Origin of the sequence: Micromonospora sp. DT46 (genome assembly GCF_049841735.1) — a bacterium.
In the GTDB taxonomy this organism is placed as follows: Bacteria; Actinomycetota; Actinomycetes; order Mycobacteriales; family Micromonosporaceae; genus Micromonospora; species Micromonospora reichwaldensis.
In genome coordinates this window covers 710,386-810,802 of the sequence record NZ_JBNCKW010000001.1, presented here as the reverse complement: position 1 = coordinate 810,802, position 100,417 = coordinate 710,386, and the positions used below count along the sequence as shown (strand labels likewise).

Genomic DNA, 100,417 nt, shown 5'->3' with positions numbered 1-100,417 from the left:
GTGGGGGGGGGGGGGGTCGCGCCCTCGGGTTGTTGTGGTCGGCTTTGCCCCGTTGCTCTGGGGGGGGGGCCGCCCCCGGGCCGGGCGCCCCCCGACCGTGACGGCGATCAGAGTCGCTCGACCACGTAGTCGATCGACGCGGTCAGCGCCTCGACGTCGGCCGGCTCGACGGCCGGGAAGAGCGCGACGCGGAGCTGGTTGCGGCCCAGCTTCCGGTACGGCTCCGTGTCCACGATGCCGTTGGCGCGCAGCGCCTTGGCGATCGCGGTGGCGTCGACGGACTCGGCGAAGTCGATGGTGGCGACCACGTTGGAGCGCAGCGCCGGGTCGGTGACGAACGGCGTCGCCACCTCGGAGCGCTCCGCCCAGCCGTACACGATCGCGGCGCTCTCGGCCGTGCGCTTGGCCGCCCAGGCCAGCCCGCCCTGGGAGTTCATCCAGTCGGTCTGCTCGGCGGCCAGGAAGATGGTGGCCAGCGCCGGGGTGTTGTAGGTCTGCTCCAGCCGCGAGTTGTCGATCGCGGTGACCAGGTCGAGGAAGGCCGGGATGTAGCGGCCGGACGCCTTGATCTCGCCGGCCCGCTCCAGCGCGGCCGGCGACATCAGGGCCAGCCACAGGCCGCCGTCGGAGCCGAAGCACTTCTGCGGGGCGAAGTAGTAGACGTCGGTCTCGCCGACGTTGACGTCCAGGCCGCCGGCGCCCGAGGTGGCGTCGACCAGCAGCAGCGAGCCGGGGTCGGCGCCGGCCACCCGGCTGATCGGCACCGCGACACCCGTCGAGGTCTCGTTGTGCGGGGTGGCGTAGACGTCCACCCCGGCCTCGGCGGTCAGGGTGGGCGCGGTGCCGGCCTCCGACTTGCGGACGGTGGGCTCGCCGAGGAACGGGGCGTCCTTGACGGACTTGGCGAACTTGGCGCCGAACTCGCCGAAGCTGGCGAACTGCGCCCGGTCGCGGACCAGGCCGAACGTCGCGACCTCCCAGAAGGCCGTGGTGCCGCCGTTGCCCAGCACCACCTCGTAGCCCTCGGGGAGGGAGAAGAAGTCGGCGATGCCGCGGCGCAGCCGGGCCACCTCGTCGCGGACGGTCTTCTGCCGGTGCGAGGTGCCGAGGTAGCTGGTCGCCACCTCTGCGAGGGCGGAGACCGCCGCCGGACGGACCTTGGACGGCCCGCAGCCGAACCTCCCGTCGGCGGGCTTGAGGTCGTCGGGAATCCGGATGGTCGGTGCGTCAGCCACGGTTGTCGAGATCCTTCCGCATGGGCGAGGGCGGGCCCGGTGTTCAGGCGGGCACGGATCGACGGCGGACGCGCGCTCAGGCGCACGACGTGGCCGGGACCCGGGCCCGGTCCGGCGTCACTGCCGGCCCTCATCCTCCCACCCGCGCCGGCCCCGCCGGCCGCTGATCCCACCAGCGACGTTGAGGCGTCCACCACAATCCGTGCCAGTGCGCCGCACCCGACCGCACCCGGAGGCAAGGAAGGGCCCCCTCCTGTACGCCAGGCGTTGGGAGGGGGCCCTTCCTCACATCTCAGACGCCGTGCGGGATGGCGTCCCAGCCCTCGACGTCGCTCGGCTTGCGGGTGCCCGGGCCGACGTAGCGGGCCGACGGGCGGACCAGCCGCTGGAGCTTCTTCTGCTCCAGGATGTGCGCGCTCCAGCCGCCCATCCGGGCGCAGGTGAACATGGAGGTGAACATGTGCGCCGGCACCTCGGCGAAGTCCAGCACCACGGCCGACCAGAACTCGACGTTGGTGGCGAGCACCCGGTCCGGCCGGCGGGCCTGGAGCTCGGCCAGGGCGGCCTTCTCCAGCGCCTCGGCGATCTCGAAGCGCGGCGCGCCCAGCTCCTTGGCGGTGCGGCGGAGCACTCGGGCGCGCGGGTCCTCGGCCCGGTAGACGCGGTGGCCGAAGCCCATCAGCCGCTCGCCCCGGTCGAGGACGCCCTTGACGTAGCCCTCGGCGTCGCCGCTGCGCTCGACCGCCTCCAGCATGCTGAGCACGCGGGACGGGGCGCCGCCGTGCAGCGGGCCGGAGAGGGCGCCGATGCCGGAGGAGATGCAGGCCGCGGCGTCCGCGCCGGTGGAGGCGACGATCCGGGCGGTGAAGGTGGAGGCGTTCAGGCCGTGCTCGGCGGCCGAGATGAAGTAGGCGTCGACCGCCTTGACGTGCCGCGGGTCCGGCTCGCCCCGCCAGCGCTTCATGAAGCGCTCGACGATGGTGGACGCCTTGTCGATCTCCTTCTGCGGCACGGCCGGCAGGCCCAGGCCGCGCGCCGACTGGGCGACGAAGGAGAGCGCCGTGACCGACACCCGGGCGAGGTCCTCGCGGGCCTGCTCTTCGGAGATGTCGAGCAGCTGGTTGAGACCCCAGTACGGGGCCAGCATCGCGACCGCGGACTGCACGTCCACCCGGATGTCACCGGAGTGCACCGGCACCGGGAACGGCTCCGCCGGCGGCAGACCCGGGCCGAACCGCCCGTCGACCAGCAGCGCCCACACGTTGCCGAAGGAGACCTGGCCGATCAGATCCTCGATGTCGACGCCGCGATAGCGCAGCGCGCCGCCCTCGCGGTCGGGTTCGGCGATCTCGGTCTCGAAGGCTACGACGCCCTCCAGTCCGGGTTTGAAATCGGCCATGTCGCTCTCCTGGATCTGCTCGGTGCGCCCGCCCGGGGCTCCGGTCCCGGCCCAGCCGGGCGAGCGCCTTAGGCGACCCTCAGGGATGTGTTCGTGACATCTTGCCTGCTGGGTAACCGGATTCGCGACCCACTGCGACTGTGCCGCACACGACATCCCCGGTCCGGGCGGCCCGGACCGCGTCGGCGACACTGTGCGGTGCGGGCTGGCCAGCGCCGCAGGCAGCGGGCGGGGTCGACGAGGAGGAGGGGGAACGTGACGGGGGACACAGTCCGGCCGGCGGGTATGCGTAACGAGTACGCCCCGGAGCTGGGCCTTTCCGAGGCGGACCTGGCCGCCGACTGGCACGGTCAGTTCGCCCGCTGGTTCGCCGACGCGGTCGCCGCCGGACTGCCCGAACCGAACGCGATGGTGGTCGGCACCGCCGACGCCGCGGGCCGCCCGAGCGCGCGCACCGTGCTGCTGAAGGGGTACGACCCCGAGGGCTTCGTCTTCTTCACCAACTACGGGTCGCAGAAGGGCGCCGAGGCGGCCGTCAACCCGCACGTGAGCCTCGTCTTCCCCTGGTTCCCGCTGCACCGGCAGGTGGTGGTGGCCGGCCGGGTCGAGCGGGTCGACCGGGCGGAGACGGAGGCGTACTTCGCCAGCCGGCCGCGCGGCTCCCAGCTCGGCGCCTGGGCCAGCACCCAGTCCCGGGTGATCCCCGACCGGACCGTGCTGGACGAGGCGTACCGGGCGGCGGCGGAGCGGTTCGCCGAGGTCGAGCCGATCCCCGCCCCGCCGTACTGGGGCGGCCTGCGGGTGCGGCCGGAGTCGGTGGAGTTCTGGCAGGGCCGGGTCAGCCGGCTGCACGACCGGCTGCGGTTCCGGCTCACCGGGCCCGGGGAGTGGACCGTCGAGCGGCTGGCGCCGTGACCCAGCTCAAGGACGCGCGGCCGACCGGGCTGCGCCGGTTCGCGATCGACGTGCGCCCGCTGGCCGTGCCGGCGTACCGGCGGATGTGGCTCGGCAACGGCATCGCGATGTTCGGCATCCAGCTCACCGCCGTCGCCGTGCCGGTGGAGATGTACGCGCTGACCGGTAGCTCGCTCTGGGTCGGCCTGATCGGGATCGCGGCGTTCGTACCGCTGCTGGTCTTCGGGCTCTGGGGCGGCGCGGTGGCCGACGCGCACGACCGGCGCAAGGTGCTGCTGGCGACGGCGGCGGTGCTCTGGGCCGCCACGCTCGGCCTGGCGGTGCAGGCGGTGCTCGGGATCGGCAGCCCGCTGCTGCTGCTCGTCCTGGTGGCGGTGCAGTCGATCGCCTTCGCGATCAGCTCGCCCACCCGCAACGCGATCCTGCCCCGGCTGGTGCCGGCGGAGCTGGTGCCGGCGGCGACCACGCTGAACTTCACCACCTACACGGCCGCCTCGGTGGTCGGCCCGCTGGCCGCCGGTCTGATCTTCGCCTGGTGGGGCACCGACCTCGGCCTGCCGATCGCCTACGCGGCCGACGCGGTGCTCTACGCGGTCGCCGTCTGGGCGACGGTGAAGCTGCCGGCCATGCCGCCGGAGCCGGACCCGGACGCGTCCGCCGCCCCACGGCGGGCCGGCCTGGCCAGCATCGTCGACGGCCTGCGCTACCTGGCCACCACCCCGGTGCTGATGCTCTCCTTCGTCATCGACCTGATCGCCATGGTGCTGGCCATGCCCCGGGCGCTCTTCCCCGAGATCGCCGAGTCCCGGTTCGGCGGCGGCGCGGCCGTCGGCTGGCTCTACAGCGCGATCGCGGCGGGCGCGATGCTCGGCGGGCTGACCTCCGGGTGGATCGGGCGGCTGCGCCGGCAGGGGCTGGTGCTGGTGCTGGCGGTGGTCGGCTGGGGGCTGGCGATCGCGGCGGCCGGCCTCGCCGGCCAGCTCTGGCTGATGGTGCTGCTGCTCGCGGTGGCCGGGGCGGCAGACCTGGTCAGCGCCGTGCTGCGGCAGTCGATGCTGCTGGTCTACGCGCCGGACCGGATGCGCGGGCGGCTGATGGGCGTCAACACGGTGGTCATCGCCGGCGGCCCGCGCCTGGGCGACCTGCGGGCCGGTGCGGTGGCGGCCGGTTTCGGCGGCGGCGTCGCCTGGGTCGGCGGCGGCCTGCTCTCGGCGGCCCTCGCGGTGCTGCTCGCGGTGGCCTTCCCGGTGCTGCTGCGCTACCGGGCGGCGGACCCCTCCGGCGGTGACAAGGCGTGACGGGGCGGGTCGGGGCGAGCGACGGCGGGGCGGGAACCGTTAGGGTCGCCCGCATGGACACCCCCGACCAGCGTCCGCCCTCGGGCGCGCAGTGGACCATTTCCGCCGCCGGCCACGAGGCCGTCATCGTGGAGGTGGGCGGTGGGGTCCGGACATACCGGCACGACGGGACCGACCACCTCGACGGGTACGCCGCCGACGAGATCTGTCCCGGCTGCGCGGGACAGGTGCTGGCCCCCTGGCCGAACCGGATCCGCGACGGGCGCTACACCTTCGGCGAGCGGTCGTTGCAGCTCACCCTCAGCGAGCCCGACCGGGGCGTGGCCATCCACGGGCTGGTCAACTGGGTGCCGTGGCGGCTGGTGGAGCAGTCGTCCGACGCGGTGACCGTCGGCTACGACCTGCCGCCGCAGCCGGGCTACCCGTGGCCGCTGCGGCTGCGTACCCGGTGGAGCGTCGGCCCGGACGGGTTGCGCGCGGAGCACGAGGCGACGAACCTCGGCGCCGAGCCCGCGCCGTTCGGCTTCGCGGTGCACCCGTACCTGCGGGTGCCCGGGGTGGCGGTGGACGACCTGTCGATGCGGCTGCCGGCCCGGACGCGGTTGCAGGTGGACGGGCGGCTGCTGCCGATCGGGGGCACCCCGGTCGCCGGCACCGAGTACGACTGGACCAGCCCCCGCCGGATCGGCGGCGCCCGGCTCGACCTCTGCTTCGGCGACGTGATCCGCGACGACGACGGCGGTTCGGTGGTCAGCCTGGCGGCCCCGGACGGCGCGGCGGGCGTACGGATCTGGGCGGACCGGGAGTTCGGCTGGTGGCAGGTGTTCACCGGCGACGCCCTGCCCGGCGAGCGGCGGCGCCGTTCCGTGGCGGTGGAGCCGATGACCTGCCCGCCGGACGCGTTCCGTTCGGGCCGGGACGTGATCACCCTGAAGCCGGGCGCGACCTGGCGGGGTGCCTGGGGCGTACGGCCCGGGGCCTGAGGCGGGGAGCGCATGGAGTTCGGCGAGGTGGTCCGGCGACGCCGGATGGTGCGCAACTACGACCCGGACCGGCCCGTCCCGCCCGACGTGGTGGAGCGGCTGCTCGACCACGCGGTCCGCGCGCCGTCGGCCGGCTTCGCCCAGGGCTGGGGCTTCCTGGTGCTGGAGGCGCCGGAGGACCGGGAGCGGTTCTGGGCGGCGACCACGCCGGGCGGCGGCGGCCGGGAGCGGTGGCTGGCGGGGATGCGCCGGGCCCCGCTGATCGTCGTTCCGCACGCGAACCGGTCGGCCTACCTGGAGCGCTACGCGGAACCGGACAAGGGCTGGGCGGACCGCTCGACCGAGCGCTGGCCGGTGCCCTACTGGTACGTGGACACCGGCTTCGCCGCCCTGCTGATGCTGCTGACCGCCGTGGACGAGGGGCTGGGGGCGTGCTTCTTCGGCATCCCCGCGCAGCGCCTCGACGCCTACCGGGAGGCGTTCGGGGTGCCGGGGGAGTACGAGCCCGTCGGTGCCGTCACTGTGGGTTATCGTGCGGCTGACCACCGGTCACCGTCGCTGCGCCGGGGGCGTCGCCCGGTGGACGAGGTGGTCCGGCGGGGGCGCTGGAGCTGACCGGCGCCGGACAGGCCGTCGGGTGTTTCCTCCGGTGGCGATCCGGATGGCGGGTGGCGAAACTGACATCGGGGAGCAGAACGCGGTGTGGTGCAGCCCGCTACGCTGGCACGGTCATCGGTGCCGCGGGTCGCGGTGCCGCGCCGCGACCCGACCCGGTGTCGTGGGTCGGCCCGGCCAGGGGGAGGGGAGCGTGCCGTCGTGATCTTCAGAGCGGTCCGGGACGGGCGTCCCTACCCGGAGCACAACCTGACGCTCAAGCAGTGGGCGGAGATCCCGCCGAGGCCACTGCGCCTGGACCAGTTGATCACCACCAAGCGTGAGCTGGCGCTGGACAAGCTCCTCGCCGAGGACTCCACCTTCTACGGCGACCTCTTCCCGCACGTCGTGCAGTGGAACGGCGGGCTCTACCTGGAGGACGGGCTGCACCGCGCCCTGCGGGCGGCGCTCCAGCAGCGCAACCAGATCCACGCCCGGGTGCTCGTCCTCTCCGGCCCGATCGAGTGAGCGCGACCCGCCGGCCGTCCGACCCGTACTGACCTGCGATTTCGCGGATTCGACGCGGCGGTTTCGTCTGCCCGCGCCCTTCGACGAGCGGCTGTCGCACCGGAGCCGTACCGTCATCTCCAGACGACGTGTCTGACGAGGACGGTGAGGGCCATGGCCCGCGACGGTGACATCAACGAGCCCACGAGGGAGTTCCCCGGTTATCCGACCGGCGAGGCGCTCAAGGAGCGGTCGGCTGTCACAACCGAACCGGATCCGGGTGCGCCACCACCACCGGCGGGCGGGCCCGCGCGCGGCCTGCTCTGGGTGCTCGGCGCGGCGGCGCTGGCGGTGGTGGTGCTGCTCGGTGTGCAGGCCACCGGCCTGCTGCCGGACTTCCGCAACCCGTTCGCCAAGGAACAGACCGACCGCAGCCAGCCGCCGCTGCTCAAGTCGATCCAGGATCTCAGCCGCTACGTCGCGGCCGAGGGCAACTTCCAGGTGGTCGTCGATCTCCAGAACGACCGGCGCAACGTGCCCGACTGGCTGCTCAGCCAGCGCACCCTCTTCGTCGGGGCGGGCAGCGTGGAGGCGTACGTCGACTTCGCCAAGATCTCCGAGGGTGCGGTGGTGGAGTCGGCCGACGGCAAGTCGGTGGAGATCAGGCTGCCGGCGCCGCAGCTCGGCAAGACCAACCTCGACCTGGAGAAGAGCTACGTCTTCGCCGAGGAGCGCGGGCTGCTCAACCGGGTCGGCGAGCTGGTCAAGGGCGACCCCAACCGCCAGCAGCAGGTCTACCAGCTCGCCGAGGAGCGGATCACCACCGCCGCCCGCGACAGCGGCCTGACCCAGCGGGCCGAGGAGAACACCCGCAAGATGCTGGAGGGGCTGCTGCGCTCCCTCGGCTACGAGAAGGTGACGGTCACCTACACCGCCCCGTGACGGTGGGCCCACGACGCGACGGCGCCCGCCCCGGTCGACGGGACGGGCGCCTCGTGCTCACCCCCGCCTCGGGCGGGGGTGGGGCTCAGTAGCGGGCGGCGGCGTAGCGGTCCTCGTTCGGCATCAGGACCCAGAGCACCAGGTAGACGACCACCTGGGTGCCGGGCAGCAGCAGCGACAGCAGGAACAGCAGCCGGATGAAGCCGGCCGACCTGCCGAAACGCTGGGCCAGGCCGGCACAGACGCCGGCGATCATGCGCCCCTGACGGGGGCGGACCAGTTTGCGACTCATCGTCGTACTCCCACTCTGCGGCGTTCGCCGCCTCTGCCCTCAACGGTAGGAAGGGGTGGCCACCGCGCCCTCGGTCCGGAGGAGGATCGACGGTGCCCGTACCCGTAGGTGGTTACCCGGGAACCGGCCCCGCGACGCCCCCGGGACCCGCCGGGACGTGCCGACCGGTCGCGGCTGGCGGCAGGGGCTGAGCTGGGCGGGTAGGCTCGCCGGTCGGGCACCCACACCCCCGGGTGCCGGACGGCCGCCCCGACCGGGCCGGCCACGACCGTGCCGGAGACCCACGAGGTACGACGGCGAGGAAGTGCAGCCATGATCAGCGTTTTCGACCTCTTCAGTGTCGGCATCGGGCCGTCCAGCTCCCACACGGTGGGGCCGATGCGGGCCGCCCGTACCTTCGTCGCGGGCCTGAAGGCCGACGGGTTGCTGACCGGCACGGCACGGGTGCAGGCGGAGCTCTTCGGCTCGCTGGGCGCGACCGGGCACGGCCACGGCAGCGACCGGGCGGTGCTGCTCGGGCTGGCCGGCGAGGCCCCGGAGACCGTCGACACCGACACCGTCGACGTGCGGATCACCCGGATCCGTGCCGAGCGCCGGCTGAGCCTGCTCGACGCGCACGAGATCCATTTCGACCCGGACCGTGACCTGGTGCTGCACCGGCGCCGGTCGTTGCCGTACCACCCCAACGGGATGACCTTCGTCGCGTACGACGACCGGGGCGCGGAGCTGCGGGCACGGACGTACTACTCGGTCGGCGGCGGTTTCGTGGTCGACGAGGCGGCGGCCGGGGCGGACCGGATCAGGCCCGACGCCACCCGGGTACGGCACCCGTTCCTCACCGGCGCGCAGCTGCTCGGCGTGACCGCGTCGACGGGGCTGTCGATCAGCGAGGTGATGCTCGCCAACGAGCTCTCCTGGCGCGGCGAGGGCGAGGTGCGCGCCGGCCTGCTGGAGATCTGGCGGGTGATGCGCGAGTGCGTCGAGCGGGGCTGCTCGCGCGACGGGGTGCTGCCCGGCGGGCTGAAGGTCCGCCGCCGCGCGGCCGAGCTGCGCCGCAGCCTGGAGACGGAGTCCGATCTCGCCGACCCGCTGCGGGCGATGGACTGGGTGACCCTCTTCGCCCTCGCCGTCAATGAGGAGAACGCGGCCGGCGGCCGGGTCGTCACCGCGCCGACCAACGGGGCGGCTGGCATCATTCCGGCGGTGCTGCACTACTACACCCGGTTCTCCCCGGGCGCCTCCGAGGAGGGGGTGGTGCGGTTCCTGCTGGCGGCGGGCGCGATCGGCGTGCTGTTCAAGGAGAACGCCTCGATCTCCGGCGCTGAGGTGGGCTGCCAGGGCGAGGTGGGCTCGGCCTGCTCGATGGCCGCCGCCGGGCTGGCCGAGGCGCTGGGCGGCACCCCCGCGCAGGTGGAGAACGCCGCCGAGATCGGCATGGAGCACAACCTGGGTCTGACCTGCGACCCGGTCGGTGGTCTGGTGCAGATCCCCTGCATCGAGCGGAACGCGGTGGCTAGCATCAAGGCGATCACGGCCGCCCGGCTGGCGCTGCGTGGCGACGGGGTGCACCACGTCTCGCTGGACAAGGTCATCAAGACCATGCGCGAGACCGGCGCGGACATGAAGGTGAAGTACAAGGAGACGGCGCGCGGCGGACTGGCCGTCAACGTGATCGAGTGCTGAGGGGGCGTTCGTTCATCGACTGCTAGCCTGTCGTCCGTCCGGTGAGGCGGGAGGCGGCGGTGACCTCTGGCGTCGCGGCGTTGTGGTCGCACCGCACCTCGCTGCGCATCCTCGTCCGGCGCGACCTCGCCGTGAAGTACCAGCAGTCCGTGCTCGGCTATCTCTGGTCGCTGATCGAGCCCCTCGGCCTGGGCGCCATCTACTGGTTCGTCTTCGGGATCCTCTACTCCCGGGACACCAACCGCCACCTCGGCGACGCGGCCGACTCGTACCCGCTGTTCCTGCTCACCGGGATCTTCGCCTGGATGTGGACCAGTTCGGCGCTGAGCGAGGCGACCAACGCGCTGACCGGCCAGGCCCGGCTGATCACGACGATGAACGTGCCGCGGCAGGTCTTCCCGATCGGCCGGGTCACCGGCCGCTTCGCCGAGTACGCCGCCGGCCTGCCGATCCTGCTCGCCGTCGCCGTCGGGTACGCCGCGGCCGGCCGGGTCGAGCCGGGCTGGTCCCTGCTGGCCCTGCCGCTCGCGGTGGCGGTGCAGGCCGTCCTGCTGGTCGGGCTGGCGCTGCTGCTCTCGGCGGTCAACGTGCTGATGCGCGACGTCGAGCGCTTCATGCGGCTGGTCGTCCGGGTGCTCTTCTACGCCACCCCGATCATCTACCCGCTGAGCCTCGTGCGCGACGCCGACCTGCCGGGCTGGCTGAAGGTCGCCTACGAGCTGAATCCGCTGGTCGGCATCTTCCAGCTGCACCACTCGGTCTGGTACCCGGACGAGTTCCCGGACGCCCGGCTGCTCGCCACCTCCGTCGGCGTCAGCCTGCTGGTGCTGGCCGCCGGCTGGTGGTCGTTCCGCCGGCTCGAACCCGCCGTGCTCAAGGAACTGTAGGGATGGCCGATCCGATCATCGAGGCGGAGGGGCTGGGCATCCGGTTCGTCCGCAACCGGCGGCGGCAGTTGCGGCTGCGGGAGCTGTTGATCCACCGGGGGCGGCGCGGCGCCGACGACGGCCGGTTCTGGCCGCTGCGGGACGTGTCGTTCTCGGTCCGGGCCGGGGAGACCGTCGGCGTGGTCGGCCGCAACGGCACGGGCAAGAGCACGCTGCTGCGGCTGATCGCCGGCGTGCTCATCCCCGACGAGGGCCGGATCCGGGTGCGCGGGGACGTCGCGCCGCTGCTGGAACTCTCCGCCGGGTTCTCCAACGACCTGACCGGGCGGGAGAATCTCTACCTGGTCGGCGGCCTGCACGGGCTTCCGTCGGCCTACCTGCGGCGGCACTTCGACGACATCGTCTCGTTCGCGGGCGAGCAGGTGGAGCGGGCCGTCGACACGTCGGTGCGGCACTACTCGTCCGGCATGAAGGTCCGGCTCGGCTTCGCCATCATCTCGCACCTGCCGCACCCGATCCTGCTCATGGACGAGGTGACCGCGGTCGGGGACGAGGAGTTCCGCAAGAAGTGTTATGCGACGATCGACCGTCTGCTCGGGGAGGGGCGCACTCTGGTGCTGGTGTCACACAACGAAAAGGACCTGACCCGGTTCTGCCGTCGGGGGTTGTACCTCGACGGGGGCCGGGTGGGCGTCGACGGCACGATCGCCGAGGCGCTGCACGCGTACCACGTCGCGGTTCCGCGGTGACGCTCGCGATCGTGCTCGCCGCCGACGCACCGGCCGCGAGCCTGCCGACCCGCTCGGGCGAGCACCTCGCCGACCGGCTGGCCGACCAGCTCCGGCGCGCCGGGGCGCACGAGGTGCGCCACGCCGCCGGCCTGGACGAGCTGGCCGACCTCGTCGACGCGGCCACGCAGCCGGTGCTCGTCACCGGCGCCGACCTGGTCGCGCACACCGCCGTACTGCGGCACCTGGCCACCAGCCCTGTGGGGCCGACGGTCGCGCTGGTGCTCACCGACCCGCCCGGCGACGGCCACACGGCCGTGCGCGAGGAGCGCGGCCAGGTGGTCGGGGCCGGACCGGCGCAGGCGCTGGACGGCGAAGCCACCGGCGTGTTCGGTGGCGCGCTGCGGGTCGGCGTCGACGACCTGCCGTCGCTCGCCGCCGCCGCGCGCGCGGCCGCCGCCGGGGTGGTGCCCGTCGGCGCGCCGTCGGCCGCCGCGCCGCCGCCGGCCGGGCCCGCCGTGGACCGGCTCTTCGCCGGCCTCGCCGGCCTCGGTGTGCTGACCTTCGCCCAGCGGGTACGCCTGCTCGTGGCGCACCGGGTGGGCGACCCGGCGGGGCTGGCCGCCGCGGAGGCGGCCGTGGCCGCCGTCGACGAGGACCGGGCCGAGCTGAAGCTCTCGGTGAAGGAGCGGGACGACTTCTTCACCACCTTCTTCGTCAGCACCTGGTCGCCGTACGTGACGAAGGCGTCGGCGAAGCTCGGGCTCGGCCCGACCGCCGTCACGATGATCTCGGTGGCCTTCGCGGTGGCCGCCGCCGTGCTCTTCGGTACGGGCGGCCGGCTGGCGCTGGTCGCCGGGGCGGTGCTGCTCTACCTCGGCTTCGTGCTGGACTGCGTGGACGGCCAGGTCGCCCGCTACACCCGGCACTTCAGCGCGTGGGGCGGCTGGCTGGACACGATGGCCGACCGGGCGAAGGAGTACGTGGTCTACGCCGGCCTCGGCTACGGGGCCACCCAGGCCGGTTTCCGGTACGGCTGGGCGCTGGCGATCGCCGCGATCACCCTCCAGACCGTCCGGCACATGACGGACACCTGGTACGGCGTGCTGCACGACGAGGCGGCGCGCCGGCCGAAGGCGGTCGGCACCGCCGGCGGTGGCATCGGCGACAAGCTGAACGCCGCCTCCAACCGGGTGCAGGCCGACACGGGTTCGGTGTCGTACTGGCTGAAGCGCACGGTGGTCTTCCCGATCGGGGAGCGGTGGGCGCTGATCGCGATCACGGTGGCGCTGTTCGGCCCGCTGGTCAGCCTGTACGCGGTGCTGGCCTGGGGGGTGCTGGCCTTCGCGTACACCGGGGCGCTGCGTACGCTGCGGGCCCGCTGGATGCGGGTGCCGGTGCTGGACACGGTCGACGCCACCCTGCACCGCGACGACGGGCCGCTGGCCCGGTTCCTGCCGGCGCTCCGGCCGGTGGGCCCGCTGGCGCTGGCGGTCGTCGCGGCGCTGGGCCCGGCGGCGCTGCTGGTGGCGGCGCTGCTGACCCGCGACGGGGCGGAGGTCCCGCGGTGGGCGGTGCCGGTCGCGCTGCTGGTGCTGCTGGTCGCCGGCCTCGGCGCGGGCGCGACGCACGCCGGGCCGCTGGACTGGCTGGTGCCGGCCGCGCTGCGGGCGGGCGAGTTCCTGTTCGCCATCGCGGTCGGGGTGGTCGGCGACGTGCCGCCGTGGCTGATCTTCGGGTACGTCTTCGTGCTGACCCTGCACCACTACGACCTGACCGCGCGGCTGGAGAAGCGGCAGTCCGCCCCGCCGCTGCATGGCGGCACGCTGGGCTGGGAGGGCCGGTCCGTGCTGCTGGCCCTGGCGGCGATCGTCGGTTTTGCGGGTATCGGGATGGCTACACTCGGTACGTACCTTCTCGTGGTTTTCGTGGGGAGTGTCGCCCTCGCCTGGGTCGTCCTGCCCGCCCGCGCCGCGCGGGCGTCGGTGGGCCTGGTCGGCGCGGGAGGTCGCTCGCCGGGCTGACGACAGGGGCCGGCCGATGACACTGATCAGCTTCGTCGTGCCGGCCTACCGGGTGCAGGGATACCTGCGCGAATGCCTCGACTCGATTCTCGGCCAGCCGGTCGCCGACATCGAGGTGATCGGCGTCGACGACTGCTCGCCCGACGACAGCGGCGAGATCCTCACCGAGTACGCGGCCCGCGACCCGCGGATGCGCGCCGTCCGGCTGACGGAGAACGTGGGGCTCGGTCCGGCCCGCAACATCGGGCTGGACCGGGCCGCCGGCGAGTACGTCTGGTTCGTCGACGGCGACGACTGGCTCGCCCCGGAGTGCCTGCCCGAGGTGGTCGAGCGCCTCCGCGCGACCCGCCCCGACGTGCTCCTGGTCGACCACGTCCGGACGCACTGGAACGACGCCACCAGCCGCAGCGCGATGGAAGAGGTGTTCCCGGAGCCGCCCGGCGAGGAGACCTTCCGGCTGCGGGACCGGCCCGAGACGCTGCGGCTGCTGCACACCGCCTGGAACCGGCTGGTCCGCCGGCAGTTCCTGATCGAGGAGGGGCTGCGCTTCGCCCCCGGCTGGTACGAGGACGTCTCGTTCAGCTACCCCGTGCTGATGGCCGCCGAGCGGATCGGTGTGCTGGACCGGGTCTGCGTCAACTACCGGCAGCGCCGCACCGGGGCGATCACCAGGACCAGGGGCGAGCGGCACTTCGAGGTCTTCGACCAGTGGCACCGGGTGTTCCGGTTGATGGACGCCTGGGGGCCGGCGGTCGACGACCTGCGTCCCGCGCTGTTCGAGCGGATGATCTGGCACTACCTGAGCGTGCTCGGCAACGGGGAGCGGATCGACCCCGAGCTGCGGCCGGCCTTCTTCGCCCAGATCACCGCCGACCACGCGCGCTGGCTGCCCCCCGGTGGCTATCCGGCCCCGGCGGGCGCGGAGGGGCTCAAGCACCGGCTGGTGGCGGCCGGGCGCTGGCGTACCTTCAGCGCGCTGCGCACCGCCTACCGCGCGCGGGACGTCGCCCGGCGTACCGCGCGGAGCGCGAAGCGGCGGGTCGCGCCCCCGGCCCGGCGCGCGGTCCGGCTGGCCCGGGACGCCCTGCTGCGCGAGTACTACCGGGCCGAACTGCGCCGCCCGGTCGATGAGGCGCTGGCCGTCTACGCGGCCTACTGGTACCGGGGCTACTCGGACAACCCGGCCGCGATCTTCGAGGCGGCCCGGCGGCTGGCGCCGCAGGTGCGCGGGGTGTGGATCGTCCGGCGGGACCGCGTGCACACCGTGCCCGAGGGCGTCGCGTACGTGGTCGCCGGGACGCCCGCGTACTACCGGGCGCTGGCCCGGGCGCGGTGGCTGGTCAACAACGTGAACTTCCCGGACCACGTCCGCAAGCGGCCGGGCAGCGTGCACGTGCAGACCCACCACGGCACGCCGGTGAAGGTGATGGGCCTGGACCAGCAGCGGTACCCGGTCGGCGCGGTCGGGATGGACTTCGCCGGGCTGCTGCGCCGGGTGGACCGGTGGGACTACAGCGTCAGCGCGAACAGCTTCTCCACGCAGATGTGGGAGCGCGCGTACCCGGCCGCGTACACCACGTTGGAGGTCGGCTACCCGCGCAACGACCGGCTGGTCACCGCGACCGCGGGGGAGGTGCGCCGGCTGCGTGCCGAACTCGGCCTCGGGCCCGACGAACGGGTCGTCCTGTACGCCCCGACGCACCGGGAGCACCTGCCCGGCTACCGGCCGCCCTTCGACCCGGAGCGGCTGCTCGACGTGCTCGGCCCGGCCGGTCGGCTGCTGATCCGCAGCCACTACTTCCACGACCGGGACCTACGCGCCCGGCGCCCCGCCGACCGGGACCGGGTACGCGACGTCAGCGGCCATCCGCGCGTGGAGGACCTCTACCTCGTCGCGGACGTGCTGATCACGGACTACTCCTCGGCGATGTTCGACTACGCCGTGCTCGACCGGCCGATCGTCGTCTACGCCCCCGACTGGGAGGCGTACCGGCTGGCCCGGGGCGTCTACTTCGACGTGACGGCGGAGCCGCCGGGCGCGGTGGCCACCAGCTTCGCCGACCTGCTCGACCTGTTCCGTGCCGGCGGCGTCGACTCGGCGGCGGCGCGCGCGGCCCGGCAGCGGTTCCGGGCCCGGTTCTGTGCGCTCGACGACGGCCACGCCGCCGAGCGGGTCGTCCGCCGGGTCTTCCTCGGCGAACCGGCCACCGCCGGCCGGTCGGCGCGCGGAGTCGGCGCGCTGGCCCCGGCGTCGCAGGCGGGAGGCGGACCCCGCTGACGCCGGCTCGTCCCGCCGGGTGGGCGTCACAGGGCCGTCACAAGCCGAACATGGCACGTTTACCCGATGTGCGAACCGCATGATCCTCGTCACAGTCATTCGGGATTCGGTCGACGAGGTGGGGGGAGGGCACGGTGACAACCGTCGCACTCAAGGATGTCACGAAGGTGTTCCGGGACGGCACCCTCGCCGTCGACAGCGTCAATCTCGACGTCAACGACGGCGAGTTCATGGTGCTGCTCGGCCCGTCGGGCTGCGGGAAGTCCACCGTGCTGCGGATGGTGGCCGGGCTGGAGGACCCGACGTCGGGCGCGGTGATGCTCGACGGCGAGCTGGCCAACGACCTGCCGCCGCGCGACCGGAAGATCGCCATGGTCTTCCAGGACTTCGCGCTCTACCCGCACATGACCGTCGGCGACAACATCGCCTTCCCGCTCAAGCTGGCCGGGTTGGAGCCCGAGCCGCGCGGCGAGCGGGTCACCGACGTGGCCAGCGCGCTCGGCATCGGCGACGTACTCGGCCGCAAGCCCAGCCAGCTCTCCGGCGGGCAACGCCAGCGGGTCGCGATGGGCCGGGCGATCGTGCGCCGTCCGGGCCTCTTCCTGATGGACGAGCCGCTGTCGAACCTCGACAGCGGGCTCCGGGCCGAACTGCGCGCCGAGATCTCCGGCCTGACCCGGGAGCTGGGCGTCACCACCATCTACGTCACGCACGACCAGGCCGAGGCGCTGACCATGGCCGACCGGGTCGCCATCATGCGCAAGGGCGTCCTCCAGGACGTCGGCACCCCCACCCAGGTCTACGGCCGCCCGGCCACCCTCTACGTGGCCGCGTTCCTCGGCAGCCCGCGGATGAACCTGCTGGAGGCCTCGGTCTACGTCCACCTCGACCGCTACGTCACCCTCACCCTCGGCGACCAGGCGCTCCACCTGCCGTGGGACGACATCCGCAGCCGGGCGGTCGCGCACTACCACGGTGAGCGGATCGTGGTCGGGATGCGGGCCGAGGCGCTCACCCCGGTCGCGCCGGACACCCAGGGCGCCGTGCTGCACGGCCGCATCCGCTACCTGGAGCACCACGGGCACGAGTCGCTCGCCTTCCTCGACATCGGGGCCACCGCGATCGTGGTGGACGAGATGGGCACCCGGACGGAGGAGGCGCCCACCGGCCAGCGCGGCCTGCGCCGCTTCGGGCAGGTGATGCAGCGGCTGACCGGGCGCGCCCCCGAGGAGGAGGCCCCCGCCCCGGTCGCTGCCACCCGCACCAGCGTGCTCAACGACCCGGGCCGGCACCACCGGCGCCCCGCCGAGCTCGCGGTCCGGCTCGCGCCGTACCCGGGGATCGCCGCCGGGCACCCCCTGGCCGTCTCCGTACGCATGGACGCGCTGCACTTCTTCGACGAGCGCGGCGACCGGATCGACGTGGGCTGGCGCTGACGGGGGCGGTCCTTGCCGACAAAGTTACCGGCTAGTAACGTCGGGCTATGACCATCGACTCGCGCCAGGTGGTGGCCGGCATGCTGGCGGCTGTGCCGTTCGCCCGTACGCTCGGCATCGAATTCGTCGAAGTGGCCCCCGAGGCGGAGGGCGGGGTACGGGTGACCGTCCGACTGCCCGACTCGCCGGCCACCCACAACCACGTCGGCGGCCCGCACGCCGGGGCCATGTTCACCCTCGGCGAGACCGCCTCCGGCGCGGTCGTGCTGGCCGCGTTCGGGCAACTGCTCGACCGGGCCACGCCGCTGGCCGTGCGGGCCGAGATCGCGTACCGGAAGCTGGCCATGGGCCCCGTCCTGGCCACCGCGCGCCTCGACCGGCCGGTCGCCGAGGTGGTCGCGGAACTGGAGTCCGGCCGCCGGCCGGAGTTCCCGGTCCAGGTGGAGATCGCCACCGAGGAGGGCAAGCCGACCGGCGGGATGACCGTGGTCTGGACGCTGCGCCCGAACTGAGCCGCGCGGCAAGCGCACCGAAAGCGGTTTACGGGCGCGGAGGTCTGGATAGATTCGTACCGTGCTGGGCCTACCTGCTCACGTGACCGCCTGTCTCTTCGATCTGGACGGTGTGCTGACGCAGACCGCCCGGGTGCACAACGCCGCGTGGACCGAGACGTTCGACGCCTTCCTGCGCCGCCACGCCGCCACCACCGGCGCGGAGTTCCGTCCCTTCGACCCCGGGCCGGACTACAACCGCTACGTCGACGGCCGGCCGCGCGCCGACGGGGTGCGCACCTTCCTCGCCTCCCGGGGCATCGTGCTGCCCGAGGGGTCGCCCGACGACCCGCCGGACGCCGACACCGTCAACGGGGTCGGCAACAGCAAGAACGTGCTGCTGCTGGAGCGGCTGCGCACCCACGGCGTGGACGTCTACCCCGGCTCCGTCGCGTACCTGGAGGCGGCGAGTGCCGCCGGACTGCGCCGGGCGGTCGTCACGGCCAGCGCGAACGGCCGGGAGGTGGTCGCCGCCGCCGGGCTGGAACCACTGTTGGAGGCGCGGGTGGACGGGCTCGTCGCCCGCGCCGAGGGGCTGCGCGGCAAGCCCGAGCCGGACACGTTCCTGGCCGGCGCGAAACTGCTCGGGGTCGACCCGCGCAACGCCGCCGTCTTCGAGGACGCCCTCGCCGGGGTCGCTGCCGGCCGCGCCGGCGGGTTCGGGTACGTGATCGGGGTGGACCGGGTCGGCCAGGCCGCCGAGCTGCTGGCCCACGGCGCCGACGTCGTGGTCACCGACCTCGCCGACCTGCTCGACACCGGGCAGACCGCGTGATCCGGGAACGGGCCTATCCGGTCGAGCCGTGGCACGTCCGGGAGATCCGGCTGGACATGGACGTCCTGGCCCAGTCCGAGTCGGTCTTCGCCCTCTCCAACGGGCACGTCGGGCTGCGCGGCAACCTCGACGAGGGGGAGCCCCACGGCCTGCCCGGCACGTACCTCAACTCCTTCTACGAGCTGCGCCCGCTGCCGTACGCCGAGGCCGGCTTCGGGTTCCCCGAGTCCGGCCAGACGGTCGTCAACGTGACCAACGGCAAGCTGATCCGGCTGCTGGTCGACGACGAGCCGCTCGACGTCCGCTACGGCGAGCTCCTCGCCCACGAACGGGTCCTCGACCTGCGCGCCGGCACCCTGCACCGGGAACTGCACTGGCGCTCCCCGGCCGGCCGCGAGATCAAGGTCCGCAGCACCCGGCTCGTCTCGTTCACCCAGCGTGCCGTCGCCGCGATCAGCTACGAGGTCGAGGCGGTGGACGGCCCGCTGCGGCTGATCCTCCAGTCGGAACTCGTGGCGAACGAGGCGCTGCCCGCGCAGAGCGGGGACCCGCGGGTCGCGGCCGTGCTGGAGTCGCCGTTGCAGGCCGAGGAGGAACTCACCACCGCCGACGGCGGGCTGCTGATCCACCGGACCAAGGTCTCCGGTCTGCGGGTGGCCGCCGCCATGGAACACGAGGTGTACGCACCGGGGCGCACGACCAGCCAGTCCGAGGGGTACGAGGACTGGGTGCGTACCACGATCGGGTGCGTGCTCCAGCCCGGCGAGACGCTGCGTGTGGTCAAGTACCTCGCGTACGGCTGGTCGAGCCGCCGGTCGTTGCCGGCGATGCGCGACCAGGTCGAGGCGGCCCTGACGGGGGCGCGGATCGACGGCTGGGACGGGCTCCTCCGCGAGCAGCGCGAATACCTCGACGAGTTCTGGGACGCCGCCGACGTGGTGGTGGAGGGCGACCCGGAGATCCAGCAGGCAGTCCGGTTCGGCATGTTCCACGTCCTCCAGGCCGGCTCCCGGGCGGAGCGGCGGCCCATCGCCGCGAAGGGCCTGACCGGTCCGGGGTACGACGGGCACGCGTTCTGGGACACGGAGATGTTCGTCCTGCCTGTGCTCACCTACACCCAACCGGCCGCCGTGCGGGACGCGCTGCACTGGCGGCACGGCACCCTGGCCGCCGCGCGCGAGCGGGCCCGGACGCTCAACCTGGAGGGCGCGGCGTTCCCCTGGCGCACCATCGAGGGGCCGGAGTCGTCGGGGTACTGGCCGGCCGGCACCGCCGCCTTCCACATCGCGGCTGGCATCGCCGACGCGCTGCGGCGCTACGTCCAGGTCACCCAGGACACCGAGCTGGAACGCGAGATCGGGCTGGAGCTGCTGGTGGAGACCGCCCGGCTGTGGCGGTCGCTGGGTCACCACGACCGGCACGGCCAGTTCCACATCGACGGGGTCACCGGCCCAGACGAGTACACGGCGGTGAAGAACGACAACATCTACACCAACCTGATGGCGCAGCGGAACCTGATCAGCGCGGCCGACGCGGTCATGCGCTACCGGGACGAGGCGTTCCATCTCGGCGTGACCGACGAGGAGGCGGCAGCCTGGCGGGACGCGGCGGCGTCCATGCACATCCCGTACGACGAGGAGGTCGACGTCCACGAGCAGGTGGAGGGCTTCACCCGGCTCCAGGAGTGGGACTTCGTGCACACGCCGCCGGAGAAGTACCCGCTGCTGCTGCACTACCCGTACTTCGACCTCTACCGCAAGCAGGTCGTCAAGCAGGCGGACCTGATCCTGGCCATGCACTGGCGCGGCGACGCCTTCACGCCGGAGGAGAAGCTGCGCAACTTCCTCTACTACGAGCGGCGTACGGTGCGCGACTCGTCGCTGTCGGCGTGCACGCAGGCCGTGCTGGCGGCCGAGGTGGGCCACCCCGAACTGGCGCACGTGTACCTGCGCGAGGCCGCGCTGATGGACCTGCACGACCTCAACGAGAACACCCGCGACGGGGTGCACATGGCCTCGCTCGCCGGCGCCTGGATCGCCCTGGTGGGCGGGTTCGGCGGGCTGCGCGACCACGACGGCAACCTCTCCTTCGCGCCGCGGCTGTCGAGCCGGCTCGAGCGGCTGGAGTTCTCCCTCCAGTGGCGCGGGATGCGGCTGCGGGTCGACGTCCGGCGGCACCAGACCACGTACGCGCTGCGCTACGGCGACCCGGGAGACGTGCTGGAGTTGCGGCACCACGGTGAGCCGGTCCGGGTCACCTGCGGGGAGCCGGTGACGATGCCGATCCCCGCGGCGGAGGTGTCGGGCCCCGTCCCGGAGCAGGCCCCCGGCCGGGCTCCCCTGCTCCGCCTGCCCGAGAGCGAGCCGTGACCGACCGCCGGCCCGCCGTCGACGACGGCGGGCCGGCGGTGTAGGACCCTGGTGCCGGTCGCCCGGCGGCTTCGGTCAGAGCGGCCTGCCCTGTGACGGGCGGTCCGCCGCGTCGCGGGGCGCCATCGCCCGCGGGTCGTCGGCCGTGCGCGCCTGGGCGGCGTCGTCCGCCCAGTCCCGGCCGCGTTCGGTGTCCTGTTCCCGCCGGTCCCGGTCGGTGGTCTGCTGCCGGGTCTCCCGCTGCTGCTGGGCCATGGCGATCCTCGCGATCCGTCGGGGCGCGGCTGCGCCGGTACGGTCTGCGGTCACCCGACGCCTACCCGGGCCCCTCGGCGACAAACGCCGGGGGTGCCGGGGCCGCTTGCCGGCGCCGGGGACGGGTATGCGGCCGGAACGGGGACGACCGAGGACGTACGGAGGCGAGATGGACGTGCGCAGCAGTGCGGTGGCGATCCCGGCGGGGGACGCCGAACTTCCGGCCGACCTGCTGGTCCCGGCGGAGCCGGCCGGCGTGGTGCTCTTCGCACACGGCAGCGGCAGCTCCCGGCACAGCCCGCGCAACACGGCCGTGGCGCACGTGCTCAACCGCAGTGCCCTCGGCACCGTGCTGGTCGACCTGCTGACGCCGGCCGAGGACCAGGTGGATGCCCGTACCGCCGAGCTGCGCTTCGACATCCCCCTGCTCGCCCGTCGGCTCGCGGCGATCGTGGACTGGCTGGCGGCGGAGCGACCCCTCGGCGCCGTGCCGATCGGGCTGTTCGGGGCCAGCACCGGGGCCGCAGCCGCCCTGGTGGCGGCGGCGGCCCGGCCGGACCTCGTCGGCGCGGTGGTCTCCCGTGGTGGCCGTCCCGACCTGGCCGGTGCCGCGCTCGATCAGGTGCGCGCGCCCACGCTGCTGCTGGTCGGCGGCCTGGACGAGCAGGTGATCACGCTCAACGAGCAGGCCCAGGAGGCGCTGCCGGACACGGCCGAGCTGACGGTGATCCCGGGGGCGACCCACCTCTTCGAGGAGCCCGGCACCCTGGAACAGGTGGCACACAGCGCCGCCGACTGGTTCACCACCCACCTCCCCTCCCCCCACTGAGGACCCCACCCGGCAGGGTGGTCAGGCGGGGGTCGGGGGCGCGGGCGTCGGGCGCTGGCGGTGTTGCTGGATGGTGTCGATGACCCGCCAGACGACGGCGGTGATCGGCACCGAGACGAAGGCCCCGGCGATGCCGGCGATCAGGGTGCCGGCGGTCACCGCCACCAGGATCACCGCCGGGTGCAGGCGCACCTGACGCTTCATGACCAGCGGCTCCAGCAGGTTGCCCTCCACCTGCTGGACGGTGATCACGGCGGCGAGGACGAGCAGTGCGGTCACCGGCCCCTTCGCCGCGAGCGCGACCAGCACCGCCACGGCGCCGGCCACGGTCGCCCCGATGATCGGGATGAAGCCGCCGAAGAAGGTGATGAGCGCGAGCGGGAAGGCCAGCGGCACCCGGAGCACCACCAGCGCCAGGCCGATGCCGATCGCGTCGATCGCGGCGATCAGCATGGTGCCCCGGCTGTATGCGCCGAGCGTCCGCCAACCCATCCGGCCCGCCTCGGCGGTCACTTCCCGGTTCGGCCCGGTCGTGCGGGACAGCGTCCAGCGCCACATGGACCTGCCGTCCTTGAGCAGGAAGAACAGCAGGACGAGCGCGAGCAGCGCCGAGCCGAGCACCTCCGCGGCCGTCCTGGCGCCGGAGACCGGGTCGACCGAGCCCTGCCCGAGCCCCTGGCGGGCCTGGTCGAGCAGTTGGTCGAGCTGTCGGTCGCTGACCGGCAGCGTCGAGGTCACGAAGTCCCGGGTCCGTTGCAGGCCCTGCACCAGCTCCTCGCTCAACTCGCTGAACTGGTTGGCGGTGAGGCTCCACACCAGCGCGCCGACGCCGAACAGCAGGCCGAGCAGCAGCAGTACGGTGAGCAGGGCGGCCAGTGCGGCGGGCAGATGGAGCCGGCGCAGCGCGAGCTGCACCGGGTCGAGCAGCGCGGTGAGGAAGATGGTGACGGCCAGCGCGATGGCCAGCGGCGCGAGCAGCACCGCGATCTTCCCCAGCAGGTACAGCCCGGCGACGATCACCACCAGGCAGGCGCTCCACACCACGGCCGAGCGGACCAGCCAGGGGAGCGCGGCCCAGGTCTGTCGGGAGCCGGCGCCCCGGCCGGGCGTTCTCTCGGGCGTACGCCCGGCATCGTCTGCGACCACGTCGGCCCTCCTCGATCTCCGGCGAGTCGGTACCCGGCCGGCGTCCCTTCGACACCCGCGTCCCCTTTCACGCTAGATGGGCGGCCGGGGCGTGCCGTTTCCCGACCGCCCCCGGGCCGCTGCTCCGTCGCGTTTGGGCCCCCGGGCCCAGGGAAGGCAGGGATCGGAACCGGCTTCGAGGAGGACCCCGATGAGCGACTTCATGGACAAGGCCAAGGACTTCGCCGACAAGCACGACGAGCAGGTCGACAAGGGCATGGAGAAGGGCGGCGACATGGCCGACAAGCGCACGGGCGGCAAGTACGACGAGCAGATCGACAAGGGCGTCGACCAGGCCCAGGCGCGCACCGGCGAAGGCGACCAGGTCCGCTGAACCCCTCGTAGCGTCCCGGGTCGCCGCGCAGGCAGGTGGCCCGGGACGACTGTTTCCTGACGGATCGACGCGTACCGCTAGCCAAGGATCGATGACTCTCGCTACTATCCGCAGTCGGAACATGACTCAACGTGGAGTCGTCCCCGACCGGACCGGCGCCCTCCCCTTGGGGCGCCGTGACGAGAGGAAACCATCCGGTGACCGAGGCCCCCGAGACGACCGTCCCCCACCGCTATCCGTTCAGCGACCCCGACCGGCTCAACCTCGACCCGCGCTACGCCCGGCTGCGCCGGGACGAGCCGCTCACCCGGATCCGGATGCCGTTCGGCGAGCCGGCCTGGCTCGCCACCCGGCACGCCGACGTCCGGACCGTGCTCGGCGACGCCCGGTTCAGCCGGGCCGCCTCGGTGGGTCGGGACGAGCCCCGCAACTCGCCGCGACAGCAGGAGGGCGGGATCCTGTCGATGGACCCGCCGGAGCACACCCGGCTGCGTCGGCTGGTGGCGAAGGCGTTCACCGCCCGCCGGGTGGAGGAACTGCGGCCCCGGACCAGGGAGGTGGCCCACGAGCTGGTGGACGGCATGCTCGCGGCCGGTCCACCGGCCGACCTGGTGGAGCACCTGGCCACCCCGCTGCCGATCCGGGTCATCTGCGACCTGCTCGGCGTACCCGTGGCCGACCAGGACCGATTCCACGCCTGGTCCGAGGCGATCGTGTCGACCACCTCGTTGAGCCCGGAGCAGGCCCAGGAGTACATCGACAGTCTCCTCGCGTACATGGGCGAGCTGATCGCGCGGCGGCGCGAGCAACCCACCGACGACCTGATCGGCGCGATGGTCCGGGCCCGGGACGCCGACGACCGGCTCGCGGAGGACGAGGTCGTGCGCCTGGCCGCCGGGCTGCTCGCGGCAGGGCACGAGACGACGGTGACCCAGATCCCCAACTTCGTGTACGCCCTGCTCACCCACCCGGACGAGTGGGCCCGGCTACGGTCGCGGCCGCACCTGGTGCCGGCTGCCGTCGAGGAGCTGATGCGGTACGTGCCGCTCGGCGCGTCCTCGGCCTTCGCCCGCTACGCGATGGAAGACGTCGAGGTCGGCGGCGTGCTGGTACGGGCCGGCGAGCCGGTGGTGGTGTCGATCTCGTCGGCCAACCGGGACGAGACGGTCTTCGCCGACGCGGACCGGCTCGACCTGACCCGGCAGGTCAACCCCCACCTCGGCTTCGGGCACGGGGTGCACCACTGCGTCGGCGCGCAGCTCGCCCGGATGGAGCTCCAGGTCGTCCTGGAGACGCTGATCGCCCGCACGCCCGACCTGAGGCTGGCCGTGCCGGAATCCGAGCTGACCTGGAAGAGCGGCCTGCTGGTCCGGGGGCTCGTCGCCATGCCGGTGAGTTGGTGAACAGATGAGTGCGACGGACGAGCAGTGGCGGGTGCACGTGGACCCGACGCGGTGCATCGGGTCGGGGATCTGCGCGGGCACCGCGCCGAGGCACTTCGTGCTGGTGGACGGGTTGGCCCGCCCGCTGGCCGAGCGGGTGGCGCCGGACGACGCATTGGTGGACGCGGCGGACTCCTGCCCGATGGAGGCGGTCATCGTGTCCGAGGCGGACGGCCTGCGCCGGATCGCCCCGGAGACCTGAGCCGGCCGGTGACATGCCGGTGGCCACGCCCCGGGCCGGGCGTGGCCACCATGAGCGGGGGCGGTCAGCGCTGCTGCTGGCCCAGCTCCGCCGTCGACGTGACGCGGCCGCTCAGCGCGTCCCGCATCCGGTCCACCAGGCCGGCGCCGGGGTTGAGCAGCCGGTTCGCCGGCGGCCGGTCGGGTGCGGCCGGGTGCGGCCGGGTCGGAGCGGTCTTCTTGGTCGCCTCCACCTTGCCGGCCAGTTCGACCATCTCCTCGGTGGCGACCGCAGCGCGCAGGCGGGGGAAAAGGTCCGACTCCTCGTCCTTGACGTGGTGCCGGATCGTGCTCGTCAGGTGCGCCAGGAGCTCGTCGAAGCGCGGGTCGGACGGGTCGACCGACTCGAGCTCCTTCATGGTCCGCTCGGCGTCGGCGTGCTCGGAGATCTCGTGCTCGGCGATCTGGTCGCCGTCCGGCAGCGCCTTGCGGGCGGTCGGATAGACGTGCATCTCCTCGGCGACGGCGTGCCGGACCAGCTCGGCGATCACCACGTCGGCCAGCTGCCGACGGTGCTCGGGGGTGCCCTGCCGGCTCTCCAACTGCACGAAGAGCGCCTCGACCTCACGGTGGTCGGCGGTCAGGACGTCCACGACGTCCTGACCCCTGATGTCCTGTGGGTTGGTCATGTCTGCCCCTTACCGGTTGCGGAACGGTCGGTTGTGGGCCTGGTACCCGGGAACCGTCCACCGAACCCACCGGTCATCGATGTGTCGCCGACCCGCGTCCCGTGCTCGGCGGGCGCCCGTCGCGCCGGCACGGCAGAGGGCCGGCCCCCGTAGGAGGCCGGCCCTCGGCGGGTCGGATCAGGACGAGTAGCCGCGCTCGGCGGTCCAGTTGGCGACCTTCTCCAGGGTCATCCAGTACTCCCCCTCGGGGGCGGCCGGGTCGGCGATCCGGATCAGGTCGCCGCCGTCCCGGTAGCCGACCAGGGTCAGGTAGTGCCCGCCCTCGTACGAGTGCGGGTTGCCGACCGTGTCGACCGCGGTGCCCTTGATGTTGGCCACCACCGGCCGGCCCTTGTCGAGGGCCGCGACGACGTCGGACCGCAGCCGGTCGACCTGCTCCGGCTTGGCCACCGGATCCGGGATCTCGGTGGTCCGGTATCCGCCGCCGGTCAGCTCGTTGAGCACGCGGGTGATGTCGAGGGCGGAGTCGGTGCCGGCCTCGGTGGTGCCCAGCCTCTTCGCGACCTCGTCCTGGGGGAGCGCCCGGCCCAGCGCCGACAGGGCGATCCGGGTCGCGGCCGGACCGCAGTAGTAGAAGTTGGGCTGCGCCTGGTACTCGATGCCCACGGCGCGCTCGGCACGCCGGTCGGGGCGGCCGTTCTTGGCGGCGCGGTCGTCCGTGTGCACCGCGCCGACCGGGGTGGTCGTCGCCGGCGCCGCCTGGGCGGTCACCGCCGGACCCGCGAGGCATCCGCCGGCCACCAGCAGGCCGGCGACGGAGAGACCGCTCTTCTGGACGATCGGATTCATGGTCGGGCTCCAATCGGGGGTCGACGCCGCCGGGGGGACCGGGGCGCACAGCACCGGGAGAGGCGCTCGGCTCGGGGAATTCGACGGCCCGGGGCGGTCGGCCCACGGGGCGTACTCAGGGATGCAACGGCCCTGCTCCGATGGGCATTCCGGGCCCGCGACCGGGGGCGCACCGGCCGCACGTCGAGGTTCAACCGGGCCACGGGCGGCAGGATTCCGGCGTACGGATGCCCCGCGTCACACCCGGACCGGTCAGGCGTACGTGGGTGGCGCGGGACGGGACGAACCGGTCAACCGGTCACAGGCTGCCCAGCAGGCGCGTCACCGTGATCTCGATGACCACCCGGTCCGGATTCGGGCGGGGCGTCCGGTAGCGCTCGGCGTACCGGCGCTCGGCCTCGGCGACGGCCGGCCGATCGGAGCGCACGACGGCCCGCCCCTCGATGGTGAGCCAGCGCCGCCCGTCGACGTGGCAGACGGCCACCGGGGCGCCCCCGGGACCGGCGGCGGCGACGTGCCGCGCCTTGCGGGACGCGCCACCGGTGATCACGCGGGCCAGCCCGGTCGACGCGTCGAAGGTGACCCCCACCGGTACGACGTGCGGGGTGCCGTCCGGGCGCAGGGTGGTCAACGTGGCCAGGTGCCGTTCCCGGCAGAACGCCACGACCCGCTCGTCGTGGGGCGCCAACCGATGGTCGCCGGGCATGTCCGTCCCCTGTCTCGCGGTGCGGCGCCGATCATGGCACGCGACGGTCCGCCCGGTCGGCGCCGGACGGCGCGTCGGGTGCCCCGGGCAGCGGCGCGCTCGCGGCGCGGCGCTGCCGGACCAGCCGACCCAGGTAGAGCAGCGCGCCGGTCAGCACCGCCATGTCGTCCAGGTAGATGGGGTCGGGAAGCAGGTCGATCGGCAGGACGGTGTAGAGCATCGCCCCGTAGAAGGCGAGCTTGCCGTTCAGCCCGAGCGTGCCGAGCAGGCGGCGGGTGCGGATCACGCGGACGGCCAGCACCACCGCGCCGACCAACGTGACGACCGCCACGACGCCGACGACGATCCACGCCTCCCTGGACATGCCGTCACGCTAGCCCAGCGGGACCGGTTCCGCCCGGCCATGCCGGTCAGTACGCGGGAACCGCCGCCCGGCCCCGGGCCACCGACGGCACCTCGCGGCCGGTCAGCACCGGGAACTCCCGGGTCTGCTCCGCCACTGCGGCGCCCTCGACAAGCGGCAGCAGCGACTGCGACTCCTCGGGGCGGCGGTTGACCGCGGCGAACGCCTCGTCCCGCAGGCTGCGCGCCGCCTCGGCGGCGTTCTCGGCCGCCCGCCACGCCGCCTGCTCCCGCTCCCGGGCCGCCCGCTGCCGGGCGAGCAGGTGGTCGCGTACCGCCCGGCGCAGCACCAGTTCCTGCTCGACCGGGTGCAGCCGGGGGTCCCACCCGTCGCGGTGCGCGAAGACGTCGCTGAGTTGTTCGACCGACAACTCCTTCCGCCAGTACGCGTCGAGGGCGGCCCGGTGCAGGAAGCGCTCGCGCTCGGCGTACTCGGCGGGCGTCCGGACGGTACGCGGCAGGGGCATCGCCTCGGTGACCGCCAGCCGGCGGACGTCCACCTCGGCGGCCTCGTACGCCTGCCAGGCCGCCTCGACCTCCTCCTGCGCGGTCAGCCACTCGGCCCGCAGGCGGGCGGCGGTGGTGGCGGCCCGTTCCGCGGCGACCGAGACCTCCCCCGCGTACCGGGAACGTTCGCGCTCCTCCTCGGCCCGTTCCAGCTCACTCGGCATCGCGGCGCGCCGGATGCGGGAGCCGGCGTCGAAGCGGAGGCGACCGGGACGCAGCACCAGGCCGGCCACGGTGACGGCGACGACCCCGAGCAGGCTCAGCCAGATCACGGCGGCCCGGGGCACGTCGAGCAGGACGGAGGAGAACACGTTTTCCATGGTCAGCACCTCGCGGTCGATCGAGGGAATCGACAGGGTCTGTGCCCGGCGTACGGGCGGGTGGGCATCGTGGGCGCGCGTGCGGGCGTACCGCGGCGGTGGCCGCTCCGGCGACGGACCGACGGGTGGCCGCCGGTGACGTGGCGGCCGGGGCACGGGGCGGACGGACGCGCGTGCCGGTGGTCCGTCGCCGTCCGTCGCCCCGGCCGCGGAGCCGGTGGGCCGACGGTTCAGGCGGCGGGCGGACCGCGCCGGGCGGGGACGCCCCTGCCGGGGTCGCGGGCGGGGCCGTCCGGGCGGGCGACCGCCACGGCGGCGGTGTCGGCCGGAGTGTCGTCGCGCCGGACCGCCGACGGGGCGGCGAAGCCGTCGGCCTGCTCGGCCACCGGCTCGCGGCGCGACAGCGGTGGGGTGAGCCGGGCGCTCGCGACGGCCGGACCGGCGGCCGGAACGGGGGCGGTGACGGCGGCCGGGCCGGCGGCGAACGGTGGCGGGGCCGGTGCGGCGCTCGCGGCGCCGAGGCCCACAGCGAGCACCAGCGCGGCGATCGCCAGCCGGGTCAGCTCACGCAGGGAGCGCAGCGTCAACGACCAGAACGGGTCGACGGACGCTACGGAGGGCACCCGTCCAACCTATCGCCCGGGCCGGGCTCGTGCAGCGCGCCGACGACCTGGGATCGGGTGACCGCCGCCACGATGTCCGAAAAGGATCGTCGAGCGGGTGTGACGGCGCCCGCCGGGACCGACGCCGCACGTGCGACGGCCCACCCGGTGGTACGCCCGCCGGGTGGGCCGTCGTCGTGCTGGTGCGCGTCAGCTGTCGGTGCCGAGCACGGGCGGAGCGGCGGCGGCGCCGTCGCCCCAGACCATGTCGTCCTCCGTCAGCCAGGTCAGCCGGCCGTCGGCGTCGTCGTCGTGCGTGCCCCGGGTGCCGCCCAGGACGCCGGGGCGACCCGCCCCGCCGCGTGCGCCGCCCGCACGTCCCGTCCCGCTGGCCGCCCGGTCGCCGCCCTGTCGTGCGCCGTTGTCGAAGCGCCGGCCCATCCCGGTCGCGGACCGGTTGTCCGCCACCGGAGTGCCGCCGACGGACCGGACCGCCGAGGCCGGTGCGTTGCCGCTCGCGGCGAGGGCTCCGGTGCCGAGCACGCCGCCCGACGGTCCGAACTGGAGGCCCGGCCCGCCGGCCGAGGCCGTCGAGGTGCCGCCCAGCCCGACGGGACCCGTCGTGGGGGGCGTGCCGGTCAGTGCCGTGGCACCGGCGAGGGAGGTGCCGGCCGGGACGCCGCCGGGAACGCCGTCGGTCACGCCGCCGCCCGGCTGCCCGCCGCCGACGGCGCCCGGGACGAGCGTCCCGGTCGCGCCGCCGCCCGGTCCGGAGCTCGGCCGGTCGGGGGCCGCGACGGTGGCGCCGCCGGGCTGCCCGGCGAGGCCGGAGGTGGTCGGCGCGGCCGTCGGCGTGCTGGCGCCCGGGCCGCTGCGCGGGGGCGTCGAATCGCGGCTGGTCGTGCCCGGGGTGTCCGGATGCGGTGGCGGCGGCGGGACGAGCCGGCCGTACGCCGAGAGGTCGTAGCCGGCGGCCAGCTCGGCCACCACGTTGACCATGCGCTGGTGGGCCTTCTCCTGCTCGGCCTTGTCCTGCTGGTGCCCCAGCAGCCCGCCGACCACGATGCCCGGCACGCCGAACACGGCGCCCTTGGCCGCGCCGGAGAGCGCCTGGTCGTGGTCGTCGGTCTCGGCCGGACTCTCCGCCTGCGTGCGGGCGGTGCGCAGCTCGCCGGACATCAGGGTCAGGCCCCGGCTCACGTCCGCCATGCCCTCGCCGAGCTTGTCGGCGTAGTCGGTGACGAGCGTCAACCGCCGCTGGAACTCCTGCGAGGCCGAGCCCGTCCAGGTGTTGGCGAGCTTGTCGAGGTCGCCGCTGAGCTCGCGGGACAGCCCGTCGAGCATGCCCTTGAGCGCCGTCCACTGCGCGGCGACGCCGTCGATCTGGCCCGGCTGGCCGGCCATCACGGCGTCGTAGAGCTGCTGGTGGCTGACGTGCTGGTAGCGCTGGGTGTATTCAGACACGCGGATCCTCCTTCCGCTTCAACGCGTCGTCCACGCCGTTCAGCGCGGCGGCGATGTCGGCGGAGTTGGCCGCGTTGCGCTCCTCGGCGGTGCGGTAGTTGGCCAGGATCGTCGCGGTGGCGCTCTGCGCGGCCTTCACCGCCGCACGCAGCCGGTCGACCTGGTCCACGTAGGACTGGTGGATCTCGGAGTAGCGGCGGGAGTTCTCGGTGGCGTCGGCGAACGAGCCCAGCGCCGGGGGCCGGCACTGCATCTCGGTGCTCAGCTTCCGCAACGCCTTCTCCGCCTCGGTCAGCCGGTTGGCCAACTTCTGGTGGAAGTCTTCCAGGGACAGCAGGTCGACTGTCGTGCGCCCGGTCATGGCAGCATCCCCGTACGTCATCGTCGATAACCGTTGGCAGGGCTCAGGTTAGTCGACGGGTGCGACGCGGGCGACCCGCCACCGGCGTCGATCCGTCACGCGCGGGTCCGGCCCCGCTCGCGGGCTGACCTCAGCCGTCCGCTCCGGGGCTGGCGGACGAGCCGTCCGGCGAGGCCGGCGCGTCCGACGCCGGTTGCCCGGAGGGCGTCACCGGCGTACCGGACCGCTCCGGCCCGGGGCTGCCCGTCGGCTTCGCCGCGCCGGCCGACGGCTTCGCCGGGGCCGACGGCGCGGGGCCGGGCGCGAAGTGGGCGAGCGCGTCGTCCCGCGAGAGCGTCGGCCCCGTGGGCACGAGGGCCAGCAGCGACGCGGGTACGGCCAGCGGGGCGACCCCCTCGTAGCCCAGCGCCGACATGGCGCCGACGCCGAGCGGGTAGCGGACGCCCTGGGCGCTGATCAGGTGGACGGTGGCGCCGGGGGCGGCCGTGCCGCTCTCGCCGGACCCGGGCGTGGCCTGCACGAGCACGCCCTTGCCGCCGGGCAGCAGCACGCCCTCGGCGGTGCGCACGCCGTCGCGCGCGCTCTGCCGCACGGGCACCCCACCGGGCGCGGCCAGCTCCGCCGGCACCCGGTCGAAGACCTCCAGCGTGGTGGTGGGCGGCCCGCCGTCGGCGCCCGCCCGGTAGGTCGCGCAGACCGCCGTCCGGCCCGCGGTGACCGGGTGCAGCGCGGGCAGGGCCTGCGGCATCCCGGCCTCCTCCGCCCGCTGGTCGGTCAGCAGCTTGCCGGCCTGCGCCGGGGTGATGTCGGTGACCTGGCCGCCGTCGCGCAGCAGCAGCAGCGCGCTGATCTCGCCGATCGCGGAGAGACCCTCCCGGGTGAGCACGTAGTGCTGACCCGCCGCCCGGAAGACCTGACCGACCTTGGCCGGGCGCTCGGTCAGGGTGCTGGCCTCGTCCTCGCCGGCGATCGTCGGCTGCCGCATGACCGGCCCGGCCGGCACGGCGTTGAGCAGCTGCTGCCCCACGGGCAGGCGGGGCGCGTTGGCCATCCGCAGCGCGGCGAGCGCGGAGTCGCCGCCCGTCACCTGCAACCGCCGGTCGCCGGTGAGCAGGTGCCGCTGGCCGTCGGCCTCCACCAGCACGGCCCGGTCGCCGAGCGGCGCACCACCGGGCAGCGGGCGGTCGATCACCACCCGGGTGCCGGAGCGGCGGGGATCGGCCGGGTCCGGGACGTCGCAGACGGACCACGGCAGGCCCGTCAGGGACTTGCGGTCCGGCAGCGCGTCGGGGGCGCCGACGATGCCGACCGTACGACCCCGGGGCCGGTCCCGGATCGACGCCTGGGACATCGTGCGGACCTGCGGGGCCGGCTCGTTGATGATCAGTCGGGCCGAGGCGTAGTTGAGGGTGGGGTGCAGCTGCCCGTCGACGAAGACGTACGTCGCCCCGGTCTCCCGCTCGATCACCAGGGTGTTCGGCTCCAGCGGCGCCGTGTTGCCGGTGAACTGCCCGTACGCGCCGACACCACCGAGCACCACGGCCGCGGCGATGACGCTGCCGAAGACCGCCATGCCGAGCCGCCGCATCGGCAGGTTGCTGGTCTCCGGGTCGCCCGACAGCAACGCCGAGACGATCCGGCGGGTGACGAAGCGGTACGCCTGCACCTGGTCGCGGCGGGTCCGCATGACTTACCTCCGGCGGGGGTGGGTCCGCGACGAGCAGGTCCGAGTCGGTGTCGCGGGCTTCCCTACGATAAGGGGCCGTCGACGGGTCACCGGGACCAGCGCCCGACCCGATCCGGCGGACGCTCCGCCGTCCAGAAAGGGACTGTCAGCGATGACGCAGGTTCAGGCGCCACCCGGTCGTCCGGCACCGCAGCCGTCCGGCGTCGCCCAGCGGCCGGTCGTCCCGGCCGACCGGCGCGGCCGTGGTCGGATCGGGCCCGTGGCCGTGGGGCAGCTCGTGGTGCTGGAACTCTGCGCCCTGGCCGTCTGGGCGGCGCTGGGCGGGCAGGTCTGGCTGGCCGCCACCGTCGGGGTGCTGTCGCTGGCGGTGGTGGGCGCGGTCTTCGCCCGCCGGGGCGGCCGCTGGTGGTACGAGGACCTGCTGCTGCGCCGGCGGCTGCGGCGGCGTCGGGAGGCGGCCAGGAGCGCCGTCGCGGCGGGCGGCGGGACCGATCCGAGGCTGGCACCCCTGGCCCCGGAGCTGACTGTGACCGAGCTCACGGACCGCGGCACCCGCCTCGGCATCGGGCAGGACGCGCAGGGCTGGTTCGCGGCGGTGGCGTTGCAGGGCCACGCCGGGGCGCCCGCCGGATCGGTCGACGCGTCGGTGCTGGACCGGGCGCTGCGCGTGCTCGCCGACTTCACCGGCCCGGTCACCCGCACCCAGGTCGTCTCGCACACCCTGGTCTGGTACCCGGCGCCGGGGGCGCCACCCGCGGCCCACCGGACGGTCTGGCTGGCGCTGCGGCTCTCCGTACGGGACGCCCGCGTCGAGACCGTCAGCCGGGGCGGCGGCATGCCCGGCGTGCACCGCACGCTCTCCGCCGGCGTCGGCCGGCTGGGCAAGGCGTTGACCGGCGCCGGGCTCGCCCACCGCCCCCTCAGCCGCGACGAGCTGCGCGCGGCGGTCGTCTCGGCGGCCGGGCTGGACCTGGCGCCGGCGCCGCCGGCGGAGACCTGGACGGGGCTGCGCGGCGGCGGCTGGACCCAGCGTTGCCTGGTCCTGCGGCCCCGGGCCGACGCGCCGTTCGGCCCGCTGGTGGACGCGGTGACGGCCACGTCCGCCCCCTCGCACACCCTGGCCGTCGTGGTGCAGCCGGGCGGGCGCGTCGCCCCACCGATGCTCCGGGTGGCGGCGCTCGACGACCACGTGGAGGCGCTGGTCAAGGCGGTACGGGAGGTGGCCCGCCGGTCCGGCGCCCCGGCCCGCCCCGTGGACGGCCAGCACGGCCCCGGCGTCTACGCCACCGCCCCGGCCGCCACCACGATCACGACCCTGCACCCGACCGACTGAGGACCGGGGACGCCGAGCGCGGGTCAGGGGCGCAGGTTGACGATCCAGCCGTAGAGGCCGACGACCCAGAAGGCCAGCGGGACCAGCGCGATGATCAGCATGATCTCCACGATGTCCAGCAGCCGGCCCCAGACCGGGGAGATCCGCTTGCCGGCCACGGTGAGCCCGTAGATCAGGCTCACCACGGCCGCGAGCACCAGGCCGCCGAGGATCAGGCCGAGGCGTACCGCCGTCGAGCCGTTGCCGAACGTGGCGGCGGCGGTCAGGCCGAGCCCGGCCGTCCCGGCGAACAGCACCGGGGTGCGCTGGGCACGGCCCAGGAACGGCCGGGCCCGCAGCAGCGACAGCAGGGCCAGCACGAGGCAGAGCAGCACCGCCGGCAGGCTGCCGTGCAGCGCGAGCACGACCTGGGCGCCGAGCACCAGCAGCGACACCGTCCAGAGCAGGCCCGTCAGGAACCCGTCGGCCCGCTCGCTGAGCTGGAGGACCTGCCGGCCGTCCACCGACTCGGTGTCGCTCTTCAGGTCGTCGGGGCCGGTCGGGATGGACGGCACCGGCAGCCGGGCCAGCCGGTACGCCGCCATCGGCAGCGCCGGCACCGCGCCGAACGCGACCGCGGCGACGACGGCCGCCGCGGCCGGCGCGTCGGTGTCGAAGGCCAGGCTGACCACTGCGCCGAGGCCGGTGCCCGCGCCGACCGCGACCGCGCCGAAGAAGAGCGGAAGCCGGTCGCCGACGGCCAGCGCGGCCACCGCCGCGCAGAGCACCACCGCCGTGGCGCCGAGGAGCACGTGCGGGGCGCCCAGCCCGGTCAGCGGGCGGTCGCCGGCGAGCAGCAGCAAACCGCCGACGCCCGCGTACGCCAGGCCGACGACCCCCAGCACCGACCCGGTCGCGCTGTCGGCGGCGGCCCGGGACAGCACGGCCGCGGAGACCACCAGGGCGACCGCGACGACCAGCGCGGCCAGCGCGCCCGGCAGGTGCGGCGGCCCGGTGAACAGCGCCGCCACCGCGCCGGCGCCGAGCGCCGCGGCGGCGAAGAGCACCGAGAAGGAACGGGTGGTGCCGACCTGCCAGGCGCCCGGGCGCTGGTTGGTGGCGGTGGCCACGGCGTCGACCACGTCGTCGAAGACGATCTCCGGCGCGGTGGCCGACCGGGGGTTGAAGTAGAGCACCTCGCCGTCGCGGACGCCGAGCTGCGTGGCGGTCCGGCCGCCGTCCAGCGGCTGGCCGCCCAGCCGGGCCAGGCTCCAGCCGCCGTGCCGCACCCCCTCGTCGGCCAGGTCCTCACCCGCGTAACGGAGCAGGGTCGGCAGCAGGTCGGCGAGCGGTACGTCCGACGGCAGCGCGAGGTCCATCCGGGTGCGGGGCGCCACGATGGTGATCCGGCTCAGGCCGCCGGTCGCCGTCTTCGTCGCCACAGTGGCCTCCTCGCGCTCTCTACGATCACCCCTGGCCGGCGGCGCCGACGCACGGGTTCCTGACGCCCACGGGAGATTACCTACGATGGCGGGCACGTACGATGCCCACCCGACGACTCCGGTCGCTCGCCGAACTTCATCAGGGCCGCTTCTGGGGAGGAGACAGCCGTGAGCACGGTGGTGTTCCGCCGGCTCCCGCGTCAGCCGGGGCCTGCGCTGCCGCGAGGCGAGGTGCTGCTGGAGTCGCCTCCGGAGCTGCCCGAGCCCACCCCGCGCGGGATGGGGCAGCTGCTGATGATCCTGCCGATGGTCTGCGGCGTGGGCGCCATGGCGTTCCTCTACGCCGGCCGGGGCGGCGGCACGATGACCTACATCGCCGGCGGCCTCTTCGGTGTCTCGATGCTGGGCATGGCGATCGGGTCGCTGAGCAACGGCAACAACGACAAGGCCGAGCTCAACGCCGACCGGCGCGACTACATGCGCTACCTGGCCCAGATGCGCAAGCGCACCCGGCGCGCCGCCGAGCAGCAGCGGGCGGCGATGGCCTGGCGGCACCCGGAGCCCGACGCGCTCTGGTCGATCGCCGCCTCCCGGCGGCTGTGGGAGCGGCGGATCACCGAGGACGACTTCGGCGAGACCCGGATCGCCACCGGGCCGCAGCGCCTGGCCGTGGAGATCGTCCCGCCGGAGACCAAGCCGGTCGAGGACCTGGAGCCGATGAGCGCCATCGCGCTGCGGCGCTTCGTCCGCGCCCACTCGAGCGTGCCGGACCTGCCGACCGCGCTCTCCGTACGGGCGTTCAGCCGGGTGGTCCTGCGCGGCGACCGGGAGCCGGTGCTCGACCTGACCCGGGCGGCGCTCGGCCAGCTCGCCACCTTCCACGCCCCGGACGACATGGTCGTCGCGATCGTCGCCGCGCCCGACCGGCAGCCGTCCTGGGACTGGGTGAAGTGGCTGCCGCACAACCACCACAGCGCCCGGACCGACGCGGCGGGCGCCCGCCGGATGGTCTTCGCGAGCCTCGCCGAGGCCGAGGAGGCGCTCGCCGGCGAGCTGGCCGGCCGGCCCCGGTTCGCGCCGGAGGCGAAGCCGCTGACCAGCGCGGCGCACCTCGTGGTGGTCATCGACGGCGGCGAGGTCTCGGCGGCCTGCCAGCTCATGGGGCCGGGGCTGCTCGGCGCGACCGTGATCGACCTCTCCGGCACCGTGCCCCGGGACGCCGGGCGCTGGCTGCTCTGCCTCGACGTGGGCGACGGCAGCTCCCTCGAACTGGTCCGCGGCACCTCCTCGTCGCGGCTCGGCCGGCCGGACCGGCTCACCGAGTCCGCCGCCGAGGGGCTGGCCCGGCAGATCGCCCCGTACCGGCTGTCGCAGCAGCAGACCACGTCGGAGGAGCCCCTGGCGAAGAGCATGGAGCTGCCGGACCTGCTCGGCGTCGGCGACGCCGCCGCGGTCGACGTGCAGCAGACCTGGCGCCCGCGCAGCCACCGCGACCGGCTGCGCATCCCGCTCGGCGTCGGGCCGGACGGCAACGTGGTCGAGCTGGACTTCAAGGAGTCCGCGCACGAGGGCATGGGCCCGCACGGCCTGATCATCGGCGCGACCGGCTCCGGCAAGAGCGAGCTGCTGCGCACGATCGTCGGCGCGCTGGCCGTGACGCACTCCTCCGAGGAGCTCAACTTCGTCCTGGTCGACTTCAAGGGCGGCGCCACCTTCGCCTCGCTGGACGCGCTGCCGCACACCAGCGCCGTGATCACCAACCTGGCCGACGAGCTGCCGCTGGTCGACCGCATGAAGGACGCGCTGGCCGGCGAGATGACCCGCCGCCAGGAGGTGCTGCGGGCCGCCGGCAACTACGTCTCCCGCTACGACTACGAGAAGGCCCGCGCGGCCGGCGAGCCGCTGGACCCGATGCCCAGCCTGCTCATCATCTGCGACGAGTTCAGCGAACTGCTCGCCGCGAAGCCCGACTTCATCGACCTCTTCGTGATGATCGGCCGGCTGGGCCGGTCGCTCGGCGTGCACCTGCTGCTGGCCAGCCAGCGGCTGGAGGAGGGCAAGCTGCGCGGCCTCGACACCCACCTGTCGTACCGGATCGGTCTGCGTACCTTCTCGGCGGTGGAGAGCCGGATCGTGCTCGGCGTGCCCGACGCGTACGAGCTGCCCAACGCCCCCGGCCACGGCTACCTGAAGACCGACACCAGCACCATGCTGCGGTTCCGGGCCGCGTACGTGTCCGGGCCGTACCGGGCCCCGGGGCAGGCCGCCGCGTCGTCGCGGGCGCTGGTGCAGCGCCGGATCGTCCGGTACGGGGTGGACTTCGTACCGGTGCAGAACCCGACCCTGCCGGTGCCGGACGCGCCCGAGCCGGAGCAGCCCGCCGACGGCAAGGCCGTGGCGATGCTGGACGTGCTGATCGACCGGCTGAAGGGGCGGGGCCGCCCGGCGCACCAGGTCTGGCTGCCGCCGCTGGCGGAGCCGCCGGGCCTGGGCGAGCTGCTGCCGCCGCTGAGCGTCGACCCGAGGTACGGCCTCTGCACCGCCTCGTGGCGTGGTCGCGGGCGGCTGGCCGCTCCGGTCGGCATCGTGGACCGGCCGTACGAGCAACGCCGTGACCCGATGCTCGTGGACCTGGCCGGCGCGGGCGGCAACGTGGTGATCGTCGGCGCCTCGCTCAGCGGCAAGAGCACGATGCTGCGCTCCATGCTCGCCTCGCTCGCGCTCACCCACACCCCACGCGAGGTGCAGTTCTTCTGCCTGGACTTCGGTGGCGGCGCGCTGCGCAGCCTGGACGGGCTGCCGCACACGGCCGGCGTGGCCGGGCGGCGGGACACCGAGGCGGTACGCCGTACGGTGGCCGAGGTGGTGGCCGTCCTGGACGAGCGGGAGAACCGGTTCGCCCAGCACGGCATCGACTCGGTGGCGAGCTACCGCCGCCGCCGGGCGGCCGGGGAGTTCGCCGACGACCCGTTCGGCGACGTCTTCCTCGTCGTCGACGGCTGGAACACCCTGCGCCAGGAGTACGAGGAGCTGGAGCAGACGATCACCACCCTGGCCAACCGTGGCCTGGGCTTCGGCGTGCACGTGGTGCTGACCGCCGTGCGGTGGGCGGAGATCCGGATCAACATGCGGGACCTGCTCGGCACGAAGCTGGAGCTGCGTCTCGGTGACGCCAACGAGTCGGAGATCGACCGGCGGGCGGCGGCGAACGTCCCGACCGGCTCGCCCGGCCGGGGTCTGACCCGCGACAAGCTGCACTTCCTGACCGCCATCTCCCGGATCGACGGCCGGCGCGACATCGACGACCTGACCGAGGCGTCCATCGCCCTGTCCCGGCACGTCGCGGAGGCCTGGAAGGGCCAGCCGGCGCCGAAGGTACGGCTGCTGCCGCGCAGGCTGCCCCTCAGCGAGCTGGCCCGGGTCGTGGACCGCTCGGCGCCGGGCCTGCCGATCGGCGTCAACGAGTCGGCGCTGGCCCCGGTCTACCTGGACCTCGCCAACGAGCCGCACCTGACGGTCTTCGGCGACGCCGAGTGCGGCAAGACCAACCTGCTGCGGCTGATCGCGCGGGGCATCACGGAGCGGTACACGCCGGCGCAGGCCCGGCTGGTCATCGCCGACTACCGGCGCGGGCTGCTCGGTGCGGTCGAGGGTGACCACCTGCTCGACTACGCGCCGTCGAACCAGGTGTTCGCGCAGGGGCTCGCCTCGATCCGCAGCGCGCTGTCCAACCGGCTGCCCGGCCCGGACGTCACCACCGCGCAGCTGCGCGACCGCAGCTGGTGGAAGGGGCCGGACCTCTACATCCTGGTCGACGACTACGACCTGGTCGCCTCGGGCGGGAACAATCCGCTCAGCGCCCTGCACGAGCTGCTGCCCCAGGCTCGCGACATCGGCCTGCACCTGATCGTCACCCGGCGCGCGGGTGGCGTGGCCCGGGCGCTCTACGAGCCGGTCCTGCAACGCCTGCGCGAGCTGGACCAGCCCGGCCTGCTGATGTCCGGCAACCGGGAGGAGGGCGCGGTCTTCGGCACGCTGCGGCCGAGCCCGCAACCGCCCGGCCGGGGCACCCTGGTGCGCCGCCGCGACGGCCAGCAGCTCATCCAGACGGCCTGGTCGGAGCCGGCCTGAGGGGCGCCCACCGATGCGGCGGTCGGCGGGACCGCCCCGGTGTGACGGCATCCGGTAACCTGCGGCACGAGCGTCGCAGCCGACGAGAGGACCGTTTTGAGCACATCGTGGACGCCCGGCGGCATGGGCGGGGCCGGTCTGGAGGGCATCCTGCGTCAGGCGCAGGAGCAGCAGCGCCGGCTCGCGGACTTCCAGCGGCAGCGCGCCGAGCTGCGGATCGTCGGGGAGAGCCCGGACGGCCTGGTCCAGGTCACCGTCGACGGCGACATGAAGGTCGGCGACATCCAGATCGACGCCCGGGCGATGCGGCTGGACAGCTTCAGCCTGGCCGAGTCGCTCCAGGCCGCCATCGACGCCGCCTACGACGCGCACGCCGAGCGGCAGCGCGAGCTGCTGGAGGAGATGCTCGGCGGTGCCGACCTGGTCCGGCGGGCCGAGGCGGGCAAGGTCACCCCCGAGGAGTGGTTCCAGCAGTTCGGGGTGGATCTCAACGACCCGCTGCGCCGGCTGCGCGGCTGACGAGAGGGAGGGTCCCGTGGCCAACGTCGTCGACGTCGACGCCATCCGCAAGGCCGGGCAGAAGCTCGCGGCCGCCGACGGCCCGATGGCCTACCTGCGCAACGCGCAGCGGGCACTGGAGGGCGTCAAGCTGTCGGGCATGTCCATGACACTGCTCGGCCTGTCCGCCGTCAGCGCGCACAACGATGCCGTCGACGGTCACCTCGACAACCTGCGCACCGGCGTCGAGCACCTGGAGAGGGCCGCCGCCAACCTCGAACAGAGCGCGCTCAACTGGGAGAAGTCGGACCAGCCCTGGGTGGTCAAGTGACCTCGCGGGTGCGGGACGTAGGGAGGGCTCGATGCCGGAGATCCTGATCGCGAATTCCTCGGGCTCGGTGGTGGGGACGCACAGCGTCGCCGCGCAGACCGCGCCGGTCCGCTCGCTGGCCGGGGCGGCCCGGGCCAACTGGGTGTGGCTGGTCGGCGCCGCCTTCCTGACCGCCGCCATCATCCACCTCGAGACGTTCGACAACGACGAGGTCAACCAGTCCATCAAGGAGTGGGGCGACGCGGCCCGCTTCCTGGGCGGCGACCAGTTCGGCGCGGCGCTGGAGAGCGTGATCCCGTCCAGCGAGGAGTGGGACTTCGACGACCGGGACGCGTTCGACGCCTTCGTGCAGAAGCTGAACGCCGAGATCGGGGCGCTCGCGGAGGCGCTCAACGCCAACAAGGACGCGCTGACCGCCGTCCGCGACCACTTCAACGCCTCGATCGACGCCCTGGTCGGCGCGCTGGTGCCGATCCTCATCGCGGTCATCGCGGCCGTGGCCCTCCAGGCGTTCCCCGCGACCGCGCCGCTGGCGCAGGCGATCGGGGTGGCCGGCCTCACCGCCACCGCGGCGATCCTCGGGCTCATCTTCACGGACATCGGCGCGCTGTTCTCCACGGTGGCGTCGGCGTTCCGTGGTAACAGTCAGTACAACTTCGTCTCGGACTCGCGCCCGGGCTGGGCGACCGGCGACGCCGACCCCGACATCCAGGACATCCAGATCGACTGGGTGCAGGACCCGGGCTTCTACCGGGCCTGACCGACCGGGCCGAGAGGTGGGGGCCACCGTGTGGCAGAGCATGTTGTTCGGGTACGCGCTGGTGACCATCCCGGTCTTCATCGTCCTGGGGCTGGTCGCGCAGCTCACCCGGTCGCGCCTGGCCCGCAGGGCGATGGAGCTTGTCCTGCTCAGCGGGGTGGCGGCATTCGCGGTGGCCCTCGGCACCCTCGCCGACGACGCGGTGCAGTGGCTGCTCGCATCGATGCTCGCCCTGACCTTCGTGGTCGGGGTGGTGCTGCACGTGCGCTCGTACTCCCGCTCCGGATAGGTGCGAGGGGCCGCTCCGGCGGCGGTCGGGCGACCCACTCGGGGCAGGGCTGCGGGGCATGGACACCGTCCGCTACGGTCTTGACTGAGTGTCCGTCGGTGGGGTGATTGCCTTGCGGCGGGGGAGGACGCGGCGACTGCGCCGCCACAAGAAGACGGAAGGGTGTGAAGCATGGCGTTCGAGGTCGAAGCAGCGACTCTGCATACCGCCGCGGGTGACGTGCGCTCCACGCGCAGCGATGTCGACGGCGAGCTGAAGAAGCTGTGGAACGTGGTCGACGACCTGGCCATCGCCTGGAAGGGGCAGGCGTCCACCGGCTTCCAGTCGCTCATGCAGCGCTGGAACGAGGACACGGGCAAGCTGCTGACGGCGATGGACAACATCGCCGACCTGCTCGACAAGTCGGGTACGACGCACCAGGTCAACGACGAAGAGCAGCAGCAGATGCTGGACAAGTTCCACTCTGCACTCAACCCGTGATCCGCCGAGACGAGCAGAGGAGGAACTCATGAGCATCAAGGTCGACTACGCGGTCCTCGAGAGCAGCAACCAGCAGATGATGGCCATCTCGAAGACCATCGACGAGAAGCTGGACACGCTGCGTTCGATGCTGTCGAAGCTCCAGTGGGACGGCGAGGACCGTGCCGCCTACGAGCAGCACCAGGCGCAGTGGGACGCCGCCGTCCGGGATATCAACAAGATCCTGAACGACATCGGTGGCGCCGTGGGCATCGCCCGCGAGAACTACGTCAGCACCGAGATGAGCAACGCCAAGGCGTGGAACTGACACAGTCGCCGACGCGGCTCCGGTCCGGTTCGACCGGGCCGGAGCCGCGTCGCGTTGTGCGCCGATAGGTCCTGGGAGAATCATGCGTGCGGGCAAGCCTTCGCGGTCCAAGCTCCGGCTGGCCGTCGCGGCGCTGGCGGTGGTCGTCGTCGGCGCCGGTTCCGGTCCACTGGCCGCGCCGGCCCCGGCCCGCGCCGACACGGTGCGCGGCCTCCAGTGGTACCTCGACACCCTGAAGATCCCGCAGGCCCACAAGCTCACCAAGGGCAGGGGCGTGACCGTCGCGGTCATCGACACCGGGGTCAACCCCAACCTGCCGGACCTGCGCGGTCAGGTCCTGCCGGGCAAGGGCATCGGTTCCGGGACGGCGGCCGACGGTCGCCGCGACGACGACGCCAGGAAGGCCCACGGTTCGGCGATGGCCGGGATCATCGCGTCCCGGGGCGGTGGCGCGATGCGGCACCTGGGCATCGCCCCGGAGGCGAAGATCCTGCCCGTCGCGATGGGCGACTCCTTCGATTCGGCGGACCTCTCGAAGGGCATCCGCTGGGCGGCCGACGCCGGCGCCGACGTGATCAACATGTCCGTCGGGACGGGCACGGCGGCGACCCCCGACGAGATCGCCGCCGTCCGCTACGCCCTGGACAAGGACGTCGTGCTGATCGCCTCGGCCGGCAACCGGCTGCAGAACGACCGCGTCGTCACCAGCCCCGCCAACATCCCCGGCGTCATCGCGGTGACCGGGCTGGCGAAGAACGGCGAGTTCTTCGCGCAGAGCGCCACCGGTCGGGAGGCCGTGCTCGCCGCGCCGATGCAGGAGATCATCTCTCCCCGGTCCGCGTCCGTGTCGTCCAACGGTTACGGCATCGGCAGCGGCACGAGCGACGCCGCCGCCATCACCTCCGGGGTGGCGGCGCTGGTCCGCGCCAAGTACCCGGACCTGGACGCGGCCAACGTGGTGAACCGGCTGATCCGCACCGCCCGCGACCTGGGCCCGGCCGGCCGCGACAGTCAGCACGGCTTCGGCGCGGTCGACCCGCTCGCCGCGCTGACGCGATCGGTGCCGGCGGTCGACGCGCACCCGCTGCTCGGCGGCGCCCCGGACGGCGCCGCCCCGTCCGCGGGCGCGGCCACGCCGCAGAAGGACGACGGGCCGGCGGTGTCGATCAGCATGAAGAAGGACACCGGCGCGCTGGTGCAGGGGGCGCTCTGCCTGCTCGTGCCCGTCGCGTTGCTGATCCTCGTGATCGTGCTGGTGCGCCGGTCCCGCCGGAAGGCGGCCGTCGCCCGGCCCGGCCCGCCGGGTTACCCGCCGCCCGGCGGCCCGCCCGGCTATCCGCCGCCGGGCTATCCGCAGGCCGGTCCGTCCGGTTACCCGCCGCCCCCCGGCCACCCGCCGGCCGGCGGCGCCCCGGGAGGATCGCACGGCAACCCGCAGTTCGGCGCGCCCGGCTATCCGCCGCCCGGCGGGGCACCGGGCACGCCCGCACCGCCCCAGGCGGGACCCCCGCCCGGGTACGGCCCGACGCCCACCGGCGGAACCCACCCGTACGGTGCGCCGCCGGCACCACCCCCGCCGGCCCCCGGCGGACACCAGCAGTAAGCCACATTGTCAGTCGGCGACGGGGAGGAACCGATGACGGACGATAGGACGGACCAGCCGGAGGAGATCCGGGTGGACACCCCATACATGCCCATCACCCCGCTGGCACCCACCGTGCATGTCAGCGGCATCACGATGGACAACGTCAACCGGGCGCAGACCCCCTCCGGCCTGGTGCCGGGGTCGGGCGAGAGCGGCGACAACACGGAGTGGGACGCGTCCAGCCTGGACAAGGCCATCGAGTGGTTGGAGTCGCACGCCTCGTTTCTCAACAAGCAGTCGTACACGATGGTCGAGATCCAGGACCGGATGGGCGGCGCGGCGGCGTCGGGTGGCATGAACGGCGTGGGGGGCGGGGCGACGAGCCCGCTCGGCGCCTTCGACCGGGCGGGCGACCTGGCCCGCAAGCACGGCAGCCTCTTCACCACCACGCAGCAGAGCGTCCGCAAGCTCGCCGAGGACCTCTACCAGGCCGCCAACGCGCTGCGCGAGGTCAAGGAGAACTACGAGACGGCGGAGAAGGCGAACGCCATGTCCGCCGCCGAGATGGAGCGCGCCTTCAGCCAAGCCGCCACCAACGGATCCAACGGCTGATCGGGAGGGTGACAGGATGCCGAGCTGGGAAGAGATGTGCCAGCAGATCGTCGTCGCGGGCAGGCCGGGCGACGTCACCAGCGCCGCCCTGGGCTGGGAGCAGCTGCTGAAGAACCTGAACTCCGTCAAGGAGAGCCTGGAGACGAACGTCGCCGATCTCGGTGAGGTCTGGAAGGGCCCGGCGTACGAGTCCTTCAAGACCCACGTCAAGCAGATCGCCACGGACACGGGCCGGGTCGTCGACGACGCCGAGAAGCACAACGGCATCGTCCAGTCGCTGAAGACCGCCGCCGACAAGCTGAGCGCCGCGCAGGCCGAGTTCCCCATCCCCGCGAGCTGCGTCAACGACGTGCTGGAGGCGCGCAACGGCCGCATCGTGATCGACACGGGCCTCTTCGAGATGAAGGTCAAGCCCGACTTCCTGGGCCTGCTCGACCCGCTCACCTCGCTCGCCGACTGGCTCAACGACAAGTCCGACGAGGCGGCCAAGGTCTACAACCAGGTCAGCGGCGAATACGTGACCATCGACTCGGGCACGCCCGGCCAGACCACGCCGGGCACCACCCAGTCGCCGGACGTGCAGACCCCGGACCTCGGCGGCGGCCCCGGCGCCGGCAGCACCGGCGGCGCGCCCAGCATGGGCGGGATGCCCTCGACCGGTGGCATGCCGGGCGGTGGCATGCCGTCGCTCAGCGGGGCCGGCGTGCCCGAGACCGGGACCACCGGGATCGGCTCCACCGCGCACCCCGGCCTGACCACTGGCGGCTACGACCCGAGCGGTGGTTACGACCCCAACGGTGGCTACGACCCGAGCACGGGCAGCCTCGCCGACGACTACGGCAGCGGTCTGGCCGGTGCCGGTGCCCCGACGGTCCCCGCGCTCGGCGGCGGTGGCGGTGGCGGCGGCCTGCCCGGCACCACCGGGCTCGGCGGCGGTGGCGGTGGCGGGCTGGGCGGCGGGGGTCTCATCCCGGGCGGCGGCTCGCTCGGCCGGCCGGTGAGCCCCAACATGGGCCCGATGATGGGCGGCGGCGCGGCCGGCGCCAATCGCGGTGGCGGCCGCGGCGCTGGTGGCAAGCTCGGCGCTGGTGGCAAGCTCGGTGCGGGTGGCATGGGCCCGATGATGGGCGGTGCGGCCGGTGGGGCCGGCCGTGGCGGCGGGCGCGCGGGTGCCGCCGGCGTGGGCGCCAAGGGCGTCGGTGCGGGCGCGCGGGGCGTCGGTGGCATGGCCGGCATGGGCGCCGGCTACGGCGAGGAGGAGACCCCTCGCAACACCTGGCTGGAGGAGGACGAGGACGTCTGGGGTGCGGACGGCGGCGGTACGCCGGGCATCCTGCGCTGACGGAGTCACGCCGAGCGCCGTCCACCGCACCGGTGGGCGGCGCTCGACGTTGTCCGGGCGGGATCGGGGTGGTGCGGGAGAAGGGCGTCAGCCGGTCGTGGCGTCCGTTGCGGACGGGCGGCGGCCCGGGCGCCAGCCCCGGCGTCGCCCGCGGATCAGGATCGGTTTGACGGACAGCAGCAGCGCGGCGACGAGCGCGCCGACGACGGCGGCCCAGACCGCGACGGTGCCCTGCCAGGCGAGCGGGTCCTCGGTGGAGGGCGGTGCCGGCATCGCGCCGGCCGGCGGGTCGGTACGGGTGCCGAGCACGGTCGCCACCGCCCGGTACGGGTTCACCACCCCGTGGCCGACCTCGGCGTTCTTCCCCTCGGGCGGGCTGTCGGCCGTCCGGATCAGCCGGTCGGCGACCTGCTCCGGATTGAGGTCGGGGTGGGCGGCCCGGACCAGCGCGGCCACCCCGGAGACGTACGCGGCGGCGAAGCTGGTGCCGCCCTGCGGCTCGGCGAGGAAGCCCTCGCCCCCGGGGGCCGGGCCGAGGATGTTCAGCCCGGGTGCCGCGAGGTCGACGTAGTCCCCGCTGACCGAGCTGCCCACGTGACCGCCTTCCTCGTCCACCCCGGCGACCGCGATCACTCCCGGGTAGGCAGCCGGGAACGCGGGCCTGTCCTGCTGGTTCTCCTGGCGGTTGCCGGCGGCGGCCACCACGACCACCCCCTCGTCGAGGGCGTAGCGGACGGCGTCGGCGAGGTCCTGCCGGTCCAGGGTCACCAGCGACAGGTTGATCACGTCGGCGCCGTTCTGCACCGACCAGCGGATCGCCTCGGCGATCTGCCCCGGCAGCCCCTCGTCGGCGGTGGTCCTGGTGTCGGGCAGGACGCGTACCGGGAGGATCCTGGCCTGCGGCGCGATGCCGCTGAACGACGCGCCGGTGCCCTCCTTCCCGGCGATGATGCCGCCGACGATGGTGCCGTGGCCGGCGAGGTCGCAGCGGCCCTGCTGCTGCGGCAGGCCGTTGAAGTCCCGGCCCGCCTTGACCTGGCCCTTCAGGGCGGGATGGAGGGCGGAGACGCCGGAGTCGATGACCGCCACCGTGATGCCGGCGCCCCGGGAGATCCGCCAGGCCGACGAGGGTTCGAGTCTCCTCAGCGGCCACGGCGTCTCGGCGGGGGCGGCGACGCCGGGGGGCCCGCAGCGGGGGACCGCCGCCGAGGCGGGCGACGGGGCGATGACGGCGGTGCCGAGCAGGACCGCGGCCGCTCCACCGAGGACCGCGCGGGCACCGCGCCCGCCTCGGCGGGCCGGCCCGGTCCCGCCCGGTCGGAAACTCTCGCGCACGCGGTGAGATTACCGCCGAGGGCCGGAGCGGCGTGCCGCCGCCCGGACCCCTCGTCAGGAACGCTCGCTGGCCTCGGCCGGCTCCTGGTCGTCGGCGAAGAGGGCGAGGAGGGCGCCGACCTGCCGGTCCGCTTCGGCGGGGTGTCGGAACCGCCCGGCGGGGTTGAGCGTGTACTCGTTGCGTCGGCCCACCCGGGTGCGGTTCAGGTAGCCGCCGGCCTCCAGGTCGGCGACGATCGCCTGCGCGGCCCGCTCGGTGACGCCCACCTCGTCGGCGACGTCGCGGAGCCGGGCGGTGGGGTTGCGGGCGATGGCGAGCAGCACGTGCCCGTGGTTGGTGAGGAAGGTCCAGTTGCGGGTGCTCCCGTTCTCCCCTGTCGTCGCCATGCCCGCCATCGTATGGCCCCTGCTTCGTGTTTTCCTGCGCGCCCTCGCGGCCGAGGGACGCGCGGAGGCCCGGCCGCCGTCGCACCGGGCCGCCGGACATATGAAATGCATATCACGCATCCCTTGACGTATCTTGCAGTGCGTGTGACGGTGGTGGCAGCCCGCGTCCAGCGTCGGCCCGGGTGACCAGGCCGTTCACGTGAGGTAGCGAGGTGTGGGATGAGTCGTCCCGGATCGCCAGGAACCCAACCGGGCCCGGAGCGGACGCTCCCGGCGCCGGCCACGGGCGGGACCCCGGCCGACGTCGGCACCGCGTTCGCCGTCCCCGCGAGTCCCGAGCAGGCGCTCGCCGAGCTGCACGCCGGTAACCGGCGGTTCGTGACCGGCGCCCCGCGCCACCCCAACCAGGACGCCGGGCACCGCGCCGCGGTCGCCGACGGGCAGCACCCCTTCGCGGTGATCGTCGGTTGCTCCGACTCCCGGCTCGCCGCCGAGATCATCTTCGACCGCGGCCTCGGTGACCTCTTCGTGGTCCGCACCGCCGGGCACACCATCGGTCCCGAGGTGCTGGGCAGCGTGGAGTACGCCGTCACGGTCCTGGGCACGCCGCTGGTGGTGGTGCTCGGGCACGACTCCTGCGGGGCCGTCCAGGCGGCGCGTACGGCGGCCGCCACCGGCACCCCGCCGGTCGGGCACCTGTGCGCCGTGGTGGACGCCGTGGTGCCCAGCCTGCGCCGGGCCGCCGCCGAGGGCGTGGACGACATCGACGGGATCGTCGACATCCACATCGCGCACACCGTCGAGGCGATGCTGGGCCGCTCCGCCGTCCTCGCCGCGGAGGTGGCCGCCGGCCGTTGCGGGGTGGTCGGCATGTCGTACCGGCTGACCGCCGGCGAGGTGCGGACGGTGGCCGAGGTGCCCGCCGCTGCGGCCGACGCGCCGGAGGCGGCGGCCAGCGCCGCGCTCGCCTGAACAACCACCCACCCACCGCCCGCCTGTCACCGCCCTGGCGGGCGGGTCCGTACGACGAAACAGGGCCGCCCCGCGTTCGGCGGGGCGGCCCTGTCCGCGCTCTCGGCTGTGCCGCGCGCGTGCGTGTCTACCAGAGGGACACGTGGACGTGGTCGGTGTGGTTCGACGGACCGCTGTAGGAGCTCCAGCCCGTCGCCGGGAACCAGATCTGTCTGTTCCAGATCACGTAGTAGACGCCGAGCCGGTCGGCGTTGCGGACCAGGAACGCGGTCAGGTTGTTGCCGTACATGTAGGTGTCGTCGTTGTGCCAGGGGGAGAAGCCGCTCTTCTGCAGCGACCAGTCGCAGGCCCGGCCCTTCGGGTGCTCGTAGGGCCCGCCGGGGCGGTAACAGCCGACGAACCGGTTGAAGCCGGCCCGCTTGACCTCCTTGTACATGTGCAGGGTGCGCGCGGTGATGCGGCCGGAGGTGGTGGGGTCGGCCTCGGTGGGTGACAGCGGCGTCCAGTCGCCGTCGGCCGCCCGCCCCGGCGCGATCTTCGCCACCGGCGAGGTGGCGACCACCTTGCCGCTGGTCAGCCCTCTGCCGCCGACCAGCGCGAGCGCCTTCTCCGCCTCCCGCTTGCCGCGCGCCATCTCGTTCGTCAGCTTCTGCTGTTCGCGGACCTCGGTGTCGAGCGCCAGCTTGGCCTGCTCGGCGCGGTCCTTGACCGCGTTCACCTCGGCGAGCTTCTTGGAGTTGACCAGGTTGAGCTCGTCGAGGGCGGCGGCGCGCTTGACGAACGAGTCGGGGCTGGCGGTGTCCAGCAGCATGGACACCGCGCCGATCCGCCCGGTGCGGTAGGACTGGGCGGCGATCTGGCTGACCTGGGGAGCCAGCGCGTTCAGTTCGGCCTGCGCCCGGGAGACCTCCAGGGCCAGTTCGAGCTGGCGCTTCTTCGACTTCGCCAGCTTCGCCTTGGCCTGCACGTAGGACCGGTTCCGGGCCTCGATGAGGTCGTCGAGCAGCTTGGGCTCGTCGTCCCCGTGCCCGGAGGGCTTGGGCGGGGTGGGCGCGGCCGCCGCCGGGAGAGGCCCGGCGAAGACCGCCAGAGCGGCGAGTACGGCCACCACGGGCGTCAGCCAGCGGCGTAGGGGTGCCGTCACAGTTTTCCCTTCCGTCGACCGCCGACCGGGTTAGCTGACGGGTTCGGGGCGGAAGTGGCCCCTACCGCTGTCGCGGATTCACCCCACGTACCTGGGTCCCCGGTTCGCCTCGCGGCGATTGGGCGGCGGCACCGCAGGCGCCGCTGCGCGCCTTCGGCGGTGACCGGCAGCGAGGTTACCCGAGAACGCTCCCGGGGATCTACGTCCCTAAGCCGACTAAATGCGTTATTTCGTAATGGCGGACGGTGACCAGTGACGCATTTATCAGGACGAACGTCCTGTTCGGTCACGCTGAGGAGCGTCACCATGCGGTGTCCGTACTTCTGTGCCCATCGGGCCATCCGGCGGGAGCGGCGGACGGCGTGTCCCCGCGCGGCCCGCTGAGGGCCTCCAGCGCCTCGGACCGTTCGGTGGCCGGCCGGGGCGTCGGCGCGGGCGCGGTGGCGGCGCGGTCGGTCGCGTCCCCGCCGCGTCGGCCGGCCGTGGTCACCAGGGCCGCCAGCGCGGTGGTCAGCGGCACGGCGGCGATCAGACCCAGGGTGGCGACCGCGCTGCGGACGATCTCCTGGGCGAGGAACTCGCTGGTGAGAAGTTGGGTCACCGCCCGCGAGTCGGCGGTCAGCAGGAGCAGCACCGGCAGGGAGGCGCCGGCGTACGCCAGCACGATGGTGTTCACCGTCGAGGCGATGTGCGCCCGGCCGACCCGGGTCGCCGCCCGGTAGAGCTGCGTCCGGGACAGCCCGGGGTTGGCGTGCGCCAGCTCGGTGACCGTGGCGGCCTGGGTCACCGTGACGTCGTCCAGCACGCCGAGGGAGCCGATGATGATCCCGGCCAGCAGCAGCCCGTGCAGGTCGACGTCGGCCTGGTACATCGACAGCGTGGTGGCGTCCTCGGAGCCGAACCCGGTCAGGTGGGTCGCGGCGGTGGCGATCGTGCCGAGGACACCGGTCAGCACCAGGCTGCCCAGCGTGCCGAGCACGGCGACCGAGGTCTGCGCCGTCACGCCGTGGGTCAGGTAGAGCACCACGAACATGATCAGAGCGGCGCCGACGACCGCGACCAGCAGGGGCGGGTTCCCGGCGCTGATGCCCGGCAGCACGAAGGTCAGCAGGATGGCGAAGCTCGCCGCCAGGCCGCCCAGCGCGGCCAGCCCACGCCACCGCCCGAAGGCGACGATGGCGGCCGCGAAGAGCGCCACCAGCCAGACCAGCGGCTTGCCGCGCTGGTGCTCGGCGATGTTGTAGGTGCTGGCCGTGGGGTCGGCGGGGTCGGTGAGCTCGACCAGGATGATCTCGTCGTCCACGGCGACGGTCGGCGCGCCGGGGCCCACGGGCACCGGCGTCTCCACCTGCTGGCCGGCGTCGGGGCCGTCCTGCACCCGTACGGTGACCGTGCCGCAGGGGCCCTGTGGCGCGTCGGGGCTCCCCTCCGGGGTCTCCGGGGCGGGCGGGCACGGCTCCGTCACCACCCGGGTCACCGTGCCGTGGTAGCGGGGCGCGTCGGTGCCGGTCGCCGGGTCGGGCGCGTTCCACGGCCACAGCACCAGGGCGGCGATCAGCGTGGCGACGAAGAGGGGCACCACCGTCGCGACGAGGATCCGCCGCACCCTCGGCGGGGCGGACGGAGCGGGACGGGTGTGGTCGGCGCCCATCGAGTGTCTCCCTACGAATCCAGGGCGGGGTACGTGCCGGCGGGGCCGGTCGGTTCACCCGTCGCCGCGTGGCCGGGACGGGGATCGCTTCCGCGTGGCGGTGCGGTCACGTACCGCGGTCCTGGGCCCCCGTCCGGTCGCGGGCGGGCGGTGCCGCCGCCCGGCGGGGCGCGCGGGGCGGGCGGTGCGGAATCCGGAGGGCCACCGGCCGAATGGTAGCCACCCCGGCATCCGGGCGCAGGTCGTGCGGGTGGTGTCGGAGGTGTGGTGTCGGAGGTGTGGCGTCGCCGTGGGGCCGCGCCTCGCGGGGTCGGGTGCCGGGGCGGGTCAGCCGCGCTTCATCAGGCGGCCGACGGCGGCCATCATCTCGGTGGCCATCTCGTCGGCGCGGCCCTCGGCCGCGCCCTCGCGCATGCAGTGCCGGGCGTGCCCGTCGAGCAGGCCCAGCGCGACCTTGTCCAGGGCGGCCTGGATCGCGGAGATCTGGGTGAGCACGTCGATGCAGTAGCGATCCTCGTCGACCATCTTCTCGATGCCACGGACCTGCCCCTCGACGCGGCGCAGCCGCGCGAGCAGCTGATCCTTGCTGGCGGTGTAACCCCTGGTCGGGGTGGGCGTCGGTGTGGTCATGGGGTCGAGGATACCGTACCCCTCGGGGGTATGGTACGTTCGTTCCTGGCCGGGATACCCCCACCGGGTACCGGTACAAGGCACGGGCACCGGTCCGCCTCCGATTTACCCCCGGGGGGTATAGGCTGGGGGCGGCGAGAGGAGAGTTCGATGATCACCACGACGTACCAGGTGCAGGGCATGACCTGCGGGCACTGCGCCACTGCGGTCAGCACCGAGGTCGGCGCGATCCAGGGCGTCAGCGACGTCCAGGTCGACGTCGCCGCCGGTCGGGTCACCGTCACCAGCGAGGGTCCGTTGGAAACCGACACCGTGCGCTCCGCCGTCGACGAGGCCGGTTACGACCTCGTCGGCGCCTGAGATCGGGCACGGGGAAAACGAGGCACACCATGAACACGGCGACGAAGCTGAGCGGTTTCGCCCTCGGCCTCGCGGTGGTGTTCGGCGCGACGTACGGGGTCGGCCGGGTGGCCGACCCCGTGGCGCCGCCCGCCGAGGCCCCGCACGAGGCCGGCGGGGGGCACGGCGAGGACGGCGGAGCCGGACACGGGGGCGACAATGGCGCGGCGGCGCACCTGCCCGGCGGCCTGCTCGTCTCCGACCGCGGCTACACCCTGCGCCCGGTGGACGCCCCGGCCGGGCAGTTCGCCTTCCAGGTCACCGGCCCGGACGGCGGGGCGGTGACCGCGTACGACGTGGCGCACGACAAGCGCATGCACCTGATCGTGGCCCGCCGCGACCTCTCCGGTTTCCGGCACGTGCACCCCGAGATGGCACCGGACGGCACCTGGCGGGTCGACTCGCCGCTCGCCGGGCCCGGCGTCTGGCGGGCGTTCGCCGACTTCACCCCGACGGGGGGCGAGGCGCTGACGCTCGGCGTCGACGTGACCGTCCCCGGCGCGCTGACCGGGCGGCCCCTGCCCGCCCCGGCGACCAGCACCACGGTCGACGGCTACACGGTGACGCTCGCCGGCGCCCCGGAGCCCGGCCGCACCGCCGAGCTGACCCTGACCGTGAGCCGCGCCGGCGCCCCGGTCACCGACCTGGAGCCCTACCTGGGCGCGTACGGCCACCTGGTGGCGCTGCGCCAGGGCGACCTGGCTTACCTGCACGTGCACCCGCACGGCGAGCCGGGCGACGGGCGGACGCGGCCCGGCCCCGAGGTGAGCTTCTCGGCGGAGATGCCGTCGGCCGGCGCCTACCGCCTCTACCTGGACTTCAAGCACGGCGGCGTGGTGCGTACCGCCGAGTTCACCATCGTCGCCACCAGCCCTCCGACCGCGCCGGGTGCCCCGGCGGCGACCAGCTCCCCGACGGCGGGCACGCCCGCCGCCACGAGCTCCCCGACCGCCGGCGCCGGCCACGGCGTCCCCGGTCACGGGCACGACTGACGGGAAGCATGATGACCACCAAGCCCTTGCTGACGGCGCCGAACCAGATCGAGCTGGCAATCGGCGGTATGACCTGCGCCTCCTGCGCGGCCCGGATCGAGAAGAAGCTGAACCGGATGGACGGGGTGACCGCCACCGTCAACTACGCCACGGAGAAGGCCACCGTCCGGTACGCCGACGAGGTCACCCCGGACGAGCTGATCGCCACGGTGGAGAAGACCGGCTACACGGCGGCCCTGCCGCCCCCGCCCACGCCCGCCGGCGGCGAACCGGCCGCCGAGCCGGTGGACGAGCTGCGCGGCCTGCGTACCCGGCTGTGGGTCTCGGCCGTGCTCACCGTGCCGGTGATCGTGCTGGCGATGGTGCCCGCCTGGCAGTTCGACTTCTGGCAGTGGCTGTCGCTCACCCTGGCCGCCCCGGTCGTGGCCTATGGCGGGCTGCCCTTCCACCGGGCGGCCTTCATCAACCTGCGGCACGGCGCGGCGACCATGGACACCCTGGTCTCGCTCGGCACCCTGGCGGCGTTCGGCTGGTCGGTCTGGGCGCTCTTCCTCGGCACCGCCGGTACGCCGGGGATGACCCACCCGTTCAGTCTCGCCATCAACCGCTCCGACGGCGCCGGCAACATCTACCTGGAGGCGGCGGCCGGGGTGACCGTGTTCATCCTCGCCGGCCGCTACTTCGAGGCGCGGGCGAAGCGGACCGCCGGCGCGGCCCTGCGGGCCCTGCTCGAACTCGGCGCCAAGGACGTCGCCGTGCTGCGCGGCGGCACGGAGACCCGGATCCCGGTGGACCAGCTCGTGGTGGGGGACCGGTTCGTCGTGCGGCCCGGTGAGAAGATCGCCACGGACGGCGTGGTCGACGAGGGCACCTCGGCGGTCGACGCCAGCATGCTCACCGGCGAGTCCGTCCCGGTCGAGGTCGGCCCGGGCGAGCCCGTGGTCGGCGCGACCGTCAACGCGGGCGGCCGGCTGGTGGTCACCGCCACCCGCATCGGCGGCGACACCCAACTGGCCCAGATGGCCCGGCTGGTCGAGCAGGCGCAGACCGGCAAGGCGGCGGTGCAGCGGCTGGCCGACCGGATCTCCGGCGTCTTCGTGCCGATCGTGATCGCCCTCGCGGTGGGCACCCTCGGCTGGTGGCTCGGCAACGGGTCGGGCGGCACCGCCGCGTTCACCGCCGCCGTGGCGGTGCTGATCATCGCCTGCCCGTGCGCCCTCGGGCTGGCCACGCCGACCGCCCTGCTGGTCGGCACCGGCCGGGGCGCGCAGCTCGGCGTCCTGATAAAGGGGCCGGAGGTGCTGGAGTCCACGAAGCAGGTCGACACGGTCGTGCTGGACAAGACCGGCACCGTCACCACCGGTCGGATGACGCTTGTGGACGTGGTCCCGGCGGCCGGCGAGGACCGCGCGGAGCTGCTGCGGCTCGCCGGGGCGCTGGAGTCCGCGTCCGAGCACCCGATCGCCCGGGCCGTCGCCGCCGGGGCGGCCGAGGCGGGCGTGCTGCCGCCGGTGACCGGTTTCGCCAACGCCGAGGGGCTCGGCGTGAGCGGGACGGTCGACGGCCGGGAGGTGTTGATCGGTCGGCCCCGGCTGCTGCGCGAGCACGGCCTCGACGTACCGGAGGAGGTCGCGCGGGCGGCGGCCACGGCGGAGGCCCAGGGACGGACGGCGGTGCTGGCCGGCTGGGACGGTCGGGCCCGCGGGGTCCTCGCGGTGGCCGACGTGGTCCGACCGACGAGCCGGGCGGCGATCGCACAGCTGCGCGCGCTCGGCCTGACGCCGGTGCTGCTGACCGGCGACAACACCACCGTCGCCCACGCGGTGGCCGCCGAGTTGGGCATCGACGAGGTGGTCGCCGAGGTGCTGCCCGCCGACAAGGTCGACGTCGTGCGGCGGCTCCAGGACGAGGGTCGGGTGGTGGCGATGGTCGGCGACGGGGTCAACGACGCCGCCGCGCTGGCCCAGGCCGACCTCGGCCTGGCCATGGGCACCGGCACGGACGTGGCGATCGAGGCGTCCGACCTGACCCTGGTCCGGGGTGACCTGATGGCCGCCGTGGACGCGATCCGGCTCGCCCGGCGCACCCTCGGCATCATCAAGGGCAACCTGTTCTGGGCCTTCGCCTACAACGTGGCGGCCCTGCCGCTGGCCGCCGCTGGCCTGCTGAACCCGATGATCGCCGGCGCCGCGATGGCCTTCTCCTCGGTCTTCGTGGTCGCCAACAGCCTCCGGCTGCGGGGCTTCCGCCCGGTCTCCTGACCCCTGCGCACCGTGCCGCCGGCCCCGTCCGTCAAGGGCCGGCGGCACCGGTCGTGGCGGGCCCGGCGGCCCGCCGGCCGTCGGCGGTGGGCGACCGGACGGTTGGACGCTGGCGGTGCGGGGTATTCGAGGGGCGTACCGGCACCGCCAATCGGGAGGTCGACATGGGTTTCGAAGACAAGGTCAACAACACGACCGAGGATGCGGCCGGCAAGCTGAAGGAAGGCGCCGGCCGGGCCACCGACAACGAACGGCTCGAGGCCGAGGGGCGCAACGACCAGGCCAGCGCCAAGCTCAAGCAGGCCGGCGAGAAGATCAAGGACGCCTTCAAGAGCTGACCCGCGTACGCGCCCTCCGCCGGATCGGTCACCAGCCGACCCGGCGGAGGGCGTACTGGCGCGTCCGGCGGACGTTTCCCCCGGCAGGCGCCACTCGTTGGCAGGTCGACGTCCCGCCGCCCGGCGCCGGCCGCACCCGTGCCGTCACCCCCGGGAAGGCCGAGACCCCGAACGGGAGGTCCCGTGTCCCGATCCGTCGTCTACGCGCGCCGCGCCGCCGCCACGGTGGCGCTCGGGGTGCTGGCCGTGGGATGCCAGGACACCGCGCGGGAGGAGACCGCCCGGACCGGCGCGGCCCCGCCGAGCCCGACGGCCCCGGCGAGCGCCGCCCCGAGCCCCTCCCCGGTCGCCACGACCGCCGCCAACACCGTCGAGGTCTGCCGCGAGGTCGACCAGCTCATCCTCGCCGGCAGCCGGCGGATCGCCACCGACTCGGCGGCCTCGGTCCCCCGCGACCTGACCGGTGAGCAGGTCGCCGACCAGCTCCGGCGCAACCTGGCGGGGCTGGCGGACGACGTACGCGCGCAGGCCCGCCGCGCCGCCGACCCGGAGATCCGCGCCCTGATCCAGGACACCGCCGACCGGATCGACGCCGGTTCCCGGGCGTCCCGGCCGGCCGCCTGGATGGACTCCACCTTCACCGCGATCCCCCCGAAGCTGACCCGCGAGTGCCGCGCCTGAGGCCGACGGGCACGTCGCCCGGCGTCGTCGACACCTGACCCGGGACTCCGGTCGGCATGCACCCCCGTGCCGCACGCCGGCCGGCGTCCGTCAGTGCGGCTCCCGCAGCCGCCGGGACTCGTCGGTCCCCGTCAGCCGGGCGGCCCGCAACTCCAGGTAGCGCTGCTCCGGCAGGCTCGTCGTCCCCCGGGCCGCAGCCAGGTACGCCGCCCGGGCCCGCTCCGGTTCGCCGGCCAGCTCCAGCAGGTGGGCGCGGACGGCGGCGAGCCGATGGTGCCCGGCCGTGCGGTCGTCGTCGTCGAGCGGGGCGAGCAGGGCCAGGCCGGCGCGGGGACCGTCCACCATGGCCACCGCGACGGCCTGGTTCAGGGTGACCATCGGGCTCGGGGCGGTCCGGGCGAGCAGCCGGTAGAGCGCCAGGATCTGTCGCCAGTCGGTGCGTCCGGCGGACGGGGCCTCGGCGTGCACGGCGGCGATCGCCGCCTGGAGCTGGTACGGGCCGGGCGGTGACCAGGTCAACGCCTCGGTGACCAGCGCGGTCCCCTCGCCGATGGCCTCGTGGTCCCAGCGGTCGCGGTCCTGCTCGGCGAGCGGGACCAGCTCCCCGGCCGGCCCGGTGCGGGCGGCCCGGTGCGCGTCGGTGAGCAGCATCAACGCGAGCAGCCCGGTCACCTCGCCGTCGTCCGGGAGCAGCCGGTGCACCAGCCGGGCCAGCCGGATCGCCTCGGTGGTCAGGTCGGCCCGGTGCAGGTCCGGCCCGCTGGACGCGGTGTACCCCTCGTTGAAGATCAGGTAGAGCACCTGGAGCACGGCCCGTAGCCGCTCGTCCCGGTCCCCGGGGGCGGGCATCGTGAACCGCGCCCCGGCGGCCTCGATCCGCTGCTTGGCCCGGCGGATGCGCTGGCTCATCGTCGCCTCGGGCACGAGGTACGCCCTCGCGATCTGCGCGGTGGTGAGGCCGCCGACCGCCCGTAGCGTCAGCGCGACCTGGGCCGACCGGGCCAGCGCCGGATGGCAGCAGAGGAACAGCAGGGCCAGGGTGTCGTCCCCTGCCGGTGACTGTTCGTCGACGGCCGGCGCGTACGCCGGCTCGCGGGCGGCCAGCGCGGCCTCCCGGTTGCGTCGGGCACGCTCGCTGCGCCACTCGTCGGCCAGCCGGCGCGTGGCGACGGTGAGCAACCAGGCCCGAGGGTTGTCCGGCACGCCCTGTCGCGGCCACTGCACGGCGGCGGCGAGCAGCGCCTCCTGCACGGCGTCCTCGGCGGCGTCGAACTGGCCGTGCCGGCGGACGAGCAGGCCGAGGACCTGCGGCGCCAGGTCGCGCAGCAGGTCCTCCAGGTGGCCTCCGCTCACATTTCCGTCCCGGCCTCATCCATGATCGCCCGCACCTCCAGCACGCCGAAGCCCCGCCGCACGTCCGGCCAGCTGGCGGCGATCTCGGCGGCCCGCTCGGGACTGTCGCAGTCGACCATCAGGTAGCCGGCGAACTGTTCCTTGCTCTCCATGTACGGCCCGTCGGTCACCTCCGGCCGGTCCCCGGCCAGCCGGACCGTACGCGCCTGCGACGGGTCGGCCAGGGCCTGGCCGCCGAGGAACTCGCCCGACTCGGTCAGTTCCCGCATCAGCTCGTCGACCTCGCCGAAGAGCGCGCTGCGCTCCTGCTCCGACAGCCCGTCCACGAACCCCGGGCGGTTCCAGATCAGCAGCATGTACTTCATCGGGTGCTCCTCGTTTCCTCGGCCGAGCCCATGGTGGCGCGTTTCCGGTGAGGGGTCGGAGCCGACCCGCCGGTTCCGACAGCCGGCGGTACGGAATCTCAGCGCCGGCCGCGTACCTGGCGCTTCGGGGCGGGGCCGGCGCCGAGCGAGGCGCGGTCGGCGGCGGAGGTGCCCGACGACCAGCCCTCGGCGTCGCGCACCGTGAGCCGCCCCCGGACGACGCCGGGGAAGAGCGTGTCGAGGCGTTCGCGTACCGCCTCGGCGCGGGTGGCGAGCACCGGCAGCAGCCGTTCCGGCCCGGCCTGCGCCGTCGCCTCCCGGTCGGCCGCGTCGGTGGCGGCCCGCAGCCGCTCGCCGATCCGCAGCGCGAAGGCGTTGAGGAAGGACTCGTCGTAGTCCCGGGTCCGCCGGCCGGTGCTCCTGGCCCGCCGTTCCCCCCGGCCGCGCAGCATCGCCGTGGTGGCCTGCACCAGCAGCGAGGTGTAGAGCAGCTCGACCGCCTCCAGGTCGGCCGGCCAGCCCAGCACCGTGGTGAAGCCGAGGTCGTCGGACCAGACGGCCTCGCAGCGGTTCGCCGCCGCCACCTCCTGCGCCAGCAGCGCCTTCGCGCCCGCGTACGGGGGCTCGGTGCCGAGGCGCATCCCGCCGGGCCGGTCGGCGGGCTCGGCGACGCCCGCCAGCAGCGCCTGGTCGATGCTGTGCCGGGCGATCAGCTCCTGGGCCTTGCCGGTCAGCGCCTCCGCCTCGGCCGGGTAGGTGGTCGACTCCGCCTTGGCCAGCAGCGCCCGCACCCGGTCGAGCATCCGGGAGCCGCTGCCCGACCCGCCGCGCGCGACGGCCGTCCCGGGCGCGCCGGGCGGCGGGCGCAGCACGGCGATCGGCGGGAGCCCCTCGACCAGGGCCAGCGCGTCGACCGCCGCCCGCAGCGCGGTGAACCGGTCGCACCCGACGCGGGTGGACCAGGCGGCCAGGTGGCTCTCGTCGGCGTCCCACCACACCCCGGCGCCCAGGTCGCGCAGCTGGTCGTCCCACCACGGCGGCACCGGGTCGGTCAGCTCGCGGCGCTGCGCGGCGAGCGCGTCGGTGACCAGCCCGGCCGCCCGGGGGTCGAGCCGGCGGGCGGCGAGCCGGCCGAGGTCCACCGGCTGCCAGCCGTGCTGGGCCAGCCGCCCCACGCCCCGCGCCAGGCGGCGCAGGAGCGCGGCGTCCACCGCCGCCGCGCCGTCCGCGGCGCCCGTCCCGATCATCAGCCGGTCCAGCTGCCGCTCCGCGAGGCGTACGTCGGTGCCGCGTACCGCCGCGAGCGCGTCGTTGACCAGTTCCTCGGCGTCCGGCACGGCCGTGTCCTCCTGGGGTCTGCTTCTTCCGCGCCGGGAAACGATCGTCGCCCGCCCGCCGAAGGTACCGCCGGGTCCGCGCGCCGTCCGCCGGTCGTGACCCGTGCCACCGGAAGGCCCCGGCCTGGCCGTCCCGTCAACGGGGAACTTCCGCATGGTTCGGCCGGTCCTGGGTAGTTCGGGGGTGGCGAGCGATGCGAGGTGGTGAGATGGCGGGATCGCGGTTTTCGGGCAACGGCTCCGGCGCACCTGATCTTCGCCGGTCGGTCCTCGCCGCCGCGGTCATCGGGGTGGCGGTGATGGCCGCCGTCGACGAGATCGTCTTCCACCAGATCCTCGGCTGGCACCACTTCTACGACCGGTCCACCCTCTCCGTCGGGCTGCTCTCCGACGGGCTGCTGCACTCGGCCGAGCTGCTCGCCCTGGTCGGCGGCTTCTTCTGGTTCGCCGACCTGCGCCGCCGGGGCGCCCTGGTGCCCCGGGCCGCCTGGGGCGGGTTCCTGCTCGGCGCGGGGGCGTTCCAGCTCTTCGACGGGATCGTCGACCACAAGGTGCTGCGGCTGCACCAGATCCGCTACGGGGTGCACCTGCTCCCGTACGACGTGGTGTGGAACGTGGCGGCGGTGGCGCTGCTGCTGCTCGGCGCGTGGGTGACCTGGCGGGTGCGGTCCCGCTCCGGCCGCGACGCCCGGTGACGGCGCTCGCGCACACCGGTGCCGCCGCGGGGCCCGCCCCGCTGCCGCTCGCGGCGGTCGCGTTGCTCGCCGCCGGCTACCTGCTGGCCGTGTCCCGGGACGGGCGCGGCTGGCGTCGCCGGCGTACGGTCGCCTGGCTGGCCGGCTGCGGGGTGCTCGCGGTCGCCCTCGGCCCGCTGGCGGGCGGGCCCGGCGACCCGCGCGTGCACATGGCCCAGCATGTGCTGCTGGGCATGGTCGCGCCGCTCGCGCTGGCCCTCGGCGCCCCGGTGACCCTGCTGCTGCGGGTCGTGCCGCCGGCGGCCGGCCGCCGGGTGGGCCGGTTCCTGCGGGCCCGGCCGGTGCACGTGCTCGCCCATCCGGTGACGGCGGCGCTGCTCACCACCGGCGGGCTGGCGCTGGTGCTGCTCACGCCGCTCTACGCGGCGGCCGAGCGGAACCCGGTGCTGCACCACGCCCTGCACGTGCACTACGTGGTCGCCGGCTACCTGTTCGCCTGGTCGGTGGCCGGCCCGGACCCGGCGCCGCGCCGGCCGGGCCCGGCGGTGCGGGTTGGCGCCCTGCTCGCGGCGGGGGCCGGGCACGCCGTGTTGGCCAAGTACCTCTACGCGCACGCCGCCACCCTGCCGCCCGGGCTGCCCGAGCGGGACGTCGACGCGCTGCGCGCGGCGGCCCGGTTCATGTACTACGGCGGCGACGTCGCCGAACTGCTGCTCGCCACCGCCCTCTTCGCGGCCTGGTACCACCGGCGCCGGCCCCGCCGACCGGCACCCTCCGCCGGCGCGGGCCCGCCCGGAGGTGAGGCCGTCCCGGTCAGCCGGTGTACGCCTTCCCGGCCGTCAGCCGGAGCGTGAACCCGGTGTCGTCGCGCTGCCAGGTGACGTGGTTGCAGGACTGGTAGGTGATCCAGAGGCCGAGCCCGCCGGGTGTGCCGTCGGACACGGGGAGCAGCCCGCAGAACGGGTCGCCCGGCCCGTCGCCGCCGTCGCTGACCGTCGCCACGATGCGGTCGACGCCGGCCCACACGCGCAGTCGGACCGGCGGCCTGCCGTGGCGCAGCGCGTTGGTGACGATCTCGCTCACCGCGACGACCAGATCCTCCACGTCGTCGTCCGGCACCTGGCCCTGGTCGGCCTTGTGCACGGCGGCGCGCGCCTCGGCCGCCGTCGGGTCCGTCAGCTCCACGGCCGGCGGCTGCGCCTGGAGAGGGTCGGGCACGACCCGGGGGCCCTGCCGCAGGAATTCCCTCGGCGGCGTCCAGGTCGGGCTGGGCACGTGCCGCCCGTCGGGGGTGGCGAACCGGGGGTGCGTCCGGGCCACGTCCGCCAGCACCTCCGGCGGCGTGATCCGGGTGTCGTACGCGCACATGCTCCACAGCGGGAAGTCGTCGTACGCGTGGTTTATCGCCGACTCGTAGCGGGCCCACCAGTCCCAGGTCGCGCCGAACGAGACCGAGGGCACCTCACCGATGATCCGGATCTGCCCGGCGCCGGCGGCCACCTGCTCGGCGAGGAGCTGGCGGTAGGAGCGGATGGCGGCGGCGGGCCGGGCGTAGACGTCGCCGCCGGGCAGGAACTCGACCCCGGAACCGGCCGGCAGCGCCGAGCGGACCAGCCCGCCGGTGCGCTCGCCCAGGGCCACGAAGGTCGGCTCGCCCGCCTCGACGCCGCCGAGCAGGAACGGCACCGCCACGGCGAGCAGCTCGTCGTCGGAGTCGTAGCGCACGGCCTCGTGGTAGTAGCCGTGGTGCTGGGCGGCCGCACCCGTCCTCATGGCGTGACCTCCACCCGCACGCCGGGCAGGTCCAGCAGCTCCACCAGGCGGGCCGCGGCCGAGCGGGGGGTGCGCAGCACGGCGGTCGCGCCGCGGCGGTGCGCGTACTCGGCCAGGTGGGTCAGGGCGCGGTGGTCCACGAAACGCAGGCCGGCCGCCGACAGCACCAGCTCACCGTCGGTGGGCCGCAGGTCGGCGCGGTCCAGGGCGGTGCGGAACAGGTCGTGGTTCGACATGTCCAGCTCGCCGGCGAGCGCGGCGTGCCCGTCGGCGGGCGCCACGGCGTACAACTGGAACAGCAGGTCCTCGACGTTGGTCTGCGGGTGCATGCAGGCCAGCTCGGTGACCGCCCGGTCGCCCAGCTTCACCCGGTGGTAGGCGCACATGGCCTTGAACGGCCGGGTGCGCATGTAGCGGTCGATCTGGTGCTCGTAGCGGGTGAAGACGTCGAGCTGGGCCGGGGTGCGGACGAGTTCGGTGGCCTCCGCGACCACGCGTAGCCCGGTGTGGCCGGCGGCCAGCGCCTCGTCCGTGGCGGCCGCGTAGGCGGCGACCTGCGCCGCCGGGTCGACGACCTGGTCGGGCGAGTAGGTCGAGACCAGGGGGACCACCGCGGCGGCGCCCCGGCGCTCCGCGTCGGTGAAACTCGGCAGCGCGTGCAGCCGCTCGGCCACCAGGTCCGAGGGGCGCGGTGTCACGTACCAGAAGCGCTCGCCGGCCGCGAGGCCCGCGGCAAGGTGGCGCTCCGCCTGGTCGGCGAGGGATTCCAGGTCGTCGTACGACCAGCAGATGTGACTGCCCGGCGCGGTCCGCCGTTCGCTGTTGATCATGCTGGTCGCCTCACGCTGACCAGTGTAGGCCGCCTCGGAACGGGCACCGGGTCCGCGACCTGCCGGGACGCCGGGGGCGGACGCTTTCGACCGGTTCGCCGCCCGACGGTGGGCCGGCCGGCCGTTCCGCCCCCGGGGGCTGCGCCGCCGCGCCGGCCGGTGCCCGGTCAGGCGCTCCGCGCGCCACTGAGGCGCTCGGTGCGGGGAAAGGACGCCCAGATGTTCTTGGTGGTGCCCGTGGCGTACCAGCCGACGTCGAGGGAGAGGGCGCGGGCCAGCTCCAGGCCGCGCCCGCCGTCGCCGACGGGCCGGGCCTCGGCGAGCTGCGGCAGGGACCCCAGGTCGTGGTCGGCGACGTCGAGGATGAGGCAGTCGTCGGTCGCGAGCAGCCGGACGATGGTCGGCGGGATCCCGTGGCGCAGGGCGTTCGTCGCCAGCTCCGTGGCGATCAGCGCGACGAGCTCGGGAACCTCCTCCAGGGCCTCGCCCTCCCCGAGCACGTCGCCGGTCAGTTCCTCGTGCAGGGACGCCCGCAGGGCACGCAGGTCCACCGCCTCCTGCAACGTCCACCGCCGCAGCTCAACGGCCTGCGGCGGGGGTGTGGAACTGCTCAGCTGGCCCATGGTCTCGTTCTACCCGATCTCCGGCCGGCTCACTCCAGGGCTCATCGGTCGGCGCACCGGATCGTGGGTGCCCCGGGGCACCCCCGGGCGGCAGCGACGCACCCGCTCGGCGGCCATCCGTCCGCCCACCGCCAACCCGTGCCGTTCCACCGCCGTCAACCCGTACGCCCCGCAGGTCGGCGTGAAGCGGCACCGTCCCGGCCAGTGCGGCGACAGCCACCGGCGGTAGCCCCGGATCGCCGCCACCCCCGCCCGGTCCAGCACCGGCGCCCGGGTCGCCGCCGCCGTCGCCGCGCCGAGCGTCAGCAGGGTCGAGAACAGTCCCAGGTCGCAGCAGTCGCAGCAGCCGTCGGGGTTCTTCGACTTCGACATGAGCCGTTGCTGCCGGCGGTTCTCGCGGGCCGTCTCCCGGAGGCGTCTGAACATCACGGTCCCGATCATCGGCCAACGCGACGCCCGACGCGTTGTCGCCCCCCGGAGCCGACCGGCCGGTGGGACCCGGAAGCGGTGTCGACCCGGACGGTATCGACCGGTACCGCCGGCGGCCGCATGCCGGGCGTCGGTCGCGGGTAGTGCTCAGGCAATGACCGAGAGGAGAACGCCGTGCCAAGCACCACGATGCCGATGCTCGAGACGTACCCGAAGTCGATCAACCTGGACCGGGCCAAGCTGGCCGCCGTCGTCGAGGCGCTCAACACCTGCGCCCAGGCGTGCACCGCCTGCGCCGACGCCTGTCTGAGCGAGGACATGGTCGCCGAGCTGACGAAGTGCGTACGGACGAACCTGGACTGCGCGGACATCTGCACGACGACCGCCCGGGTGCTGTCCCGGCACACCGGTTACGACGCCAACATCACCCGCACGCTGCTGGAGGCGTGCGCCACCGCCTGCAAGTCCTGCGGCGACGAGTGCGCCGGCCACGCGGGCATGCACGAGCACTGCCGGATCTGCGCCGAGGCCTGCCGCGCGTGCGAGCGGGCCTGCCGGGACCTGCTCGCCACCATGAGCTGACCGTCCCCGGAGGACACGGCGCCGGCATCCCGCGTGGGGTGCCGGCGCCGTGCCGTCAGCGGCGATGGTCAGCGCAGCCGGACCGGGCCGGCGTCGATCCGGATGCGGAACAGGGCGTACGGCTTGCGCCGGAGGTCCTGCCCGCGCTGGTACTTCGCCTGGCGGTGCAACTGGTTGGCGGTCACGTACAGGTGCCCGTCGCTCGCCACGGACATGGTGTCGGGCCACAGCAGCCGCGGGTCGTGGGCCACGGTCTCGTATCCGCCGTCGGGGAGGCGGCGCAGCACCGCGTCGTGCTCGTACGACGTGAGGTAGAGCCGGCCGGCGTCGTCGGTCTCCAGGCCGTCGGAGGCGCCGCCCTTGTCGCCCTCGTCCACCACCGACGCGGCGACCTGGTCGTCGGCCGTCGAGCGGTCGGTGAGCGCGTCGGTGGACACGCTGTACCAGCGGCGGGAGGCGAGCGGGCAGTAGTGGAGCCGGGACCCGTCGGCGGAGATGGCGATGCCGTCCGCGCCCATCGTCACCGGCTTCGGCGGCCCGTCGGCGGGGCGCTCCAGGAACGGCCGGCCCTCGACCACGGGCCGGAACGTCTCCAGCGGCTCGGCCTTCGTGGACGGATGGTCGTGCAGCCGCCGCCAGGACGCGCCGCTGGCCAGGTCCACCACGATGATCCCGTTCGGGCCGGAGTCGGAGGAGTCGGTGATGTAGGCGGTGCCCGCCTCGCCGCGGCGCAGGTCGAAGCGCACGTCGTTGAGGTAGGTGCTGGGCAGGGCGACGTCGGTCGGGAAGGTGATCACCTGGGCGACGGTGTCGGTGTCCAGGTCGACGCGGACCAGTTTCGGGCCGCCGGGCGTGGTGGGGCGGAACATCGGGCTGCCGGTGTCGAGGACCCAGAGCCGGTCGGCGGGGTCGACGACGACGCTCTGCACCGACACGAACGCCTCCGCGTCGTCGTCGCCCGACGGGCTGTTCCACCGTTCGTCGGGGAAGGGCACCTCGCGGCCGTCGCGCAGTTCGACCACCGTGGCGGGCACCTCGTCGCCCCACTTCGGGAAGTTGACGAAGATCCGGCCGGTGTGCGAGACGCTCACGCCGGTGGGCATCGGGCCGGTGAAGGCGTGGACGAGTTCCAGCTCGCCGACCGGCTCGGCGGCGACCGGCCCGCTCACGACGCGCCCCCGGGACGCGGCGCGGCCTCGTCCCTCACCCGACGCGGATCCTCATGGAGCACGTGCATGGCGTCATCTCCCTCTCGCGCGGGTTCGACCGTCGGGCTTCCCGGCGCCCACCGCCGCAAACCCTCCGCCCGCCTCTCCCAGGTGACCCGCCGGGGGTCAGCCAAACCCGGGGCTGCCGTGCGGGATCGCCGGGGAGGCGCGGGCCCCGGGGCCGGCTTCTCGAAGAGATCCGACGACGTATACCCGGAGGGGGTATATCGTGGGTCGGGAGGAGGCGCAGATGCCCCACGAGACGCACCACCACGACGGCCACCCGCCCCGCGCGACGGGTGCCTCCGACACGCACGCCGGCCAGCACGCCCACGGCGCGGGCGGGCACGCCGGGCACGACAAGCACGCCGGGCACGACCCGGAGATGTTCCGCCGGAAGTTCTGGCTGAGCCTGGCGCTCACCGTGCCGATCGTCCTGACCAGCGAGATGGTGATGGACTGGTTCGGCTACCGGCTGGAGTTCCCGGGCATGGCATGGGTCGGCCCGGTCCTCGGCACCGTCGTCTTCCTCTACGGCGGCTGGCCGTTCCTGGCCGGGGCCGTGCGGGAGGTGCGCGACCGGGCGCCCGGCATGATGCTGCTCATCGCGATGGCCATCACGGTGGCGTACGTCGCCTCGGCGGCCACCGCGCTCGGCGTCTTCGACCTGGACTTCTGGTGGGAACTCGCCGCCCTGGTCACGATTATGCTGCTCGGGCACTGGCAGGAGATGAAGGCCATCGGGCAGGCGCAGGGCGCGCTGTCCGCCCTGGCGGCGCTGCTGCCCGACGACGCCGAGCGGGTGGCGGCGGACGGTGGGGTCGAGCGGGTGTCCGTGGCGGACCTGCGGGTCGACGACCTGGTGCTGGTCCGGCCCGGTGCGCGGGTGCCGGCCGACGGCCGGATCGTCGAGGGCGGCGCCGAGCTGGACGAGTCCATGGTGACCGGCGAGTCGCGGCCGGTCTCCCGGGGCGTCGGGGACCGGGTGGTCGCCGGCACGGTGGCCACCGACGCGGCGGTCCGGGTGCGCGTCGAGGCGGTCGGCGAGGACACCGCGCTGGCCGGCATCCAGCGCCTGGTGGCCCAGGCCCAGCAGTCCAGCGGTCGCGCGCAGGTGCTCGCCGACCGCTTCGCCGCCTGGCTGTTCTACGTCGCGACCGTGGTGGCCCTGGCGACCCTGGTGACCTGGGCCGTGCTCGGCGACCTCGGCGGGGCCGTGGTGCGTACCGTCACCGTGCTGGTGATCGCCTGCCCGCACGCGCTGGGCCTGGCCATCCCGCTGGTGATCGCGCTGTCGACCGCCGTGGCGGCCAGGGGCGGGATCCTGGTCAAGGACCGGTTGGCGCTGGAGCGGATGCGCACGGTCGACGCGGTGCTGTTCGACAAGACCGGCACCCTGACCCGGGGCGAGCACGTGGTGTCGGGGGTGGCGGCCACGGGGAACGGCAGCGAGGACGAGGTGCTCGCCCTGGCGGCGGCGGTGGAGGCGGACAGCGAGCATCCGCTGGCCCGGGCCATCGTGACCGCCGGGGCCGGGCGCGGCGTGGCCCGGCGGGCGACGGGGTTCCGCTCGCTGACCGGGCGCGGCGTCCGCGCCGAGGTCGACGGCACGGCGTACGCCGTCGGGGGTCCCGCCCTGCTCCGCGAGCTGGGCGCGCGGACGCCGGACGACCTGGCCGACCGGCAGGGCGAGTGGTCGCGCCGGGGCGCGGCGGTGCTGCACCTGCTGCGCCTCGACGGCGACACGGCCACCGTCCTCGGCGCCCTGGCGCTGGAGGACCAGGTCCGTCCCGAGGCCCGCGAGGCGATCGCCGAGCTGCGGGAGCAGGGCGTCGGCAAGATCGTCATGATCACCGGGGACGCCCGTCCGGTCGCCGAGGCGGTCGCCGCCGACCTCGGGTTCCGTCCCGGCGTCGACGAGGTGTTCGCCGAGGTGCTGCCCGCCGACAAGGACGACGCCGTGGCCGACCTGCAACGGCGCGGGCTGCGGGTGGCGATGGTCGGCGACGGGGTGAACGACGCCCCCGCGCTGGCCCGGGCCGACGTGGGCATCGCCATCGGCGCCGGCACCGACGTGGCGATCGAGTCCGCCGGGGTGGTGCTCGCCTCGTCCGACCCGCGGGGCGTCACCGGCGTGATCCGGCTGTCGCGGGCCTCGTACCGCAAGATGATCCAGAACCTGGGCTGGGCGGCCGGCTACAACGTCGTCGCCCTTCCGCTGGCCGCGGGCGTGCTGGCCTGGGCCGGGGTGACGCTCAGCCCGGCGGTCGGGGCCATCCTGATGTCCGCCTCGACGATCGTGGTGGCGCTCAACGCCCAACTGCTGCGCCGCGTGCGTCTGCGTCCCGTCGAGGGGTGACGAGCGGACAGCAGCGGGAACCGTCATTTATCCGTCACCGGCCATTCGATCGGCTGCCGATGATCTCCGGCAACGTCGCTCGTTATGATACGGCCGTGGGGAGTCGCCGACGTAACGCCTGATCTGCCGGCCCGTCCGCCACCATTTCGCTCCGACCGACCGAGGCTGATCTGGCGTGAAGGTCCAGGTGGCGTACGTCGATCGTGCTCTTGACTGTTCCTGCTGCTCTCATGTCTTCTGGACTGCGCTTCGCATGGGGCGTGCGGGAACAATTCGGAGGCGCGTTGAACGGGCCGGGCAATGGGCAGGCGCAATTCCGGGCCTGGCCGAGGGCGACGCTCCTCGGCCGGATGAATCCGACGACGAGCCGAGCACTGTTGGGAATCGGGACCGGCGTATTGTTCCCGCCTGACCGTGTGATCATCCGGCAGGGTGACCGTGACAGTCACGTTTATCTTCTGCTCTCCGGCATCGTCAAGGTCACCACAACGGAGGCGGACCAGGAATCGATGCTCGCGGTGCGGGTCTCCGGTGACATGGTCGGAGAGATGGCGGCGCTGGAGCGGCGACCCCGCTCCGCCAGCGTGGTCACGTCCGTGGAAACCCGCGCCCGGATCATCAGCCGTGCCGAATTGACGGCGTTCATCGGCTCGTACCCGGATGCGGCGCTGGAACTCATGCGCATGATGAGCGAGCGGCTGCGCTGGTCCAACAGTCGACGGGTGGACATCACCACCCGCCCCGCCGGGGTGCGGCTCAGCCGGATCATCCTGGAGATCGGGCGGATCTACGGCCACCGGGCAGCCGACGGCTGGGACCTGGGCGTGGCCCTGACTCAGGCCGAGTTGGCGTCCCTTGCCGGTGTCGCGCTGCGCACCGCCGAGAAGGTGCTGCACGGCCTGAACAAGGACGGTCTCGTCGTCCGCGGATACCGACGAATGGTGATCACTGATCTGGCGGGCCTGCGGCGGGCGGCGGAGATGTGTGACGAGATCCCGCACTGAGACGGATTGATCTTGGGGGATCGGCGTCAGAGTGGGGCCACCGAACCGATGCGGCAGGAGAACGGATCATGGTGGCCCGATCTACGAGTACCGACCGTCGTTTGTGCGTAGCCGTCGACATGCAGGGTTACGGCCGCCGGGCCGGCCGTCAACACACCGACATCCAGCAGAATTTGGTTTCACTGATCGCCGACGCGGCGTCGTGTGTGGGTCTCGACCACGACACCTGGGATACGCAGCGCAGCGGAGACGGCGAGCTTTCGGTGCTTCCGACCGGTCAGCGCGAAGAGTTGCTGGTCGACGACTTCGTCCGCGAGCTGAACACCGGGCTGCGCCGGGTCAACGAAGGGCGTAAGGCTGACTGGTGCATCCGCCTGCGCCTGGCGATCCATCACGGGCCGGCGTGGCGTGCCGCGAACGGATTCGCCGGAAGTGCGCCGGTCACCGTGGGGCGCCTGCTGAACAGCGACCAGTTGCGGCAGGCCCTCCATGCGTCCGATGAGACGTTCCTCGCGGTGATGCTGTCCCGCCAGGTCTACGAGGACACCGTGGTCGCCGCGCACACCAGCCTTGAGCCGACCGATTTCGTGCCCGTGCGGGTCCGCGCCAAGGAATCCGATCACGTGGGCTGGGTGCGGGTGCCGGGCCTCGCGCCGTCGGTGCTGAAGCGTGTGTTCGGTAAGAAGGCCGCCGCGGCCGAGGGTCGTAAGGATGCCGCTGCGGCAGATGGCCGCGACCGGCCGCGGCAGGCAGCGACAGCCGACAGCGAGGGCCGGGTACAGCAGGCCGGCCGCGACCTCACCGGCGCGCGCTACGGCGGGGGCGAGGGCCCGACGTACGTCAACCACACCACGTTCGAGGAGGGCGTGACGGTCGATCGCGGCGTCATCGGTTTCAACTTCGGGGGCGAACGAAATGGTTGACGACGAGCCGGGCGCCCCAGTTCCGCCGGCGGAGGAGAAGCCGACCGACGAGAACCCACCAGGTGCCCCGGCGCCGCAGGGGACGGCGCCGGCGGCGGAGTCCGAGGAGGACCTCCGCGACGAGGTGCATGAGCATGCGAGGTACATCAACTACCAGTACTTCTACGGCGTCTCGGCGTCGAACTCGAACTTCGGCATGTCGTTCGACGGGTCCTCGCGCCGTCCTGCCGCAGCCACCGGGCCCATGCGGCCCGAGGATGTGCGGCACGCCCTTCGCTGCTACCTCCGGCCGCCGGAGGCGTTCCGCAAGGCGCGGGACGTGTTGAACCGGTGCGGCATGGTGGTCCTCTGCGGCCCTGACGGCATCGGCAAGTACACCGGGGCGATCGCGCTGCTGCACGAGGTGGCGTCGGACCAGATCCCACCCACGAACATCTCGCCGGCGTTGTCCCTGACCGAACTGGCGCGGCTCAAGTTCGGCAACGCCGGCGGTTACATTGTGCGGGACCAACTGCGCGACGGAGAGGCCAGCGCCGTCCAGCAGTTCGAGGTGCAACGACTCACCGCCGCGCTGCGGGGACAGGCGCATCTGGTGATCACCACCAACCTCGGGGTGCGGCCCCGGGGCCCGATGGCCGATCTGATGGTCGACTGGGCGGCGCCCGATCCTGTCAGGTTGTTCGACAAGTGGCTTGCCGAGATGCCAGGCGAGGTCTGCAACACCCCCGCGTTCGAGCAGTTGCGCCAGCACGTCCGCACGCTGATCTGTCCCCGGGACGTCCTCAAGGTCGTGGAATTGCTGGCGGACGGCCCGGAGCAGGCGCTCGCCGGGTTGAGGAGTTCCGAGCAGGAACGCGTGGCAGCCTGGTTCGATCGTGAACCGAGCGTTGACGAGGTGCTCGGGGTCGCCGCGCTCACCTTCGCCGCGGGCACGCCAGAGCCGACGTACGAATTCCTGCTCGACCGCCTCAAGGCGCTCTACCGCCAGAGGATCGGTCCCGTCCCGGCGGCCCGCGTGGAGACCGGAGCCGCAGCCGTGGGCACCGTGATGCCGCAGTCCCGACGCCGCGACCGGAACGACAGCCTGATCGCCGTCGACAACAGGAAGCAGCTGAATCTGGACGGTGAGGCTGCCGGGCGCAGCGTGTCCTTCGCGCAGCCCGGCATGCAGGAGTTGGTGCTGCGGCAACTGCACGACCGTTACGGCTACGAGTTGTGGGCTCCGCTTCGCGACTGGTTGGACGAGGTCGCTGCCCGCCCGCCGTCTTCGCTGCACATACGTCTCGGCATCGGTATGGCGCTCTACAGCACGCTGTCCTTTCAGGAGGTCGGACACGCGATCCTCGATCGGTGGGCGGACGGCACCGCCCCGGAACGCCTCGCGGCGGCCTCGACGCTGTCCTGGATCGGCTTGGACGGCCGCAACGCCTCCGCGGCGCTCGGCATCACCAAGCGGTGGGCGCAGAACTCCGGCCAGCGACGGGCGACGACAGCCGCGAGTGCACTCGGCGGACCTCTGGGCGCACGGTATTCGTCCGACGCACTGCGCTGGCTGTGGGCCCTCGCGATGCGGAGCGTCAGTATCCGCATGGTCGCCTGCGCGGCGCTGGGCATGCTGTTCGCCACCGCCGTGGAGGATCCGGACACCACCCGTCGGGTGCTGAAGTTCCTGCAGATCCAACTGCGGCGCTCGCTCGAGCCCGGCTCCCGCCAGCGAGACCGTCGGGCCACCTTCGAGACGGTGCTCAACGTCCTGTCCGCCCGGCAGGAGCCGACGGACGCGCTGGTGGCGGCCACCGTGATCCGGCAGGACCAGCGAAACGCCGCTCGGCTCGGCTCGCTGTGGGGCGAACTGTTTTGCAGCGCCCCGCACCGGAGCCGGACCCGGACGACGCTGTTCGCCGCGCTACAGGCGCTGAACGGCGACCAGGACTCCCTGCCTGCCGTTCGTCGACTGGGGGAGGCGATGCGCGAGGTCCTCTCTCCGCAGCAGTGGGCGGACCTGGACGGGGGCCTGCGACAGGAGGCGGACCGTGCCGACAACGGGCTGCCCCTCACCACCGTGCTGACGGCGCTGCTCGGGTGCCGGTTATCGACAACCACCACCTGGCCGTAGGGAGAGCCCGATGACTGACAGTACCTATCCGGTGATTTGCGAACGCCCACTCGACCGACCCCGCTCGTCCTTCCTGAAGTTCGCCCGGCGGGACCTGTCCGAGCTGCCGCGGCAGGAACCGGGGACGGTCCTCGTGTTCGATCTGGGCAGTCGGTATGCGGTCTTCGAGGACCGCCGGCACCTCACCGGCCGTGAGGAGGCGGTGGTGGAGGCCGTCGCCGTCAGCCTCGTTCACGTACGCCCCAGGCGGGTCACGGTCGACGTACGGATCCCGTCGAAGAGCCCGGCGGACGTGTTCCGCGTCCGGGTGGCCTTCCAGTGCCGCGTCACCGACCCCGAGACCGTCGTCCGGGACGGCCTGCTCGACGTGACCGGGCCGTTACTCGACCACATCAAGCGGGACCGGGAGCTCGACAGCCTGGGCGTCAGCTATCCCGTCGACGCCATCAACGAGGTCCGCGACGAGGTCAACGCCGAGCTGAGTGCGTACTGCACCATCCACCCGCCTCGGATCCGGGGAATGGAGGTGGAGTTCGGGATGGTCGAGGTGGCGACACCGTCCGCGCTCGTCGACCACGCCTCGAAAATCCGCGACACGAAGTGGCAGCAGAACCTGAAGGACCTTGAGGGCGGGTTCGTCACGAAGCAGGCCGAGGAACTGGCCGACCTGATCCGTACCGGCCCCGAGGTGCTGGAGGCCCTGGCCATCGCCCGTGGCGAGACCAGGGTGTCCCACGCCGCCGACCGGGCCTACGCCCGATCGGCGGAAGACCAGGGCAAGATCACGGAACTGCTGGCCATCCTGCAGAAGGACGGCCACCTGGAGCGTCTGAACGTCGATCCGAGCCTGCTCGTGCAGGCGTTCACCGACAGCCTCCGACTGCGTCGGTCGGAGCCCGCCTCCGGGATCGAGTCCGGCGGCGGGCCTGGGCAGCGGCCCCGCAGCATAACCGCCGAGGGCGGCGACGATCTGCTCCTGGACGAGGACGAACTGAATGATGAACAGCCGTAGTCCCCAGGAGGGACCGTCGCCGGAGGCGGCTGCCGTGCAGGAGCCGACGACCGACAGTGACGCCAGCTTCCACGTGGAGAAGGCCCCGACGGACCGAGGCCCCGGCCGCTACCTGCGGGTGCTGACCGGCGTCGACGAGGAGATGCTGGCGTGGGTGCCGACCGAACGCGCCCGATACACCGCACTGGGCGGGGTCGTGCTCGGGACGGCGGTGCTCGCCGGGTTCTCGATGTGGAACGCACTCAGCGCGGTGTTCGGCCGCAACTACTGGTGGCTCGCCCTGCCGGTGCTCGCGTGGATGCTGTTCGTGCTCAACCTCGACCGCTGGCTGGTGGCCACGTCGACCGGGTCGCAGTGGCGGCGGCGGGCGTCGGTGCTGGTACCCAGGTTGGTCGTCGCGGTGTTCCTGGGTGTCGTGGTGGCCGAACCCCTGGTGCTCAAGATTTTTCACACGGCGGTGGTGGAGCACATCCAGGACGGCCGCAAACAGGAACTCGACGACCTCCGCGGAAGCATCGTCGCCTGCAATCCGCTGCCCACGGATTCTCGGGAGAGGACGATCACGACGCCGTCGGACTGCCGGCCTTTCGTCGTCGCGTCGGGAGCATCTCCGACCGGTGCCGCCAGCCAACTGTCCGCTGCCCGGAAGGACGCGTCAGCGCTGCGCAAGCAGATCGACGAGGACACTGCGGAACTGCGCCGCCTGCGGGATCTGACCCGGCGGGAATGTGCGGGTGCCAGCGGCAGCGGACTCAGCGGTGAGGTCGGCGAGGGCCCTCGTTGCCGACGTCTGGAACGCCAGGCCCAGTCGTTCGAGGCGGAACACCCGATCGGGGCGGACAACGAACGTCTCGTGGCCCTGCAGAGAACGATCTCGGAACTGGAGTCGCAGGTTCGTACCGGGACCGAGACCGCCGAGCAGCAACGGGCCGCCGAGATCGACAGGCAGGTGGCCGAACTGGCGAGCCATCAGGGCGCGATCGGGTTCCTGGAGCGACTGGAGGCACTCGGTGATCTCACGGAAGACGTGCCGTCCCTGCTCGCGGCCACCTGGCTGATCCGCATCTTCTTCATCCTGATCGACTGCCTTCCGGTGCTGGTGAAGTTCATTACCGGAGCCACGGCGTACGACCGGTTGGTGGACCAGCGCATCGCGAGTACCGAGCGCCTTCACGAGAAGGCGACGCGCAGTGCCGAGTCGACCGTGGCCGAGGATCTCGATGTCCAGCGCCACCGCGCCCGGGCCGACGGTGACATGCGGCGCCAGCGCATCGACTTCGAGGTGCGCAGGCACACCGCGCAGATCGAGGCCGAGGGGAGCAGGGCGGTGCAGGATCTGGCTCAACGTCTGCGACGGTCGGCGGCGTCCCAGCCAGGGGCTTCCGACGACGCACCGACGACCCGACCACGAAACGGCCGGGTCAACGGTGCCCGGGCGTCGTCCAGGACATCAGCCGAAGGCGACATCTGACCACGAGGAGGGCATCGATGGATCCGAGTCAATGGGCGGAACTTGCACAGGCCGGGGCGGCCGCGCTGGTGGCCGCGATGGCGACCGAGGCATGGACCGCCGTACGCGGCACGGCTGCCCGGCTGGTCGGCGGCAGCGACGAGCGTGACGCGGTCGCGTTGGAGTGGCTTGAGAAGCGGCGGCAGGACCTGGCGACGCTGCCCGGCCGCGACCGGGACGCGGCCACCGACGCACTGCGCGAACAGGTCGCCGGTGTGCTGTTGACCCGGTTGACCGATTATCCCGACCGCGTCTCGTTGGTGGAGCGGATCGTGTCGGCGGCCAACGCTCCGACGCAGCCCGTGACCGTCACCCAGCACGCGTCCGCCACTCTCGGCGGTCGGGTCTACCAGGCGGGGCGCGACGCCACGTTCGTCGACCGGTAGGAGTGACCGGCCTGCGGGGCGGGGTGCCCCGGCATCGCAGGCCGAGGTGGGTAGCGACCGACAATTGCAGCTGTCTTGACAAGAAAAATTGTCGGTGGGACGCTGTGCCCATGTTCGACATCGCAGTGATCGAGGATCCGGCGGCGGCCGAGGCGTCGCTGGACCCGATGCGGGCCCGGCTGCTGGCCGCGCTCGCCGAGCCAGCCTCGGCGACGATGCTCGCCGCCCGCGTCGGCCTGCCCCGACAGAAGGTCAACTACCACCTCCGGGCGCTGGAGCAGCACGGCCTGGTCGAGCTGGTGGAGGAGCGCCGCAAGGGCAACGTGACCGAGCGGGTCATGCGGGCCATCGCGGCGTCGTACGTGATCTCGCCCGCCGCCCTCGCCGCCGTCCGGCCCGACCCGGCGCAGTCGCCGGACCGGCTGTCGGCGCGGTGGCTGCTGGCGCTGGCCGCCCGCCTCGTGCAGGACGTCGGTGCGCTCATCACCGGCGCCGAGCGGGCGAAGCAGCGGGTGGCGACGTTCGCGGTCGACGGCACCGTCCGGTTCGCCTCGGCGGCCGACCGGGCGGCCTTCGCCGAGGAACTGGCGGCCACCGTCACCGCCCTGGTCGGCAGGTACCACGACGAGAACGCCCCCGGCGGCCGCGAGCACCGGGTGGTGGTCGCCCTGCACCCCAGCGCCGACCCCGACGACAGCACCGCGAACGAGGAGCACTGACTGACATGGGACATCACTTCGAGCTGCGCAAGGACGTCGAGCTGGCCGCCACGCCCGAGCAGGTGTGGGAGGCCATCGCCACCGGTCCGGGCATCGACTCCTGGTTCATGGGCCGCACGGAGGTCGAGCCGGGCGTGGGCGGCCGGACCCGCCTGACGATGGCCGGCCACGTCGAGGAGTCGACGATCACCGCGTGGGAGCCCGGCAAGCGGCTCGCCGACCGCACCGAACCGGCCCCGGACGGCACGTTCATGGCCATGGAATACCTGATCGAGGGCCGCGAGCGGGGCAGCACGACCCTGCGGCTCGTCCAGAGCGGCGTCCTCGGGGACGACTGGGAGACCGAGTACGAGGCCATGGGGATCGGCTGGGACATGTACCTCGGGACGCTGGCCGCGTACCTCGCCCACTTCCCCGGCCGGACCGCGACCCCGGTCTCGGCCTTCCGCCCGGGCGTCGGCGGCGCGGACCGGGTGTGGCCGGCCGTGGCCGAGGCCCTTGGCGCGGCCGGTCCGCTCGCCGAGGGGCAGCGCGTCCGGTTCACCGTCGCCGGGCTGCCGCCGATCGAGGGCGTCGTCGACCTGGCCGGCCTGCCGACCTACGTCGGTGTCCGCACCGCCGACGCGCTCTACCGGTTCCTGCACTCCGGTGCCGAGCGCGGCGACGCCCTGGTCCTCGGGCACCACGTCTTCGCTCCCGGGCAGGACCCGGCCCGGAGCGAGCGGGCCTGGCAGGACTGGCTGGCCGCCCTGCCCGTCGGCTGACCCCGACGACGAGAACGCCCGGCGGACGGGCCGGCCCGGACGCCCGGGTGGTGGACGGGGGCCGATCCGGCCGCCCGGCAGGCGCTGCCCGGTGGGAGCCGGGCCAGCCCCGCCGGGCGTCCGGGTGTGGTCAGGGCGTGAGGACGAGGCGCCCGCGCAGGCCGCCTCCGGCGAGGCGGTCGTGGGCCACGCCGACCTGGTCCAGCGGCAGGGTGTCCGCGACGCGCGGGCTGAGCCGTCCCGCGCCCACCAGCGCGGCCAGTTCGGTCAACCGCGCGCCGTCGGCGAACACCTCCTGCACGACGACGCGCGTGGCCCGCAGGGGCGGCGGCGCGAACGGTGCGACCAGGGCCACGAAGGTGCCCTTCGGCCGCAGTGCCTCGTGCGCCGCGACACCGACCACCGCGGCGTCGACCACCGCGTCGACGCCACCGGGCACCTTTCGGCGTACGGCCTCGGCGAGCCGTTGCGTGCGCGGCACGAACCAGGTCGCGCCCAGGCCGCGGACGACCGCTTCGTCGTCGGAGTCGGCGACGGCCACGGTGCGCACGCCCCGCATGGCGGCCAGTTCGAGCAGCAGCCCGCCGACGCCGCCCGCGGCGCCGGTGACGAGCAGCGTCTGCCCGGCGCGCAGCCCCGTGAGGGTGAGCGACCGGTCGGCCGTGAGCCCGGCGAGCGGCAGGGCGGCGGCCCGCGCGGCGGGGACGCCGGCCGGCGCCGGGGCCACCGCGCGGTCGTCCAGGACGACGTACTCCGCCTGGGCGCCGCCGGCCGACAGCACGTCGCGCAGGCCGATCACCTGGTCCCCGGGGGCGAACCGGGTGACGCCGGGGCCGACCTGGTCGACCCGTCCGGCCACGTCCCAGCCGAGCCACACCACCGGGGCGGGGGCGAGCAGTCCGGCCTCGCTGAGCGCCCCGTTGCGGGTGGACAGGTCGATCCGGTTGACCGCCGCCGCGGCCACGCGGACGCGCACCTGGCCGGGCCCGGCCTCGGGCGCAGGTACGTCGACGATTTCCAGGACCTCGGGGCCGCCGAAGCGGCGTACGGCAACAGCCTTCATGCCGCTCACGCTAGGGCTGCTACTCTCCGGCGGTAAGTAGGTACCCGAAGGTGCGTAACCCTCCCGGAGGTCCGTCATGGCGACCCTCAGCGCCGCCCAGCTGCGGGAGCACCAGCGCGACGAGTACAACGCCTTCCTCGCGCAGTGCCCGGGTCACCAGCTGCTGGCGACGCTCAGCGACAAGTGGGTGACGCTGGTCCTCGCCGCCCTCGCCGACGGGCCCATGCGCTACAGCGACCTGAGCCGCACCATCCCCGGGGCCAGCCAGAAGATGCTGACCCAGACGCTGCGCAAGCTGGAACGCGACGGCCTGCTCACCCGCACCGTCACGCCGTCGGTGCCGGTGCGCGTCGATTACGGGATCACCGCGCTGGGTCGTACCCTGCTTCCGATCCAGCAGGCGATCAAGAACTGGGCCGAGACGCACATCGAGCAGGTTCATCGCGCCCGCGCCGCGTACGACCGCGGCGCCGCCGGCTGACCGCCGCGCTCCCGCGTGGACGGGGTGTGGCTTGGGCTACATGGCCGCCTGGCGCTTGTTGCACGAGATTGGCAATTGCGGAATGCTGGCGTTAGTGGCCGGCTGCCCCGGGCGCGATGAGCCAGACCACGGCCGGGGCGTCCGCCCGCTCGTGACCGTGGACCGCTGCGGGCACGTCGGCCAAGATCAGGACGCCGGCCCGAGTGCGACGCCGGGCGGTCGTGCGAAGAACAGACCCGGGAGCATGTGATGGGTACGCCTGTGTCCAAGCGCGTGGCGGCGGTGGCCGTCGCCGGTGTCCTCGCCGTGGCCGGCTGCTCCTCGCCGACGACCACGTCGACGGGCGCGGCCGGCGCCGGCACGCTCGTCGTGGCGACGGCGGGCGAGCCGGACGCGTTGAACCCGGTGCTGAACTACGGCGTCGACGGCGGCTCCCTGATCTTCGACGGGCTGGTCGCCCGCGACGCCCGCAACGAGCTGGTGCCGGCGCTGGCCCGGGAGCTGCCGACCGTGTCGGCGGACGGCAGGACGGTCACCGCGAAGCTCCGCGACGGCGTGCTGTTCCACGACGGCAGCCCGTTCACCGCCCAGGACGTGGTCTTCACCTACCAGGCGGTGCTGGACCCGAAGGTCGACTCCACGCTCCGCTCCGACCTGGACATGCTCGCCTCGGTCACCGCGCCCGACCCGTCGACCGTGGTGTTCACCCTGAAGTACGCCTACGCGCCCTTCGCGCAGCGGCTGGCCCTCGGCATCGTGCCGGCCAAGGCGCTGACCGGGCAGGACATCAACAAGGCCGAGTTCAACCGCAAGCCGGTGGGCACCGGCCCGTACCGCGTGACGTCGTGGACCCCGGGCGACCGGCTCGTGCTCGCGGCCAACGAGAGCTGGTGGGGCGGCAAGCCCGCCAACGGCGGCGTGGTGGTGGCGTTCGTCGCCGACGACAACGTACGCGCGCAGCGGATGCGGGCGGGGGAGTTCGACGCGGCGGAGCTGGCGCCGAAGCTGACCACCGGCTTCGACGGGCAGGCCGGCTACCGGGTGCAGCGGGTGCCCACCGCCGACTACCGGGGCGTGATGCTGCCGCTGGGCAACCCGGTCACCGCCGACCTCGCGGTGCGGCGGGCACTGAACGCGGCGGTGGACCGCGCGGCGATGGTCACCGGGCTGCTCGGCGGGGCGGGCGAGCCCGCGTTCGGGCCGGTCCCGCCGACGTCGGAGTTCGCCGAGCCGTCGATCGTGGGCAGGCCCGCCGCCGATCCGGCCGCCGCGACCGCCGCCCTCGACGCCGCCGGCTGGAAGCCGGGCCCGGACGGGATCCGTGCCAAGGACGGCCGGCAGGCGGCGTTCGCGCTGATGTACCCGGCCACGGACAGCCTCCGCAAGGAGCTTGCCCTCGCGGTGACCGCCGACGCGAAGAAGGTCGGCATCAAGATCACCCCTGAGGGGCTGACCTGGGACGCGATCACCCCCCGGATGGGCAGCGACGCGCTCGTGATGGGCTACGGCACCCCGTACGATCCGGACTTCGTCTCCTACAAGCTGTTCGGCTCCGCCTTCGCCGGCCAGGGCTTCTTCAACCCCGGCTCCTACCGGTCGTCCGTGGTGGACAAGGCGTTGCAGGACGGCCGCGCCAACGCCGAACCGGCCGCCCGCAAGGCCGCGTACGCCACGTTCCAGAAGCAGCTCGCCACCGACATGCCGTGGGTGTTCCTCACCTACCTCCAGCACACCTACGTGGTGAAGGACGCGGTCGTCGGCGTGACCCCCCGGGTGGAGCCGCACGAGCACGACGTCGCCAACAGCCTCTGGTGGAACATCCACACCTGGACGAGGAAGTCGTGACGACGCCCGCCCCGACAGCGAAGACCCCCGCCCCGACCGCCGCGCCGCCCCCGGCGAGGACCACCGCCCGGCGCCGGCCGCGGCGGCTGGCGGGAGCCGGCACGGTGGTCCGCCGGCGGCTGCTGGTGGCCGTACCCATCCTCGCCGCCACCAGCGTCGGCATGTTCGCCCTCGGCGCGGCCTCGCCCATCGACCCCGCCCAGCAGTACGCGGGCGCGGCGGCGTTCACCGCGACCGAGGAGAACCTGGCGCAGATCCGCGCCAACTGGGGCGTCGACGACCCGCTGCCCGTGCAGTACCTGCGCTGGGTGGGCAACCTGCTCCAGGGCGACCTGGGCTGGTCCACCAGCCGCCACGAACCGGTGACCGCCGTGCTCGCCGCCCGCGCCGGCTGGACCCTGCTGCTCGTCGGCGCCGCCCTCGCCCTCGTCCTCGTGGCGAGCCTGCTGCTGGGCACGCTGGCCGCGTACCGGCGGGGCGGCTGGTTCGACCGGGCGCTGCGCGCCACCGCGTACGCCGTGCAGTCGATGCCGGTGTTCTGGATCGGGCTGGCCGCGATCGCCCTGTTCGCCCTCACCCTCGGCTGGCTGCCGGCGGGCGGGCTCACCGACATCACCGCCACCGGCACCGACCCCGCCGACGTGGCCCGGCACCTGATCCTGCCGGTGGGCGTGCTGGCGATCGCCCAGATGCCGTGGTTCGTGCTGTTCATCCGGGACGCCGTCGCCGACAGCCTCCGCGACGACCACGTCCTCGCCGCCCGGGCCCGGGGCCTGCCGGGCCGCACCGTCCTGTTCGGCCACGCCCTGCGTACGGCCCTGCTGCCGTTCCTCACCCTCGTCGGCACCCACCTGCCGGAGCTGATCGGCGGCGCCGTCCTGGTGGAGACCGTGTTCTCCCTGCCCGGCCTCGGCGCGGTGACCGTACAGGCCGCGCTGGGCAGCGACTTCCCGCTGCTGGCCGCCACGACCCTGGCCACCACCGTCGTGGTGCTGGCCGCGAACCTCGGCACCGACCTCGCCTACGCCGCCGCCGATCCCCGGGTACGCCTCGATGACTGACCTCGCCCTGCCCGCCCGGCTCCGGCGGCCGAAGCCGCGTACGGGCCGGGTCGGTGCCGCCGTCGCCTGGGCCGTGCTCGTCGGCGCGGGCCTGGCCTGCCTCCTCGCCCCCGTCCTCTGGCCGCTCGACGAGAGCGCGGTGGACCTGGCCCGTACCCGGCTGGCGCCATCCTGGGCGGACCCGGCGGGCACCGACGACCTGGGCCGCGACGTGGCCCACCGCAGCCTCTACGGCCTGCGGGTCTCGCTGCTCGTCGGCGCGGTCGCCGCGCTCGTCGCCACCGTGATCGGCGGCCTCGTCGGCGCGGTGGCAGGCACCCTCGGCGGCTGGGTCGACCGGGTGCTGATGCGGGTGGTCGACACCATCGCGGCGCTGCCGCACCTGCTGCTGGGCATCTTCATCGTCGCGATGCTGCGTCCGAGCCTCGGCGCGGTGATCCTGTCGATCGGGCTGACGCACTGGCTCTCCACCGCCCGCATCGTCCGGTCGGAGCTGCTCAGCCTGCGCACCCGGCCGTTCATCGACGCCGCGATCTCCGGCGGCGCGAGCCGTGCCCGGGTCATCACCCGGCACCTGCTCCCGCACGTGCTGCCCCGGTTGGCGCTGGCCACCACGCTGATGGTGCCGCACGCCGTCTGGCACGAGACCGCGCTGTCCTTCCTCGGCCTGGGCCTGCCCCCGCACCTGGCCTCGATCGGCAACATGATCAACGACGGGCAGCGGTCCCTGCTCACCGGCGCCTGGTGGGCCAGCATCGTGCCCGGCCTGCTCCTCGTCGTCGTCACGCTGGCCCTGGCCGCCCTCACGGGCCGGTGGCGCGACCGCCTCGACCCGCGCGTACGAGCGGAGCTGCACCTGTGACCACCACCCGCGAGCCCACCGCCGTCCGGGCCGACACCGCCGCCCCCGCCGGCAGCGCCGCCACGGCCGACGCCGTCGCCCCGGCCGGTACCGCCGCCGACGGTCGGCCGGGCCTGTTGGAGGTCGACGGGCTCACCGTCCGCTTCGAACTCCGCGACGCCGTCGTGCAGGCCGTCACCGACCTGCACCTGACGATCCACCCGGGCGAACTCCTGGCGGTGGTCGGGGAGTCCGGCTGCGGCAAGTCGGTGCTCGCGCACGCCCTGCTCGGCCTGCTCCCCGGCAACGCCACCGTCACGGGTCACGCCCACCTGCGCCCGCCCACCGGGGCGCAGGTCGACCTGGTCAACTCCTCCGAGCGGCACCTCGCCCGCGCCGTACGCGGCCGCGCGGTCGGGCTGGTGCCGCAGAGCCCCGCCACCGCCCTCACCCCCGTACGGACGGGCCGGCGGCTGCTGGAGGAGACCCTGCGCGCCCACGGGCGCACCCGGCGCGAGGCGCCCGCGGCGGCCGAGCGGGTCGCCGACGACGTCGGGCTCGACCCCGCCGACCTCGACCGCTATCCCCACGAGCTCTCCGGCGGCATGGCCCAACGCCTGGCCACCGCCCTCGCCCTCGCCCCCGACCCGCCGCTGCTGCTCGCCGACGAACCCACCACGGGCCTCGACCGGCCCCTGGTCGACCACACCCTCGACCTGCTGCGCCGCCGCTGCGACGCCGGCGGCGCCGTCCTGCTCATCACCCACGACCTGGCCGCCGCCCGCCGGGTCGCCGACACGGTCGCCGTCATGTACGCCAGCCGGATCGTGGAGCGGCGGCCGACGGCCGAACTCTTCGCGGCACCCGCCCACCCCTACACCGCCGGCCTGCTCGACGCCCTGCCCGAGCGGGCCTTCCGGCCGGTACCCGGCCACCCGCCGATGCTCACCGACCTGCCTCCCGGCTGCGCCTTCGCCCCGCGCTGCGACCGCGCCACCGACGTCTGCCGCACCCCGCCCGCGCCCTCGGCGGGCGCCCCGGCCCGGATCGCCTGTCACCACCCGCTGACCCTCGGAGCGCCGGCATGACCAGCACTGCCGGCATGAGCAGCACTGCCGGCGTGCCCAGCACCGCCGGAGCACCGGCCGTGAGCAGCACCGCCGGCATGACCACCACCGCGCTCGCCGCCCACGAGGTCGCCGTCTCCTACGGTGGCCGGCGCGTCCTCGACGGCGTCGACCTGCGCGTCGCCCCCGGCGAGACGGTCGGCCTGCGCGGGCCCTCGGGCAGCGGAAAGTCCACCCTCGCCCGGGTGCTGGCCCTGCTGCACGCCCCCGAGGCCGGGCACGTCACCCTCGACGGCCACCGGATCGTGGGGGCCCGGCACCGGCTGCCCGCCGCCGTCCGTACCCGCGTCGCGATCCTTTTCCAGAGCCCCCGCGCGGCCACCGACCCCCGGCTGGGCCTCGCCGACATCATCGCCGAACCGCTGCGCGCCACCGGCACGCCCGAGGCGCAGGCGCGGGCCCGCGCGGCGGAGCTGGCCGACCTCGTCGGCCTCACGCCCGACCTGCTCGCCCGCCGCCCCCACGCCGTCAGCGACGGGCAGCTGCAACGCGCCTGCCTCGCCCGCGCGCTCGTGCACCGGCCGGACTACCTGCTCTGCGACGAGGCCACCGCCATGCTCGACGCCTCCACCCAGGCGCACCTCGCGGCCGTCATCACCGACTACCAGCGGGAGCACGCCGCCGGGGTCCTGCTCATCACCCACGATCCGGCGCTGATGGCCCGCTGGGCCACCCGGGTGGTCGACCTGCCGTCCCCGCCGCAGCCCTGACCGGCCCGCCTCCTCCGGGCCGCGCGCCGACGCCTACGGGGTACGGGCCGACGTCGCGGCGGAACCACCGGAGTCGGCGGCGTCGGCGCGGCCGGCGGCGGCGAGGAACGAGTTGTAGTGGGCCAGGTCGTCCGGCTCGCCGGTGGCCTCGGCTCGGGCGGCGGCCCGGTCGAGGCGGGCCTGCTCCCGCCGGTCGGCGCGGATCCACTGGCGGACCAGCACGACCAGCACGATCGCGGCGGGGATCTCCCCGAACGCCCAGGCGATGCCCGCGCCCAGCCGCTGGTCCTCCAGCAGCGACGACGCCCAGTCGGGGTGGACGGCGACGTACCAGTCCGGCGCGATGACGCTGGTGGTCTGCATCAGCACGAGGCCGAAGAAGCCGTGCGCCATCATCGCCGCGAGGTGGATGATCACCAGGATGGGGTGGGGGAGCCTCGGCCGGCCCGGATCGACCCCGATGAGCACCCAGAACAGCAGGTACCCCGCGACCACGAAGTGCGTGAGCATGGCCAGGTGGCCGAGGTGGGAGCGCATCAGCGTGCCGAGCAGGTCGCTCAGGTAGAGACCGAAGAGGCTGCCGGCGTAGATGCCCAGTGCGACCAGAGGATGGGTGAGCAGCCTCGCGGGCCGGCTGTGCAGCACCAGCAGCAGCCACTCCCGGGCACCACGGACCTGCGGGTCGGCGGGGCGACGCAGGGCGCGCAGCGCGAGGGTGACCGGGGCGCCGCCGACGAGCAGGATCGGCACCAGCATCGACAGCACCATGTGCTGCACCATGTGGGCGCTGAACAGCACGTACGCGTAGCGGGCCACGCCCAGGTTGGTGACGGCGGCCAGCACCAGCAGACCGGCCGACCAGCTCGCGGTCCGGGCCAGCGGCCAGCGGTGCCCGGCCCGGTGCAGCCGCCACACCCCGGCCAGGTAGCCGCCGATGCCGAGGACGGTGAGGGTCAGGAAGAACATGTCCGGCAGCGGCTGGCCCACCAGGCGTTCCGGGGTCGGCGCGGCGGGCATCGGGAAGCCGAGCAGCTCGGTGATCGGATCGGCGTCGAGCGGGTCCTGCGTCACCGGGGTGGGGCTGCGGGACAACGCCACCGCCAGCCCGACGGTGGCGGCGAACACGACCACCTCGCCGGCGGCAAGCCGGGCGAACGCGCCGCGTCGACCCGTACGCAGGGCCGGCAGGGTCCGCGACCGGTGCACGGCGCCCAGGGTGCCCAGGACCGCCAGGGCGACGAGCTTGCCGAGGACCAGCCAGCCGTACCGGGACTGCCAGAGCTGGGCCACGTCGCCGAGGCGTACGGCCGCGTTGGCCGATCCGCTCACCGCGACGGCCACGAAGCAGCCCAGGGCGAGGCGGCCGTACCGGTGGGCGGCGTCGGCGAGCTGCCGGCTGCGACGGACCATCAGCAGCGCCACCAGCCCGCCGACCCAGAGGGCGGCGGCCAGCACGTGCAGGGCGAGGCTGGACACCGCGATCTGGTGGTTGCCCGCCCCGGCGGCGTGCCCGGTGAACGCCGGCGGCAGCACCCCGACCAGCGCGACCAACGCCGTCACGGCGGCGAGCCCGCGCGACACGCCAGCCCGGGCCAGCACGGCCACCGCCAGCGCCAGCGCCGCCTGGAGCAGCAGCGCCTGCCCCTGCGAGATCGAGGTGGCGAAGCTGACCACGGTGGGGGCGCCAAGCCCGTCCACGGGGACGCCTAGCAGGTCCGAGACCGTCAGCACGATCAGCGTCACCGCGGCCACCGCCCAGCCCGCCGCCGCCGTGCCCGCGCGGCGCAGCAGCAGCCAGCCGTACGCCGAGACGCTCCGCCCGTCGCCGGGCAGCAGGAAGGCCGCCGTCACCAGCATCCCGACCGTCAGGGTGGCGAGGCCGTCGGCGAGCAGCCGGACCACGGGCAGCGCCCACGCCGTGACCGGCCCCGGATCCGGCAGCCCGGGGATCGCGACCGCGAGCGCGTCGCCGGCCCGCAGACCGAGTAGGAGTACGGCCACCGCCGACGCCACGGCCGCGACGGGTACGAGCCACGCGCCCCGCCCCCGGGAGCCGGGACGGACGCCGGCGCCGGGCGGGCCCGCGACCGGCCCGGCGTCACCGGGCGGCGTCGTCGCCACGGCGTCGGCGTCCGGGCCCCGGGCGGGCTGGGCGGGGCGGGAGGTGGTGTCTGGCACGTCGGTGTCCCTTGGGTTCGGGGAGGGCGGCGGTTCGCGTCCGGGGGCGGCCCGGGGCGCGGTGCCGGAGGGGCGGGGTCGGGGTGCTGCCGGTCAGCGGGTCTCGCGGCGCCGGCGCAGCAGCAGCGCGGTCCCGCCGAGGACGGCGACCAGGACCCCGGCGGCCAGCAGCACGCCGCCCGTCCCGAGGCCGCCGGAGCCGGTCGCGGCGGCGGGGTCGACCGACCCGGCGGCCGGCGGGGCGGCAGCAGCGGTCGGGGCCGCGGCAGCGGTCGGTGCGGCGGCGGCAGACGCGGCGGCGGCCGGCGGATCGGTGACCGCCCCGGTCGCCGTGCCCGCCCCGCCGGTGGTGTCGCCGCCGCCGGCGACGGTGAACCGGTACGACCCCTGCACCGGATGCCCGTCGGCGGAGACGATCCGGTAGGCGACGGTGTAGGTGCCCTCGCCCAGCGTCTCGTCGACGGTCACCGTGCCCTTCGTCCCGTCGACGGTGGGCCCGCCGGTGGGGATCTTCCGCCGGGCGGCGTCGGTCAGCGCGATGGTGGTGAAGGTCGGGTCGAGCCGCTGCGCGAACTCCAGCGTGACCCGCGTCGGTGGTGTCGTCAGGCGGTCGCCGTCGGCGGGGCTGGCGGCCCGCAGCGTGTTGTGCGCGGCGGCGGGGGCGGCCGGTACGAGCAGCAGCGCGGCGGCCAGCGCGGCGGCGACGAGGGCCGCGACGGTCGGGCGGCGGGACGGGATGTGCATGTCTGGTGCTTCTCCTGGTTGGTGGTGGTCGGCCGGGCAGCTGGTGACCGGTCAGGCCGCGCGGCGGTCGGAGACGTGGGCGGAGCCGGGATACGGCGACGGGAGCAGCCGCAGCCCCGGTGCCTCCGTGGGCTCGTCGGCGGGCAGGCTCCAGCGGGGTTCGTCCGGGCGGCTGCGCCGCGCCGGGCCGTCGGGGCGCAGCCCCGGGCGGGACAGGGCGACGACGATGACGTAGCCCGCGAGCAGGAAGCCGTGGCTGACCAGCCGGGCGGTGTCCACCCGCCCGGTCAGCAGGTCGTTGACCGACAGCAGCGCCAGCATGCCGACGAAGGCGCTCAACATCGGCACCAGCCCGGTCGGTGGGGTGCGCCGGGCGGCCACGAAGAGGAAGCCCGCGCCCACGGCGACGTTCCACGCCGCCGACTCGTGCCACAGGTGCCCCGACATCAGCCCGCCGGTCGCCGCGTGTGCGTGGGCGCTCGCCGTGCCGCGTCCGATCTGCGCCAGGCCCAGCACGAGTTGCAGCGCCCCGACCAGGCCCAGGACCGCCCGCAGGGTGAGCACGACCCGCTCCCGCCGGCGGCGCGGAGCCGGGGCGGGCAGCGCGCCGAGGATGGCGTCGGTGCGGTCGTCACCGGCGACGGCGACCGACAGCCGCGCCCGGCGGGTCACCGCCGTGGCCCGGTCGTACCACGTCCGGCAGCCGGCGCAGCCGGCCAGGTGGGCCGCCACGGCTGTCCGCTCGGCGGCGGTCTCCTCCCCGTCCAACTGCGCCGACAGCACCTCACGCCACTGCTCACACCCCATGTACCGGTAGTCGTCCCGGACCCGTCGTTGGTTCCCGCGCAGTTTCGTGGGCCGTCGCCTTCCCGCAGGTCAGCGCGGGCGGGTGGGTCAGCCGGTGGCGTCGCCGCCCCGGCCCGCGTCCGGCTCCGACCAGCCGTGCGCGGCGGCGACCAGATCCTCCCGGGCCCGGGCCACCCGGGAGCGGATGGTGCCCACCGGGCAGCCGCACACCTCCGCGGCCTCGGCGTAGGACAGGCCCAGCACCTGGGTGGCGACGAACGCCTCCCGTCGGTCCCTGGGCAACGCCGCGATGAGGCGTTCGAGCACGACCTGCCGGTCGAAGCCGCTGCGCGCCGGGTCGGGGACGTCGTACCCGTCGGGCATCGGCACCGTGCGCGGCCGTGACGTGACGGTACGGACGTGGTCCGCCGCGACCCGGCGGGCGATGGCGAGCAGCCACGTCCGCGTCGAGGAGCGTCCGGCGTACGACGGCAGCGACCGCATCGCCCGCAGGAAGGTCTCCTGGGTCAGGTCGTCCGCCTCGCGGGGCGCGACCAGCGCGGCGAGGAAGCGGCGGACCTGCTGCTGCGTCGCCCGGACGAAGCAGGCGGCGGCCGTCCGGTCACCCCGGCCGGCGGCCAGCGCCCACGCGGTCAGCTCCGCGTCGTCAGCCATCCGGCACCTCCGTGTCGGCCACCGGAGGGCGGGTGCCCGACGGTGATCACGACGGGTCGTAGTAGTGACTGGTCGGTAGCGTACCGCAAGCGGCCCGGTGGCGACCCTCCCCGACGCCCCCGCCGCCGGGTGCCACCGCGCCCGTCGCCGAGGGCTGCTGTCTAGCATGGACGGCCCCGCCCGACCGTCGAAGCAGGCAGCCCATGACCGGTACGGTTTTCGAGAACGCCCGGATCCACACCCTCGACCCCGCCCGTCCGCACGCCGAGGCGATGCTGGTGCGCGGCGAGCGCATCGTCGCCGTCGGGGACCTCGACGAGTGCCGTGACCGCGCCGGCGCCGGCGCGCGCCGCGTCGACCTCGGCGGGATGACGGTGCTGCCCGGCCTGATCGACAGCCACCTGCACTCGGCGCTCTACGTGCGCGGCCTGGAGCAGGTGGACCTGCGCGGCACCACCAGCCTCGACGAGGCGCTGACGCGGATCGCCCGGCACGCGGCCACCCTGCCGCCCGACGCCTGGCTCTTCGGCGGGCGCTGGGACAGCCACAAGTGGGACCGCCCGGTGCAGCCGACCCGGGCCGACCTGGACCGCGTCTGCCCGGACCGGCCCGCCGTGCTGCCCACCATCGACGGGCACACCACCTGGGTCAACACCGCCGCGCTCCGGCGACTCGGCATCGACGCCGGCACCCCCGATCCGATCGGCGGGCAGATCGTCCGCGACGAACGCGGCGAGCCGACCGGCATCCTGCGGGAGGCGGCCGGCGACGCGGCGTACGACGTCATGCGCACCTCGCTCAGCGGTGACCTGGTCGCGCAACTGCGCACCCACCTGCCCCGGCTGCTCTCCGTCGGCCTGACCAGCATCCACGACATCGACGGGCAGGACTGCCGGGCCGCCTACGAGACCCTGTACGCCCGGGGCGAGCTGCCGCTGCGGGTGCACAAGTCGATCCCGTCGACCGCGTTGGACGAGGTGATCGACCTGGGCTGGGCGACCGGCGACGGGGACCGCTGGCTGAGCACCGGCCCCGTCAAGATCTTCACCGACGGGGCGCTCGGCTCGCACACCTGCCTGATGACCGAGCCGTACGACGGCGAGCCCGACAACCACGGCATCGCCGTCACCCCGGCGGAGGAGTTCGAGCGGCTGGTGGCGAAGGCGGCCGGGGCCGGCATCGCCGTGGCGGCGCACGCCATCGGCGACGCGGCGAACGGGATGGTGCTGCGGGCGTACGCCAACTGGCAGGAGTCGGCGCGCACCAACCCGACGGCGGTACGGCGGCTGCGGCACCGGATCGAGCACACCCAGCACCTGCGCCCGGCGGACGTGCCGCTGCTGGCCCGGCTGGGCGTGATCGCCTCGATGCAGCCCACCCACTGCACCAGCGACATCCCCCTGACCAGCCGGATGCTCGCCGGCCGGGACCTCGCCTCGTACGCCTGGCGCAGCCTGCTGGACGCCGGCGCGACGGTGGCCTTCGGCTCGGACGCCCCGGTGGAGGACCCGGATCCGTTCTTCGGCATCCACGCCGCGGTGACCCGGCAGCAGCCCGACGGCACCCCGCCCGGCGGCGTGGACCCGCACGAGCGGGTCGATCTCGACACGGCGCTGCGCTGCTTCACCGAGGCGGGCGCGTACGCCTCCTATGAGGAGCACCTGAAGGGGCGGCTGACCCCGGGGATGCTCGCGGACTTCATCGCGCTGCCCACCGACCCGTACCGGGTCGAGCCGGCGGACCTGCGCGACCTCACGGTGGCGCTCACCGTGGTCGGCGGGGTCGTGCGTTGGCAGCGCTGACCGGGGCCGTCGCTCGGGGTCGCCCCTTGCCCGCCACCCCGCGTTCGCCCGCCGGGCCGGGGTCGGCGGTCAGGCGGGCCGCTCGGGCGGCAGGTCGACCACCAGTGCCGGGCCGGTCCGGCGGCCGCCGCCGGGGCGTCGGGTCAGCGCGACCACGGCGTCCGCGGCACGCGGGGACCGCAGCGCCTCCTCGGTCGGCCGGCGCGGCCCGGCGTCGGCCGGGGCGACCGTCAGTCGCCGGGCGCCGGCCGGCGCCTCCGTCACGCTGGTCGCCGCCCCGGTCAGGCCGAGCGGGCCGGCGTCGGGCAGGTCCGCGGGACGGGCCCCGTCTCCGGCGTGCGCGGTGACGTCCGGGCCGCCGCAGCGCAGCAGGGTGACGCGCCCCTCGGGGGAGACCTCCACCAGGGTGGCGGCGAGGTAACCGCCCGGGGCGATGCCCCGCACGAGGTCGTCGAGGGCCCCGGCGATCCGCGGCAACGATCCGCCGCCGCGCAGGGCCTCGTCGCGGAAGGCCGACTCCAGCGCCCGGGTGTGCTCCGGGCGGGCCAGGGTGGCGCCGTGCGCCACGCCGAGGAGGACGCGCAGGCCACCCCGGCGCAGCGGTACCGCCGCCGCGACCTCCCCGGGGGCGCGGCAGACGGCCAGCGCGGCGCGTCCCGTGCCGGCGGGCATGGTGAACACGGCGACGTCGCGGGGCGCGGGCACGCGGGCGACGGCCCGCGCCTCGCGGCGTCGCCTGGCCCAGGCCAGCAGCGGTACGGCGGCCAGGCTCGCCGCGGAGGCGCCGAGCGCCCACGGATCGGCGCGGTGCCCGGGTACGACGGGAACGACCACGGACGCCGCCAGCAGGACGGCCGCCCAGGCGGAGATCAGCGCCGCCACCCGGGGGCGGGTGGACACGCCGAGCAGCCCCGGAAGCAGCACCCAGCCGAGCGGCGTGCTCACCTCGGCCACACCCATCACGAGGGCGTTGCCCGTCGCCCCGGCGAGAGCCGTCCGGGTCGACACCAGCATCCCACTCCGCATCGCCCCACCCATCCGTCGCCCTCGATTTCCGGCGCCGTCGCGTCGCGCCCGGGTGCGCGTCGTCGCCCTGCTCGCCAGGTCGCCAAGGGTATCCGCAAGGTGGGCGATCGCCTCCTGATCATGATAAGCAGGAGGGGCGCGGGCGACGAGGCCGCCGCATCGGCCCCCGTGGACCTCCCGACGGGAGGCCGACGGCCGGTCGTTCGCGCCGCCGGCGGGCACGGGCACGCCGGCGGCGCCGTATCGCCGATATGCAGATTCGCTCCTTACCGGTTAGGGTTGGCTAACCGGTTGTCGAACTCTGGGGAGGGTATGTGCTGGTTCTGGTGGCGGTCCACGCACTCGCAGCCGTGATCGCCCCGGGACTGATACGTATCTGGGGCCGAAAAGGGCTCTACCTGGTGGCCCTGGCCCCCGCGGCGACCCTGGTCTGGGCGCTGACCCGGACCGGGACGGTCCGCTCCGGCAATCCGGTCGTCGAGACGGTCACCTGGGTTCCCCAGCTCGGCCTGGAGATCGCCCTGCGGATGGGCACCCTGGCCTGGCTGATGGTGGTGCTCGTCGGCGGGGTCGGGGCGCTGGTGCTCGCCTACAGCGCCCGCTACTTCCGCTCCGACGACCCGGGCCTGGGCCGCTTCGCGGCCGTCTTCGTCGCCTTCGCCGGGGCGATGCTCGGCCTGGTGGTCTCCGACGACCTGCTGCTGCTGTACGTGTTCTGGGAGCTGACGACCGTCCTCTCCTACCTGCTGATCGGCAGCGACCCCACCAAGCGGGCCAGCCGGCGCGCGGCCATGCAGGCGCTGCTGGTGACCACCCTGGGTGGCCTGGCGATGCTCGCCGGGTTCGTCATGCTCGGCCAGCACGCCGGCACGTACCGCTGGTCGCAGATCGCCACCGACCTGCCCGGCGGCGGCTACCTGGCCGTGGCCCTGGTGCTGATCCTGCTCGGCGCGCTGAGCAAGTCGGCGATCTTCCCCTTCAGCTTCTGGCTGCCCGGCGCGATGGCCGCGCCCACCCCGGTCAGCGCCTACCTGCACGCCGCGGCGATGGTCAAAGCGGGTGTGTTCCTCGTCGCGCTGATGGGACCGGCCGTGGTCGGGGTCACGCCGTGGCGGCCGGTGCTGCTGGCCGGCGGGCTGATCACCATGTTCCTCGGCGGCTGGGCGGCGCTGCGGCAGGCCGACCTGAAGCTGCTGCTGGCCTACGGCACGGTCAGCCAGCTCGGCCTGCTGATGGTGGTCCTCGGTGCCGGCACCCGCGACACCGCGCTGGCCGGCGCGGCGATGGTGCTGGCCCACGCGCTGTTCAAGTCCACCCTGTTCCTCGTCGTCGGGGTCGTCGACCACGTAGCCGGCACCCGTGACCTGCGCGAACTCAGCGGCCTCGGGCGGCGGGCGCCGGCGCTCGCGGTGGTGGCGGGCCTCGCGGCGGCCTCCATGGCCGGCCTCCCGCCGCTGGCCGGATTCGTCGCCAAGGAGGCGGCGGTCGAGGCGTTCCTGCACGGCGGCACCGGCGACCTGGTGGTGCTCGCCGGCCTGGTGCTCGGCTCGGCGCTGACCGTGGCGTACACGCTGCGTTTCGTCTGGGGCGCGTTCGCGACCAAAGGCGACGTGCCCGCCACCGAGGCCCGGTCGGCCGGGTGGCCCTTCCTCGCGCCGGCCGTCGTGCTCGCCGCCGCCGGCCTGGCGGTGGGACTCTTCGCGCCCGCCGTCGACAAGGTCCTCGCCCCGTACGCGGACCTGTACGAGAGTGCCGAGCCCGGCTACCACCTCGCGCTGTGGCACGGGCCGACCCTGGCGCTGGGCCTGTCGGCGCTGGCGGTCGCCGGCGGCGTGGGGCTGTTCCTCCTGCGGCACCGGGGGCGGCTGGGCGCGTCGGTTCGACTGCCCTTCGACGGGGCCGCGGTCTACGACCGGCTCATCGGCGGGGTGGACCGGCTTGCGGTGGAGCTGACCGGCGCCACGCAGCGCGGCTCCCTCCCCTTCTACCTCGGCGTCATCCTGCTGGTGATGATCACCTTGCCGGGTGGGGCGCTGCTGGCCGGGATGCCCTGGCCGCAGCGGTTCCAACTGTGGGACACCCCGTTGCAGGCCGTCGCCGCCGCGGTGGTGATCGTGGCCGCCGTGGCCGCCGCCCGCGCCCGGCGCCGACTGACCGCGATGATCCTCGTCGGCGTCGCCGGCTACGGCACCGCGCTGCTGTTCATCCTGCACGGCGCCCCGGACCTGGCCCTGACCCAGTTCCTGGTGGAGACCGTCACGATCGTCATGTTCGTACTGGTCCTGCGCCACCTCCCCGCCAAGTTCTCCGAGCGGCCCATCCGGTCCAGCCGGCGCGGTCGCATCGCGCTCGGCGTCGCCGTGGGCGTGGTCACCGCAGGCATGGCGTACGTGGCGGCGGGAGCGCGGATCGCCACCCCGATCTCCGTCGACTTCCCCGACGAGGCCGTCTCCTACGGCGGCGGCAAGAACATCGTCAACGTGACCCTGGTCGACATCCGGGCCTGGGACACCATGGGCGAGATCGCCGTGCTGGTGGTGGCCGCCACCGGCGTGGCCAGCCTCATCTTCCGCCACTCCCGGGACCTCGACCTGCGCAGGGGCATCCCCGGCGTCGGCCGCACCGAGTCGGCGCGGCCCCGCTGGCTCACCACCGGCGCCACCACCCGTCAGCAGTCGGTCATCCTCCAGGTCGTCACCCGGCTGCTGTTCCACGCCATCGTGCTCTTCTCGATCTACCTGCTCTTCTCCGGGCACAACGCCCCCGGCGGCGGCTTCGCCGCCGGACTGGTGGCCGGGCTCGCGCTGGCCGTGCGCTACCTGGCGGGCGGGCGCACGGAACTCAACGGGGCCGCCCCGGTCGACGCCGGCGCGGTGCTCGGCGCCGGGCTGTTCGTCGCGGTCGGCACGGGCGTCGCCGCGATGCTGCTGGGCGGGGAGTTCCTCCAGAGCGCCCTGCTGGACCTGCACCTGCCGGTCTTCGGCCACGTCCACTTCGTCACGTCGGTCTTCTTCGACGTCGGCGTCTACCTCATCGTGGTCGGCCTGGTCCTGGACATCCTGCGCAGCCTGGGCGCGGAGATGGACCGGCAACAGGAGACCGACCAACGCGAGACCGAACAGGCCGACGACCGGACGAAGGAGCTGGTGTGAACCCGAACCTGACCTACGTCCTCGTGGTCGGCGTCCTCTTCGCCGCCGGGGTGACGCTGCTGCTGGAGCGCAGCCTGACGCGGGTGCTGATGGGCGTCATCCTGCTCGGCAACGGCGCCAACCTCCTGCTGCTCACCGGCGGCAAGGCCGGCGGGCCGCCGATCGTCGGCACCACCGCCGAGGGGGACATGAGCGACCCGCTGCCCCAGGCCATGGTGCTGACCGCGATCGTCATCACCCTCGGCATGACCGCGTTCCTGCTCGCCCTGGCGTACCGCAGCTGGCACCTCAACGGGCACGACGAGGTGCAGGACGACGTCGAGGACCGCCGCATCATGGAGTTGGCCGACCGGGACGAGGGACCCGGTACCGCCGACAACGACGCCGGAGACGGTGACGGCGACGGCGACGTCGCCCTGGCCACCGTGCCCGCCGACGACACCACGGCCAGCCCGGCCGGGGACGCGGGGAGGGGCCGATGACCTGGCTCGTACCCCTGCCGGTGGTGATGCCGCTGCTCGGCGCGGCCCTGACGCTGCTGCTCGTCGGCCGGCCCCGCGCCCAGCGCTGGGTCAGCCTCACGGTCCTCACCGCCACCGTCGCCGTGGCGGCCACGCTGCTGGTCCGCTCCTCCGTGGACGGGCCGCTGGTCGTCGAGGTCGGCGGCTGGGTGGCGCCGCTGGGCATCGTCCTGGTCGCCGACCAGCTCGCCGCGCTGATGCTCGTCGTCTCCGCCGCCGTCACCCTCTGCGTGCTCGTCTACTCGATCGGGCAGGGCACGGCCGACGGCAACGAGGAGACGCCGCTGTCGGTCTACCACCCGACCTACCTCGTGCTGACCGCCGGCGTGTGCAACGCGTTCCTCTCCGGCGACCTGTTCAACCTCTACGTCGGCTTCGAGATCCTGCTGGTCGCCAGCTACGTGCTGCTGACCCTGGGCAGCACGGAGACCCGGATCCGGGCCGGCACCACGTACGTCGTGGTCAGCCTGCTCTCGTCGCTGATCTTCCTGGTCGCGATCGGCCTGGTCTACGCGGCGACCGGCACGCTCAACCTGGCCCAGCTCGTGGACCGGCTCGACGCGCTGCCGGACGACATCCGGCTGGTGCTGCAGGGGATGCTGCTGCTGGCCTTCGGCATCAAGGCGGCCGTGTTCCCGCTGTCGGCCTGGCTGCCGGACAGCTACCCCACCGCCCCGGCGCCGGTCACGGCGGTCTTCGCCGGCCTGCTCACCAAGGTCGGCGTGTACGCGATCATCCGCACCGAGACGCTGCTGTTCCCCGGCGGGCGCACCGCCGACCTGCTGCTGGTGGTGGCGGCGCTGACGATGGTGGTGGGCATCCTCGGCGCGGTCGCCCAGTCCGACGTCAAACGGCTGTTGTCGTTCACCCTCATCAGCCACATCGGCTACATGCTCTTCGGCGTCGGGTTGAGCACCTCCCTCGGGCTGTCCGCGGCGATCTTCTACGTGGTGCACCACATCACCATCCAGACCACCCTGTTCCTCGCCGCCGGCCTCGTCGAACGCCGGGGCGGGAGCACCGCCCTGGACCGGCTCGGCGGGCTGGCCCGACTCTCGCCGCTGCTGGCCGTGCTGTTCTTCCTGCCCGCGCTCAACCTCGCCGGCATCCCACCGTTCTCCGGCTTCCTCGGCAAGCTCGGCCTCGTCCAGGCCGGCGTGGACGACGGCGGTCCGCTGGCCTGGACGCTCGTCGTCGGCGGTCTGCTCACCAGCCTGCTCACCCTCTACGCCATCGCCCGCGTCTGGAACCTGGCCTTCTGGCGTGCCCCGCACCCGGACATGCCCGCCGCCGGCGACGCCGTGCGGGCCGCCCGCACCGAGGGCGCCGAGCAGCCGCACCGGGAAGCGGACCCCGAGGCGTCGGGCGCCGTGCTGCCGCGGCTGATGATCGGGTCGACCGCCGCCCTGGTGGTGCTCGGCCTGGCGCTGACCGTGGTGGCCGGGCCGCTGTTCGACATCAGCACCGACGCGGCCGACGACCTGCTGCGCCGGACCCCGTACGTCGAGGCCGTGTTTCCGGACGGTGCCCCGTGACCAGTGACCCGATGAGCCCGCCGAAGCCCGTCGCGCCGACGAACCCGCCGCTGACCCGCACGGCCCTCCGGCGCAACCGGATCGTCGCCGTGACCGGGCTGACCGGCGTCTGGGTGCTGCTGTGGGGCACCCTCTCCTGGGCCAACCTGATCAGCGGGCTGGTGCTCTCCGTCGTGCTGCTGGCGGTCTTCCCACTGCCGCCGGTGACCTTCGCCGGGCGGATCCGCCCCGTGCCGCTCGCGCGGTTCTGGGTGCGTTTCCTGCGGGACCTCGTGGTCGCCTCCGCCCAGATCGCCTGGCTGGCGGTGCGGATCGGGAAACCCCCGCTCAGCGCGATCATCGCCGTGCCGCTGCGGGTCAACACCGACCTCAACCTCACGCTGACCGCCGAGGCGCTGTCCCTGGTGCCCGGCAGCCTCATCATCGAGGCCGACCGGACGACCGGCACCCTCTACGTGCACGTCATCGGCGTACGCAGCCGCGAGGAGGTCGAGCGGTTCCGGCAGGGCGTGCTCGACCTCGAAGCGCGGATCGTCGCCGCCATCGGCTCGCCCGACGAACTGCGCCGCGTGACGCAACCCCACGCCGCCGGCCCGTCGGAGCCGGCCCACCCGGAAGGGGTACCCAGATGACCGTCGTCGCCGTGACCGTCGCCGCGCTGCTCGCCGTGGCCGTCGGGCTGACCCTCGTCCGCATCATCCGCGGACCGTCCATCCTCGACCGCGCCGTCGCCACCGACGTCCTGCTCGCCGTCGTCGTCGCCGCCATCGCCACCGAGGCCGCCTACAGCCGCGACGCCACCGCGCTGCCCGTGCTGGTCGTCCTCGCCATCCTCGGGTTCGTCGGCTCGGTCAGCGTCGCCCGGTTCGCCGCCCGGAGGAACGACAAGTGACGCTCGACGCCGTCCTCGACGTCGCCGCCGGCGTCTGCCTGATCGCTGGCGCGCTGCTCTGCGTCGCCGCCGGGGCGGCGCTGCTGCGCTTCCCCGACCTGCTCGCCCGGATGCACGCGGCGGCCAAGCCCCAGGTGCTCGGCCTGCTGCTCGTCCTGCTCGGCTGCGCGCTGCGCCTGCGTACGGGGGTGGACATCACCACCCTCGTGCTCGTCGGCGCCTTCCAACTCGCCACCGCGCCCGTCGCGGCGCACATGGTGGGCCGGGCCGGCTACCCGCACGACGAGATCCGCCGCGACCTGCTGATCACCGACGAACTCGCGCCCCACCTGGACCGCATCAGCTCCGGCCGCTCCTGACCGGAGGGCCACGGCAGCTCTGCGAGGGCCGGCCGGGACGACTCGCGGGAACGGATCGAGGCCCATTCCGGGCCGGGGCCGTCACGATCGGCGTCCGACCGGACATGGAATGGACGTGACCTCCGCGACCGAGCACGAGGACCATTTCCGACGCGTCTACGCCGACGGCTTCGAGCCGCTGCTGGCGTACGCCCTGCGGCGCGTCGAGCATCCCGAGGACGCGGCCGACGTGGTCGCGGAGACCTTCCTCGTGGCCTGGCGGCGCAGACACGAGATGCCGACGGACGCCGAGACCCGGCTGTGGCTGTACGGCGTCGCCCGGCGTGTGCTCGCCAACCACCACCGCAGCGGCAGACGCCGGCAGCGGCTGGGCGAGCGGCTACGGCAGGGGATCACGGCCGCGATCGCCGCCGACCCGGGCAGTGAGGTGCCGGAACGGCTCGCCGTCCGGGCCGCGCTGGCCCGCCTGTGCGAGCTGGACCGGGAGGTGCTGATGCTGACCGTCTGGGAGGGCCTGGAGCCCCGTGAGGCGGCCGCGGTCCTCCGGGTGAACCCGGCCGTGGTCCGTACCCGCCTCTCGCGCGCCCGGGCCAGGCTGCGCGACCTCGTCCGTGACGACCCCGACCCAGCCGGACATGTACTCGACGTCCTGACCGCACCCACCCCGAAGGAGGACCGATGACCGAGGAGCACCTCGACCGGATGGTTCGAGACGCCGACCCCTACCGACCCGATGTCGTCGGGCACCTGGACGGGGCGAAGCAGATCCTCCTGGAGGAGATCATGTCCGAGCCGAGGCTCGAACGCGTCGTCGAATCACCGCCACCACGCTCCCGCGTGGGCCGCGGCACGGTCCGCCGCTTCGCCGGCGCGCTGACCGCCGCCGCCGTCCTCACCGGTGTCCTCGTCGTCTCCACCGTGTTCCGAGAGCATCCGGACGACAGCCAGTCCCCTCCCACGGACGCCGCCAGCGCGGGCGCCCCCGTCGTCTACTCGCCCGTGGCGATGAAGGCCGCCGAGGGGAACCCGCGGCTGCTCATCGACCAGCCGGGCTGGAAGGTGACCACCGTCTACGGGTTCACCGAGCAGCAGGGCACCATCGCGTTCAGCAACGGCGGGCGCCAGTTGGAGATGAACTGGTACCCGGCCGCACAGTACGAGGGCTACCACGCCGACCGGCGCAATGTCAGCCCCCCGAAAGCGGTGCGGGTCGACGGCTGGCCGGGTGACCTGTTCCGCTACAGCGCCGACGACTTCGCGGTCATGCTCCGCCCCCGCGACGGCGCCTTCGTCGAGCTCCGTACCGGAGAAGGCTGGAGCCGGAACGACTTCGACGGGGTCCTGGCCGACATCGTCCGCGTCGACGTACGCACCTGGCTGGCCGCGCTTCCGGCGGAGATCGTCACGCCCGCGCGGGTGGACGAGCAGGCGGCCAAGGTGCTCGTCGACGTGCCGCTTCCGCCGAACTTCGACCGCACCGCGCTGGGCGACGTCGGAACCAACGACTTCTACCAGTTCGGCGCCCAGGTGACCTCCCGGGTCGGCTGCGCGTGGATCGCCGAATGGCTACGCGCGAAGCGGGCCGGCGACGACGCCGCACTCCAGCGGGCCGGCGACGCCCTGCGCAGCAGCCACAACTGGCGGGTGCTGCACCAGATGAACGACGAGGGCGACTGGCCGGAGGTGTTCTGGGAGATCGCCGACAAGGTCGCCGCCGGGAACCCGCCGCCCGCGTACGCCCAGGGGTTGGGCTGCGCCTGAGCACCTCGGCCGTTCCGACGCCGGCACTCGCGCAGCGTGAGTGCCGGCGCGGCCGAACGTCCAGGTCGGGCTGAAACTACTCGGTGGGCAGTTTCCGCGCGGTGGTGTCCGATTCCTGGGAGGCGGCCCAGGAGGCGAGCAGGCGCAGCGCGTCCTCGGACGGGGAGCCGGGTTCGGCGGCGTAGATGGTGAGGGTGAGGCCGGGTTCGGCGGCCATCTCCAGGCCCTCGTAGGCGAGGGTGAGGTCGCCGACGATGTGATGGTGGAACCGTTTCGCGCCGGTGCCGTGGTGGCGGACGTCGTGGGTTCCCCACCGGGTGCGGAACTCGGCGCTGCGGGTGGACAACTCGCCGACGAGGTCGTGCAGGTCCTTGTCCCGCGGGTCGCGGCCGGCCTCGGTACGCAGGATGGCGACGCAGACGTCGGCGGCGGAGTCCCAGTCGGGATAGAAGTCGTGGGCGTTGTCGTCGAGGAAGGTGAACCGGGCGATGTTCGCCGGGCGCTGCGGATCGGCGTACGCCTGGGCGTAGAAGGCTCGGGCGAGCTGGTTGGCGGCGAGCAGGTCCATGCGGCCGTTGCGGACGAACGCGGGACCGGCGGTGACGGCGTCGAGGGTCCATTGCAGGCTGCGGTGCGGGGTCCACTGCCTGGTGCGGCGGCGCCGGGGCTTCAGCAGAGCGCTGCCGTCGGCGGCGCGGGCGAGGTCGAACAGGTGTGCCCGTTCGGCGTCGTCGAGCTGTAGGGCGCGGGCGACCGCGTCGAGCACGCTGGCGGACACCCCGGCCAGGGCGCCGCGTTCGAGCTTGGAGTAGTACTCGATGCTGACCCCGGCCAGGGCAGCGACCTCGGTGCGGCGCAGCCCGGGGACGCGGCGGTTGGTCCCGGCGGGCAGGCCGGCCTGCTCGGGCGTGATCTTGGCGCGGCGCGAGACGAGGAACTCGCGGACCTCGGTGCGGTTGTCCACGGCTCCGACGGTACGTCGCGTGGCGCGGCGCTGGGGGTGCCCTGTCGGTACACCTCTCAGCAGGAACTCCCTGTTCGGCGGGATCCGCGCTTTGCTGGTGGTCGTTGTCCCGTGGCTGGCCGCGCGACCCGCTGGCCGGCCTGGGAAACGTGGTCAGAGTTCAACCTGAGACAGAGGAGAACCGCCATGCGTGGTGCCGTCCTGCACGCCCCTGGTGACGTCCGGGTCGAAGGGCTCGACGAGCCGCGGATCCTCGCGCCCACGGACGCGATCGTCCGCCTCTCCGCGGCCTGCGTCTGCGGCTCCGACCTGTGGCCGT

The 100,417-nt window shown here is 74.0% G+C and carries 99 protein-coding genes and 1 riboswitch (1 of these 100 cut by a window edge); of the genes, 64 read left to right on the top strand and 35 right to left on the bottom strand.

The window, feature by feature from the left end; all coding sequences use genetic code 11:
• Positions 1 to 107: 107 nt before the first annotated feature.
• Both serC and ACLQ20_RS03760 read right to left on the bottom strand, forming a co-directional pair.
• Complete coding sequence (gene serC, locus ACLQ20_RS03765; protein WP_151454143.1) at positions 108 to 1,235, bottom strand: phosphoserine transaminase; 1,128 nt, start codon at positions 1,233 to 1,235, stop codon at positions 108 to 110.
• 292 nt (positions 1,236 to 1,527) lie between these two features.
• Positions 1,528 to 2,634 carry a citrate synthase 2 gene (locus ACLQ20_RS03760; protein ID WP_151454142.1) on the bottom strand — a complete coding sequence of 369 codons (1,107 nt, stop codon included), beginning with the start codon at positions 2,632 to 2,634 and terminating at the stop codon, positions 1,528 to 1,530.
• A 285-nt stretch (positions 2,635 to 2,919) separates the two neighbouring features.
• On the opposite strand from ACLQ20_RS03760, the gene pdxH reads away from it, so the two are divergent.
• From pdxH to ACLQ20_RS03730, 6 genes are all read left to right on the top strand, one after another.
• A complete protein-coding gene (pdxH, locus tag ACLQ20_RS03755; protein ID WP_425854249.1) occupies positions 2,920 to 3,549 on the top strand; it encodes a pyridoxamine 5'-phosphate oxidase in 630 nt (209 codons plus the stop codon).
• The gene (locus tag ACLQ20_RS03750) at positions 3,546 to 4,847 is read left to right on the top strand and encodes an MFS transporter (RefSeq protein WP_151454141.1); all 1,302 of its coding nucleotides are present in this window, start codon (positions 3,546 to 3,548) and stop codon (positions 4,845 to 4,847) included. Before pdxH ends, ACLQ20_RS03750 begins: the two co-directional genes overlap by 4 nt.
• A gap of 53 nt (positions 4,848 to 4,900) precedes the next feature.
• A complete protein-coding gene (locus ACLQ20_RS03745) occupies positions 4,901 to 5,830 on the top strand; it encodes an aldose 1-epimerase family protein (protein WP_151454140.1) in 930 nt (309 codons plus the stop codon).
• Positions 5,831 to 5,842: 12 nt separating this feature from the next.
• The gene (locus ACLQ20_RS03740; protein WP_151454139.1) at positions 5,843 to 6,445 is read left to right on the top strand and encodes a nitroreductase family protein; all 603 of its coding nucleotides are present in this window, start codon (positions 5,843 to 5,845) and stop codon (positions 6,443 to 6,445) included.
• A 201-nt stretch (positions 6,446 to 6,646) separates the two neighbouring features.
• Positions 6,647 to 6,952 carry a type II toxin-antitoxin system VapB family antitoxin gene (locus tag ACLQ20_RS03735; protein ID WP_089002310.1) on the top strand — a complete coding sequence of 102 codons (306 nt, stop codon included), beginning with the start codon at positions 6,647 to 6,649 and terminating at the stop codon, positions 6,950 to 6,952.
• A 153-nt stretch (positions 6,953 to 7,105) separates the two neighbouring features.
• The gene (locus ACLQ20_RS03730) at positions 7,106 to 7,873 is read left to right on the top strand and encodes a DUF4230 domain-containing protein (RefSeq protein ID WP_151454138.1); all 768 of its coding nucleotides are present in this window, start codon (positions 7,106 to 7,108) and stop codon (positions 7,871 to 7,873) included.
• 85 nt (positions 7,874 to 7,958) lie between these two features.
• Here the strand turns inward: ACLQ20_RS03730 and ACLQ20_RS03725 are convergent, their stop codons facing one another.
• Positions 7,959 to 8,165, bottom strand: a complete 207-nt coding sequence (locus tag ACLQ20_RS03725) for a PspC domain-containing protein (RefSeq protein WP_121396981.1) — start codon at positions 8,163 to 8,165, stop codon at positions 7,959 to 7,961.
• Between the two features lie 312 nt (positions 8,166 to 8,477).
• Here ACLQ20_RS03725 and ACLQ20_RS03720 point away from each other — a divergent pair, with 312 nt between their 5' ends.
• The 9 genes from ACLQ20_RS03720 (at position 8,478) to ACLQ20_RS03680 (ending at position 20,896) form a co-directional block, all read left to right on the top strand.
• Positions 8,478 to 9,848 (top strand): L-serine ammonia-lyase, encoded by a 1,371-nt coding sequence (locus tag ACLQ20_RS03720; protein WP_425854154.1) that lies wholly within the window; start codon positions 8,478 to 8,480, stop codon positions 9,846 to 9,848.
• 59 nt (positions 9,849 to 9,907) lie between these two features.
• Complete coding sequence (locus tag ACLQ20_RS03715; RefSeq protein WP_425854152.1) at positions 9,908 to 10,735, top strand: ABC transporter permease; 828 nt, start codon at positions 9,908 to 9,910, stop codon at positions 10,733 to 10,735.
• A 2-nt stretch (positions 10,736 to 10,737) separates the two neighbouring features.
• Positions 10,738 to 11,484, top strand: coding sequence for an ABC transporter ATP-binding protein (locus ACLQ20_RS03710; protein ID WP_425854151.1), 747 nt, complete (start codon positions 10,738 to 10,740; stop codon positions 11,482 to 11,484).
• Positions 11,481 to 13,487 carry a DUF5941 domain-containing protein gene (locus tag ACLQ20_RS03705; RefSeq protein ID WP_425854149.1) on the top strand — a complete coding sequence of 669 codons (2,007 nt, stop codon included), beginning with the start codon at positions 11,481 to 11,483 and terminating at the stop codon, positions 13,485 to 13,487. Before ACLQ20_RS03710 ends, ACLQ20_RS03705 begins: the two co-directional genes overlap by 4 nt.
• A 16-nt stretch (positions 13,488 to 13,503) precedes the next feature.
• Positions 13,504 to 15,765: a bifunctional glycosyltransferase/CDP-glycerol:glycerophosphate glycerophosphotransferase gene (locus ACLQ20_RS03700; RefSeq protein ID WP_425854147.1), complete on the top strand. Its 2,262-nt coding sequence runs from the start codon at positions 13,504 to 13,506 to the stop codon at positions 15,763 to 15,765.
• 134 nt (positions 15,766 to 15,899) lie between these two features.
• The gene (locus ACLQ20_RS03695; protein ID WP_327030330.1) at positions 15,900 to 17,201 is read left to right on the top strand and encodes an ABC transporter ATP-binding protein; all 1,302 of its coding nucleotides are present in this window, start codon (positions 15,900 to 15,902) and stop codon (positions 17,199 to 17,201) included.
• 47 nt (positions 17,202 to 17,248) lie between these two features.
• Entirely contained in the window at positions 17,249 to 17,713 is a 465-nt protein-coding gene (locus ACLQ20_RS03690) for a DUF4442 domain-containing protein (protein WP_425854144.1), read from the top strand.
• Between the two features lie 61 nt (positions 17,714 to 17,774).
• Entirely contained in the window at positions 17,775 to 18,527 is a 753-nt protein-coding gene (locus tag ACLQ20_RS03685) for an HAD-IA family hydrolase (protein WP_151454130.1), read from the top strand.
• On the top strand, positions 18,524 to 20,896 hold the full coding sequence (locus ACLQ20_RS03680) for a glycoside hydrolase family 65 protein (protein WP_151454129.1): 2,373 nt from the start codon (positions 18,524 to 18,526) through the stop codon (positions 20,894 to 20,896). The genes ACLQ20_RS03685 and ACLQ20_RS03680 overlap by 4 nt, the downstream gene beginning before the upstream one ends.
• 75 nt (positions 20,897 to 20,971) lie before the next feature.
• Here ACLQ20_RS03680 and ACLQ20_RS03675 read toward each other — a convergent pair whose 3' ends face one another.
• The gene (locus ACLQ20_RS03675) at positions 20,972 to 21,151 is read right to left on the bottom strand and encodes a hypothetical protein (protein WP_132231888.1); all 180 of its coding nucleotides are present in this window, start codon (positions 21,149 to 21,151) and stop codon (positions 20,972 to 20,974) included.
• Positions 21,152 to 21,320: 169 nt separating this feature from the next.
• Here ACLQ20_RS03675 and ACLQ20_RS03670 point away from each other — a divergent pair, with 169 nt between their 5' ends.
• A complete protein-coding gene (locus ACLQ20_RS03670) occupies positions 21,321 to 21,980 on the top strand; it encodes a dienelactone hydrolase family protein (protein WP_327030333.1) in 660 nt (219 codons plus the stop codon).
• A 21-nt stretch (positions 21,981 to 22,001) separates the two neighbouring features.
• On the opposite strand, the gene ACLQ20_RS03665 is transcribed toward ACLQ20_RS03670, so the two are convergent.
• The gene (locus ACLQ20_RS03665; protein WP_151457269.1) at positions 22,002 to 23,126 is read right to left on the bottom strand and encodes an AI-2E family transporter; all 1,125 of its coding nucleotides are present in this window, start codon (positions 23,124 to 23,126) and stop codon (positions 22,002 to 22,004) included.
• Positions 23,127 to 23,316: 190 nt separating this feature from the next.
• Between ACLQ20_RS03665 and ACLQ20_RS03660 the strand changes: the two genes are divergently transcribed.
• The 3 genes from ACLQ20_RS03660 (at position 23,317) to ACLQ20_RS03650 (ending at position 25,143) form a co-directional block, all read left to right on the top strand.
• On the top strand, positions 23,317 to 23,499 hold the full coding sequence (locus tag ACLQ20_RS03660; RefSeq protein WP_151457270.1) for an antitoxin: 183 nt from the start codon (positions 23,317 to 23,319) through the stop codon (positions 23,497 to 23,499).
• A gap of 197 nt (positions 23,500 to 23,696) precedes the next feature.
• Positions 23,697 to 24,902 (top strand): cytochrome P450, encoded by a 1,206-nt coding sequence (locus ACLQ20_RS03655; RefSeq protein WP_151457271.1) that lies wholly within the window; start codon positions 23,697 to 23,699, stop codon positions 24,900 to 24,902.
• A 4-nt stretch (positions 24,903 to 24,906) separates the two neighbouring features.
• On the top strand, positions 24,907 to 25,143 hold the full coding sequence (locus ACLQ20_RS03650) for a ferredoxin (protein WP_132231878.1): 237 nt from the start codon (positions 24,907 to 24,909) through the stop codon (positions 25,141 to 25,143).
• 64 nt (positions 25,144 to 25,207) lie between these two features.
• Here the strand turns inward: ACLQ20_RS03650 and ACLQ20_RS03645 are convergent, their stop codons facing one another.
• The 9 genes from ACLQ20_RS03645 to eccB all read right to left on the bottom strand — a co-directional run bounded on the left by ACLQ20_RS03645 (position 25,208) and on the right by eccB (position 32,708).
• Entirely contained in the window at positions 25,208 to 25,810 is a 603-nt protein-coding gene (locus tag ACLQ20_RS03645) for a hemerythrin domain-containing protein (RefSeq protein WP_151457272.1), read from the bottom strand.
• Positions 25,811 to 25,987: 177 nt separating this feature from the next.
• Positions 25,988 to 26,659, bottom strand: coding sequence for a C39 family peptidase (locus tag ACLQ20_RS03640; RefSeq protein WP_327030335.1), 672 nt, complete (start codon positions 26,657 to 26,659; stop codon positions 25,988 to 25,990).
• A gap of 298 nt (positions 26,660 to 26,957) precedes the next feature.
• On the bottom strand, positions 26,958 to 27,365 hold the full coding sequence (locus ACLQ20_RS03635) for a pyridoxamine 5'-phosphate oxidase family protein (RefSeq protein ID WP_425854141.1): 408 nt from the start codon (positions 27,363 to 27,365) through the stop codon (positions 26,958 to 26,960).
• Positions 27,366 to 27,396: 31 nt separating this feature from the next.
• Positions 27,397 to 27,729, bottom strand: a complete 333-nt coding sequence (locus tag ACLQ20_RS03630; protein ID WP_151457275.1) for a DUF1232 domain-containing protein — start codon at positions 27,727 to 27,729, stop codon at positions 27,397 to 27,399.
• Between the two features lie 46 nt (positions 27,730 to 27,775).
• Entirely contained in the window at positions 27,776 to 28,594 is an 819-nt protein-coding gene (locus ACLQ20_RS03625; protein WP_151457276.1) for a hypothetical protein, read from the bottom strand.
• Positions 28,595 to 28,824: 230 nt separating this feature from the next.
• A complete protein-coding gene (locus ACLQ20_RS03620; protein WP_358114803.1) occupies positions 28,825 to 29,217 on the bottom strand; it encodes a hypothetical protein in 393 nt (130 codons plus the stop codon).
• Positions 29,218 to 29,406: 189 nt separating this feature from the next.
• A complete protein-coding gene (locus tag ACLQ20_RS03615; RefSeq protein WP_151456013.1) occupies positions 29,407 to 30,660 on the bottom strand; it encodes a WXG100 family type VII secretion target in 1,254 nt (417 codons plus the stop codon).
• Positions 30,653 to 31,021, bottom strand: coding sequence for a hypothetical protein (locus tag ACLQ20_RS03610; protein WP_151456012.1), 369 nt, complete (start codon positions 31,019 to 31,021; stop codon positions 30,653 to 30,655). Before ACLQ20_RS03610 ends, ACLQ20_RS03615 begins: the two co-directional genes overlap by 8 nt.
• Before the next feature lie 130 nt (positions 31,022 to 31,151).
• Complete coding sequence (gene eccB, locus ACLQ20_RS03605; protein ID WP_151456011.1) at positions 31,152 to 32,708, bottom strand: type VII secretion protein EccB; 1,557 nt, start codon at positions 32,706 to 32,708, stop codon at positions 31,152 to 31,154.
• Positions 32,709 to 32,859: 151 nt separating this feature from the next.
• On the opposite strand from eccB, the gene ACLQ20_RS03600 reads away from it, so the two are divergent.
• On the top strand, positions 32,860 to 34,041 hold the full coding sequence (locus ACLQ20_RS03600; RefSeq protein ID WP_425854137.1) for a type VII secretion protein EccE: 1,182 nt from the start codon (positions 32,860 to 32,862) through the stop codon (positions 34,039 to 34,041).
• Between the two features lie 23 nt (positions 34,042 to 34,064).
• Here ACLQ20_RS03600 and eccD read toward each other — a convergent pair whose 3' ends face one another.
• Positions 34,065 to 35,462 carry a type VII secretion integral membrane protein EccD gene (gene eccD, locus ACLQ20_RS03595; RefSeq protein WP_425854136.1) on the bottom strand — a complete coding sequence of 466 codons (1,398 nt, stop codon included), beginning with the start codon at positions 35,460 to 35,462 and terminating at the stop codon, positions 34,065 to 34,067.
• A 168-nt stretch (positions 35,463 to 35,630) separates the two neighbouring features.
• Between eccD and eccCa the strand changes: the two genes are divergently transcribed.
• The 10 genes from eccCa to ACLQ20_RS03545 all read left to right on the top strand — a co-directional run bounded on the left by eccCa (position 35,631) and on the right by ACLQ20_RS03545 (position 45,797).
• Positions 35,631 to 39,593, top strand: a complete 3,963-nt coding sequence (gene eccCa, locus ACLQ20_RS03590; RefSeq protein ID WP_151456008.1) for a type VII secretion protein EccCa — start codon at positions 35,631 to 35,633, stop codon at positions 39,591 to 39,593.
• Between the two features lie 96 nt (positions 39,594 to 39,689).
• Positions 39,690 to 40,112, top strand: coding sequence for a YbaB/EbfC family nucleoid-associated protein (locus ACLQ20_RS03585; protein WP_225852345.1), 423 nt, complete (start codon positions 39,690 to 39,692; stop codon positions 40,110 to 40,112).
• Positions 40,113 to 40,128: 16 nt separating this feature from the next.
• Entirely contained in the window at positions 40,129 to 40,422 is a 294-nt protein-coding gene (locus ACLQ20_RS03580; protein ID WP_121396953.1) for a hypothetical protein, read from the top strand.
• 31 nt (positions 40,423 to 40,453) lie between these two features.
• Complete coding sequence (locus tag ACLQ20_RS03575) at positions 40,454 to 41,182, top strand: hypothetical protein (RefSeq protein ID WP_132231854.1); 729 nt, start codon at positions 40,454 to 40,456, stop codon at positions 41,180 to 41,182.
• A gap of 28 nt (positions 41,183 to 41,210) precedes the next feature.
• On the top strand, positions 41,211 to 41,471 hold the full coding sequence (locus tag ACLQ20_RS03570; RefSeq protein ID WP_327030340.1) for a hypothetical protein: 261 nt from the start codon (positions 41,211 to 41,213) through the stop codon (positions 41,469 to 41,471).
• Between the two features lie 171 nt (positions 41,472 to 41,642).
• Entirely contained in the window at positions 41,643 to 41,951 is a 309-nt protein-coding gene (locus tag ACLQ20_RS03565; protein ID WP_089002280.1) for a WXG100 family type VII secretion target, read from the top strand.
• Positions 41,952 to 41,979: 28 nt separating this feature from the next.
• A complete protein-coding gene (locus tag ACLQ20_RS03560; protein ID WP_101413905.1) occupies positions 41,980 to 42,258 on the top strand; it encodes a WXG100 family type VII secretion target in 279 nt (92 codons plus the stop codon).
• An 82-nt stretch (positions 42,259 to 42,340) separates the two neighbouring features.
• The gene (locus tag ACLQ20_RS03555) at positions 42,341 to 43,861 is read left to right on the top strand and encodes a S8 family serine peptidase (protein ID WP_425854132.1); all 1,521 of its coding nucleotides are present in this window, start codon (positions 42,341 to 42,343) and stop codon (positions 43,859 to 43,861) included.
• 33 nt (positions 43,862 to 43,894) lie between these two features.
• Complete coding sequence (locus ACLQ20_RS03550) at positions 43,895 to 44,455, top strand: hypothetical protein (RefSeq protein ID WP_132231850.1); 561 nt, start codon at positions 43,895 to 43,897, stop codon at positions 44,453 to 44,455.
• 16 nt (positions 44,456 to 44,471) lie between these two features.
• Positions 44,472 to 45,797 carry a WXG100 family type VII secretion target gene (locus tag ACLQ20_RS03545; protein ID WP_425854130.1) on the top strand — a complete coding sequence of 442 codons (1,326 nt, stop codon included), beginning with the start codon at positions 44,472 to 44,474 and terminating at the stop codon, positions 45,795 to 45,797.
• 87 nt (positions 45,798 to 45,884) lie between these two features.
• Here the strand turns inward: ACLQ20_RS03545 and mycP are convergent, their stop codons facing one another.
• On the bottom strand, positions 45,885 to 47,132 hold the full coding sequence (gene mycP, locus ACLQ20_RS03540) for a type VII secretion-associated serine protease mycosin (protein WP_425854129.1): 1,248 nt from the start codon (positions 47,130 to 47,132) through the stop codon (positions 45,885 to 45,887).
• A gap of 54 nt (positions 47,133 to 47,186) precedes the next feature.
• Positions 47,187 to 47,528, bottom strand: coding sequence for a helix-turn-helix transcriptional regulator (locus ACLQ20_RS03535; protein ID WP_151457619.1), 342 nt, complete (start codon positions 47,526 to 47,528; stop codon positions 47,187 to 47,189).
• Positions 47,529 to 47,738: 210 nt separating this feature from the next.
• Here ACLQ20_RS03535 and ACLQ20_RS03530 point away from each other — a divergent pair, with 210 nt between their 5' ends.
• On the top strand, positions 47,739 to 48,491 hold the full coding sequence (locus ACLQ20_RS03530; protein WP_151457618.1) for a carbonic anhydrase: 753 nt from the start codon (positions 47,739 to 47,741) through the stop codon (positions 48,489 to 48,491).
• A 127-nt stretch (positions 48,492 to 48,618) separates the two neighbouring features.
• Here ACLQ20_RS03530 and ACLQ20_RS03525 read toward each other — a convergent pair whose 3' ends face one another.
• The 3 genes from ACLQ20_RS03525 to ACLQ20_RS03515 form a co-directional block, all read right to left on the bottom strand.
• A complete protein-coding gene (locus ACLQ20_RS03525) occupies positions 48,619 to 49,635 on the bottom strand; it encodes a coiled-coil domain-containing protein (RefSeq protein ID WP_151457617.1) in 1,017 nt (338 codons plus the stop codon).
• Between the two features lie 3 nt (positions 49,636 to 49,638).
• A riboswitch (cyclic di-AMP (ydaO/yuaA leader) is annotated at positions 49,639 to 49,770 on the bottom strand.
• 166 nt (positions 49,771 to 49,936) lie between these two features.
• Positions 49,937 to 51,286: a YibE/F family protein gene (locus ACLQ20_RS03520; RefSeq protein ID WP_425854127.1), complete on the bottom strand. Its 1,350-nt coding sequence runs from the start codon at positions 51,284 to 51,286 to the stop codon at positions 49,937 to 49,939.
• 327 nt (positions 51,287 to 51,613) lie between these two features.
• The gene (locus ACLQ20_RS03515) at positions 51,614 to 51,916 is read right to left on the bottom strand and encodes a metal-sensitive transcriptional regulator (protein ID WP_327030345.1); all 303 of its coding nucleotides are present in this window, start codon (positions 51,914 to 51,916) and stop codon (positions 51,614 to 51,616) included.
• 150 nt (positions 51,917 to 52,066) lie between these two features.
• Here ACLQ20_RS03515 and ACLQ20_RS03510 point away from each other — a divergent pair, with 150 nt between their 5' ends.
• The 5 genes from ACLQ20_RS03510 to ACLQ20_RS03490 all read left to right on the top strand — a co-directional run bounded on the left by ACLQ20_RS03510 (position 52,067) and on the right by ACLQ20_RS03490 (position 56,587).
• Positions 52,067 to 52,276, top strand: coding sequence for a heavy-metal-associated domain-containing protein (locus tag ACLQ20_RS03510; protein WP_151455118.1), 210 nt, complete (start codon positions 52,067 to 52,069; stop codon positions 52,274 to 52,276).
• A 29-nt stretch (positions 52,277 to 52,305) separates the two neighbouring features.
• Positions 52,306 to 53,307: a hypothetical protein gene (locus ACLQ20_RS03505; RefSeq protein WP_425854124.1), complete on the top strand. Its 1,002-nt coding sequence runs from the start codon at positions 52,306 to 52,308 to the stop codon at positions 53,305 to 53,307.
• 8 nt (positions 53,308 to 53,315) lie between these two features.
• Entirely contained in the window at positions 53,316 to 55,568 is a 2,253-nt protein-coding gene (locus tag ACLQ20_RS03500) for a heavy metal translocating P-type ATPase (RefSeq protein ID WP_425854122.1), read from the top strand.
• Positions 55,569 to 55,732: 164 nt separating this feature from the next.
• Positions 55,733 to 55,906, top strand: a complete 174-nt coding sequence (locus tag ACLQ20_RS03495; protein WP_151455121.1) for a CsbD family protein — start codon at positions 55,733 to 55,735, stop codon at positions 55,904 to 55,906.
• A gap of 183 nt (positions 55,907 to 56,089) precedes the next feature.
• On the top strand, positions 56,090 to 56,587 hold the full coding sequence (locus tag ACLQ20_RS03490; RefSeq protein WP_151455122.1) for a hypothetical protein: 498 nt from the start codon (positions 56,090 to 56,092) through the stop codon (positions 56,585 to 56,587).
• A 90-nt stretch (positions 56,588 to 56,677) separates the two neighbouring features.
• On the opposite strand, the gene ACLQ20_RS03485 is transcribed toward ACLQ20_RS03490, so the two are convergent.
• The 3 genes from ACLQ20_RS03485 to ACLQ20_RS03475 form a co-directional block, all read right to left on the bottom strand.
• Positions 56,678 to 57,940, bottom strand: a complete 1,263-nt coding sequence (locus ACLQ20_RS03485) for an RNA polymerase sigma factor (RefSeq protein WP_425854121.1) — start codon at positions 57,938 to 57,940, stop codon at positions 56,678 to 56,680.
• On the bottom strand, positions 57,937 to 58,305 hold the full coding sequence (locus tag ACLQ20_RS03480) for a YciI family protein (protein WP_151455124.1): 369 nt from the start codon (positions 58,303 to 58,305) through the stop codon (positions 57,937 to 57,939). Before ACLQ20_RS03480 ends, ACLQ20_RS03485 begins: the two co-directional genes overlap by 4 nt.
• Positions 58,306 to 58,403: 98 nt before the next feature.
• Entirely contained in the window at positions 58,404 to 59,642 is a 1,239-nt protein-coding gene (locus ACLQ20_RS03475; RefSeq protein ID WP_151455125.1) for a DUF2786 domain-containing protein, read from the bottom strand.
• 209 nt (positions 59,643 to 59,851) lie between these two features.
• On the opposite strand from ACLQ20_RS03475, the gene ACLQ20_RS03470 reads away from it, so the two are divergent.
• Positions 59,852 to 60,337 carry a DUF2243 domain-containing protein gene (locus tag ACLQ20_RS03470; RefSeq protein WP_151455126.1) on the top strand — a complete coding sequence of 162 codons (486 nt, stop codon included), beginning with the start codon at positions 59,852 to 59,854 and terminating at the stop codon, positions 60,335 to 60,337.
• Positions 60,334 to 61,191, top strand: coding sequence for a cytochrome c oxidase assembly protein (locus tag ACLQ20_RS03465; RefSeq protein ID WP_425854118.1), 858 nt, complete (start codon positions 60,334 to 60,336; stop codon positions 61,189 to 61,191). The genes ACLQ20_RS03470 and ACLQ20_RS03465 overlap by 4 nt, the downstream gene beginning before the upstream one ends.
• Here the strand turns inward: ACLQ20_RS03465 and ACLQ20_RS03460 are convergent.
• The 4 genes from ACLQ20_RS03460 to yidD form a co-directional block, all read right to left on the bottom strand.
• On the bottom strand, positions 61,151 to 62,110 hold the full coding sequence (locus ACLQ20_RS03460) for an anti-sigma factor RsbA family regulatory protein (protein ID WP_425854116.1): 960 nt from the start codon (positions 62,108 to 62,110) through the stop codon (positions 61,151 to 61,153). The two genes, ACLQ20_RS03465 and ACLQ20_RS03460, sit on opposite strands and share 41 nt — an antisense overlap.
• A complete protein-coding gene (locus tag ACLQ20_RS03455) occupies positions 62,107 to 62,940 on the bottom strand; it encodes an MEDS domain-containing protein (RefSeq protein ID WP_151455129.1) in 834 nt (277 codons plus the stop codon). The genes ACLQ20_RS03460 and ACLQ20_RS03455 overlap by 4 nt, the downstream gene beginning before the upstream one ends.
• Positions 62,941 to 63,107: 167 nt before the next feature.
• The gene (locus tag ACLQ20_RS03450) at positions 63,108 to 63,563 is read right to left on the bottom strand and encodes an ATP-binding protein (protein WP_327030354.1); all 456 of its coding nucleotides are present in this window, start codon (positions 63,561 to 63,563) and stop codon (positions 63,108 to 63,110) included.
• A gap of 9 nt (positions 63,564 to 63,572) precedes the next feature.
• Entirely contained in the window at positions 63,573 to 63,989 is a 417-nt protein-coding gene (gene yidD / locus ACLQ20_RS03445; RefSeq protein WP_225852250.1) for a membrane protein insertion efficiency factor YidD, read from the bottom strand.
• 177 nt (positions 63,990 to 64,166) lie between these two features.
• Between yidD and ACLQ20_RS03440 the strand changes: the two genes are divergently transcribed.
• Positions 64,167 to 64,574, top strand: coding sequence for a four-helix bundle copper-binding protein (locus ACLQ20_RS03440; protein ID WP_225852248.1), 408 nt, complete (start codon positions 64,167 to 64,169; stop codon positions 64,572 to 64,574).
• A 68-nt stretch (positions 64,575 to 64,642) separates the two neighbouring features.
• On the opposite strand, the gene ACLQ20_RS03435 is transcribed toward ACLQ20_RS03440, so the two are convergent.
• Entirely contained in the window at positions 64,643 to 65,743 is a 1,101-nt protein-coding gene (locus tag ACLQ20_RS03435) for a major royal jelly family protein (RefSeq protein ID WP_225852249.1), read from the bottom strand.
• Between the two features lie 289 nt (positions 65,744 to 66,032).
• Here ACLQ20_RS03435 and ACLQ20_RS03430 point away from each other — a divergent pair, with 289 nt between their 5' ends.
• The 9 genes from ACLQ20_RS03430 (at position 66,033) to ACLQ20_RS03390 (ending at position 76,575) form a co-directional block, all read left to right on the top strand.
• A complete protein-coding gene (locus ACLQ20_RS03430) occupies positions 66,033 to 68,141 on the top strand; it encodes a heavy metal translocating P-type ATPase (RefSeq protein WP_425854114.1) in 2,109 nt (702 codons plus the stop codon).
• Positions 68,142 to 68,371: 230 nt separating this feature from the next.
• Complete coding sequence (locus ACLQ20_RS03425) at positions 68,372 to 69,145, top strand: Crp/Fnr family transcriptional regulator (protein ID WP_425854112.1); 774 nt, start codon at positions 68,372 to 68,374, stop codon at positions 69,143 to 69,145.
• A gap of 119 nt (positions 69,146 to 69,264) precedes the next feature.
• On the top strand, positions 69,265 to 70,068 hold the full coding sequence (locus ACLQ20_RS03420) for a hypothetical protein (RefSeq protein WP_425854111.1): 804 nt from the start codon (positions 69,265 to 69,267) through the stop codon (positions 70,066 to 70,068).
• Entirely contained in the window at positions 70,061 to 72,184 is a 2,124-nt protein-coding gene (locus ACLQ20_RS03415; RefSeq protein ID WP_425854110.1) for a hypothetical protein, read from the top strand. Before ACLQ20_RS03420 ends, ACLQ20_RS03415 begins: the two co-directional genes overlap by 8 nt.
• A 10-nt stretch (positions 72,185 to 72,194) precedes the next feature.
• A complete protein-coding gene (locus ACLQ20_RS03410; RefSeq protein WP_358114858.1) occupies positions 72,195 to 73,196 on the top strand; it encodes a hypothetical protein in 1,002 nt (333 codons plus the stop codon).
• A 34-nt stretch (positions 73,197 to 73,230) separates the two neighbouring features.
• Positions 73,231 to 74,667, top strand: a complete 1,437-nt coding sequence (locus ACLQ20_RS03405; protein WP_425854109.1) for a DUF4407 domain-containing protein — start codon at positions 73,231 to 73,233, stop codon at positions 74,665 to 74,667.
• A gap of 17 nt (positions 74,668 to 74,684) precedes the next feature.
• Complete coding sequence (locus tag ACLQ20_RS03400) at positions 74,685 to 75,092, top strand: hypothetical protein (RefSeq protein WP_358114865.1); 408 nt, start codon at positions 74,685 to 74,687, stop codon at positions 75,090 to 75,092.
• A gap of 110 nt (positions 75,093 to 75,202) precedes the next feature.
• Positions 75,203 to 75,811: an ArsR/SmtB family transcription factor gene (locus ACLQ20_RS03395; protein ID WP_425854108.1), complete on the top strand. Its 609-nt coding sequence runs from the start codon at positions 75,203 to 75,205 to the stop codon at positions 75,809 to 75,811.
• Positions 75,812 to 75,816: 5 nt separating this feature from the next.
• Positions 75,817 to 76,575 carry an SRPBCC family protein gene (locus ACLQ20_RS03390; RefSeq protein WP_425854107.1) on the top strand — a complete coding sequence of 253 codons (759 nt, stop codon included), beginning with the start codon at positions 75,817 to 75,819 and terminating at the stop codon, positions 76,573 to 76,575.
• Positions 76,576 to 76,705: 130 nt separating this feature from the next.
• Here ACLQ20_RS03390 and ACLQ20_RS03385 read toward each other — a convergent pair whose 3' ends face one another.
• On the bottom strand, positions 76,706 to 77,638 hold the full coding sequence (locus ACLQ20_RS03385) for an alcohol dehydrogenase catalytic domain-containing protein (protein WP_425854105.1): 933 nt from the start codon (positions 77,636 to 77,638) through the stop codon (positions 76,706 to 76,708).
• 76 nt (positions 77,639 to 77,714) lie between these two features.
• Here ACLQ20_RS03385 and ACLQ20_RS03380 point away from each other — a divergent pair, with 76 nt between their 5' ends.
• The 6 genes from ACLQ20_RS03380 to ACLQ20_RS03355 all read left to right on the top strand — a co-directional run bounded on the left by ACLQ20_RS03380 (position 77,715) and on the right by ACLQ20_RS03355 (position 83,703).
• Positions 77,715 to 78,119, top strand: coding sequence for a winged helix-turn-helix transcriptional regulator (locus ACLQ20_RS03380; RefSeq protein ID WP_425854104.1), 405 nt, complete (start codon positions 77,715 to 77,717; stop codon positions 78,117 to 78,119).
• Between the two features lie 249 nt (positions 78,120 to 78,368).
• Positions 78,369 to 79,964, top strand: a complete 1,596-nt coding sequence (locus tag ACLQ20_RS03375; RefSeq protein WP_425854103.1) for an ABC transporter substrate-binding protein — start codon at positions 78,369 to 78,371, stop codon at positions 79,962 to 79,964.
• Positions 79,961 to 81,025, top strand: a complete 1,065-nt coding sequence (locus tag ACLQ20_RS03370; protein ID WP_425854101.1) for an ABC transporter permease — start codon at positions 79,961 to 79,963, stop codon at positions 81,023 to 81,025. The genes ACLQ20_RS03375 and ACLQ20_RS03370 overlap by 4 nt, the downstream gene beginning before the upstream one ends.
• Positions 81,018 to 81,887: an ABC transporter permease gene (locus ACLQ20_RS03365; protein WP_327030361.1), complete on the top strand. Its 870-nt coding sequence runs from the start codon at positions 81,018 to 81,020 to the stop codon at positions 81,885 to 81,887. Before ACLQ20_RS03370 ends, ACLQ20_RS03365 begins: the two co-directional genes overlap by 8 nt.
• Positions 81,884 to 82,954, top strand: a complete 1,071-nt coding sequence (locus ACLQ20_RS03360; protein ID WP_425854099.1) for an ABC transporter ATP-binding protein — start codon at positions 81,884 to 81,886, stop codon at positions 82,952 to 82,954. Before ACLQ20_RS03365 ends, ACLQ20_RS03360 begins: the two co-directional genes overlap by 4 nt.
• A complete protein-coding gene (locus tag ACLQ20_RS03355) occupies positions 82,951 to 83,703 on the top strand; it encodes an ABC transporter ATP-binding protein (protein WP_425854097.1) in 753 nt (250 codons plus the stop codon). Before ACLQ20_RS03360 ends, ACLQ20_RS03355 begins: the two co-directional genes overlap by 4 nt.
• Before the next feature lie 33 nt (positions 83,704 to 83,736).
• Here the strand turns inward: ACLQ20_RS03355 and ACLQ20_RS03350 are convergent, their stop codons facing one another.
• The 4 genes from ACLQ20_RS03350 to ACLQ20_RS03335 all read right to left on the bottom strand — a co-directional run bounded on the left by ACLQ20_RS03350 (position 83,737) and on the right by ACLQ20_RS03335 (position 88,086).
• The gene (locus ACLQ20_RS03350; RefSeq protein ID WP_425854096.1) at positions 83,737 to 85,881 is read right to left on the bottom strand and encodes a cytochrome c oxidase assembly protein; all 2,145 of its coding nucleotides are present in this window, start codon (positions 85,879 to 85,881) and stop codon (positions 83,737 to 83,739) included.
• A gap of 93 nt (positions 85,882 to 85,974) precedes the next feature.
• On the bottom strand, positions 85,975 to 86,625 hold the full coding sequence (locus tag ACLQ20_RS03345) for a copper resistance CopC family protein (protein ID WP_151453960.1): 651 nt from the start codon (positions 86,623 to 86,625) through the stop codon (positions 85,975 to 85,977).
• 51 nt (positions 86,626 to 86,676) lie between these two features.
• Positions 86,677 to 87,432: a zf-HC2 domain-containing protein gene (locus ACLQ20_RS03340; RefSeq protein WP_327030364.1), complete on the bottom strand. Its 756-nt coding sequence runs from the start codon at positions 87,430 to 87,432 to the stop codon at positions 86,677 to 86,679.
• A gap of 87 nt (positions 87,433 to 87,519) precedes the next feature.
• Positions 87,520 to 88,086: a sigma-70 family RNA polymerase sigma factor gene (locus ACLQ20_RS03335; protein WP_151453962.1), complete on the bottom strand. Its 567-nt coding sequence runs from the start codon at positions 88,084 to 88,086 to the stop codon at positions 87,520 to 87,522.
• 203 nt (positions 88,087 to 88,289) lie between these two features.
• Here ACLQ20_RS03335 and ACLQ20_RS03330 point away from each other — a divergent pair, with 203 nt between their 5' ends.
• Positions 88,290 to 89,888: an amidohydrolase gene (locus ACLQ20_RS03330; protein WP_151453963.1), complete on the top strand. Its 1,599-nt coding sequence runs from the start codon at positions 88,290 to 88,292 to the stop codon at positions 89,886 to 89,888.
• A gap of 69 nt (positions 89,889 to 89,957) precedes the next feature.
• Here ACLQ20_RS03330 and ACLQ20_RS03325 read toward each other — a convergent pair whose 3' ends face one another.
• Positions 89,958 to 90,914 carry a hypothetical protein gene (locus ACLQ20_RS03325; RefSeq protein WP_225852116.1) on the bottom strand — a complete coding sequence of 319 codons (957 nt, stop codon included), beginning with the start codon at positions 90,912 to 90,914 and terminating at the stop codon, positions 89,958 to 89,960.
• 314 nt (positions 90,915 to 91,228) lie between these two features.
• Here ACLQ20_RS03325 and ACLQ20_RS03320 point away from each other — a divergent pair, with 314 nt between their 5' ends.
• The 8 genes from ACLQ20_RS03320 (at position 91,229) to ACLQ20_RS03285 (ending at position 99,134) form a co-directional block, all read left to right on the top strand.
• A complete protein-coding gene (locus ACLQ20_RS03320) occupies positions 91,229 to 94,066 on the top strand; it encodes a Na+/H+ antiporter subunit A (protein ID WP_327030365.1) in 2,838 nt (945 codons plus the stop codon).
• A complete protein-coding gene (locus tag ACLQ20_RS03315; RefSeq protein ID WP_225852117.1) occupies positions 94,063 to 94,548 on the top strand; it encodes a Na(+)/H(+) antiporter subunit C in 486 nt (161 codons plus the stop codon). The genes ACLQ20_RS03320 and ACLQ20_RS03315 overlap by 4 nt, the downstream gene beginning before the upstream one ends.
• Positions 94,545 to 96,122 (top strand): Na+/H+ antiporter subunit D, encoded by a 1,578-nt coding sequence (locus ACLQ20_RS03310; RefSeq protein ID WP_151453965.1) that lies wholly within the window; start codon positions 94,545 to 94,547, stop codon positions 96,120 to 96,122. The genes ACLQ20_RS03315 and ACLQ20_RS03310 overlap by 4 nt, the downstream gene beginning before the upstream one ends.
• 11 nt (positions 96,123 to 96,133) lie before the next feature.
• Positions 96,134 to 96,754: a Na+/H+ antiporter subunit E gene (locus ACLQ20_RS03305; RefSeq protein ID WP_151453985.1), complete on the top strand. Its 621-nt coding sequence runs from the start codon at positions 96,134 to 96,136 to the stop codon at positions 96,752 to 96,754.
• Positions 96,751 to 97,014, top strand: coding sequence for a monovalent cation/H+ antiporter complex subunit F (locus tag ACLQ20_RS03300; RefSeq protein ID WP_089002241.1), 264 nt, complete (start codon positions 96,751 to 96,753; stop codon positions 97,012 to 97,014). The genes ACLQ20_RS03305 and ACLQ20_RS03300 overlap by 4 nt, the downstream gene beginning before the upstream one ends.
• On the top strand, positions 97,011 to 97,373 hold the full coding sequence (gene mnhG / locus ACLQ20_RS03295) for a monovalent cation/H(+) antiporter subunit G (protein ID WP_151453966.1): 363 nt from the start codon (positions 97,011 to 97,013) through the stop codon (positions 97,371 to 97,373). The genes ACLQ20_RS03300 and mnhG overlap by 4 nt, the downstream gene beginning before the upstream one ends.
• Positions 97,374 to 97,482: 109 nt before the next feature.
• Positions 97,483 to 98,055 carry an RNA polymerase sigma factor gene (locus ACLQ20_RS03290; RefSeq protein ID WP_327030367.1) on the top strand — a complete coding sequence of 191 codons (573 nt, stop codon included), beginning with the start codon at positions 97,483 to 97,485 and terminating at the stop codon, positions 98,053 to 98,055.
• Positions 98,052 to 99,134: a hypothetical protein gene (locus ACLQ20_RS03285; RefSeq protein WP_425854092.1), complete on the top strand. Its 1,083-nt coding sequence runs from the start codon at positions 98,052 to 98,054 to the stop codon at positions 99,132 to 99,134. Before ACLQ20_RS03290 ends, ACLQ20_RS03285 begins: the two co-directional genes overlap by 4 nt.
• Positions 99,135 to 99,210: 76 nt before the next feature.
• Here ACLQ20_RS03285 and ACLQ20_RS03280 read toward each other — a convergent pair whose 3' ends face one another.
• On the bottom strand, positions 99,211 to 100,098 hold the full coding sequence (locus ACLQ20_RS03280; RefSeq protein WP_358114896.1) for a helix-turn-helix transcriptional regulator: 888 nt from the start codon (positions 100,096 to 100,098) through the stop codon (positions 99,211 to 99,213).
• A 186-nt stretch (positions 100,099 to 100,284) separates the two neighbouring features.
• Here ACLQ20_RS03280 and ACLQ20_RS03275 point away from each other — a divergent pair, with 186 nt between their 5' ends.
• On the top strand, positions 100,285 to 100,417 hold the 5' end (the start) of the coding sequence (locus ACLQ20_RS03275) for a zinc-dependent alcohol dehydrogenase family protein (RefSeq protein WP_358114899.1). The gene runs 884 nt beyond the window's last position; 133 of the gene's 1,017 nt are visible here — the first part of the coding sequence; the start codon lies at positions 100,285 to 100,287; its stop codon lies off the right edge, out of view.

Coding starts and splice junctions, on each gene's coding strand:
- ACLQ20_RS03760 (WP_151454142.1), bottom strand. CDS start 2,634: ATGGCCGATTTCAAACCCGGACTGGAGGGCGTCGTAGCCTTCGAGACC.
- pdxH (WP_425854249.1), top strand. CDS start 2,920: ATGCGTAACGAGTACGCCCCGGAGCTGGGCCTTTCCGAGGCGGACCTG.
- ACLQ20_RS03745 (WP_151454140.1), top strand. CDS start 4,901: ATGGACACCCCCGACCAGCGTCCGCCCTCGGGCGCGCAGTGGACCATT.
- ACLQ20_RS03740 (WP_151454139.1), top strand. CDS start 5,843: ATGGAGTTCGGCGAGGTGGTCCGGCGACGCCGGATGGTGCGCAACTAC.
- ACLQ20_RS03730 (WP_151454138.1), top strand. CDS start 7,106: ATGGCCCGCGACGGTGACATCAACGAGCCCACGAGGGAGTTCCCCGGT.
- ACLQ20_RS03725 (WP_121396981.1), bottom strand. CDS start 8,165: ATGAGTCGCAAACTGGTCCGCCCCCGTCAGGGGCGCATGATCGCCGGC.
- ACLQ20_RS03720 (WP_425854154.1), top strand. CDS start 8,478: ATGATCAGCGTTTTCGACCTCTTCAGTGTCGGCATCGGGCCGTCCAGC.
- ACLQ20_RS03710 (WP_425854151.1), top strand. CDS start 10,738: ATGGCCGATCCGATCATCGAGGCGGAGGGGCTGGGCATCCGGTTCGTC.
- ACLQ20_RS03700 (WP_425854147.1), top strand. CDS start 13,504: ATGACACTGATCAGCTTCGTCGTGCCGGCCTACCGGGTGCAGGGATAC.
- ACLQ20_RS03690 (WP_425854144.1), top strand. CDS start 17,249: ATGACCATCGACTCGCGCCAGGTGGTGGCCGGCATGCTGGCGGCTGTG.
- ACLQ20_RS03675 (WP_132231888.1), bottom strand. CDS start 21,151: ATGGCCCAGCAGCAGCGGGAGACCCGGCAGCAGACCACCGACCGGGAC.
- ACLQ20_RS03670 (WP_327030333.1), top strand. CDS start 21,321: ATGGACGTGCGCAGCAGTGCGGTGGCGATCCCGGCGGGGGACGCCGAA.
- ACLQ20_RS03660 (WP_151457270.1), top strand. CDS start 23,317: ATGAGCGACTTCATGGACAAGGCCAAGGACTTCGCCGACAAGCACGAC.
- ACLQ20_RS03650 (WP_132231878.1), top strand. CDS start 24,907: ATGAGTGCGACGGACGAGCAGTGGCGGGTGCACGTGGACCCGACGCGG.
- ACLQ20_RS03645 (WP_151457272.1), bottom strand. CDS start 25,810: ATGACCAACCCACAGGACATCAGGGGTCAGGACGTCGTGGACGTCCTG.
- ACLQ20_RS03640 (WP_327030335.1), bottom strand. CDS start 26,659: ATGAATCCGATCGTCCAGAAGAGCGGTCTCTCCGTCGCCGGCCTGCTG.
- ACLQ20_RS03635 (WP_425854141.1), bottom strand. CDS start 27,365: ATGCCCGGCGACCATCGGTTGGCGCCCCACGACGAGCGGGTCGTGGCG.
- ACLQ20_RS03630 (WP_151457275.1), bottom strand. CDS start 27,729: ATGTCCAGGGAGGCGTGGATCGTCGTCGGCGTCGTGGCGGTCGTCACG.
- ACLQ20_RS03625 (WP_151457276.1), bottom strand. CDS start 28,594: ATGGAAAACGTGTTCTCCTCCGTCCTGCTCGACGTGCCCCGGGCCGCC.
- ACLQ20_RS03610 (WP_151456012.1), bottom strand. CDS start 31,021: ATGACCGGGCGCACGACAGTCGACCTGCTGTCCCTGGAAGACTTCCAC.
- eccB (WP_151456011.1), bottom strand. CDS start 32,708: ATGCGGACCCGCCGCGACCAGGTGCAGGCGTACCGCTTCGTCACCCGC.
- ACLQ20_RS03600 (WP_425854137.1), top strand. CDS start 32,860: ATGACGCAGGTTCAGGCGCCACCCGGTCGTCCGGCACCGCAGCCGTCC.
- ACLQ20_RS03575 (WP_132231854.1), top strand. CDS start 40,454: ATGCCGGAGATCCTGATCGCGAATTCCTCGGGCTCGGTGGTGGGGACG.
- ACLQ20_RS03565 (WP_089002280.1), top strand. CDS start 41,643: ATGGCGTTCGAGGTCGAAGCAGCGACTCTGCATACCGCCGCGGGTGAC.
- ACLQ20_RS03560 (WP_101413905.1), top strand. CDS start 41,980: ATGAGCATCAAGGTCGACTACGCGGTCCTCGAGAGCAGCAACCAGCAG.
- ACLQ20_RS03555 (WP_425854132.1), top strand. CDS start 42,341: ATGCGTGCGGGCAAGCCTTCGCGGTCCAAGCTCCGGCTGGCCGTCGCG.
- ACLQ20_RS03550 (WP_132231850.1), top strand. CDS start 43,895: ATGACGGACGATAGGACGGACCAGCCGGAGGAGATCCGGGTGGACACC.
- ACLQ20_RS03545 (WP_425854130.1), top strand. CDS start 44,472: ATGCCGAGCTGGGAAGAGATGTGCCAGCAGATCGTCGTCGCGGGCAGG.
- ACLQ20_RS03535 (WP_151457619.1), bottom strand. CDS start 47,528: ATGGCGGGCATGGCGACGACAGGGGAGAACGGGAGCACCCGCAACTGG.
- ACLQ20_RS03530 (WP_151457618.1), top strand. CDS start 47,739: ATGAGTCGTCCCGGATCGCCAGGAACCCAACCGGGCCCGGAGCGGACG.
- ACLQ20_RS03520 (WP_425854127.1), bottom strand. CDS start 51,286: ATGGGCGCCGACCACACCCGTCCCGCTCCGTCCGCCCCGCCGAGGGTG.
- ACLQ20_RS03515 (WP_327030345.1), bottom strand. CDS start 51,916: ATGACCACACCGACGCCCACCCCGACCAGGGGTTACACCGCCAGCAAG.
- ACLQ20_RS03510 (WP_151455118.1), top strand. CDS start 52,067: ATGATCACCACGACGTACCAGGTGCAGGGCATGACCTGCGGGCACTGC.
- ACLQ20_RS03505 (WP_425854124.1), top strand. CDS start 52,306: ATGAACACGGCGACGAAGCTGAGCGGTTTCGCCCTCGGCCTCGCGGTG.
- ACLQ20_RS03500 (WP_425854122.1), top strand. CDS start 53,316: ATGATGACCACCAAGCCCTTGCTGACGGCGCCGAACCAGATCGAGCTG.
- ACLQ20_RS03495 (WP_151455121.1), top strand. CDS start 55,733: ATGGGTTTCGAAGACAAGGTCAACAACACGACCGAGGATGCGGCCGGC.
- ACLQ20_RS03480 (WP_151455124.1), bottom strand. CDS start 58,305: ATGAAGTACATGCTGCTGATCTGGAACCGCCCGGGGTTCGTGGACGGG.
- ACLQ20_RS03470 (WP_151455126.1), top strand. CDS start 59,852: ATGGCGGGATCGCGGTTTTCGGGCAACGGCTCCGGCGCACCTGATCTT.
- ACLQ20_RS03460 (WP_425854116.1), bottom strand. CDS start 62,110: ATGAGGACGGGTGCGGCCGCCCAGCACCACGGCTACTACCACGAGGCC.
- ACLQ20_RS03455 (WP_151455129.1), bottom strand. CDS start 62,940: ATGATCAACAGCGAACGGCGGACCGCGCCGGGCAGTCACATCTGCTGG.
- ACLQ20_RS03450 (WP_327030354.1), bottom strand. CDS start 63,563: ATGGGCCAGCTGAGCAGTTCCACACCCCCGCCGCAGGCCGTTGAGCTG.
- yidD (WP_225852250.1), bottom strand. CDS start 63,989: ATGTTCAGACGCCTCCGGGAGACGGCCCGCGAGAACCGCCGGCAGCAA.
- ACLQ20_RS03430 (WP_425854114.1), top strand. CDS start 66,033: ATGCCCCACGAGACGCACCACCACGACGGCCACCCGCCCCGCGCGACG.
- ACLQ20_RS03425 (WP_425854112.1), top strand. CDS start 68,372: ATGTCTTCTGGACTGCGCTTCGCATGGGGCGTGCGGGAACAATTCGGA.
- ACLQ20_RS03420 (WP_425854111.1), top strand. CDS start 69,265: ATGCAGGGTTACGGCCGCCGGGCCGGCCGTCAACACACCGACATCCAG.
- ACLQ20_RS03415 (WP_425854110.1), top strand. CDS start 70,061: ATGGTTGACGACGAGCCGGGCGCCCCAGTTCCGCCGGCGGAGGAGAAG.
- ACLQ20_RS03410 (WP_358114858.1), top strand. CDS start 72,195: ATGACTGACAGTACCTATCCGGTGATTTGCGAACGCCCACTCGACCGA.
- ACLQ20_RS03400 (WP_358114865.1), top strand. CDS start 74,685: ATGGATCCGAGTCAATGGGCGGAACTTGCACAGGCCGGGGCGGCCGCG.
- ACLQ20_RS03395 (WP_425854108.1), top strand. CDS start 75,203: ATGTTCGACATCGCAGTGATCGAGGATCCGGCGGCGGCCGAGGCGTCG.
- ACLQ20_RS03390 (WP_425854107.1), top strand. CDS start 75,817: ATGGGACATCACTTCGAGCTGCGCAAGGACGTCGAGCTGGCCGCCACG.
- ACLQ20_RS03385 (WP_425854105.1), bottom strand. CDS start 77,638: ATGAAGGCTGTTGCCGTACGCCGCTTCGGCGGCCCCGAGGTCCTGGAA.
- ACLQ20_RS03380 (WP_425854104.1), top strand. CDS start 77,715: ATGGCGACCCTCAGCGCCGCCCAGCTGCGGGAGCACCAGCGCGACGAG.
- ACLQ20_RS03375 (WP_425854103.1), top strand. CDS start 78,369: ATGGGTACGCCTGTGTCCAAGCGCGTGGCGGCGGTGGCCGTCGCCGGT.
- ACLQ20_RS03365 (WP_327030361.1), top strand. CDS start 81,018: ATGACTGACCTCGCCCTGCCCGCCCGGCTCCGGCGGCCGAAGCCGCGT.
- ACLQ20_RS03355 (WP_425854097.1), top strand. CDS start 82,951: ATGACCAGCACTGCCGGCATGAGCAGCACTGCCGGCGTGCCCAGCACC.
- ACLQ20_RS03345 (WP_151453960.1), bottom strand. CDS start 86,625: ATGCACATCCCGTCCCGCCGCCCGACCGTCGCGGCCCTCGTCGCCGCC.
- ACLQ20_RS03340 (WP_327030364.1), bottom strand. CDS start 87,432: ATGGGGTGTGAGCAGTGGCGTGAGGTGCTGTCGGCGCAGTTGGACGGG.
- ACLQ20_RS03335 (WP_151453962.1), bottom strand. CDS start 88,086: ATGGCTGACGACGCGGAGCTGACCGCGTGGGCGCTGGCCGCCGGCCGG.
- ACLQ20_RS03330 (WP_151453963.1), top strand. CDS start 88,290: ATGACCGGTACGGTTTTCGAGAACGCCCGGATCCACACCCTCGACCCC.
- ACLQ20_RS03325 (WP_225852116.1), bottom strand. CDS start 90,914: ATGCGGAGTGGGATGCTGGTGTCGACCCGGACGGCTCTCGCCGGGGCG.
- ACLQ20_RS03310 (WP_151453965.1), top strand. CDS start 94,545: ATGACCTGGCTCGTACCCCTGCCGGTGGTGATGCCGCTGCTCGGCGCG.
- ACLQ20_RS03305 (WP_151453985.1), top strand. CDS start 96,134: ATGAGCCCGCCGAAGCCCGTCGCGCCGACGAACCCGCCGCTGACCCGC.
- ACLQ20_RS03300 (WP_089002241.1), top strand. CDS start 96,751: ATGACCGTCGTCGCCGTGACCGTCGCCGCGCTGCTCGCCGTGGCCGTC.
- ACLQ20_RS03290 (WP_327030367.1), top strand. CDS start 97,483: ATGGACGTGACCTCCGCGACCGAGCACGAGGACCATTTCCGACGCGTC.
- ACLQ20_RS03285 (WP_425854092.1), top strand. CDS start 98,052: ATGACCGAGGAGCACCTCGACCGGATGGTTCGAGACGCCGACCCCTAC.